This is a genomic window from Ramlibacter sp. GS1-15 (assembly GCF_057785015.1).
In genome coordinates this window covers 1-112428 of record NZ_JBYNTU010000002.1, presented here as the reverse complement: position 1 = coordinate 112428, position 112428 = coordinate 1, and the positions used below count along the sequence as shown (strand labels likewise).

102 protein-coding genes and 2 pseudogenes (1 of these 104 only partly in view) are annotated in these 112428 nt (G+C 68.2%); 67 read left to right on the top strand and 37 right to left on the bottom strand.

Annotated elements, in window-relative coordinates; all coding sequences use genetic code 11:
- The 4 genes from AC3EF3_RS19525 to AC3EF3_RS19510 all read left to right on the top strand — a co-directional run.
- Window positions 1-1891, top strand: partial view of an LPS-assembly protein LptD gene (locus tag AC3EF3_RS19525; protein ID WP_488533927.1) — the 3' portion only. 482 nt of this gene lie to the left of the window's left edge; 1891 of the gene's 2373 nt are visible here — the last part of the coding sequence; its start codon lies beyond the left edge, outside the window; the stop codon is at window positions 1889-1891.
- A 5-nt stretch (window positions 1892-1896) separates the two neighbouring features.
- Complete coding sequence (locus AC3EF3_RS19520) at window positions 1897-3225, top strand: peptidylprolyl isomerase (RefSeq protein WP_488533926.1); 1329 nt, start codon at window positions 1897-1899, stop codon at window positions 3223-3225.
- Window positions 3226-3245: 20 nt separating this feature from the next.
- Window positions 3246-4004 (top strand): 16S rRNA (adenine(1518)-N(6)/adenine(1519)-N(6))-dimethyltransferase RsmA, encoded by a 759-nt coding sequence (gene rsmA / locus AC3EF3_RS19515; protein WP_488533925.1) that lies wholly within the window; start codon window positions 3246-3248, stop codon window positions 4002-4004.
- Between the two features lie 64 nt (window positions 4005-4068).
- Window positions 4069-5037, top strand: a complete 969-nt coding sequence (locus tag AC3EF3_RS19510) for a hypothetical protein (RefSeq protein ID WP_488533924.1) — start codon at window positions 4069-4071, stop codon at window positions 5035-5037.
- A gap of 239 nt (window positions 5038-5276) precedes the next feature.
- Here AC3EF3_RS19510 and AC3EF3_RS19505 read toward each other — a convergent pair.
- The 3 genes and pseudogenes from AC3EF3_RS19505 to AC3EF3_RS19495 all read right to left on the bottom strand — a co-directional run.
- Window positions 5277-5702 (bottom strand): annotated as a pseudogene (locus AC3EF3_RS19505) (barstar family protein); the annotation flags it as partial.
- Window positions 5703-5754: 52 nt separating this feature from the next.
- On the bottom strand, window positions 5755-6159 hold the full coding sequence (locus AC3EF3_RS19500; protein ID WP_488533923.1) for a guanyl-specific ribonuclease: 405 nt from the start codon (window positions 6157-6159) through the stop codon (window positions 5755-5757).
- Window positions 6160-6352: 193 nt separating this feature from the next.
- On the bottom strand, window positions 6353-8680 hold the full coding sequence (locus tag AC3EF3_RS19495; RefSeq protein ID WP_488533922.1) for an NADP-dependent malic enzyme: 2328 nt from the start codon (window positions 8678-8680) through the stop codon (window positions 6353-6355).
- A 172-nt stretch (window positions 8681-8852) separates the two neighbouring features.
- Between AC3EF3_RS19495 and AC3EF3_RS19490 the strand changes: the two genes are divergently transcribed.
- From AC3EF3_RS19490 to fabG, 18 genes are all read left to right on the top strand, one after another.
- Entirely contained in the window at window positions 8853-9890 is a 1038-nt protein-coding gene (locus AC3EF3_RS19490; RefSeq protein WP_488533921.1) for an SPFH domain-containing protein, read from the top strand.
- Between the two features lie 3 nt (window positions 9891-9893).
- The gene (locus tag AC3EF3_RS19485) at window positions 9894-11402 is read left to right on the top strand and encodes a DUF4178 domain-containing protein (RefSeq protein WP_488533920.1); all 1509 of its coding nucleotides are present in this window, start codon (window positions 9894-9896) and stop codon (window positions 11400-11402) included.
- Between the two features lie 24 nt (window positions 11403-11426).
- Window positions 11427-11648: a DUF350 domain-containing protein gene (locus AC3EF3_RS19480; protein ID WP_488533919.1), complete on the top strand. Its 222-nt coding sequence runs from the start codon at window positions 11427-11429 to the stop codon at window positions 11646-11648.
- 8 nt (window positions 11649-11656) lie between these two features.
- Window positions 11657-13198 (top strand): polyamine aminopropyltransferase, encoded by a 1542-nt coding sequence (locus AC3EF3_RS19475; RefSeq protein WP_488533918.1) that lies wholly within the window; start codon window positions 11657-11659, stop codon window positions 13196-13198.
- Window positions 13198-14784 (top strand): flavin monoamine oxidase family protein, encoded by a 1587-nt coding sequence (locus AC3EF3_RS19470; RefSeq protein WP_488534113.1) that lies wholly within the window; start codon window positions 13198-13200, stop codon window positions 14782-14784. The genes AC3EF3_RS19475 and AC3EF3_RS19470 overlap by 1 nt, the downstream gene beginning before the upstream one ends.
- A gap of 130 nt (window positions 14785-14914) precedes the next feature.
- Window positions 14915-15211, top strand: coding sequence for a phosphopantetheine-binding protein (locus AC3EF3_RS19465; RefSeq protein ID WP_488533917.1), 297 nt, complete (start codon window positions 14915-14917; stop codon window positions 15209-15211).
- 20 nt (window positions 15212-15231) lie between these two features.
- On the top strand, window positions 15232-15876 hold the full coding sequence (locus AC3EF3_RS19460) for a COG4648 family protein (protein ID WP_488533916.1): 645 nt from the start codon (window positions 15232-15234) through the stop codon (window positions 15874-15876).
- Window positions 15873-17246, top strand: coding sequence for an AMP-binding protein (locus tag AC3EF3_RS19455; RefSeq protein ID WP_488533915.1), 1374 nt, complete (start codon window positions 15873-15875; stop codon window positions 17244-17246). The genes AC3EF3_RS19460 and AC3EF3_RS19455 overlap by 4 nt, the downstream gene beginning before the upstream one ends.
- Window positions 17236-17553 carry a 3-hydroxyacyl-ACP dehydratase FabZ family protein gene (locus AC3EF3_RS19450; protein ID WP_488533914.1) on the top strand — a complete coding sequence of 106 codons (318 nt, stop codon included), beginning with the start codon at window positions 17236-17238 and terminating at the stop codon, window positions 17551-17553. Before AC3EF3_RS19455 ends, AC3EF3_RS19450 begins: the two co-directional genes overlap by 11 nt.
- Window positions 17554-17609: 56 nt before the next feature.
- Complete coding sequence (locus AC3EF3_RS19445; RefSeq protein ID WP_488534112.1) at window positions 17610-18461, top strand: lysophospholipid acyltransferase family protein; 852 nt, start codon at window positions 17610-17612, stop codon at window positions 18459-18461.
- Window positions 18458-19033, top strand: a complete 576-nt coding sequence (locus AC3EF3_RS19440) for a LolA-related protein (protein ID WP_488533913.1) — start codon at window positions 18458-18460, stop codon at window positions 19031-19033. The genes AC3EF3_RS19445 and AC3EF3_RS19440 overlap by 4 nt, the downstream gene beginning before the upstream one ends.
- Window positions 19033-21375, top strand: a complete 2343-nt coding sequence (locus AC3EF3_RS19435) for an MMPL family transporter (RefSeq protein ID WP_488534111.1) — start codon at window positions 19033-19035, stop codon at window positions 21373-21375. Before AC3EF3_RS19440 ends, AC3EF3_RS19435 begins: the two co-directional genes overlap by 1 nt.
- Entirely contained in the window at window positions 21368-22171 is an 804-nt protein-coding gene (locus AC3EF3_RS19430) for a polysaccharide deacetylase family protein (RefSeq protein ID WP_488533912.1), read from the top strand. Before AC3EF3_RS19435 ends, AC3EF3_RS19430 begins: the two co-directional genes overlap by 8 nt.
- Window positions 22168-22821 carry a phosphatase PAP2 family protein gene (locus tag AC3EF3_RS19425; protein ID WP_488533911.1) on the top strand — a complete coding sequence of 218 codons (654 nt, stop codon included), beginning with the start codon at window positions 22168-22170 and terminating at the stop codon, window positions 22819-22821. Before AC3EF3_RS19430 ends, AC3EF3_RS19425 begins: the two co-directional genes overlap by 4 nt.
- 33 nt (window positions 22822-22854) lie before the next feature.
- On the top strand, window positions 22855-24045 hold the full coding sequence (locus tag AC3EF3_RS19420; RefSeq protein ID WP_488534110.1) for a beta-ketoacyl-[acyl-carrier-protein] synthase family protein: 1191 nt from the start codon (window positions 22855-22857) through the stop codon (window positions 24043-24045).
- A gap of 10 nt (window positions 24046-24055) precedes the next feature.
- On the top strand, window positions 24056-24856 hold the full coding sequence (locus AC3EF3_RS19415) for a beta-ketoacyl synthase chain length factor (protein WP_488534109.1): 801 nt from the start codon (window positions 24056-24058) through the stop codon (window positions 24854-24856).
- Window positions 24850-25299 carry a hotdog family protein gene (locus AC3EF3_RS19410; RefSeq protein WP_488533910.1) on the top strand — a complete coding sequence of 150 codons (450 nt, stop codon included), beginning with the start codon at window positions 24850-24852 and terminating at the stop codon, window positions 25297-25299. The genes AC3EF3_RS19415 and AC3EF3_RS19410 overlap by 7 nt, the downstream gene beginning before the upstream one ends.
- Window positions 25286-26023: a 3-oxoacyl-ACP reductase FabG gene (gene fabG / locus AC3EF3_RS19405; protein WP_488533909.1), complete on the top strand. Its 738-nt coding sequence runs from the start codon at window positions 25286-25288 to the stop codon at window positions 26021-26023. The genes AC3EF3_RS19410 and fabG overlap by 14 nt, the downstream gene beginning before the upstream one ends.
- Here the strand turns inward: fabG and AC3EF3_RS19400 are convergent.
- The 6 genes from AC3EF3_RS19400 to speD form a co-directional block, all read right to left on the bottom strand.
- On the bottom strand, window positions 26004-26783 hold the full coding sequence (locus tag AC3EF3_RS19400) for a glycosyltransferase family 2 protein (RefSeq protein ID WP_488533908.1): 780 nt from the start codon (window positions 26781-26783) through the stop codon (window positions 26004-26006). The two genes, fabG and AC3EF3_RS19400, sit on opposite strands and share 20 nt — an antisense overlap.
- On the bottom strand, window positions 26780-27556 hold the full coding sequence (locus tag AC3EF3_RS19395; RefSeq protein ID WP_488533907.1) for a lysophospholipid acyltransferase family protein: 777 nt from the start codon (window positions 27554-27556) through the stop codon (window positions 26780-26782). The genes AC3EF3_RS19400 and AC3EF3_RS19395 overlap by 4 nt, the downstream gene beginning before the upstream one ends.
- A complete protein-coding gene (locus tag AC3EF3_RS19390; RefSeq protein ID WP_488533906.1) occupies window positions 27553-28854 on the bottom strand; it encodes an NAD(P)/FAD-dependent oxidoreductase in 1302 nt (433 codons plus the stop codon). Before AC3EF3_RS19390 ends, AC3EF3_RS19395 begins: the two co-directional genes overlap by 4 nt.
- A gap of 62 nt (window positions 28855-28916) precedes the next feature.
- Window positions 28917-30314: an aminopeptidase P N-terminal domain-containing protein gene (locus AC3EF3_RS19385; protein WP_488533905.1), complete on the bottom strand. Its 1398-nt coding sequence runs from the start codon at window positions 30312-30314 to the stop codon at window positions 28917-28919.
- Between the two features lie 35 nt (window positions 30315-30349).
- The gene (gene murU / locus AC3EF3_RS19380) at window positions 30350-31063 is read right to left on the bottom strand and encodes an N-acetylmuramate alpha-1-phosphate uridylyltransferase MurU (RefSeq protein ID WP_488533904.1); all 714 of its coding nucleotides are present in this window, start codon (window positions 31061-31063) and stop codon (window positions 30350-30352) included.
- Window positions 31064-31091: 28 nt separating this feature from the next.
- Window positions 31092-31472 (bottom strand): adenosylmethionine decarboxylase, encoded by a 381-nt coding sequence (gene speD, locus AC3EF3_RS19375; RefSeq protein WP_488533903.1) that lies wholly within the window; start codon window positions 31470-31472, stop codon window positions 31092-31094.
- 110 nt (window positions 31473-31582) lie between these two features.
- Between speD and tkt the strand changes: the two genes are divergently transcribed.
- Together tkt and gap are read left to right on the top strand one after the other, a co-directional pair.
- Window positions 31583-33613, top strand: a complete 2031-nt coding sequence (gene tkt / locus AC3EF3_RS19370; protein ID WP_488533902.1) for a transketolase — start codon at window positions 31583-31585, stop codon at window positions 33611-33613.
- Window positions 33614-33691: 78 nt separating this feature from the next.
- Window positions 33692-34693, top strand: coding sequence for a type I glyceraldehyde-3-phosphate dehydrogenase (gene gap, locus AC3EF3_RS19365; protein ID WP_488533901.1), 1002 nt, complete (start codon window positions 33692-33694; stop codon window positions 34691-34693).
- Between the two features lie 69 nt (window positions 34694-34762).
- On the opposite strand, the gene AC3EF3_RS19360 is transcribed toward gap, so the two are convergent.
- The 5 genes from AC3EF3_RS19360 to AC3EF3_RS19340 all read right to left on the bottom strand — a co-directional run bounded on the left by AC3EF3_RS19360 (window position 34763) and on the right by AC3EF3_RS19340 (window position 38392).
- Window positions 34763-35677, bottom strand: a complete 915-nt coding sequence (locus tag AC3EF3_RS19360) for a hypothetical protein (protein WP_488533900.1) — start codon at window positions 35675-35677, stop codon at window positions 34763-34765.
- Window positions 35678-35700: 23 nt separating this feature from the next.
- Complete coding sequence (locus tag AC3EF3_RS19355) at window positions 35701-36165, bottom strand: hypothetical protein (RefSeq protein ID WP_488533899.1); 465 nt, start codon at window positions 36163-36165, stop codon at window positions 35701-35703.
- Complete coding sequence (locus AC3EF3_RS19350) at window positions 36162-36758, bottom strand: RNA polymerase sigma factor (protein WP_488533898.1); 597 nt, start codon at window positions 36756-36758, stop codon at window positions 36162-36164. Before AC3EF3_RS19350 ends, AC3EF3_RS19355 begins: the two co-directional genes overlap by 4 nt.
- A gap of 67 nt (window positions 36759-36825) precedes the next feature.
- On the bottom strand, window positions 36826-37854 hold the full coding sequence (locus tag AC3EF3_RS19345; protein ID WP_488533897.1) for a pirin family protein: 1029 nt from the start codon (window positions 37852-37854) through the stop codon (window positions 36826-36828).
- 61 nt (window positions 37855-37915) lie between these two features.
- On the bottom strand, window positions 37916-38392 hold the full coding sequence (locus AC3EF3_RS19340) for an FKBP-type peptidyl-prolyl cis-trans isomerase (protein WP_488533896.1): 477 nt from the start codon (window positions 38390-38392) through the stop codon (window positions 37916-37918).
- Window positions 38393-38437: 45 nt separating this feature from the next.
- On the opposite strand from AC3EF3_RS19340, the gene AC3EF3_RS19335 reads away from it, so the two are divergent.
- Window positions 38438-39037 carry a ProQ/FinO family protein gene (locus AC3EF3_RS19335; RefSeq protein WP_488533895.1) on the top strand — a complete coding sequence of 200 codons (600 nt, stop codon included), beginning with the start codon at window positions 38438-38440 and terminating at the stop codon, window positions 39035-39037.
- 1 nt (window position 39038) lies between these two features.
- Here the strand turns inward: AC3EF3_RS19335 and AC3EF3_RS19330 are convergent, their stop codons facing one another.
- The 4 genes from AC3EF3_RS19330 to AC3EF3_RS19315 all read right to left on the bottom strand — a co-directional run bounded on the left by AC3EF3_RS19330 (window position 39039) and on the right by AC3EF3_RS19315 (window position 43733).
- Entirely contained in the window at window positions 39039-40274 is a 1236-nt protein-coding gene (locus tag AC3EF3_RS19330) for an NRAMP family divalent metal transporter (protein WP_488533894.1), read from the bottom strand.
- Window positions 40271-40696, bottom strand: a complete 426-nt coding sequence (locus tag AC3EF3_RS19325; RefSeq protein ID WP_488533893.1) for a hypothetical protein — start codon at window positions 40694-40696, stop codon at window positions 40271-40273. Before AC3EF3_RS19325 ends, AC3EF3_RS19330 begins: the two co-directional genes overlap by 4 nt.
- 51 nt (window positions 40697-40747) lie before the next feature.
- A complete protein-coding gene (fusA, locus tag AC3EF3_RS19320; RefSeq protein ID WP_488533892.1) occupies window positions 40748-42802 on the bottom strand; it encodes an elongation factor G in 2055 nt (684 codons plus the stop codon).
- Between the two features lie 73 nt (window positions 42803-42875).
- Window positions 42876-43733: an EamA family transporter gene (locus AC3EF3_RS19315; protein WP_488533891.1), complete on the bottom strand. Its 858-nt coding sequence runs from the start codon at window positions 43731-43733 to the stop codon at window positions 42876-42878.
- Window positions 43734-43830: 97 nt separating this feature from the next.
- Between AC3EF3_RS19315 and AC3EF3_RS19310 the strand changes: the two genes are divergently transcribed.
- From AC3EF3_RS19310 to AC3EF3_RS19285, 6 genes are all read left to right on the top strand, one after another.
- The gene (locus AC3EF3_RS19310) at window positions 43831-45204 is read left to right on the top strand and encodes a glutamine synthetase family protein (protein ID WP_488533890.1); all 1374 of its coding nucleotides are present in this window, start codon (window positions 43831-43833) and stop codon (window positions 45202-45204) included.
- Entirely contained in the window at window positions 45205-46500 is a 1296-nt protein-coding gene (locus AC3EF3_RS19305; protein WP_488533889.1) for a M20/M25/M40 family metallo-hydrolase, read from the top strand.
- Window positions 46501-46507: 7 nt separating this feature from the next.
- On the top strand, window positions 46508-47008 hold the full coding sequence (locus AC3EF3_RS19300; protein ID WP_488533888.1) for a GNAT family N-acetyltransferase: 501 nt from the start codon (window positions 46508-46510) through the stop codon (window positions 47006-47008).
- Window positions 47005-48138, top strand: coding sequence for an iron-containing alcohol dehydrogenase (locus tag AC3EF3_RS19295; RefSeq protein ID WP_488533887.1), 1134 nt, complete (start codon window positions 47005-47007; stop codon window positions 48136-48138). Before AC3EF3_RS19300 ends, AC3EF3_RS19295 begins: the two co-directional genes overlap by 4 nt.
- 89 nt (window positions 48139-48227) lie before the next feature.
- Window positions 48228-49028, top strand: a complete 801-nt coding sequence (locus AC3EF3_RS19290; RefSeq protein WP_488533886.1) for a gamma-glutamyl-gamma-aminobutyrate hydrolase family protein — start codon at window positions 48228-48230, stop codon at window positions 49026-49028.
- A complete protein-coding gene (locus tag AC3EF3_RS19285; RefSeq protein WP_488533885.1) occupies window positions 49025-50398 on the top strand; it encodes an aldehyde dehydrogenase family protein in 1374 nt (457 codons plus the stop codon). Before AC3EF3_RS19290 ends, AC3EF3_RS19285 begins: the two co-directional genes overlap by 4 nt.
- Window positions 50399-50405: 7 nt before the next feature.
- On the opposite strand, the gene AC3EF3_RS19280 is transcribed toward AC3EF3_RS19285, so the two are convergent.
- The 4 genes and pseudogenes from AC3EF3_RS19280 to AC3EF3_RS19265 form a co-directional block, all read right to left on the bottom strand.
- Window positions 50406-50909 carry a YbhB/YbcL family Raf kinase inhibitor-like protein gene (locus tag AC3EF3_RS19280; RefSeq protein ID WP_488533884.1) on the bottom strand — a complete coding sequence of 168 codons (504 nt, stop codon included), beginning with the start codon at window positions 50907-50909 and terminating at the stop codon, window positions 50406-50408.
- 10 nt (window positions 50910-50919) lie between these two features.
- Window positions 50920-51476: pseudogene (locus AC3EF3_RS19275) on the bottom strand (YbhB/YbcL family Raf kinase inhibitor-like protein).
- 65 nt (window positions 51477-51541) lie between these two features.
- On the bottom strand, window positions 51542-52369 hold the full coding sequence (locus tag AC3EF3_RS19270) for a GNAT family N-acetyltransferase (RefSeq protein ID WP_488533883.1): 828 nt from the start codon (window positions 52367-52369) through the stop codon (window positions 51542-51544).
- Window positions 52370-52373: 4 nt separating this feature from the next.
- Complete coding sequence (locus AC3EF3_RS19265; protein WP_488533882.1) at window positions 52374-55262, bottom strand: DNA topoisomerase III; 2889 nt, start codon at window positions 55260-55262, stop codon at window positions 52374-52376.
- Window positions 55263-55336: 74 nt separating this feature from the next.
- On the opposite strand from AC3EF3_RS19265, the gene AC3EF3_RS19260 reads away from it, so the two are divergent.
- From AC3EF3_RS19260 to AC3EF3_RS19245, 4 genes are read left to right on the top strand one after another with little or no spacing between them, the layout of a single operon-like run.
- Window positions 55337-55891 carry an SET domain-containing protein gene (locus AC3EF3_RS19260; RefSeq protein ID WP_488533881.1) on the top strand — a complete coding sequence of 185 codons (555 nt, stop codon included), beginning with the start codon at window positions 55337-55339 and terminating at the stop codon, window positions 55889-55891.
- Window positions 55888-56643, top strand: a complete 756-nt coding sequence (locus tag AC3EF3_RS19255) for a biotin--[acetyl-CoA-carboxylase] ligase (RefSeq protein WP_488533880.1) — start codon at window positions 55888-55890, stop codon at window positions 56641-56643. The genes AC3EF3_RS19260 and AC3EF3_RS19255 overlap by 4 nt, the downstream gene beginning before the upstream one ends.
- 15 nt (window positions 56644-56658) lie before the next feature.
- Window positions 56659-57306, top strand: coding sequence for an SPOR domain-containing protein (locus AC3EF3_RS19250; RefSeq protein WP_488533879.1), 648 nt, complete (start codon window positions 56659-56661; stop codon window positions 57304-57306).
- Between the two features lie 18 nt (window positions 57307-57324).
- Window positions 57325-57984, top strand: coding sequence for a glutathione S-transferase family protein (locus AC3EF3_RS19245; protein WP_488533878.1), 660 nt, complete (start codon window positions 57325-57327; stop codon window positions 57982-57984).
- Here AC3EF3_RS19245 and AC3EF3_RS19240 read toward each other — a convergent pair.
- Genes AC3EF3_RS19240 through AC3EF3_RS19230 form a run of 3 tightly spaced genes read right to left on the bottom strand, consistent with a single transcriptional unit; the run spans window position 57969 to window position 60686 of the window.
- Window positions 57969-59444, bottom strand: coding sequence for a sensor histidine kinase N-terminal domain-containing protein (locus tag AC3EF3_RS19240; RefSeq protein WP_488533877.1), 1476 nt, complete (start codon window positions 59442-59444; stop codon window positions 57969-57971). The two genes, AC3EF3_RS19245 and AC3EF3_RS19240, sit on opposite strands and share 16 nt — an antisense overlap.
- Before the next feature lie 21 nt (window positions 59445-59465).
- Complete coding sequence (locus tag AC3EF3_RS19235; protein WP_488533876.1) at window positions 59466-60137, bottom strand: response regulator transcription factor; 672 nt, start codon at window positions 60135-60137, stop codon at window positions 59466-59468.
- A 51-nt stretch (window positions 60138-60188) separates the two neighbouring features.
- Complete coding sequence (locus AC3EF3_RS19230) at window positions 60189-60686, bottom strand: MarR family winged helix-turn-helix transcriptional regulator (RefSeq protein ID WP_488533875.1); 498 nt, start codon at window positions 60684-60686, stop codon at window positions 60189-60191.
- A gap of 123 nt (window positions 60687-60809) precedes the next feature.
- Between AC3EF3_RS19230 and recA the strand changes: the two genes are divergently transcribed.
- Window positions 60810-61880, top strand: coding sequence for a recombinase RecA (gene recA, locus AC3EF3_RS19225; RefSeq protein ID WP_488533874.1), 1071 nt, complete (start codon window positions 60810-60812; stop codon window positions 61878-61880).
- Window positions 61880-62338 carry a recombination regulator RecX gene (gene recX, locus AC3EF3_RS19220; RefSeq protein WP_488533873.1) on the top strand — a complete coding sequence of 153 codons (459 nt, stop codon included), beginning with the start codon at window positions 61880-61882 and terminating at the stop codon, window positions 62336-62338. The genes recA and recX overlap by 1 nt, the downstream gene beginning before the upstream one ends.
- A gap of 46 nt (window positions 62339-62384) precedes the next feature.
- Here the strand turns inward: recX and argC are convergent, their stop codons facing one another.
- Window positions 62385-63305 (bottom strand): N-acetyl-gamma-glutamyl-phosphate reductase, encoded by a 921-nt coding sequence (gene argC / locus AC3EF3_RS19215; protein ID WP_488533872.1) that lies wholly within the window; start codon window positions 63303-63305, stop codon window positions 62385-62387.
- Here argC and sucC point away from each other — a divergent pair.
- The 12 genes from sucC to AC3EF3_RS19155 all read left to right on the top strand — a co-directional run bounded on the left by sucC (window position 63211) and on the right by AC3EF3_RS19155 (window position 80314).
- On the top strand, window positions 63211-64632 hold the full coding sequence (gene sucC, locus AC3EF3_RS19210; protein ID WP_488533871.1) for an ADP-forming succinate--CoA ligase subunit beta: 1422 nt from the start codon (window positions 63211-63213) through the stop codon (window positions 64630-64632). The genes argC and sucC overlap by 95 nt on opposite strands.
- 11 nt (window positions 64633-64643) lie before the next feature.
- Complete coding sequence (gene sucD / locus AC3EF3_RS19205) at window positions 64644-65537, top strand: succinate--CoA ligase subunit alpha (protein ID WP_488533870.1); 894 nt, start codon at window positions 64644-64646, stop codon at window positions 65535-65537.
- Between the two features lie 58 nt (window positions 65538-65595).
- Window positions 65596-66285, top strand: a complete 690-nt coding sequence (locus AC3EF3_RS19200) for a TerC family protein (protein WP_488533869.1) — start codon at window positions 65596-65598, stop codon at window positions 66283-66285.
- A gap of 234 nt (window positions 66286-66519) precedes the next feature.
- A complete protein-coding gene (locus AC3EF3_RS19195; protein WP_488533868.1) occupies window positions 66520-69123 on the top strand; it encodes a CHASE2 domain-containing serine/threonine-protein kinase in 2604 nt (867 codons plus the stop codon).
- A 10-nt stretch (window positions 69124-69133) separates the two neighbouring features.
- A complete protein-coding gene (locus AC3EF3_RS19190) occupies window positions 69134-69919 on the top strand; it encodes a Stp1/IreP family PP2C-type Ser/Thr phosphatase (RefSeq protein WP_488533867.1) in 786 nt (261 codons plus the stop codon).
- A 52-nt stretch (window positions 69920-69971) separates the two neighbouring features.
- A complete protein-coding gene (locus AC3EF3_RS19185) occupies window positions 69972-70658 on the top strand; it encodes an FHA domain-containing protein (protein WP_488533866.1) in 687 nt (228 codons plus the stop codon).
- Window positions 70659-70728: 70 nt separating this feature from the next.
- Window positions 70729-72978, top strand: a complete 2250-nt coding sequence (locus tag AC3EF3_RS19180) for a CHASE2 domain-containing protein (protein ID WP_488533865.1) — start codon at window positions 70729-70731, stop codon at window positions 72976-72978.
- Between the two features lie 9 nt (window positions 72979-72987).
- A complete protein-coding gene (locus tag AC3EF3_RS19175) occupies window positions 72988-73779 on the top strand; it encodes a 3',5'-cyclic-nucleotide phosphodiesterase (protein ID WP_488533864.1) in 792 nt (263 codons plus the stop codon).
- A 13-nt stretch (window positions 73780-73792) separates the two neighbouring features.
- Window positions 73793-76201 (top strand): GspE/PulE family protein, encoded by a 2409-nt coding sequence (locus tag AC3EF3_RS19170; RefSeq protein WP_488533863.1) that lies wholly within the window; start codon window positions 73793-73795, stop codon window positions 76199-76201.
- Window positions 76202-76367: 166 nt separating this feature from the next.
- Window positions 76368-76892: a pilin gene (locus AC3EF3_RS19165; protein ID WP_488533862.1), complete on the top strand. Its 525-nt coding sequence runs from the start codon at window positions 76368-76370 to the stop codon at window positions 76890-76892.
- Window positions 76893-76975: 83 nt separating this feature from the next.
- On the top strand, window positions 76976-78667 hold the full coding sequence (locus tag AC3EF3_RS19160) for a PglL family O-oligosaccharyltransferase (RefSeq protein ID WP_488533861.1): 1692 nt from the start codon (window positions 76976-76978) through the stop codon (window positions 78665-78667).
- Between the two features lie 69 nt (window positions 78668-78736).
- A complete protein-coding gene (locus AC3EF3_RS19155; RefSeq protein WP_488533860.1) occupies window positions 78737-80314 on the top strand; it encodes a PglL family O-oligosaccharyltransferase in 1578 nt (525 codons plus the stop codon).
- Here AC3EF3_RS19155 and moaC read toward each other — a convergent pair.
- Window positions 80304-80780: a cyclic pyranopterin monophosphate synthase MoaC gene (gene moaC / locus AC3EF3_RS19150; protein ID WP_488533859.1), complete on the bottom strand. Its 477-nt coding sequence runs from the start codon at window positions 80778-80780 to the stop codon at window positions 80304-80306. The two genes, AC3EF3_RS19155 and moaC, sit on opposite strands and share 11 nt — an antisense overlap.
- 63 nt (window positions 80781-80843) lie before the next feature.
- Between moaC and tfpZ the strand changes: the two genes are divergently transcribed.
- Window positions 80844-81602, top strand: a complete 759-nt coding sequence (tfpZ, locus tag AC3EF3_RS19145) for a TfpX/TfpZ family type IV pilin accessory protein (RefSeq protein WP_488533858.1) — start codon at window positions 80844-80846, stop codon at window positions 81600-81602.
- An 80-nt stretch (window positions 81603-81682) separates the two neighbouring features.
- On the top strand, window positions 81683-83089 hold the full coding sequence (locus AC3EF3_RS19140; RefSeq protein WP_488533857.1) for a M48 family metalloprotease: 1407 nt from the start codon (window positions 81683-81685) through the stop codon (window positions 83087-83089).
- On the opposite strand, the gene AC3EF3_RS19135 is transcribed toward AC3EF3_RS19140, so the two are convergent.
- From AC3EF3_RS19135 to AC3EF3_RS19125, 3 genes are all read right to left on the bottom strand, one after another.
- Window positions 83057-83410, bottom strand: coding sequence for a phage holin family protein (locus AC3EF3_RS19135; protein WP_488534108.1), 354 nt, complete (start codon window positions 83408-83410; stop codon window positions 83057-83059). The two genes, AC3EF3_RS19140 and AC3EF3_RS19135, sit on opposite strands and share 33 nt — an antisense overlap.
- Before the next feature lie 42 nt (window positions 83411-83452).
- The gene (locus AC3EF3_RS19130; RefSeq protein WP_488533856.1) at window positions 83453-83620 is read right to left on the bottom strand and encodes a hypothetical protein; all 168 of its coding nucleotides are present in this window, start codon (window positions 83618-83620) and stop codon (window positions 83453-83455) included.
- 219 nt (window positions 83621-83839) lie between these two features.
- Window positions 83840-84511, bottom strand: a complete 672-nt coding sequence (locus tag AC3EF3_RS19125) for a TerC family protein (protein WP_488533855.1) — start codon at window positions 84509-84511, stop codon at window positions 83840-83842.
- Between the two features lie 245 nt (window positions 84512-84756).
- Between AC3EF3_RS19125 and AC3EF3_RS19120 the strand changes: the two genes are divergently transcribed.
- Complete coding sequence (locus AC3EF3_RS19120) at window positions 84757-85182, top strand: DUF3717 domain-containing protein (RefSeq protein ID WP_488533854.1); 426 nt, start codon at window positions 84757-84759, stop codon at window positions 85180-85182.
- Window positions 85182-85484, top strand: coding sequence for a putative signal transducing protein (locus AC3EF3_RS19115; RefSeq protein ID WP_488533853.1), 303 nt, complete (start codon window positions 85182-85184; stop codon window positions 85482-85484). The genes AC3EF3_RS19120 and AC3EF3_RS19115 overlap by 1 nt, the downstream gene beginning before the upstream one ends.
- Window positions 85485-85491: 7 nt before the next feature.
- Here AC3EF3_RS19115 and AC3EF3_RS19110 read toward each other — a convergent pair whose 3' ends face one another.
- The 3 genes from AC3EF3_RS19110 to purB are packed head-to-tail and all read right to left on the bottom strand — an operon-like array spanning window position 85492 to window position 89142.
- Window positions 85492-86052: a YaeQ family protein gene (locus AC3EF3_RS19110; RefSeq protein ID WP_488533852.1), complete on the bottom strand. Its 561-nt coding sequence runs from the start codon at window positions 86050-86052 to the stop codon at window positions 85492-85494.
- 2 nt (window positions 86053-86054) lie between these two features.
- Window positions 86055-87752, bottom strand: coding sequence for a hypothetical protein (locus AC3EF3_RS19105; RefSeq protein ID WP_488533851.1), 1698 nt, complete (start codon window positions 87750-87752; stop codon window positions 86055-86057).
- Between the two features lie 10 nt (window positions 87753-87762).
- The gene (gene purB / locus AC3EF3_RS19100) at window positions 87763-89142 is read right to left on the bottom strand and encodes an adenylosuccinate lyase (RefSeq protein ID WP_488533850.1); all 1380 of its coding nucleotides are present in this window, start codon (window positions 89140-89142) and stop codon (window positions 87763-87765) included.
- Window positions 89143-89228: 86 nt separating this feature from the next.
- Here purB and AC3EF3_RS19095 point away from each other — a divergent pair, with 86 nt between their 5' ends.
- The gene (locus tag AC3EF3_RS19095; RefSeq protein WP_488533849.1) at window positions 89229-89843 is read left to right on the top strand and encodes a glutathione S-transferase N-terminal domain-containing protein; all 615 of its coding nucleotides are present in this window, start codon (window positions 89229-89231) and stop codon (window positions 89841-89843) included.
- A gap of 281 nt (window positions 89844-90124) precedes the next feature.
- Here the strand turns inward: AC3EF3_RS19095 and AC3EF3_RS19090 are convergent, their stop codons facing one another.
- On the bottom strand, window positions 90125-90700 hold the full coding sequence (locus AC3EF3_RS19090; protein ID WP_488533848.1) for a glutathione peroxidase: 576 nt from the start codon (window positions 90698-90700) through the stop codon (window positions 90125-90127).
- 77 nt (window positions 90701-90777) lie between these two features.
- On the opposite strand from AC3EF3_RS19090, the gene AC3EF3_RS19085 reads away from it, so the two are divergent.
- On the top strand, window positions 90778-91638 hold the full coding sequence (locus AC3EF3_RS19085; RefSeq protein WP_488533847.1) for a ferritin family protein: 861 nt from the start codon (window positions 90778-90780) through the stop codon (window positions 91636-91638).
- Complete coding sequence (gene rfaE2 / locus AC3EF3_RS19080) at window positions 91635-92111, top strand: D-glycero-beta-D-manno-heptose 1-phosphate adenylyltransferase (protein WP_488533846.1); 477 nt, start codon at window positions 91635-91637, stop codon at window positions 92109-92111. Before AC3EF3_RS19085 ends, rfaE2 begins: the two co-directional genes overlap by 4 nt.
- Window position 92112: 1 nt before the next feature.
- On the opposite strand, the gene glnE is transcribed toward rfaE2, so the two are convergent.
- Window positions 92113-94848, bottom strand: coding sequence for a bifunctional [glutamate--ammonia ligase]-adenylyl-L-tyrosine phosphorylase/[glutamate--ammonia-ligase] adenylyltransferase (gene glnE, locus AC3EF3_RS19075; protein WP_488533845.1), 2736 nt, complete (start codon window positions 94846-94848; stop codon window positions 92113-92115).
- A gap of 24 nt (window positions 94849-94872) precedes the next feature.
- Here glnE and AC3EF3_RS19070 point away from each other — a divergent pair, with 24 nt between their 5' ends.
- Genes AC3EF3_RS19070 through AC3EF3_RS19055 form a run of 4 tightly spaced genes read left to right on the top strand, consistent with a single transcriptional unit; the run spans window position 94873 to window position 102468 of the window.
- The gene (locus AC3EF3_RS19070; RefSeq protein ID WP_488533844.1) at window positions 94873-98961 is read left to right on the top strand and encodes a YhdP family protein; all 4089 of its coding nucleotides are present in this window, start codon (window positions 94873-94875) and stop codon (window positions 98959-98961) included.
- Window positions 98962-98970: 9 nt separating this feature from the next.
- Window positions 98971-99777 (top strand): carbon-nitrogen hydrolase family protein, encoded by an 807-nt coding sequence (locus AC3EF3_RS19065; protein WP_488533843.1) that lies wholly within the window; start codon window positions 98971-98973, stop codon window positions 99775-99777.
- 22 nt (window positions 99778-99799) lie between these two features.
- The gene (locus AC3EF3_RS19060) at window positions 99800-101830 is read left to right on the top strand and encodes an ATP-binding protein (protein WP_488533842.1); all 2031 of its coding nucleotides are present in this window, start codon (window positions 99800-99802) and stop codon (window positions 101828-101830) included.
- Between the two features lie 11 nt (window positions 101831-101841).
- A complete protein-coding gene (locus AC3EF3_RS19055) occupies window positions 101842-102468 on the top strand; it encodes a response regulator transcription factor (RefSeq protein ID WP_488533841.1) in 627 nt (208 codons plus the stop codon).
- Here the strand turns inward: AC3EF3_RS19055 and AC3EF3_RS19050 are convergent.
- Window positions 102465-102590, bottom strand: a complete 126-nt coding sequence (locus AC3EF3_RS19050) for a hypothetical protein (RefSeq protein ID WP_488533840.1) — start codon at window positions 102588-102590, stop codon at window positions 102465-102467. The genes AC3EF3_RS19055 and AC3EF3_RS19050 overlap by 4 nt on opposite strands.
- On the opposite strand from AC3EF3_RS19050, the gene mltA reads away from it, so the two are divergent.
- A complete protein-coding gene (gene mltA, locus AC3EF3_RS19045) occupies window positions 102538-103716 on the top strand; it encodes a murein transglycosylase A (RefSeq protein WP_488533839.1) in 1179 nt (392 codons plus the stop codon). The two genes, AC3EF3_RS19050 and mltA, sit on opposite strands and share 53 nt — an antisense overlap.
- A gap of 26 nt (window positions 103717-103742) precedes the next feature.
- The gene (locus AC3EF3_RS19040; protein WP_488533838.1) at window positions 103743-104135 is read left to right on the top strand and encodes a hypothetical protein; all 393 of its coding nucleotides are present in this window, start codon (window positions 103743-103745) and stop codon (window positions 104133-104135) included.
- A 21-nt stretch (window positions 104136-104156) separates the two neighbouring features.
- Here AC3EF3_RS19040 and AC3EF3_RS19035 read toward each other — a convergent pair whose 3' ends face one another.
- Window positions 104157-104648, bottom strand: coding sequence for an Lrp/AsnC family transcriptional regulator (locus AC3EF3_RS19035; RefSeq protein ID WP_488533837.1), 492 nt, complete (start codon window positions 104646-104648; stop codon window positions 104157-104159).
- Window positions 104649-104764: 116 nt separating this feature from the next.
- On the opposite strand from AC3EF3_RS19035, the gene AC3EF3_RS19030 reads away from it, so the two are divergent.
- From AC3EF3_RS19030 to AC3EF3_RS19010, 5 genes are all read left to right on the top strand, one after another.
- Window positions 104765-108322, top strand: a complete 3558-nt coding sequence (locus AC3EF3_RS19030; protein WP_488533836.1) for an indolepyruvate ferredoxin oxidoreductase family protein — start codon at window positions 104765-104767, stop codon at window positions 108320-108322.
- A gap of 135 nt (window positions 108323-108457) precedes the next feature.
- Complete coding sequence (yajC, locus tag AC3EF3_RS19025; protein ID WP_488533835.1) at window positions 108458-108778, top strand: preprotein translocase subunit YajC; 321 nt, start codon at window positions 108458-108460, stop codon at window positions 108776-108778.
- Window positions 108775-110658, top strand: coding sequence for a protein translocase subunit SecD (gene secD, locus AC3EF3_RS19020; RefSeq protein ID WP_488533834.1), 1884 nt, complete (start codon window positions 108775-108777; stop codon window positions 110656-110658). The genes yajC and secD overlap by 4 nt, the downstream gene beginning before the upstream one ends.
- Window positions 110659-110663: 5 nt before the next feature.
- Window positions 110664-111617 (top strand): protein translocase subunit SecF, encoded by a 954-nt coding sequence (secF, locus tag AC3EF3_RS19015; protein ID WP_488533833.1) that lies wholly within the window; start codon window positions 110664-110666, stop codon window positions 111615-111617.
- 14 nt (window positions 111618-111631) lie between these two features.
- Window positions 111632-112428: DUF1631 family protein (locus tag AC3EF3_RS19010; protein ID WP_488533832.1), on the top strand; the 797-nt coding region annotated here is incomplete at its 3' end.

Here is a 112428-nt window from a genome sequence, read left to right as displayed (position 1 = left end):
CAAGCGCAGCATCATCCGCAACGCGACCTACACCACCTGCCCGCGCCGTGGCGGGCCGGACTGGGTGCCCGACTGGATCCTGCGCGCGGCCAGCATCCGCATCGACGAGGAGGAGGAAGTCGGCCAGGCGCAGGGCGCGGCGCTGCGGTTCTTCGGCGTGCCGATCCTGCCGGTGCCCAACATCGATTTTCCGCTGACGGACAAGCGCAAATCGGGGCTGCTGCCGCCGACGATCGGCATCGACAGCGTGAGCGGCATCGAAGTCACGGTGCCCTACTACTGGAACATCGCGCCGAACCGCGACGCGACGATCTATCCCACGCTCATGAGCAAGCGCGGCGTCGACCTGGGCGGCGAGTTCCGCTACCTGGAGCCGAGCTACCAGGGACGCGTGCGCGCCGACTACCTGCCCGACGATCAGCTGCGCCACACCAATCGCTGGGCCTATGCGGTCAAGCACGACGGCCAGTTCGCGACGGCGCTCGGCGGCCTCGGGCTGCACATGGACCTCAATCGCGTCAGTGACGACAACTACTGGCGCGATTTCTCGCGCGGGACGACCTCGCTCACGCAGCGCCTGCTCGGCAACGACGCGTCGCTCAACTGGTCGCGCGGCGATGTCACGGTGACCGCGCGGGCCCTGAAGTGGCAAACGCTGCAGGACCCGACGGCGCCCATCGTGCCGCCTTACGACCGCTTGCCGCAGGTGGCGGCACGCTACGCGCACGATGCCTTCCCGGGAGGCTTCGATGCCTACGCCGAAGTCGACACCACGCGCTTCCGCTCGGACGAAGTGCTGAACAACCAGCCCAACGCCGTGCGCAGCTACGCGCTGGCTCGCATCAGCCGGCCCTGGCAGGCGCCGGGCTGGTTCGTGGTCCCGAAGCTGCAGCTGCACGCCACACGCTACCAGTTCGACGACCCGCTGGTCGCCACCGGCCTGTCCAGCGCCTCGCGCACCGTGCCCACCGCGAGCCTGGACGGCGGCCTGATCCTGGAGCGCGACGCGGCGTTCTTCGGCCGCAGTTTCCGCCAGACGCTGGAGCCGCGCGCGTTCTACACCTACACGCCGTTCCGCGACCAGAACTACCTGCCCAATTACGACTCGGCACGCAACGACTTCAATTTCGCGACGATCTACACCGAGAACGAATTCCAGGGCAACGACCGCATCGCCGACAACAACCTGCTCACCCTTGGCGTGAGCACGCGCCTGCTGGACGCGGACTCCGGCGCCCAGGCGGCGAGCTTCGGGGTCGCCCAGCGGATCCGCTTCAAGGACCAGCTCGTCACCTTGCCGGGGCAGGCGCCGGCCAGCGAGCGGCTGTCGGACATCCTGTTCGGCGCGTCGGTGAGCTGGGTGCCGAGGTGGTCGAGCGACGTCACGCTGCAGTACAACCCCAAGACCGGCCGGTCGGAGCGCACGACGATCGCGGGCCGCTACAGCCCGCGGCCGTATCACGTGATCAGCGCCGCCTACCGGCTGCAGCGCGTGCAGCCGGACCCGAGCGAGCAGGTGGATGTCGGCTGGCAATGGCCCATCAACGACCTGTGGGGTGATCGCGGCGTGGACCTCGGGCCGGGCCGCGGCGAGGGAGCGGGCCGGTGGTACAGTGTCGGGCGCCTGAATTACAGCCTGAAGGACCGGCGCGTGGTCGACATGATCGCGGGCTTCGAATACGACGCGGGCTGCTGGCTGGGGCGCATCGTGCTCGAGCGGCTGCAAAGCGGCACCAGCACCTCCAACACCCGCATCCTGTTCCAGCTCGAGTTCGTCGGCTTCACGCGCATCGGGTCGAGCGCGCTGCAGACGCTGCGGGACAATATCCCCCGCTACCAGTTCCTGCGCGAGCAGACCACGCAACCCAGCCGTTTTTCGAATTACGAGTGATCACCATGAGACAACGCGCCATCGCCCTCGCGCTGGCTTGCGCCGCGCAGGTTGCTGTTGCCCTGTCCTTGCCGGCGGCCGCGCAGACCGCGCCGCAGCCAGCGGACTACATCGTCGCAGTGGTCAATTCCGTGCCGATCACGAACAGCGAGGTGCGTGTGCGGATGCGCCGCTTCGCCCAGCAGCTGGCCGAGCAGGGGCAGACGGTGCCGCCACGCGCCGAGTTCGCCCGGCAGGTGCTCGAGCGGCTGATCAGCGAGAAGGCCCAGATCGAGATCGCGCGCGAGAACGGCGTGAAGGTCGAGGACGCGGTGGTGGACCGGGCCGAAGAGCAGATGGCGCGCAACAACCAGCTGCCGCTGGCCGAACTGCATCGCCGCATCGCGGCCGAGGGCACGTCGGTCAAGCAGTTCCGCGAAGACCTGCGCGACCAGCTGACCCTGCAGCGGCTGCGCGAGCGCGAATTCCAGTCCAAGGGCCGCGTCACCGAATTCGAGATCGACCAGTTCCTCGCCGAGCAGCAGGCGGCGGCCAAGGACCCGAACAAGGCCGAGCTCAACCTCGCCCACATCCTCATCGCGGTTCCTGAAGACGCCACCGACGCGCAGGTCGCGCAGCAGCAGGCGAAGGCGCAGCGCGCGCTCGAACGCGCCCGCGCGGGCGAGGATTTCGCCAAGCTCGGGCAGGAATACCGGGACGGCCGCGACATCGGCGCGACCGGCACGCCGGTCGGCCCGCGTCCGCTCGATCGCCTGCCCCCGCTGTTCGTGCAGGCCCTGCAGAACGTGCCAGAAGGCGGTGTGAGCAACCTGATTCGCTCGGCCGCGGGCTTTCACATCGTCAAGGTCTACGAGCGCCGCAGCGCCGGGCTGGCCGCGGCCGCGACGGTGACCCAAAGCCATGCGCGCCATATCCTGCTGCGGCCCGGGCCCAACCTGACGGAAACGCAGGCCCTGCAACGGCTGGCTGATCTCAAGCGGCGCATCGCGGCGGGGCAGGCCGATTTCGCCCAGCTGGCGCGCGAGTACTCGCAGGACTCCACCGCCAGCAATGGCGGCGATCTCGGCTGGAGCAGCCCCGGCCAGTTCGTGCCCGAATTCGAGGAGGCGCTCAACGCGCTGGCCCCCGGCCAGATCTCCGATCCCGTCATCTCGCGCTTCGGCGTCCACCTGGTGCAGCTGATCGAGCGGCGCCAGACCAAGCTGTCCGACCAGGAGCTGCGCGAGGTCGCGCGCAACATGCTGCGCGAGAAGAAGATGGACGAGGCCTACGAGTCCTGGGCCCAGGACATCCGCGGCCGCGCGTACGTGGAGTACCGCGAGCCGCCCCGCTGAGCGGATTTCCGGCGCGCGACGTGAAGCACATCCCGCGCAAGCGCTTCGGCCAGCATTTCCTGGCCGACCCGGCGGTGATCGATGCGATCGTGCGGGCGATCGCGCCCAAGCCGCGCGACGCCATGGTGGAGATCGGCCCGGGCCTTGCCGCATTGACGCAGCCGCTGGTCGAGCGGCTCGGGCGGCTGGCCGTGATCGAGCTCGATCGCCACCTCGCCGCGCGGCTGCGCACGCACCCGCAACTCAGCGTGACCGAAGCCGACGTGCTCACGGTCGATTTCCGTGCGCTCGCGCGCGAGCTGCAGGCGCCCAGGCTGCGGGTCGTGGGCAACCTGCCCTACAACATCTCCACGCCCATCCTCTTTCACCTGCTCGACCACGTCGATGTGGTGGCGGACCAGCATTTCATGCTGCAGAAGGAGGTGGTCGACCGGATGACGGCCGCGCCCGCCACCGCCGATTACGGGCGCTTGTCGGTCATGTTGCAGTGGCGCTACGAGATGGAGAACGTCCTGCACGTGCCGCCCGATGCCTTCGATCCGCCGCCCAAGGTGGACAGCGCGGTGGTGCGCATGGTGCCGCTCGTCCAGCCCGAAGCGGTCGATGCGAAGCTGCTGTCGGAGCTCGTGCAGGTCGCGTTCAGCCAGCGGCGCAAGCTCCTGCGCCACACGCTGGGGCGCTGGCTCGACCAGCGTCGTTTCGCCGGCGGCTTCGACCTGCAGCGCCGCGCCGAAGAGGTGCCGGTGGCCGAGTACCTCGCGCTCGCCCGGGACGTGTAACGCTCTCTTGTGTTCGGCCCGACTGATCCGTAAACTTCCGCGAAATAGTTCACGCCTGTAACCATTGAGTTCGCTCGAGCTTCCCGTTCTGAGGTTCGGACTGGCCGGCTTCTCGCCGGAGCAGGAGCGCGCGATCGAGGCCGCCGCGGCGGCGAGCCGCATCACCCACTGGACCAGCGGCGCGCTGGCCGGCGCGGACGCCTGGTTCCTCAACGGGCAACGCACGCAGCACCTGGGTGAGGGCCGCATCCGCGTCGCATCGCGCCAGGCCGGCGGCCGCTCGACCCAGCTGCAGCTGGTGGACGCGCGCCGGCCCATCGCGTTTGCCAAGCCGCTGCCTGTCGGCCTGCAGGGCGCGACGGCGTTCGACATCGCCGACCCGCACTCGATCCTGGAAACCATCGGCGTGTTCGAGTTCGTGCTGGCGGCCACCGCCGCGCAGTTCCTGCTCGCCGGCCAGATCGTCGACCACGAGGAAACGCTTGTCGCCGGGGTCGTCGAGTTGCGCGCCAAGGGGCAGCTGATCGCCGTCGTGGACATGCAGGGCGAGGCCTGCGTGCTGCCGAGCGCGCGGCCCGCCAATTTCGACGCCGGCGTGTGGACGCCCATCGGGCGCGATCGCATGCGCGTGCCGGCGAACTTCGCGCGTGTGAATCTCGGGCAGATGATGTGGCGCTACGCGTCGCGCAGCTCGCGCGACCTGCTGCCCGGGCGCTACCGCAAGGGGCGGATCTTCTTCCGGCGGCCGCCCCGCATCGACCCGGTGCTGGTCGACGAGGAGCACCTGCTGGTGATGCGCGAGGTGGCCTTCCGCCCCGGCACGTTCGAGGAACTCAAGGGCCGGCTGGGCATGGCGGACGACCTGCTGGCACGTGCGCTGGCGGCTCTGTATTACGTCGGCAGCATCACGACGAACCCGTCACGCGCAGGCGCGGCCTCGGCCGGCGAAGACAGCGGGGTGCGTCCGGGCATGCCGCTGGAGACCCAGGACCTGCACCAGCTGACGGCGCCCTCCCCGGTCGCGCTGCTCTGAAAGCAAAAGGGCTGCCCGAGGCAGCCCTTTCTTTCGCGCCAGGCGCGTGATGCAGCTCAGGCCGCGGCCAGCCAGTACCCCGCGTTGAACGGGCTGGACATGCGCAGCGCCAGCGGCGAGACGTCCACCAGCTTGTCCGTGGGCATCTTCTCGCCGCCGTTGTCGGCGGCCTGCGGGTGCTCGGGGCCGTGCGCCTCGGCCGTGCGCTCGCCCTGGGCCTGCGCCGAGCGGGCGACGGAGAACGAATAGAAGCAGCGGAACGGCACCTTGCGCTCGGCCCAGTAGTCGGCCGTGTCGCGGAAGATGTCCAGCAGCTGCTCGCGCGCTTCCTTGTCGAACTTGCCGTTCGCGGGGATCGACTCCAGCACCACGATGAAGCCGGGCTGCGGGCCCGATTTGTGCACCGGGTCCGTCATGCAGTCGTACAGCGCGTCGAAGTTCTTGCCGAAGTGCGCCGGCAGGATGAACTGCTGCGCGATCAGGTCCAGCACGTCCTGCTTGCTCTGGGCGGTGGCCAGGTTCGCGTACAGGAAGTGGTGGCCGAGTGCGCGGGCGGCATCCTGCAGGTCCTGCACGCGGAACGCGCGGATCGACTGCACGATGTTGGGCCGCACGCCCTTGAGCGTGGCCTCGGGGGTTTCACTGGCACGAAGTGGCGTATCCATCTCCGCTACTCTTTCCATAGTCACAAACATCTCGTCCCGCTTCATTGGGGCTTCACTCCACGATCATCCGAAAACTGGCGTAATGGTCAGCGGTGTAATAACACGCGCGTGGCGCCTTGATCGGGCCGCCACACACGATGCGCCGGGCTCCCCGGTCGCGCGATCCTGGCGTCGGCACCGTGTATTCGCGGTAGAAACCGCGCGTGGCTCGCGGAAGCACACGCTCCCGGTTGCCGAACACGACGCCATCCTTGCCGTAGGGGAACGGTCCGCCCTGACGGATCAGTTCATAAGTCGCCCGGCCCTGCGGCGGCAGCTCAGCAACATGGATGACGGCTGGTGGGCTGCCATCGACAGAGCGGTCCGGCTGCGACCTGGCTTGCGCCAGGGGGGCGGTGACCGCTGCTGCCAGGAGGACGCTAGTTAGCGCAAACTTGACGGCGGCGATGCGCGCCATGCACGGACCTTCTTCGGTGACCTTCGGGGGACGCCTTCCGGGCTTGGGAAGTTCAATGAACCTCGGGTTTACCCGGAAAAATTCAGCCGCTAGTGTGACCTATCCCACCCCAAAAGGCAAGCGGCTGCCCAATATTTGGGCAGCCGCCGAAGGTGCTTTCCAGCTCAACGCTTGACTTTTAAGTTAGCGCCAGCTACGCGGTGGTGGCTTGTCTTGCCGCGTTCGCGTCGGCGACCGTCAGGGCCGCCATGTTCACGATCCGCCGCACGGTGGTGCTGGCGGTGAGGATGTGGACCGGCTTGGCCGCCCCGAGCAGCACCGGGCCGATCGCGATGTTGCCGCCGGCTGCCGTCTTCAGCAGGTTGTAGGAGATGTTGGCCGCGTCGATGTTGGGCAGGACCAGCAGGTTGGCGTCGCCGGCCAGGCTGCTGTGGGGCATGATGAGGTTGCGGCCGTGCCCATCCAGCGCGACGTCGCCGTGCATTTCGCCGTCGACCTCCAGCCAGGGCGCCTGCTCGCGCAGCAGGGCCAGCGTCTCGCGCATCTTCACCGCGCTCGGCTGGTTGCTCGAGCCGAAGTTGGAATGCGACAGCAGCGCCGCCTTCGGCTTGATCCCGAAACGCATCATCTCCTCGGCCGCCATCACGGTGATCTCCGCCAGCTGCGCGGCACTCGGGTCGTAGTTCACGTGCGTGTCGACCAGGAACACCTGCCGGCCGGGCAGCACCAGCCCGTTCATGCAGGCGTAGGTGTTGCAGCCGGCGCGCCGCCCGATCACCTGGTCGATGTAGTGCAGGTGCATGGACGTCGTGCCCCAGGTGCCGCAGATCATGCCGTCGACCTGGTCCTTGTAGAGCAGCATCGAGCCGATCAGCGTCAGGCGCCGGCGCATCTCGATCTTGGCCATCTGGGCCGTCACGCCCTTGCGCTCGGTCATGCGGTGGTAGGTCTGCCAGAAGTCGCGGTAGCGCTCGTCCCACTCGGTGTTGACGATGTCGTAGTCGAGCTCTTCCTTGAGGCGCAGGCCGAACTTCTCGATGCGCTGCGCGATGACCGCGGGACGGCCGATCAAGGTGGGCCGCCCGATCTCCTCGTCCACCACCACCTGGGCGGCGCGCAGCACGCGTTCCTCCTCGCCCTCGCAGAACGCGACGCGCTTCTTCTTCGCGACCTTCGCCGCCGTGAAGATCGGTTTCATCGTCGTGCCCGACGCGTAGACGAAGCTTTGCAGCTTGTCGCGGTAGGCGTCCCAGTCCTTGATCGGGCGCAGGGCGACGCCGCTGTCGGCGGCGGCCTTGGCCACGGCCGGCGCGATCTTGATCATCAGGCGCGGATCGAAGGGCTTGGGGATCAGGTAGTTGGGGCCGAAGGACAGTTTCTCGCCCGCGTACGCTGCCGCCACCACTTCGCTCTGCTCGGCCTGCGCGAGGTCGGCGATCGCGTGCACGGCGGCGATTTCCATCTCGTCGGTGATCGTCGTCGCGCCGGAGTCGAGCGCGCCGCGGAAGATGTACGGGAAGCACAGGACGTTGTTGACCTGGTTCGGGTAATCCGTGCGGCCGGTGGCCATCACCGCGTCGCCGCGCACGGCCTGGACTTCCTCGGGCGTGATCTCCGGGTTCGGGTTGGCCAGTGCCAGGATCAGCGGCTTGGCCGCCATCTTCTTGACCATCTCGGGCTTGAGCACGCCCGCGGCCGACAGGCCCAGGAAGATGTCGGCGCCCTCGACCACTTCCGACAGCGTGCGCGCGGACGTCTTCTGCGCGAACTGCGCCTTGTCCTCGTCCATCAGCTCCTTGCGGCCTTCGTAGACGACACCGGCGAGGTCGGTGGCGAAGATGTTCTGCTTGGGCAGGCCGAGCTTGATCAGCAGGTTCAGGCACGCCAGCGCCGCGGCGCCCGCGCCGGAGGTCACCAGCTTGACGTCCTTGATGTCCTTGCCCACGACCTTCAGGCCGCTGATGATGGCGGCGCCCACGACGATCGCGGTGCCGTGCTGGTCGTCGTGGAAGACCGGGATCTTCATGCGCTCGCGCAGCTTGCGCTCGACGTAGAAGCAGTCCGGCGCCTTGATGTCCTCGAGGTTGATGCCGCCGAAGGTCGGCTCGAGCGCCGCGATCACGTCCACCAGGCGGTCGAGGTCCTGCTTCTCGTTGATCTCGATGTCGAAGACGTCGATGCCGGCGAACTTCTTGAACAGCACGCCCTTGCCTTCCATCACCGGCTTGGCGGCCAGCGGGCCGATGTCGCCCAGGCCGAGCACGGCGGTGCCGTTGGTGATCACGGCCACCAGGTTGCCGCGGCTGGTGTACCGGAACGCGTTGTTGGGGTCCTTGACGATCTCCTCGCAGGGCGCGGCGACGCCGGGCGAGTAGGCAAGCGCGAGATCGTGCTGGTTGAGCAGCTGCTTGGTCGCGGCGATGGCGACCTTGCCGGGCGTCGGGGTCTCGTGGTATTCGAGGGCGGCGCGCCGCAGTTCCTGGCGCTTGTCGTCGGCGGCGTTCACCGATTCAGTGGTCATGGGGCCTTGTCTCCTGGCGCGCCGCTTTTCGATGGCGCAGCTTCGTGGGGGATGGGATTGTAGTCCTCGGGTGGGTAAACCCTAGTACGCGCTTACGCGTACGGCCGGGTCGGGTCGCGGAACGCGTGCCAGGGGCCCACGGGTATCATGGCTCTCGCAAGGAGCGGACGCCATGGGCCTGATGGATTTCATCAAGAAACAGTTCATCGACATCCTCCAGTGGACGGAGCCGGACGACGGCATCCTCGCCTGGCGCTTCCCCATGCAGGACATGGAGATCCAGTACGGCGCGTCGCTGACCGTACGCGATTCGCAGATGGCCGTGTTCGTGAACGAAGGCAAGGTGGCCGACGCCTTCGGGCCGGGCATGTACAAGCTCACGACGCAGACGATCCCCGTCCTCACCTACCTGAAGAACTGGGACAAGCTGTTCGAGTCGCCCTTCAAGAGCGACGTCTACTTCTTCTCCACGCGCCTGCAGACCGACCAGCGCTGGGGCACCCCGCAGCCGATCACGATCCGCGACAAGGACTTCGGCGCCGTGCGGCTGCGCGCCTTCGGCAACTACGCCTACTCGGTGGCCGACCCGAAGACCTTCTACCAGCGCGTCTCGGGCACGCGCGACCTCTACCGCGTCGAGGAGCTCGAGCCGCAATTGCGCGGCCTGTTCCTGCAGAACATCTCGGACGCGATCGCCAACAGCGGCGTCGCCTTCCTGGACCTGGCCGCCAACCAGAACGCGTTCGCGGCCGCGCTGAAGGCGCAGCTCGCCCCGGCGTTCGAGGCACTGGGCCTGAAGCTGGACATCGTCACCGTGCAGAACCTGTCGCTGCCCGAGGAGCTGCAGAAGATCCTCGACCAGAGGATCGGCATGGGCATGGTCGGCAGCGACATGGGCAAGTTCATGCAATACCAGACCGGCCAGGCCATTCCCGAGATGGCCAAGGGCGCGGCGCAAGGCGGGGGCGGCATCGCGGGCGACGCGATGGGGCTCGGTGCCGGTGTCGCGCTCGGCCAGGTGCTCGCGCAGAACCTGCAGAAGGGCCTGCAGGCGCCGCCGGCCGAGCCGGGGCCCGCCGCGGCCGCGGCCATCAAGCCCGAGGACGTGATGGCGACGCTCGAGAAACTCGGCGACCTCAAGGCCAAGGGCGTCCTGACGCAGGAAGAGTTCGACGCGAAGAAGACCGAACTCCTGAAGAAGCTCGTCTAAGCCTTGGGCGAGACGAGCCCGCAGCGCGCGTACCGGGCCGCGTGCCCCGGCTGCGGCGCGCCCGTCGAATTCCGCAGCGCCCAGTCGGCCTATGCGGTCTGCAGCTATTGCCGCAGCACCATCGTGCGCGACGGCGCGACGCTTTCGCGCATCGGCAAGATGGCCGAGGTCTTCGAGGACTACAGCCCGCTGCAGATCGGCGCGTCGGGGCGTTGGCTGGGCAACAAGGCCTTCACGCTGGTCGGCCGGCTGCAGTACAAGGGCGAAACCGGCACCTGGACGGAATGGCACGCGGTCTTCGACGACGGCGCATGGGCCGTGCTGGCCGAGGACAACGGCTCCTACGTGTTCGCGCTGCCGACGGAACTGGGGCGCGAGGCCCCGCCGGCGCAGAGCCTGCGGGTCGGGGCGACCACCTCGGTCGCGGGCCGGCCGTTCGCCGTTGCGTCCAACGTGCAAGTGGCCCTGATCTCGGCGCAGGGCGAGTTGCCGAAACTGCCGCCGCTGGGCACTCCATTCGCGATGGTCGAACTGCGCAGCAGCGAGGGCGAGGTGGTCAGCATCGATTACGGCTCGCAGCCGCCGGTGCTCACGCGCGGGCAGGCGGTGCAGCTCGGGGGCCTGCAGATGACGGGCCTGCGCGAGGAGGCGGCCAAGCAGGAGGCCGGCCGCCAGTTCGCGTGCCCGCACTGCGGCGCGCCGGTGGAGGTGATGCTCGCGTCCAGCAAGTCGATCACCTGCCGCTCGTGCCACAGCATCATCGACCTCACGCGCGGCATCGGCGGAGAACTCGCGCACGCGACGCAGGACGAGCCCGTGCAGCCGCTCATCGCGCTCGGCACGACGGGGCAGCTGCAAGGCGTGCAGTGGCAGGTGGTGGGCTACCAGCACCGGATGGGCCACGAGCCCGGCGACGAGGACGAATCCTTCGGCTGGGACGAATACCTGCTGTACAACGCGAAGCGCGGGTTCAGCTTCCTGGTCGACAGCGAGGACGGCTGGAGCCTCGTCAAGCCGACCACCGGCGCGCCTTCGCTCGCGCCCAACAGACAGAGCGCGGTCTACCTGAACGAGGGCTACAGGCTGCTCTACAGCTACGAGGCCGAAACCAGTTACGTCGCCGGCGAGTTCTACTGGCCGGTCGAGCGCGGCCAGAAGACCTTCAATCGCGACTTCGCCAAGGGCGGCAACTTGCTGTCGATGGAGGAGACGCCGCGCGAAGTGACCTGGTCGAGCGGCTCGAAGATCTCCAGCGACACGGTCGCCGCGGCCTTCAACCTGCAGGACAAGCGCGAGATGAGCAGGCGCGGCGACGCCGGCCCGGTCACGCCCGGCCAGGGCTGCGCCGGCGTAGGCTGCGGCACCATCGTGCTGTTCCTCACCGTCATCCTCGTGATCCTGCTGGTGGTCAAGGCCTGCAGCGAGGACGACGCCGCGCGTTCGGGCTACTACGGCGGGCGCACCAGCGGCGGCTCTTACGGCGGCTATTCCGGTGGCGGCGGCCACAAATGATTCTTCAATGAAGGAGAGAGCGACATGAACGTGCAATGGCTCAATGCGGCGGCTATCCTCGGATCGGTCCTCTATGCGCTGATCGGCGTCATCGTGTTCTGGCTGAGCTTCATCGTGATCGACAAGATGACGCCCTACCACCTGTGGAACGAGATCGTCGAGAAACACAACGTCGCGCTGGGCATCGTGGTCGGCGCGATGTCGCTGGGGATCTCGATCATCGTCGCCGCCGCGATCCACGGCTAGGGACCGCCATGGCCGAAGCCGCAGGCGTGCGCGCGCCGGCGCCGCGCCCCGTCGAGGTGGCGCTGCTCGCGTCGGTGTTCGTCGTGGCGGCCTGCGGGCTGGTGTACGAACTCGCGGCCGGGGCGCTCGCGTCCTACGTGCTGGGCGATTCGGTGCTGCAGTTCTCCACCGTGATCGGCAGCTACCTGTTCGCGATGGGCGTGGGCTCCTGGCTGTCGCGCTTCTTCGAGCGCCAGCTGCCCGCGCATTTCCTGCGGATCGAACTGCTCGTCGCCTTGGCCGGCGGCTTCATGCCGGCGCTGCTGTTCGTCGCCAACGCATTCCTGGCCCACGGCTTTCGCGCGCTGCTGTACGCGCTGGTGTTCGCCATCGGCGTGCTGGTCGGCATCGAGATCCCGCTGGTGATGCGCATCCTCAAGCGCAACGTCGCCTTGCGCGACCTCGTGTCGCAGGTGCTGACGTTCGACTACCTCGGTGCGCTCGCGGTCTCGATCGCCTTCCCGCTGGTGCTGGTGCCGCAACTCGGGCTGGCGCGCACGGGGCTGCTGTTCGGGCTGATGAACGCGGCCGTGGCGCTGTGGACACTGGTCGTGTTTCGCCACGAGATGCGGCGCCTGCCGGCCCACGCGGCCGCCTGCGGCGCGACCATCGCCGCGCTCGCCGCCGGCCTGGTGGTCGCCAACGGCATCACGACGGTCGCCGAGGACCATTTCTACCAGGAGGCGGTCGTCTTCGCGGCCACTTCTCCCTACCAGCGCATCGTCGTCACGCATGGCCGCGCGGGGTACCGCCTGTTCCTGAACGGCAACCTGCAGTTCGCCGAGCGCGACGAGTACCGCTACCACGAGGCGCTGGTGCATCCGGCGATGGCGGCGCACGGCGCGCCGCGCAAGGTGGCGATCTTCGGCGGCGGCGACGGCATGGCCGCGCGCGAGGTGCTGCGCTATCCCGGCGTCGAGAGCATCACGCTGGTCGAGCTCGACGCCAACATGACGCGCCTGTTCTCCACGCACGAGGCGCTGGCGCGCCTCAATGGCGGCTCGCTCACCTCGCCCAAGCTGAAGGTCGTCAACGCCGATGCCTTCCAGTGGCTGCAGGACACGAGCGAGGTGTTCGACGTCATCATCGTGGACTTCCCGGACCCGACGAATTTCTCGCTCGGCAAGCTCTACACGACCTCGTTCTACGCCTTGATGGACCAGCACCTGGCCGCGAGCGGCTACGCCGTGATCCAGACCACCTCGCCGCTGGTGGCGCGCGAGAGCTTCTGGACGGTGGTGGCCACGCTCGAAGCCGTGGGCCTCGCCACTGCGCCTTATCACGCGAACGTGCCGAGCTTCGGCGAGTGGGGTTACGTGATCGCCGGCCGCCGGCCCTATCGCCAGCCGCGGGCGCTGCCACCGGGTCTCAGGTTCCTCACGCGCGAGAGCCTGCCGCTCGCCTTCGACTTTCCGCGCGACATGGCGCGCGTGCCCGCGCAGCCGAACCGCCTCTCGAACCAGCTGCTCGTCACGACCTACGAGCGCGAATGGGGCAAGGTGCAGCCATGATGCGCCGGCGCGTGTTGCTGGCCGGGGCCGGCGGGATCGCGCTGGCGGGCTGCGGCAACGAGCGCGTCATCACCGGCGGCTTCAATGGCGCGAGCGTCGAGCGCGCCCACCTGCTGCGCGGCAAGCTGCCCAACGCGGCGCCCGCCTTCACCCGCAAGGTCGATGTGCTGATTGCCGGCGGCGGCATCGCGGGCCTGTCCGCCGCCCGTGCGCTGCGCCTGGCCGGCATCGAGAACCACGTCGTGCTCGACCTGGAGGACCAGATGGGCGGCAACAGCCGCGGCGGCAACGTCGGCGGCATCGCGTGCCCACTGGGCGCCCATTACCTGCCCGTACCCGGCGAGCACGCCGGCGAGGTGCGCGATTTCCTCGAGGAGATCGGGCTCGCGAAGCGCGTCGCCGGGCGCTGGCAGTACGACGAGCGCCACCTGTGCCACAGCCCGCAGGAGCGCCTGTTCTTCAATGGCCAGTGGCAGGAGGGGCTGCTGCCCGTGCAAGGTGTCGGGCCCGGCACGATCGCGCAGTACAAGCGCTTCGCGCAGCTGGTCGAGGATGCGGGGGAGCGCGCGCCGTTCCGCCTGCCGCTGCGCGGGCCGGTGCCGGCCAGCCACCGGGCGCTGGATCGCACCACCTTCGCCGACTGGCTGGATGCCGCCCGCCTGGACGACGCGCACCTGCGCTGGTACCTCGACTACTGCTGCCGCGACGACTATGGCGCGGGACTCGCGAGCGTGTCGGCCTGGGCCGGCCTGCACTATTTCGCGAGCCGCCACGGCTTCACGCCGCCCGGGGAGCAAGCCGAGCCCGAACAGCTCCTGACCTGGCCGGAAGGCAATGCCTGGCTGGTCAAGCGGCTGGCCGACCCGCTGGGCGATCGCCTGCAGCCGGCGCGGCTCGTGATGCGAGTCGGCGCGCTGCGCCATGGGGTCGAGGTGCTAGCCTTCAATTTCGTCACGCAGCAGGTCGAACGCTGGGAGGCCGCGCACTGCATCCTCGCGCTGCCGCTGTTCGTCGCGGCGCAGCTGCTCATCGCGCCGCCGCGTGCCCTGTCCGAAGCCGTGCAGCGCCTGCGCTACGCGCCCTGGGCCGTGGCCAACATCCACATCGAACAGCCCTTGCACGACCGCCCGGGCGCCGCGCCGGCCTGGGACAACGTCCTGTACGGCGCGCGCGGCCTGGGCTATGTCGATGCGGGCCACCAGAAGCTCGATCCGCTGCCCGACCCGACGGTGCTGACCTGGTACCGCGCCCTGGGCGACGTGCCGGGCGGACGCGCGCAGCTGCTGTCGCGCCCTTGGGCGTCATGGCGCGACGAGGTGCTCGACGAGCTCTCGGACGCGCATCCCGACCTGCGCGTCAAGGCGCTGCGCATCGAGGTGGCGCGCTGGGGCCACGCGATGTCCATCCCGGTGCCGGGCATCCGCACCAGCGCCGCGCTGGCGGCGCTGCAACGTCCCCAATCGGGCATGTGGCGCCGCGTGCACTTCGCGCACAGCGACCTCTCGGGCTATTCCGTGTTCGAGGAAGCGTTCACGCAGGGCTGGCGCGCGGGACAGGCCGTACGCGCCGCCTCGGGGAAACCCTAGCGGCCTGTGACGCATTGCAGGCTTCCCGCACAAATTCGGACTCCGGTGCCATCAACGGGGCACGGTTCGCAGGTCGAGCTTCTCCGGTCAGCTAGACTCGCACCCGCTGTACCGTACCTCCGTTCTGTGTATGTCCGAATCCACTGCGTCCGCCTCCCCGCCGCTCGCCGATGCAACCCTCCTGCTTGAAATCGCGCAGCTGGTCGTGCAGGCACTGAACCTGGAAGTCGCCGCGGCCGAGATCGTTCCGGACGAGCCTCTGTACGGCGACGGCTTGGGCCTGGATTCGATCGACATCCTCGAAATTGCCCTCGTGGTGTCCAAGCACTACGGCCTGCAGCTGCAGGCCGGCAATGAAGAGAACCACGCGATCTTCCGGTCGCTGCGCAGCCTCGGCGACCATATCGCCGCCCATCGGACGAAGTGACGTCCGGACACGGGGCGCGAGTGAGCCAGGCTTTCCGCTGGGGAGCGCTCGCCGTGGCGGGCATTGCCTATTCCGTGCTGGAGTACCGTGCGGCCGTCTCTGAAACGCGTGACCTGTTCGGCGCTGCCGTGGCGATGCTTCCGCTCGCCGCGTTCGCGCTCGTCATGGCCTGGCGGTCGGCGCATCGCCTATCATTCGTCGGGTCCTGGCTCGCGGGCTGCGCCTTGCTTCTTGTCGCGAGCGAATGGCTGGTCGCGCACTACCACTGGGTGTTCCTGATCCAGCACGCGGGGATCTACACCTTGCTCTGCGCCACCTTCGGCAAATCGCTGCAGGCGGGCCGCACCCCCCTGGTCACGGGCTTCGCCCGGCTCGTGCACCGCACCATGACGCCGGCACTCGAGGCGTATACGCGGGCCGTCACCTGGGCCTGGACCCTCTATTTCGGCGGCGTGGCGCTGATGTCGCTGCTCCTGTTCTGGCTGGCCCCGATCACGGCCTGGTCCATGTTCGCGATCGTGCTCGGGATCCCCCTGCTCGCGCTCATGTTCATCGGCGAATATGCGGTGCGCTGCATCGTGTTGCCGCCCGCGGACCGCGCCGGCCCGCTCGAGGCGATCCGTGCGTACCGCCAGTCGTCGGGCGGCTCGGCGCGCCAGCCATGAGCACCTACCCGCTCCTCACCCACGACGGGGCCGACCAGGTCGTCGCCTGGAGAGGTGGCGAACCCATTCGCGCGGCCCGCTTCCTGGCGGATGCGCGGCGGCTTGCTGCAGCCTTCCCCGAGGGCGAGCACGTCCTCAACGCATGCGCCGATCGCTACCGGTTCGCCGTCGGCCTGGCGGCGGCGTTGATCGCCGAACGGATCAGCCTGCTGCCGCCTGCCCTCACACCGGAAATGGTTCGCCAGGTCCGGACCTTCGCGCCCGACCTGTTCTGCCTCACGGACCAGCCGCAGCCGCTGGATTTGCCGCAGCTCGTCTGGGACGAGGCCGTCGCTCGAGAGGCCGGCACCGATCCGCTTGGCGCCGATACCTTTCAGGTCCCGCAGATCGACGCGTCCCGCGCGGCAGCGGTTGTGTTCACCTCCGGATCGACCGGCGTCCCCGTCGCCCATCGCAAGACCTGGGGTGGCCTGGTGCAGAGCGTGCGCGCCGAAGCGCAACGGCTCGGCTTGCAGGGCGGTGCCCGCCACACCATCGTGGCCACGGTCGCGCCGCAGCACATGTACGGGTTCGAATCCACGGTGCTGGTCGCATTGCAAAGCGGGGCGGCGCTGACGGCGTCGCATCCTTTCTACCCGGCCGACATCTGTGCCGAGCTCGCACGCGCATCCCGCCCGTCCTTGCTGGTCACCACGCCCATCCACCTCAAGGCGCTGCTGGCCTCCGGGCTGGACGTGCCCGCGCTCGACCTCGTCCTGTCGGCAACCGCACCGATGCCGCCGCAATTGGCCGCTGCGGTCGAAGCGCGCCTCGAGGTGCCGCTGCTCGAAATCTACGGATCGACGGAGACGGGGCAGATCGCGTCGCGCCGTACCACCGAGAGTCCCGAGTGGCGGCTCTTTCCCGGCGTGTCGCTGACCCTGCGCGACGGCGGCACCTGGGCCTCGGGCGGACATGTCTCGCCCGCCATCGCGCTGGCCGATGAAATCGAGCTGCTCGACGCGAACCGATTCCTGTTGCACGGGCGCACCGCGGACCTCGTCAACATCGCCGGCAAGCGCAGCTCGCTCGGCTACCTGAATCACCAGCTCAATGCCGTTCCCGGCGTGATCGACGGCGCATTCTTCATGCCCGACGACGAGGCAGGGAACGACGCCGTGGCCCGGCTGGTCGCCTTCGTCGTGGCACCAGGCCTCGAGCGCGGGCAACTGCTGTCCGCACTGCGCGAGCGGATCGACTCGATCTTCCTGCCGCGGCCGATCGTCATGCTCGACTCGCTGCCTCGCAACAGCAACGGCAAGCTGCCGCGCGAGGCCCTGCAGGCGCTGGCTCGCCGACTCCTGCGTCAAGGCGGCACGAATGCACAGTGAGACGATACTGCGCATCGATCCGGACCATCCGGCGTTCGCCGGTCATTTCCCGGGCACTCCCATCGTTCCCGGCGTGTGGCTGCTCGACGCCGTCATTCACGCATGGCAGCAACTGCAGGATTCGGGCGACGCCGCGCATGCGCCGCTCGTGCGGGTCGACGCGGCCAAGTTCCTGAGCCCGGTCGGCCCCGGTGAAGTCCTCACCATCTCGCTGGACACCACCGCGGACGGGCGCGCGCGCTTCGAGATTTCGGGCAAGGGCCGCAAAGTGGCCAGCGGCAGCCTGGCCCCCGGGAGCGCCTCTTGAACGGCGCCGACTGGAAAAGCCGCCCGGAACGCAGCAACCTCTTCGCGCTGCGTCTCATGACGTGGATTTCCCTCACGATGGGCCGCCGGCTCGCGCGGGTCGTCCTTTACGCGATCGCCGCCTATTTCCTCGCCTTCGCGCCCACCGCGCGCCGCGCCTCGCGCGTGTATTTCCAGCGCCTGCGGAACTTGCGCACGCCCGGAGATGCCGGGTGGCGGGACCTCTTCCGGCACTTCCTGTGGTTCGCCTCGGTGATCCACGACCGCATCTACCTCATCAACGACAGGCACGAGCTCTTCGACGTCCGCGTCCACAACCGCGAACTGGTCGACAACCTGGTGGCGCAGGGGCGGGGCGCATTCCTCATCGGGGCCCACCTGGGCAGCTTCGAAGTGCTGCGGGCGGTGGGGCGCGACCGCGCGGGCCTGAAGATCGCGATGGCGATGTACGAAGGGAACGCGCAGAAGATCGCCGCCACGCTCGCTGCGATCAACCCGAATGCGAGGCAAGGCGTCGTCGCGCTCGGGCAGGTCGGCTCCATGATCCAGGTGCACGAACTGCTGCAACAGGGAACGGTCGTCGGCATGTTGGGCGATCGCTCGCTGGGCAACGACGAAACGCGCACCGTGGAGTTCCTGGGCGCGCCGGCCGAATTGCCCCTGGGCCCGTTCAGGATGGCGGCGATCATGAAATGCCCGGTGCTGTTCATGACAGGCCTGTACTGCGGCGCGAACCGCTACGAGATCCACTTCGAAGCGCTCGCCGATTTTTCCGACGTGCGGCCACGCGAACGGGCTGCGGCCGTGGAGGCGGCGGTGACGCGATATGCTGCATTGCTGGAGCGGCATTGCCGCGCGGAGCCTTGCAACTGGTTCAACTTCTTCGACTTCTGGGCCGCTCGGCCATGACCACACGGGCCGTGATCGCTGCGGGCCTGGCGCTGGCTTTGTCCAGCGCGCTCGCTGCCGACTGGGACGTGCAGCAACTGATGGATTCGCTCGCCCGGCACAAGTCGGGGCGCGCGACCTTCGTGGAAACGCGGCGACTGGCGGTCCTCAGCAAACCGATCGAGTCGTCCGGTGAACTGGTTTATGTCGCGCCCGACAAGCTCGAGAAGCGCACGCTCAAGCCCCGGCCCGAATCGATGACCGTCGATGGCGACGCCCTGACGGTGGAGCGCGGAAACCGCAAATACCAGGTGCAGCTGCAGGCCTATCCCGAGCTGGCCGCCTTCATCGACAGCATTCGCGGCACCCTGGCCGGCGACCGCAAGGCGCTGGAGCGCAGCTACCGGCTGTCGATGAGCGGCACCGCGGAAAGCTGGGTGCTGCAGCTCACGCCGCTGGACGAACGGATGAACGCCGTCGTGCAGCGCATCCGGATCGCCGGCGTGCGCGACCAGGTGAACAGCGTTGAAATCCTGCAGGCCGATGGCGACAGCTCGCTGATGGTCATCGAGCCGGCGACGGCAACGCGATGATGCGCATCGGCCGCCCCGGTGCCATGGCCATCGGCCTGTGGGCGGCGTTCCTCGTGGTGTGCCTGGTCCTGGTCGGACGCACGCAGTTCACGACGGACCTCTCGGCCTTCCTGCCGCGCAGCCCGACGCCCGAGCAGCAACTGCTCATGGACCAGTTGAGGGAAGGCCTGGCGTCCCGGCTCATCCTCGTCGGGATCGAGGGCGCCGATGCCGCCACGCGCGCCCGGCTTTCCAAAGAGACGGCGCGGCGCCTGCGCCAGGACCCGGCCTTCGTCAGCGTGAACAACGGCGAGGCCGTGAACACCGAGCGCGACCGGGAATTCCTCTTCAGCCATCGCTACCTGTTGAGCCCGGCGGTCACCCCGGCGCATTTCGAGACGCCCGGCCTGCGCGCCGCGCTGCAGGACAGCGTCGACCTCCTGGCCTCCTCGGCGGGTCCGGTGGCCAAGGGATTGCTGCCGCGCGATCCGACCGGGGAAATGCTGCAGTTGCTGGACCGGCTCGGCGCGGGGCGCACGCCGAAGCTGGCGGACGGCGCCTGGTCCTCGAGCGACGGTGCACGGGCCTTGATGCTGGTGCAGACGCGAGCCGCGGGTTCCGACACCGACGGACAGGAAAGCGCGATGCACGCGATCCGGCAGGCGTTCGAGGCGGCGGCGGCGGGCACCGCATCGCCCGTCCGGCTCGTGATGACCGGACCGGGTGTCTTCTCGGTCACGTCACGCGAAACGATCAAGTCCCAGGTCACGACCTTGTCGATCATCGGCACGGCCCTCATCGCCACCATGCTGCTGTTGGTCTACCGCTCGGTGTCCGCGCTCGTGCTCGGCCTGCTTCCGGTGGCGAGCGGCGCACTGGCCGGTGTCGCCGCGGTGAGCCTCGGCTTCGGCACCGTGCACGGCATCACGCTGGGCTTCGGCACGGCGCTGATCGGCGAAGCCGTCGATTACTCGATCTACCTGTTCGTGCAGTCGGAACAGCAAGGCGGCGACTCGCAAGCCTGGGTGCGGCGCTTCTGGCCCACCGTCCGCCTCGGCGTGTTGACTTCCATCTGCGGATTCGCGTCGCTGCTGCTGTCCGGTTTCCCGGGCCTGGCCCAGCTGGGGCTGTATGCCATCGCCGGGCTCGTCGCGGCCGCGGCCGTGACCCGCTTCGTGCTGCCGCACCTGTTGCCCCGCGGCTTTCGCATTCACGATGTCACGGCCATCGGGGCCGTGCTCGCACGCTGGGTCGAACGCGCCCGGATCCTGCGCTGGCCGGCGATGGTGCTCCTCGTCGCGGCATGCGTGGTGCTCGTGCTGCACCGCTCCGAGCTGTGGAGCCGCAACATCTCGTCGCTCAGCCCCGTCTCGCAGGCGGAGGTCGCGCTCGATACGCGCTTGCGCGCGGACACCGGCGCACCGGACGCGCGCTACCTGGTCGTGGTTTCCGGCGCCAGTCGCGAAATGGTGTTGCAGTCGTCGGAGCGCGTGGGCGCCGTGCTGCAAGAGCTGGTCGATCGCGGCGACCTGGCAGGCTTCGACAGCCCCAGTCACTATCTGCCCAGCATGGCGACCCAGCAAGCGCGGCAAGCCAGCCTGCCTCCGCCCGAAGTGCTCCGGGCCCGTCTCGCGCAGGCCGTGCAGGGGCTGCCCGTGAAGGCCGACACATTCGCGCCGTTCGTTGCCGCCGTCGCCGCCGCGCGCACACAAGCGTTGATCCAGCCCCGCGACCTCGAGAACACGTCGATGATGATGGCCGTGCAGGGACTTCTCATCGAGCACGACGGCGGCTGGAGCGCGCTGCTGCCGTTGCGCTCTGCGCCGGGGCGCGACATCGAAGGCCCGCGCGTGCGCACCGCGCTCGAGACGGCCGGCGCCGCCCGTGCCCTGTTCGTCGACCTGAAGACGGAATCGGACCGCCTGTATTCGGGATACCTGCAGGAGGCGAGACTGCTTTCGCTCGGCGGACTCGCGGCGATCATCGCCCTGCTGCTCGCCGCCACCCGGTCGCCCACGCGTGTGATGCGCATCGTCGCCCCGCTGGCGGCCGCCGTCCTCATCGTGACCGCGGCGCTGATCGCCTCGGGCCAGCAACTGATCCTCCTTCACCTGGTCGGCCTCCTGCTCGTGGTGGCGGTCGGCTCGAATTACGCGCTCTTCTTCGATCGCGCCGAATCCGATGGCGCGATCTCTGCGCGCACCCTCGCTTCCATGGCCTTCGCCAACGCGACCACCGTCGCGGGCTTCGGCGTGCTCGCTTTCTCCAAGGTCTCGCTGCTGCAGGCCCTGGGCATCACGGTGGCGCCGGGCGTGGTCCTCGCGCTGCTGCTTTCCGCGATCCTGGCGAGGCCGCATGACTGAGCCGCGCTGGCACTCACCCCTCCTGGTGCGCGTGTCGATCGCGCTGCACGTGCTCGCTGCGCTGGGGGTGATCGCGGCCCCGCGCTACTGGCCCTGGGTGCTGGCAGCCGTGATCCTTGACCACGGGGTGATCGTCGCCGTCGGCCTGTGGCCGCGCAGCCAGTGGCTCGGTACGAACTGGACCCAGTTGCCCGCCGCCGCCAGGGCCCGCAACGAAATCGCGTTGACCATCGACGACGGGCCGGATCCCGCCGTCACGCCGCAGGTGCTGGACATCCTGGAGCGGCACGGCGCGCGCGCCACCTTCTTTTGCATCGGCTCGCGGGCGGCGCGCCACGCCGACCTCTGCCGCGAAATCGTGCAGCGGGGCCACTGCGTCGAGAACCACAGCGAGCGCCATTCGCACGACTTCTCGTTGCTCGGTCCTTCGCGCGTGCTGGCGGAATTGCGGGCGTCGCAGGCAACGCTCGCGGCCATCACGGGCGAACATCCGCGGTTCTTCCGCGCGCCGGCCGGTTTGCGCAACCTGTTCCTCCATCCGGCGCTGGGCCGGCTGGGACTGACGCTGGCGAGTTGGTCCGTGCGCGGCTTCGACACGCGCGTCAAGGACCCCGCGCGCGTGACAAGCGCGCTGCTCGGCGGCTTACGACCCGGCGCGATCCTGCTGCTTCACGATGGAAACGCTGCGCGCACCGACCGCGGCATTCCCGTGGTGCTCGATGTCCTGCCTGCCTTGCTCGAGTCGGCGGCGGCCCGCGGCTTGCGCCCGGTCACGCTCCGGCAAGCGGCCGAATGAACCCGCGCGGCGCGGCCCCCTGGTACCGGCAGGCCGCCGCGGCGGTCGCGTCCCACGTGGCCCTGAAGGCCATCGGCACCACCGTCTTCGTAAGCCTCTTTTTCGTTGCGTATTTTTACGTCCTCAGGCGCCCCGCATCCCCGCCCACCATCCTGCCGGTCACGGCATTGGACCGGTGGATCGGTTTCCAGCCGCTGGCGTTGCCGATCTACCTGTCCCTGTGGGCGTATGTGTGCGTGATGCCGGCCTTCTTTTCCACCCGGGCCGCGCTGTGCCGGTATGCGCTGGCGATGGCCCTGATGTGTGGGGTGGGCTTGTCGATCTTCTATCTGTGGCCCACCGCCATCCCGGCGACGGACATCGACTGGCACCGCTATCCGGAATTCGCATTCCTGAAGAACATCGATGCGACCGGCAACGCCTGCCCGTCGTTACATGTCGCGACGGCCTTGCTGTCGGCCGCGTGGTTCGATCGCGTGTTCCGCGGTTTCGGCGCTCCGCGATGGCTGGTCGCAGGCACCTGGGCCTGGTGTGCGGCGATCGTGTATTCGACGATTGCAGTCAGGCAGCACGTGGCGCTGGACGCTGTGGCCGGCCTGGTGCTGGGCGGCCTGGCCGCCTGCTTATCGCTGCGGGGTGGAAGCCGCTAACATCGACGCATCTTCAGCCAGGTAGTTCTTCCCCTGACTCCGCTCTGGATTTCCCATTACACCGCGACGAGTGCGATCGGCCGCGGCCGTGCGCCAACGCTGGCCGCATTGCGCGAGCGGCGCGGCGGACTGGTGCCGTGCGCTTTCGACACGGTCGACCTGCCGACCTTCATCGGCGAAGTCCCGGGCGTCGATGACGTTCATTTGCCCCGCGAGCTGGGCGCCTTCGACTGCCGCAACAACCGGCTCGCGTACCTCGGGCTGATGCAGGACGGCTTTGCGGAGGCCGCTGCGGCCGCCGCGCGCCGGCACGGCCCGCGGCGCATCGGCGTGTTCCTCGGAACGAGCACTTCCGGCATCCTCGAGACCGAACTGGCCTATCGTCGGCGCGATCCGGCCACGGGCGCGCTGCCCGAGAATTTTCGGTACGACACGACGCACAACACCTTCTCGCTCGCCGACTTCACGCGCCATTGCCTGGGCCTCGCAGGCCCGGCAGTCGTCGTCTCTTCCGCGTGCTCGTCGAGCGCCAAGGTGTTCGCATCGGCGCGCCGCATGATGGCCGCGGGGCTGATCGACGCGGCCGTGGTCGGCGGCGTGGATTCGCTGTGCCTCACCACCTTGTACGGTTTCAATTCCCTCGGCCTGGTGTCGCGCCAGGCGTGCCGCCCGTTCGATGCGGCACGCGACGGAATCTCGGTCGGCGAGGCGGCCGCGTTCGCCCTGCTCGAGCGCGTGCCCGGCAGCCTCGACGCGGATGCCGTACTGCTGCTGGGCGTGGGCGAATCCAGCGACGCGCACCACATGTCGTCGCCGCATCCCGACGGCCTGGGCGCGCGGCTGGCGATGGAAGGGGCGCTTCAAGCGGCCGGCCTCGACGCTGGCGAGATCGACTACATCAACCTGCACGGCACCGCCACGCCGGGCAACGATGCTGCCGAAACTCGCGCGGTCGCCGCGATCTTCGACGGCACGCCGTGCAGTTCGACCAAGGGTGCGACCGGGCACACCTTGGGCGCCGCCGGAGGACTGGAGGGCGTCATCTGCGCCCTCGCCCTGCAATCGCAGTTCATGCCGGGCGGATGCAACACACGGCAGGTGGACCCGGCGCTGCCCCTGAACTACCTGCTCGAAAACCGCGAGCAGAAGATCGGGCGCGTGCTGTCCAACTCGTTCGGCTTCGGCGGCACGAATTGCAGCCTGGTCTTCGGCCTCGCGGGGTGAACCAGCGATGATGCAAGTGTTCGTCGAAGGCATCGGCTTGCTGGGCCCCGGATTGTCCGGCTGGGCGCAAGGCCGCCGGTGCCTCGACGCAAGCGCGCCTCACGTGCCGGCGCGCTGCGTGCTGCCGGCCCCGACGGCGCTGCCTTCCACCGAGCGGCGTCGTGCCGGCGCGGTCGTGAAGGTATCGCTGGGCGTGGCGCAGGAAGCGGTGGAGGCCTCCGGCCGGGCCGCGAAGGACCTGCCTTCGGTGTTCTCGTCCTCCAGCGGCGACCCCGTCAATTGCCACGAGATCTGCAGCGCACTGGCCTCCAGCGACCGGCTGATCTCGCCCACCCGTTTCCACAACTCCGTGCACAACGCATCGTCGGGGTACTGGAGCATTTCGAGCGGGTCCATGGCGAGTTCCTCGGTGCTCTGCGCACGCGACGGCGGGTTCTCCGCGGGCCTGCTCGAAGCCGTGACGCAGTGCACGGTCGACCAGACGGCCTTGCTGCTGGTCGTCTACGACACGGAATACCCCGAGCCCCTGTTCAGCAAGCGCCGCATTCCCGATTCGATGGGCGTGGCATTGGTGCTCAGCCCGCAGCGCAGCGATCGCAGCCAGGCCCGCATCGGCATCGACCCGCGCGAATACCTCACGCGCCGGGCCGCCGACGCGATGCCCGACGAGCAGCTCGAACACTTGCGCCGCACGATTCCTGCCGCCAGCGGGTTGCCGCTGCTGCGGGCGATCGCCAGGAAAGAAGCGCGCTCGTTGGCACTCGACTACCTGGAGCCCCTGTGCCTGGCCGTGGAGGTCGCACCTTGCTGACGCATGAGGCGATCGCGCAGCGCATCCCCCACCACGGCACCATGTGCCTGCTCGATCGCGTGCTCGAGTGGGACGAGGAACACATCCGGTGCGAAGCGACGAGCCATGCGCGCCCCGACCATCCGCTGCGGGCGCATGGCCGGCTCGGCGCAGCCTGTGGCGTGGAGTACGCGGCGCAGGCCATGGCCGTGCATGGCGCGCTCGTCGCGGAGAGCAGCGCCCGCACGAGCGGCGCATCCGTGCCGCGTGCGGGTTACCTCGCCGGCGTGCGCGGCGTCACGCTGCACGTGGAGAGGCTCGACACGATTGTCGGTCCCCTGTCGGTCGAAGCGCAGCGCGTGACGGGCGACGACAACACGGTGCTTTACAGTTTCACCGTGACGGCCGGCATCCAACCCTTGCTCAGCGGACGCGCGATGGTCGTGCTCGATGCTTCACGCTGAACACCCCAGGCGCGCACTCGTCACGGGTGGCAGCGGGGCCATCGGCGCGGCGATCTGCCGGCGCCTCGCCGCGGACGGTTTGGAAGTCATCGTCCATGCCAACCGGAATCTCGCCGCCGCGCAAGCCTTGGTCGGAACGATGATGGCCGAAGGCGCGCGCGCACGGGCGGTGGCGTTCGACATCACCGACACAGCCGCCACCGCCACCGCCCTGGAAGCCCTGCTCGACGATGGCGCCATCCAGGTGCTGGTCAACAACGCGGGGGTCCACGACGACGCCGTGTTCCCCGGGATGCAACTCGCGCAGTGGCAGCGGGTGCTCGACGTCTCCCTCAATGGCTTCTTCAACGTCACGCAGCCGCTCACCTTGCCGATGATTCGCACCCGCTGGGGCCGCATCATCAACATCACCTCGGTCGCCGGTGTCATGGGCAACCGCGGCCAGGTGAACTATTCGGCGGCCAAGGGCGCCCTCCATGCCGCCACGAAATCGCTGGCGCTCGAACTGGCGAGCCGCGGCATCACCGTGAACTCGGTCGCCCCCGGCATCATCTCGTCGGGCATGGCCGGGTCCACCTTCAGCGCGGAAGACATCGCCCGCATGGTGCCGATGAAACGCGCGGGCAAGGCGGAGGAGGTGGCCGACCTCGTGGCCTTCCTCGCGTCGGACCGGGCCGGCTACATCAGCGGCCAGGTCATTTCCATCAACGGGGCGATGGCCTGAGCCGGCGCGCCAGCAGCAGCGGCAGGCGCAACAGGAACCCGAAGAACAGGCGTGTGTGCATCCAGGTGAGGAGGACGTTGTCGCGCAGGTAGTTGAAGTGCGACACGCCGCCTTCTTCCGGACGGAAGTACCTGACCGTCGCCGGCAGGTTGACCGGCCGCACGCCGCGCCAGCACATGCGCACCACGGCTTCCGGATCGAAGTCGAAGCGGCGCATCCAGCGCTGGCCCCGCATCACCTCCCGCAGCGGCTGGATGGGGTACACGCGAAAGCCGAACAGCGAATCGCCGATGCCCATCCACAGGGTTTCGAGATCGGCCCAGCCGTTGGAAATCTTGCGCCCGTTCACGCGCAGCCGCGGCGCATCGGCTGCGAAAACCGGCATACCGAGGATCATGGCGTCCGGTTGCGCAGCCGACGCATCCATGAACGAGGGAATGAGGTGCGCGGGATGCTGGCCGTCCGAGTCCATCGTGAGCGCGTGGGTGAAGCCCTGCGCCGCCGCGAGATCCAGCCCGTGCAGCACCGCCGCGCCTTTGCCCACGTTTTGCGGCAGCACCTCGACGCGCAGGCCGGGATCGGCGGCCGCCATGGAGCGCAGCGTCTCGACGCTGCCGTCGGTGCTGCCGTCCACGATCACCCACACGGGCGTCCACTGCTCGCGCGCGGCGGCCACGGTTTCCCGCACCTTCGGCCCAGGGTTGTAGCTGGGAATCAGGACCAGGTGCGTGGTGGAGGGATGAGGCGCTCGGCTGCTCATTGCGCCAGTTCGGATTGAAAGTACGTTTCGAGTTCGTGGACGAAGCGCGCGGGATCTTGCGGCGATTCGAATCGTCGGCCGAGGCGGACGCGGTACGAGACGGGCAGGCGTGGTGTCCATGACCAGGACCACCCCTTGCCGAGAAAGCCGGAATCGGTTTCGATGAACACGGTCTGCACCGGCACGCCCGCGTGCTTGGCGACGATGCCCGTCGTGCCTTGCAAGCGGCCGATCGGGCGCTGCGTGGTGCGCGTGCCTTCGGGGAACAGCAGGACATGGCTGCCCTGCTGCAGGTTGGCGATCGCTTCGTGCACCATCCCGCGCAGCGGGGCATTGCGCACATAGCCCGCGAGCCGCGCCGCGCCACCGAATATAGGGCTGTCCACGAGGCCCGCCTTCATGACGCAGGTGGCATCCGGAAGGGCCGAGAGCACCAGCAGTGCGTCCAGCAGCGATGGGTGGTTCGGAGCGATCACCATCGCACCCGCGTCGCGCAAGGCGTCAAGTTCGGCCAGGTCAAAACGGCACGCGCCCATCTTCGCCAGGAGCTTCAGGTAGGTTCGCGTGAAAGCGGCAATGAGCCGGCGCCCGAGCCGCATGCTGCGTTCGCGGGAGAGCGCCAGGCGCAGGGGCAGGGCCAGCAAGGTAATGGCGAGGCAGAACAGGCCGAGCAGCAGGAAGCCCAGGTGCATCCGGACCGTCTCATGGAGTCGCGCGCCCGTTGCGGACGGGCCCTCGGCTTCCTCGAAGCTCATGGACCTGCGCTTGGTCACGGCGAGGCTTCGACTTGGCGAATGTTCTGCTTGCGCATCCGCATCGCGTGCAACGACCGCGGCAGGTTCAGCGCGCACCCGATATAGAAGATCGCTTTCAGCACCAGCAGCGATGCCCAGATCGGCGTCTTTCCGTAGATGTCGCCGGCCAGCATCGAGAGCAGCGCCTCCCTGACGCGCAGGATGTTCCGGGGTCCCATGATCAGGTCGCGCATCGTCGGATTGGTGACGCGGTAGATGAACCAGGAGAATTCCTTCGGCCCGCGCCGCACTTCCCGGTCGAAGCGTGCCAGCGCCGCGGGCGCGCGCTGGGGCTCGCGCAGGCAGGTGTCGACGGTTTCCGCCGCGAAGAAGCCGCCTTGCATCGCCAGCATCACCCCGGACGAGAACACCGGGTCGATGAAGGCAAAGGCGTCGCCGACCAACAGGTAGCCGGGGCCGTGCGTTCGGTCGCACGAATAGGAAAAATTGCCGGTGGCCTCGACCTCCGACACCAGCGATGCGTTCGCCAGGCGCGCCGCCAGGGCCGGGCACATCGCAATCGTGTCCAGAAAGAAGTTCTTCAGCGGCCTGTCGCGGCTCTTGAGGTAGTGCGGCCACACGACGGCGCCCACGCTCGTCGCCCCATCGGCCAGCGGGATGAACCAGAACCAGCCGTGGTCGAACCAGAAGATCGTGATGTTGCCTTCGTCGCGTCCCGGATGGCGCGTTGCGCCCTTGAAATGCGCATACAAGGCGGAGCTGTTGTGTTTGGGATTGCGGCGCTTGAAATCGAATTTGCGGCCCAACAAGGTGTCGCGCCCCGACGCATCGACGACGAAACGCGTGCGGAAATGTTCCGAGCGCCCATCCTCGTGCTGCGCACGCACCGTGGCGCCCGTGTGGTCGGCATCGAAAGCCACGTCCTGGACCCGGCAGCCTTCGATCACCTGGGCGCCCGCCCTGCCGGCGTTGCGGATCAGGATTTCGTCGAACTCGGAACGGCGCACCTGGTACGACAGCGGCATCGACTTGTCCCAGGCCTGCGCGAACAGGAAGGTCTGGCTCTTGTTGTCGTGCCACGGCGAGACGAATTCGGCGCCCCATTTTTCCATGCCGATGGCCCTGATTTCATCGGCGACGCCCAGCTTCTCGAACAGGGCCAGGTTGGCGGGCAACAAGGATTCGCCGATATGAAAGCGGGGATGGCGCTCCTTCTCGAGGAGCGTCACCTTGTAGCCACGGCGCGCCAGGAGCGCGCTGACGGTGGAACCCGCCGGGCCGCCGCCGATCACCAGCACGTCGCGCTGCTCGGTCATGGTCGGACATCGGTCGGCAACTGCACGCCGGCGATTCTATGTTGCGCGCGCGGCGGAAAACCTCAATCGCGCATCAGCGCCTCGATCTCGTCGGGCTTGACCGGCACGCCGCGCGAGATCAGCTCGCAGCCGTCCTTCGTCACCACCGCGTCGTCCTCGATGCGGATCCCGATGTGGTGGAACTTCTCCGGCACGCCTTCGCCCGGGCGCACGTAGAGGCCCGGCTCGATCGTGAGCACATTGCCGGGCTGCAACAGGCGCGCGGGGCGGTTCTGGATGATCTCGCCCGACAGCGGGTCCTTGCGCTCGTCGACCTTGCCGACTTCCGACGGCTCGACGTAGCTGCCGCAATCGTGCACATCCAGCCCCAGCCAGTGGCCGGTTCGGTGCATGTAGAACTGGAAATACGCGCGCTTCTCGATGACGTCGGAAAGCAGGCCGACCTTGTTGCCGTCCAGCAGGCCCACATCGAGCATGCCTTGCGCGAGCACCCTCACCGTCGCCTCGTGCGGGTCGGTGAAACGCGCGCCCGGCCTGGTCGCGTCGATGGCCGCCTGCTGCGAGGCGAGCACCAGCTCGTACAGCTGGCGTTGCGGGCCGGTGAACTTGCCGCTGGCGGGGAAGGTGCGCGTGATGTCGCTGGCGTAGCCGTCGAGCTCGCAGCCCGCGTCGATCAGCACCAGCTCGCCGGCCTTCACCGGGGCCGCATCGGCGTGGTAGTGCAGCACGCAGGCGTTCGGTCCGGCGGCGACGATCGAGCTGTACGCCGGGTGCTGCGAACCGCCCAGGCGGAACTCGTGCAGCAGTTCGGCATCGAGGTGGTACTCGCGCAGCTCGCGCCCCTCGCGCAGCCAGCGCGCCGACATCTTCATCGCCCGCACGTGGCCGCGGGCGCTGATCTGCGCGGCGCGGCGCATCACGTCCAGCTCGTGCGCGTCCTTGACCAGGCGCATCTCGTCGAGGACCACGCACAGGTCACGCTGCTCCTCGGGGCACAGGGCGCCGTAGCGCACCCGCGCGCGCACCTGCTGCAGCCACGTGGCCACGCGTGCCTCGAGCCCCGCGTGGATGCCGAAGGGGTACCACACGGCGCCCTTGTTCTCCAGCAGCTTGGGCAGCTGCGCATCGAGCTCGTCGATCGACGCCGCCGAATCGACACCCAGCACCGCCGGCGCCGCCTCGGGCCCCAGGCGGAAGCCGTCCCAGATTTCGCGTTCGAGGTCCTTGGGCGCGCAGAACAGCAGCGATCGGCCGTCGCCCGTGATCACGAGGCAGGCATTCGGCTCGGTGAAGCCGGTGAGATAGTAGAAGTAGCTGTCGAACCGGAACAGGAAGTCGCTGTCGCGATTGCGCGGGCGCTCCGGCGCCGTCGGGATGATGGCGATGTCGCCCTTGCCGAGCCGCTTGGCGACGCGGGCGCGGCGATCCGCGTAGAGGGTGTAGGGAACGTCGGTCTTCATGGTGTCCTTCGTGGTGCGATGGAGCCTCGGGCGCTTCATGCCGCCGGTGCGGCGGCGTTCAGCGCTTCGACCTGTTGGGGCGTGCCGAGGTTGTGCCATTCTGCCGCATACGGCTCGACGGTGATGCGGCGCTGCCGCATGCCGTCATACAGCAGCGGCCCCAGCGCCGCGTGCTGGCCGGGCGCGATGTGCGCGCACAGCTCCCGCCGCACCAGCGCGATGTTGGCGTAGGTCCAGCGCCGGCCGTCGGGCCCGGTGCCTTCCGCGAGGCCCACGCCGTCGGCGCCGATGCCGAAATCGCCCTTGGCGTGGAACGCCGGATTCGGCACCAGCCACAGGTGCGCCAGCATGCCGGAAGCCTCGAAGCGCCGCAGCGCTTCCTCGGTGAAAACAAAACGCGGCACGTGGATGTCGGCGGAGAGCACCCAGAAGCAGTCAGCCAGCAAGGGCAGCGCCTTCGCGATGCCGCCCGCCGTCTCGAGCGCGCCGCCATGGTCGCGGCCCTCGAGCGAGTAATGAAGCTTCACGCCCCAGCGCGCGCCGTCGCCGACGCGTTCGACGATCTGCTCCTCGAGCCACGCCGTGTTGATCACGATGTCCTCGATGCCGGCGCGGGCCAGCGCCTCGATATGCCATTCGATCAGCGGCTTGCCGCGCACCTGCAGCAGCGGCTTGGGGGTGCGGTCCGTCAGCGGCCGCATGCGCTCGCCGCGCCCGGCGGCCAGGATCATCGCTTGCGCGAGTGCCATCGTGTCGATTCTTCCTCGTCTCTTGCTATCACGCCTCGTCGCTGCCGCGATCGAGCGATCGCTGCTCGGTCCATTCGGGCGCGAAGCGCTGGATCAGTGCGTCCATCAAGCCGCGCGCCTTGGCGGAGTGGTCGGCGCCGAAGTTGCAGACATAGACATCCACGGTCACGGCGCGCTGCTCCGGCCAGGTGTGCAGGCACACGTGCGATTCGGCCAGCAGCACGGTGGCCGTCACGCCGCCCGGCCCCTGGTCGGTCCCGGGAAAGGTGTGGAACAGGTGGTTGACCCCCTCCAGGCCCACGGCCTTCACGGCCTGCAGGCACCAGTCGCCCAGCTGCTGCGCGTCGGTGAGCCACGCGGCGTCGCAGCGGCACTGGTACAGATCGGCGGTGAGGTGCAGCCCCTGCATGGCCCTGACTTTAGACCATGCGGCACGCCTGACCCCGGCGGAAAGTGCTCATCAGCGCGGCAAGTAAAATCTGGGGTTTCCCCCGATACACCCTCCCCGGAAGCCGAACGATGGCGAATGAAACACTGATGGCGAACGCGATCCGCGCGCTCGCCATGGATGCCGTGCAACAAGCGAATTCCGGCCATCCGGGCGCCCCCATGGGCATGGCGGACATCGCCGTCGCGCTGTGGGGCCGTCACCTGAAGCACAACCCGGCGAACCCGCACTGGGCCGACCGCGACCGTTTCGTGCTCTCGAACGGCCACGGCTCGATGCTGGTCTACGCCCTGCTGCATCTCACCGGCTACGACCTGCCGCTGGAGGAACTCAGGAACTTCCGCCAGTTGCACAGCAAGACGCCGGGCCACCCCGAGGTCGGCATCACGCCCGGCGTCGAGACCACCACCGGCCCGCTCGGCCAGGGCATCACCAACGCGGTCGGCATGGCGCTCGCCGAGAAGCTGCTGGCCAGCGAGTTCAACCGCGACGGGCATGCGGTCGTCGACCACCACACCTATGTGTTCCTGGGCGACGGCTGCCTGATGGAAGGCATCAGCCACGAGGCCTGCGCCCTGGCCGCGGCGTGGAAGTTGAACAAGCTGGTCGCGATCTACGACGACAACGGCATCTCGATCGACGGCCAGGTCACGCCTTGGTTCGTCGACGACACCCCCGCGCGCTTCCGCGCCTACGGCTGGAACGTGATCGGCCCGATCGATGGCCACGACGTCGCCGCCGTCGACCGCGCGATCGCCGATGCGAAGCGCAGCGCCACCAAGCCGACGCTGATCGTGTGCAAGACCCAGATCGGCAAGGGCAGCCCGAACCGCGTCAACACCGCCAAGGCGCACGGCGAGGCGCTGGGCCTGGAGGAGGTGAAGCTGACGCGCGAGGCGATCGGCTGGCCGCACGAGCCCTTCGTGGTGCCGGGCGAGGTCTACACGCATTGGGACGCGAAGGCCAAGGGCAAGCAGGTCGAGGCCGAGTGGAACGGGCGCTTCGCCGCGTATGCGAAGGCGTACCCGGAGCTCGCGGCCGAATTCACGCGCCGCATGAAGGGCGAGCTGCCCGCGAACTTCGCGCAGGTCGCCAACGACAGCGCCGTGGCCGCGCACGCCAAGGCCGAGACGGTCGCCTCGCGCAAGGCCTCGCAACTCGCGCTGGAAGCGTTCACCGCCGCGTTGCCCGAGATGCTGGGCGGCTCGGCCGACCTCACCGGCTCGAACCTCACCAACACCAAGAGCACGGCGCCGCTGCGCTTCGACCTCGCCGGCGAGGTAAAGAAAACGGACGACGGCAAGATCGGCCGCCACATCAATTACGGCGTGCGCGAGTTCGGCATGGCCGCGGTGATGAACGGCATCGCGCTGCACGGCGGCTACATCCCGTACGGCGGCACCTTCCTGACCTTCAGCGACTACAGCCGCAACGCGATCCGCATGGCGGCGCTGATGAAGCGGCGCGTGATCCATGTCTTCACGCACGATTCGATCGGCCTGGGCGAGGACGGCCCGACGCACCAGTCGATCGAGCATGCCGCCAGCCTGCGCCTGATCCCTAACCTCGACGTCTGGCGGCCGTGCGACACCGCCGAGACGGCCGTGGCCTGGAGCGTCGCGCTGCGCAATACCGACAAGCCGACGGCGCTGCTGCTGTCGCGCCAGAACCTGCCGTACGCGCCCAAGGCCAATCTCGACGGCATCGCCAAAGGTGGCTACGTGCTGGCCGAGCCGGGCGAAGTCGGCGTGAGCGGCAAGCCGCAGGCGGTGATCATCGCGACCGGCTCGGAAGTGCAGCACGCGCTGAAGGCGCAGGAACAGCTGGGCGCGCAAGGCATCGCGGTGCGCGTGGTCTCGATGCCCAGCACCACCACCTTCGACCGCCAGCCGCGGGCATACAAGGAATCGGTGCTGCCCGCCGGCATCCCGCGCGTCGCCGTGGAGATGGGCGCGACGGACGGCTGGTGGAAATACGGCTGCGCCGCGGTCGTCGGCATCGACACCTACGGCGAGTCGGCGCCCGCCAACGTGCTGTTCAAGCACTTCGGGTTCACGCCGGAGAACGTTGCGGAAACCGTGCGCGCAGTGCTGTCTCGTTGACGTGGATCGACCTGCTGAGCAGCGCGATACGGCAAGATCGGAACTAGCGGAATTCGTCTTTCAACTCTGGAGCCACCCATGACCCTCAAGATCGGCATCAACGGATTCGGGCGCATCGGCCGCAACGTGCTGCGCGCCGCCGTGCAGAGCTTCCCGGACATCGAGATCGTCGGCATCAACGACCTGCTCGAGCCGAATTACCTCGCCTACATGCTGCAGTACGACAGCGTGCACGGCCGCTTCAAGGGCGAGATCGCGGTGGACAACAACACGCTCATCGTCAACGGCAAGCGCGTGCGGCTGACGCAGGAGCGCGATCCGGCCAACCTCAAGTGGGGCGACGTCGGCGCCGACGTGGTGATCGAGTCCACCGGCCTCTTCCTCGACAAGGCCTCGGCCGAGAAGCACCTGGCGGCCGGTGCGAAGAAGGTCATCATCTCGGCCCCGTCGAAGGACGACACGCCGATGTTCGTGTTCGGCGTCAACGACAAGACCTACAAGGGCCAGGCGATCATCTCCAACGCCTCGTGCACGACCAACTGCCTGGCGCCGCTGGCCAAGGTGATGAACGACAAGTGGGGCATCAAGCGCGGCCTGATGACCACCGTGCACGCCGCCACCGCGACGCAGAAGACCGTGGACGGCCCGTCGAACAAGGACTGGCGCGGCGGCCGCGGCATCCTCGAGAACATCATTCCCTCCTCCACCGGCGCGGCCAAGGCGGTGGGCGTGGTGATCCCCGAGCTGAACAAGAAGCTCACCGGCATGAGCTTCCGCGTGCCGACCTCCGACGTGTCGGTGGTCGACCTGACCTGTGAGCTCGAGAAGTCCGCGACCTATGCCGAGATCTGCGCCGAGATGAAGGCGCAGTCGCAGGGCGCGCTCAAGGGCATCCTGGGCTACACCGAGGACAAGGTCGTCGCGACCGATTTCCGCGGCGACGCGCGCACCTCGATCTTCGACGCCGACGCCGGCATCGCGCTCGATGCCACTTTCGTCAAGCTGGTCGCCTGGTACGACAACGAGTGGGGCTACTCCAACAAGTGCCTGGAGATGGCCCGCGTCGTCGCCGCGAAGTAAATGAAAAAAGCCCCGCGCCTGGCGGCGCGGGGCGGAAAGACCCCCTCGGCAGGGAGTCTGGAGATCCGGTCAGGGCCGGCTTCGCATCATCACCGCCGGTGATGAAACTTTCGCGAATTCGGCCGGCACCCTGAACAGGTCCGCTGGCGGTTCCCCCCGTGCAACGTTCTGCACGTGGAAGCTCGCTTCGCCCACCACGGGGTCCACATCGCGCGTCCTGAGCGTGATGCCGAGTTCGGGCGAACTCCATACCTCATTGACGATCGTGATCGGCTTTTCGTTCCCGATCTTGCCGGCCTCGATGGTCCACACGGTGCGCTTGCCGTCCGCGCGCAGGCCGTCGATGGTCTCGCCCGGCAGCAGCGTGGTCGTCCCGGGTCCGCGCGGGCCCAGCAGGCGCGCGTGCAGCGCGATCGGCGGGGGGCCCATATGGCTGTGCTCGGGCCCGCCGTCGGCGCCAGGCGGCGCAGGAGGCGGAAGCGGGTCGCTGCTGCGGAAGGTCTGGAAGAACTTGTCGCGCACGCCGTGGGTCCAGCCGACCAGGCGGTCCCACGCATGCGGCTCGCCGCCCGAGCCCATCGCCAGACGCGGCGCATCCAGGCGCACTGCCAGCTTGCGGTCGGCGTCCAGCATCCAGGCCTCGTGCGCGACCGGGTCGCGCAGGTAGACGTTGACGCGGCCCCCGGGCGTGGTGATCTCCTGGCGCGTGCGGCCCTGCCCGTCGCGGCACTGGCGCGAGGCCTGGCGCTGCACGATGCGGTTGCCATCCGCCAGCACCTGCACGGTCTCGTGCACGGCATCCGCGCAGTAGGGCGCGCCTTGGACGATGCGCTCCTGGTCGAGTTGCGCGCCGGCCATGAACAGGATGTCGTGCCGCATCGGCCCGCCCACCCATTGCACGTCGGACGCGGGCTGCGCCCGCGCCACGCCGCTCGCGGCGCACAGCGCGGCAGCCGCGAAGCCTGCTGCAAATCGGTTGTTCATCGTGGTTCCTCCGGCTTTCGATTTCATCGGTTCAGGCGCACGGCGAGCACTTCGCCCGAGCTGTGCATCAGCAGTTGCGCGGGCACGCGCTCGCCGGCGCGGGCGGGGTCGTAGGGCAGGCCGAGCGCGGCCAGGCGCGAATGCGGCAGCTCGGTCGTGACCAGCCAGGTGCGCCCGGTGTCGGTGCGGGCGCGCTGCCAGACGTCGTTGTTCACCAGCGTGACGAAGCCGTCCTCGGCGGCGGCCGACGGCTGCACGTCCTCGCCCAGCATCGAGTTCAGGACGAGCGCCGCCGCCAGGGCGACGCAGGCCGTGCTCAGGCCGGCCCAGCCGAACCACGACAGCCAGCGTGGGCCGCCCGTGCGCGGATTCCAGCGGCCACGATCCAGGCCGCGATGGATGGCCGGCAGCAGCGTGGCCGGCGGCAGTTGTGCGCGCAATTCGTGCGAGGCGAGCGCGAGGCGCCGGGCGAGGTCGTTGTCTTTCATGTCGGCAAGGCGTGCGGTGCGGGGGCGAGCATGTCGGCGAGGCGTTTGCGCGCGCGGTGCAATCGCGTGCGCAGGGTGTTGATGTCGACGCCGGCGATCCGCGCGGCCTCGGTGTAAGTGCGTTCCTGGATGTCGACCAGCACCAGCGCCTCGCGAAAGACCCAGGGCAGGCGCGCGATCGCATGCCACAGCGCCTGGGTGTCCTGCGAGCGCGCGAGGTCGGCCTCGGGCGACGGGATGTGCGGCGTGCCGTGCAGGGCGCCTTCGTCCTCGTCCGGCGCGTCGTCGGCGATCGTCCTGATGCCGGACGATTCGCGCCAGCGGGCGAGCAGCTTGTAGCGCACGATGCCGCACAGGTAGGCGCGCAGCGGCCCCTGATGGCGGTCATAGCCTTGCGGCTTTTCCGCCAGGTGCACGAAGGCGTCCTGCACGGCATCGGCGGCCCAGGCGGCGTTGCCCGACACGGCCAGGGCGAAACGATAGACCTCGCCCGCCTCGGCCCGGTAGATCAGGTCGAGGGCCTGGCGGTCGCCGGCGGCGAGCCGCCCCATGAGGTCGGTTTCTTCGGTGTGTCGCCGCTGGGGCCAGCGCATCAGGTCAGGTTCTTGTTCGGCTTCCTGACTCTATTGCGCTGAGGTATCGGAAAAGTTTCCGGAACTTCTAAGGCGTTTCGACGCGCCCGTCCGGGTACTTCGCAAAGCGCTTGGGCTCGCCCCCATGCACCGGGGCCATGTCGGGCCAGTGCCAGCCGCCGAATTGCGTGCGGCGGTAGTCCTGCATGGCCTGCATGATCTCGGCCTGCGTGTTCATCACGAACGGGCCGTACTGCGCCACCGGTTCGGCGATCGGGCGGCCCTGCAGGAGCAGGAACTCCGCGACGGCATCCCCCGCCACCAGTTCGATCGCGGTGCCGGCACGCACTTCGATTGCCGCCGGCGCCGTGACCTGCTCGCCACCGACACGCGCGCCGCTGCCTTTGAAAAAATACAGCGTGCGGCGCGTGTCCTCGCCGCGAGCCGCCGGCAGCGTCCAGGTTGCCCCGGGCTCCATCCGGATCGTCCAGATCGCGACATCCGAGTCCTCGCGTGCGGCCCAGGACTCGGGCGGCGGCGCGAGCGGATCGGCCGCGCCTTCGAGCGCACCGGCGACCACCGCGACCACGGTCGCGCGCCCGGCGGCGTCCTTGGCCACCAGCTTGGGCACCTGCTGCGACCAGAACATCGTGAAGTGCGGCTTCACCATCTTCGACTTCGCCGGCAGGTTCAGCCAGATCTGGAACAGCTCGGCCGGGTTGGCCTCGTCCTCCTTCAGCAGCGGGAACATCTCAGAGTGCACGATGCCCTCACCGGCCGTGACCCATTGGACATCGCCCTCGCCGAAGCGCGCCGTCGCGCCGAGCGAATCGGCGTGGTCGATCAGGCCCTTGCGAACGATGGTCACGGTCTCGAAGCCGCGGTGCGGGTGCGCGGGAAAGCCCGGCACCGTGTCGCCGTGGTACATGCTCCAGCCGTCCTTGCGGCTGAAGTCCGAGCCGATCTGCCGGCCGTCGAGCGCGACCTTGGGGCCGAACTCGCCGTTGCCTTGCGGGTAGGCGTCCTCGTGGTACGCGCAGAACAGGAACGGGTCGACCGTAGCCCAGGGAAAGCCGAGCGGCTGGATGTTCAGGACGGGTGAGGTGGGGTTCATCATCGCTCCCATGTGAGGGTGTTCCCGCCGGCGATAAGGCCTGTTCCCGGAACGGTGCGTTGCGTCAGTGGTGATGGCCGCCGGCGCCGTGCACGTGGCGGTGCTCGATCTCCTCGGCCGTGGCGCGTCGCACGTCCACGACCTTGAGCTGGAAGCGCAGGTCCTTGCCGGCCAGCGGATGGTTGCCGTCCAGCAATACCTGGTCGCCCTTGATCTTCATGACATGGAACACGTGCGGCTGGCCGCTGTCGGTGACGCCCTCCAGCTGCCCGCCGACCTTCACCCCGGGCGGGAAGTCCTTCTTGCTGATGGTGCGCTTGAGCGACTCGTCACGCACGCCGAACGCGTCTTCGGGCTTGAGCTGCAGCGAGACTTCGGCGCCCGGCTCCCTGCCTTCGAGGGCCTGCTCGATCTTCGGCAGCGTGTTGTCGTAGCCGCCGTGCAGGTAGACCAGGGGCTCGCGGCTTTCCTCGATGAGCTTGCCGTTCGCTTCCGCGACCTTGTAGCGCAGGCTGACGACGGTGTCCTTTTCGATTTTCATGCGGCCATTCTGCCCGAGGACGTCCGCTACAGTTGAGGGCTGCCTATGACCGAAGACAAGAAGACCCCGCGCCCGTTCATCGATGCGCGACCCGTGCTGGACAAGCTCGCGCACTTCCATCCGCAACTGTTCGGCGCGCGTTTCCTGCCGCTCAAGCTCGGCATCTTCCATGACCTGCTGGCCGCGCATCCGGAGGCGTTCACGAAGGAGGAGCTGAAAGCCGCGCTGGGCGTGCACGCGCGCTCGACCCGCTACCTCGAAGCCGTGGCTTCGGGTGCGAAGCGGCACGACGTCGACGGGCAGCCGGTCGAAGACGTCGCGCCCGAGCATGTGCACCACGCGATCATGGAAGTGTTCCGCCGGCGCCAGCTGCGCTCGAAGGAAAACCTGCGGCCCTGGCTGGTCGAGCGGCTGGTGCGCGCGGTCGAGGCCTCGGGCCTGTCGCGCGACGCGTACCTGGAACGCGTGGCGGCCAAGGACGACGAGGCGCTCGCGCTGCTCGATGAAGCCTTTGCCGAAATCGCCGCCCGGACCGCGAAACGCGAAGCCGTGCGCCGCGCGTACGAAGCCAGCGGCAAGAGCGTCGAGGAGTTCGCCGAGATGTACGGCATGCAGGTGGCCGAGGTCCGCGCAGCGATCGCCTAGCCTAGCCCTTGCCCATGTCGGTGACGACCATCAGCGGGATCGCCGCGACGGCCGCCACGGTGATCAGCCCGAGGTAGATCCAGCCCAGCACGCGCACGATGGGCGAATTGACGTGCTCGCCCATCGCCTCGCGGTCGTCGGCCAGGCGCAGCACCGGGTAGTACGTGAACGGCAGCACGACCACGGCGAAGATCACCGAGTATTCGACGATGTCGACCGGGTTCGCGCCCGACAGCGAGACCAGCAGGCCGATCGCCACGGCGCCCATCCAGCAGGCGGTGAAGAGCGGCACCTCGCCGGGCTTCAGGCGCTTGCCCCATTTGAAATCGAAGAATTGCGCGACGTTGTAGGCGGCCGCGAGCGCCGTTTCCACCGCTGCACCGCCGACCGCGAAGAAGATCCCCGCCAGGGCGAACCAGAAGCCGGCGATCCCCAGCGGGATGGCTGCGCCCAGCACGGTGGAACTCAGTCGCTGCGGCACGACGTCGTGCGGCAGGTACAGCGTCGCGCCGACGGAGATCAGCGCGAACACCAGCATGCCGCCGAGCAGGAAGCCCACGCCCGAGGTGATCTTGTTGATCGTGAGGTCCTTGGGGGTCCAGTCGTCTTCGATCCCGCCGGACGAATAGAAGTAGATCTCGTAGGGCATCAGGATCGAGCTGAACAGGCCGACCGCGTAGTAGGCGTACATGGCCCAGCCCGGCATGCCGGGCTCGGGCGCATGCGGCCACAGGCCATGCAGTCCCGCCGACCAGTCCGGCTGCAGCTTCCAGGCGGCCACGGCGAACACCAGCAGCAACAGCCCGAGCAGGCCATAGAAGCGTTCGATCCACTTGAACTTCAGCACGTAGGTGGACACGAGCAGGAACATCGCGGCGGCCAGCAGCATCAGCCGCAGGTTCACGGGAAACAGGATCTGCAGGATGACGGCGAGCCCGCCGATCTCGGCCGCGCAGGTGAGTACGTTGACGAAGTTCGACGCGACGAGCACGGCCAGACCGAGCGCGAATCCGTAGCGGTCGCGCACGATGTTGAAGGTGGGTTCCTTCAGCACCGCGGCCATGCGTCCCGACATTTCGCCGAACAGGATGATGCCGATCGTGCCGAGCACCACGACCCACAGCAGCAGGTAGCCGAAGTGCGCGCCCGCGCCGATCGCGAACACCAGCTCGCCGATGTCGACGAAGCCGCCCAGCGACGTCATCACGCCGAGGAACAGCTCGAGCAGCTGGCTCACGATTCGCGTCCCAGGGGCCGCGCCTGCTCGGCCAGGGCGCGGAACTCGCGCTGCAAGGCCTCCAGTTCGGCGACGTCGCCCGAAGCGGGCGCGATGCGCTGCACCTGCGCCTGCAGGCGCGCGTCCAATTGCGACAAGGTGTCGTGGCGGGACCGCAGCGCGGGCGGGACCGGTCTTGCCAGGTCGCCCGCGACCTTCACCGCATCCTGTCCCAGGGCCTGCTGGTGCACCCACGCCATCGGCGAGGTGATGTGGCGCTCGCGCAGCTGCTGCGCCAGCCATTCGGCCTCACCGGCGAGGCTGGTGACCTGCTGCGCCGCCACCGAGAGTTCGTGCGCGTCCAGGCCGGCCGTCGGCGACTCGCACGCGACCAGTGCAAGCGCGGAGCCGGCGGCGAAGAAGAGACGGACGAGGGGCCTCATGCTCAGCCGGTTGTAGCCCGGCCGCCGGGTGCCCCCTGTAGGCCGAAGCCGTCAGCCCTCGTCGCGGATCTTGTATTGCGAGGCGAGCTGGTGCTGCACGTTCGGCGGCACCGGCTCGTAATGGCTGAACTCCACCGTGTAGCCGCCCTGGCCGCCGGTGAGCGAGTTCAGGCGCGACTGGTAGCTCGCCAGTTCCGACAGCGGCGCCTGCGCGATCACCGTCAGCGCGCCGGCGGACGCCGACTGGGTGCCACTGACCTGGCCGCGGCGCGACGCGAGATCACCGGTGATGTCGCCCATGTACTGCTCGGGCGCGGAGATCTCCACGTTGACGATCGGCTCCAGCACGCAGGGGCGCGCCGCCTGAACGGCGGCCTGCAGCGCCTTCTTTCCCGCGGTGACGAACGCGATCTCCTTGCTGTCCACCGTGTGGTGCTTGCCGTCGTACACGACCACCTTGAGGTCCACCACCGGGTAGCCGGCGATGACGCCCTCTTCCATCGCGAGCCGCACGCCTTTCTCCACGGCAGGCATGAAGTTGCTCGGGATCGCGCCGCCCTTCACCTCGTCGACGAACTGGAAGCCGCTGCCGCGCGGCAGGGGCTCGATGCGCAGGAACACCTCGCCGAACTGGCCGGCGCCGCCGGTCTGCTTCTTGTGGCGGTGATGGCCTTCGGCCGGCGCGGTGACGGTCTCGCGGTACGCGATCTTGGGCGGTCGCGTCGCCACCTCGCACTTGTAGACCTCGGTCAGCCGGTCCAGCAGCGAACGCAATTGCAGTTCGCCCAGGCCGTAGACCACGGTCTCGTTGGTCTGGGCGACGTGCTGCAGCTTCAGGCACGGATCCTCGCTCACCACCTTCTGCAGGATGTCGTGCAGGCGCTGCTCGTCGCCGCGCTTCTTCGGCTCGATCGCCAGACCATGCACCGGCACGGGGAAATTCAGCGGCTGCAGGTGGATATGCTCGTCCTCGGTGGCGTCGTGCAGCACGGCGTCGAAGTGCAGCTCCTCCACTTTCGCGATCGCGCAGATGTCGCCCGGCACCGCGCGCTGGATCTCGGTGTAATCCTTTCCCTGGAGCGTGAACAGGTGCCCGACCTTGAACGGGCGGCGCGCATCGCCCACGTAGAGCTGGCTGTCCTTGGTGATCGTGCCCTGGTGCACGCGGATCACGCCCATCTTGCCGACGTAGGGGTCCTGCGTGATCTTGAAGACATGCGCGAGCACGTGCTTGGCCGGATCGACTTCCGGCGTGAGCGGCTTCGCGCCGGGCCCCTCGCCATTGAGGAAATGCGGCGGGTTGCTTTCAGTCGGGTCGGGCAGCAGCCTGGCGACGATGTCGAGCAGCTCCGGGACGCCGGCGCCGGTGCGCGCGGAGACGAAGCAGATCGGGATCAGGTGCCCTTCGCGCAGCGCCTGTTCGAGCGGCTGGTGCAGCTCCGAGGGGTCGACGTCGCCGTCGTTGAGGTAGCGTTCGACGAATCCGGAATCGACTTCGACGATCTGCTCGACGATGGCGCTGTGCGCCTTGGCGACCGAGGAGAAATCGGTGGCCTCGCTGTTGCCGCCCCGGTCCCAGAAACAGTCGAGCACCCGCAGGCCGTTAGCCGCGGGCAGGTTGACCGGCAGGCATTCCTTGCCGAACGCCTCCTGGATCTGCGCCACGACGGCCTGCAGGTTCACGCCCTGCGCATCGATCTTGTTGACGACGATGATGCGGTCGCGCTCGCGCTCGGCCGCCCAGTCCATCATCCGCACGGCCATCGGCTCCACGCCCGTGGACGCATTGATGACCACCGCCGCCGTCTCCACCGCTTCCAGCGCGGGCAGCGACTGCCCGAGGAAATCGGGCGCACCGGGCGTGTCGATGACGTGAACGGTGACGTCGCCGCGCTTGAGGTGAACCACGGATGAGTTGAGCGAGCGCTGCGCCTTCTTCTCCAGCGGATCGAAGTCGCTCACCGTGCTGCCGCGTTCGACGCTGCCGGGCGCGCCGATCACGCCCGCCTTCCACAGCAAGGCTTCCACGAGGGTCGTCTTGCCCGACGTTGCCGGTCCGACCAGCGCGAGGGTCCGCAGCGCGGCAATCTCCGAAGCAATGGGCATCACGACCTCCTGGGAGTGGGCTGCCATGTTAAGCCCGGGAAAGCGCGGCGGGGAAGCCCGGGTTGCCCCGCTCCTAGCCCAACCGCAAGGCCATGACACCCGCGACGATGGCCGCCGTCCCTGCGGCGCGGTGCCAGGTGAACGCTTCCCTGAGCAGCCACGTCCCCAGGATCGCCGCGAACAGCACCGACGTTTCGCGCAGGGCCGCGACGGTGGCGACGGGCGCCTGCGTCATGGCCCACAGCGCGATGCCGTACGAGGCGAGCGACGCCGCCGCACCGGCCGCCGCCACTGGCCAGCGCCGGCGGACATAGGGCCAGACTTGCGCGCGGCCGCGGCGCGTGGTCACGGCGATCGCGAAGGGCCAGCCGTTCAAGACGAACAGCAACAGCACGTACTGCAGCGGGGCGCCGCTGCGCCGGATGCCCAGCGCATCGACCACCGTGTACAGCGCGATCACCACCGCGTTCGCGAGCGCGAAACCGACCGCGCGGCGCGACGCCGTCGCGCGCCCGACGAGGCCGAGCGCCAGCACGCCGCCGCTGATGCCCAGCACGCCCGCCCATGCGAGCGGCGAGGGGTGCTCGCCCACGGTCGCGGCGGCGGACAGCGCGACCAGCAGCGGCGCCGTGCCGCGCATCAGCGGATAAGTCAGGCCCAGCTCACCGTGCTGGTAGGCGTTCGTCAGCGTCGCGTAGTAGGCGATGTGGACCACCACCGACGCGGCGATGAACGGCCACGATGCCGGCGCCGGCAGGCCGACCGCGAACAGGAAGGGCAACGCCAGCGCGGCGCCGACCATGCGCATGACGGCCGTATCGAGCTGCTTGTCCTCGCTGGATTTGACCAGCGCGTTCCAGCTCGCGTGCAGCAGTGCGCCGAACAGCACGGCGCCGGCCACGGGCCAGGTGAGTGTCAGGGGAGCGGTCATCTTCCCGGCCAAATGTAGTGCACGCGCGCCCTTCCCACGAACCCGTCGTTTTCGCGTAGGCTGTCGGCGCAGCATGCGAGAAAGGACCGACTGTCCCATGGCCACTGCCAAGGTTCATCCCGCCCTCGCCGCGATCCGCAAGAGCGGCGCGAGCAAGGTGAAGGTTGCCGCGAGCGACATCGACGGCGTGCTGCGCGGCAAGTACCTGCACAGGGACAAGTTCGAGGGCGCCGCCGACCCGGGGCCGGGCGGCGGCTTCGGCTTCTGCGACGTGGTGTTCGGCTGGGACGTGGGCGATGTCACTTACGACAACGCCCGGGTCACGGGCTGGCAGCACGGTTTCCCGGACGCGCTCGCGCGGCTGGACCTCGATACGCACCGCCGGGTGCCCTGGGACGACAACGTCGACTTCTTCCTCGGCGAATTCGTCAACGCCGACGGCAGCCCCTACCCGATCTGCCCGCGCCAGACCCTGAAGCGCGTGCTGGCGCGCGCGGAGAAGGCCGGCTTTCGCGTGATGACGGGCGTCGAGTACGAGTGGTTCAACTTCCGCGAGACGCCGCAGAGCTGGGCGGCGAAGAAGGGCGTCGGGCCCGAGACGATCACGCCCGGCATGTTCGGGTATTCGCTGCTGCGCGCCAACGCCCATCGTGAGTTCTTCAACGCGCTGATGGACGAGATGCTGGCCTTCGGCGTGCCGATCGAGGGCCTGCACACCGAGACCGGCCCGGGCGTGTACGAGGCGGCGATCGCCTTCAGCGAGGCGCTGCAGCAGGCCGACCGCGCGATCCTGTTCAAGACCGGCGCCAAGGAGATCGGCGCGCGCTTCGGCATCATGCCCAGCTTCATGGCCAAGTGGAGCCCGCTGTACCCGGGGTGCAGCGGCCACATCCACCAGTCGCTGTCGGACGGCAGGACCAACCGGTTCTACGACGCGAAATCGCCGCGCGGAATGAGCAAGCTGTTCGAGAGCTACCTCGCCGGCCAGGTGCAGTGCCTGATGGAATTCGCGCCGATGTTCTGGCCCACGATCAACAGCTACAAGCGCCTGGTCGACGGCTTCTGGGCACCCGTGAAGCCCACCTGGGGCATGGACAACCGCACCGCGAGTTTCCGCGTGATCGCCGGCTCGCCGAAGTCCACCCGGCTGGAAACGCGCTGCCCCGGCGCCGACATCAACCCCTACCTCGCCATGGCGGCGGTGGTGGCCGCGGGCATCTACGGCGTGGAGAAGGGATTGAAGCTGACGGCGCCGCCGATCACCGGGACGAACGAGGGCGCGGAGAATATCCCCCGCGCGCCGCGCACGCTGATCGAGACGACGCGCATCTTCAGCCAATCGGCCATCGCCCGCGACTTCCTCGGCGACACTTTCGTCGAGCATTTCGCGGCGACACGCGAATGGGAATGGCGCCAGTGGCTCGACGGCGTGACGGACTGGGAATTGAAACGGTATTTCGAAATCATCTGAATGAAGAAACTCTGGATCCTGGCCGCGTCGGCGGCTTTCGTCGCGAACGCCTTCGCGCAGCTCACCGATACCGAACAGCGCATCGTGGCGGCCGTCAAGCAGCGCTCGCCGGCGGCCCTCGAGCTGCTGGAGAAATCGGTGCGCATCAACAGCGGCACCTTGAATCCCGAAGGCGTGCGTGCGGTCGGCGAGATCTACCGGGCGGAGCTGGAGCAGCTGGGCTTCAAGACCCGCTGGATCGACATGCCGCCGGCGATGAAGCGGGCGGGCCACCTCGTCGCGACGCGCGAAGGAACGCAAGGCAAGCGCCTGTTGCTGCTCGGGCACCTCGACACCGTCTTCGAAAAGGGCAGCAGCGTGCCGCTGTGGGCGCGCCGCGGTGACCGCGTGCGCGGCCAGGGCGTGAGCGACATGAAGGGCGGCGACGTGATCATGATCGAGGCGCTGCGCGCGCTGCAGGCCGCGGGTGCGCTCGACAACACGCGCGTCGAGATCATGTTCACCGGCGACGAGGAGCGCGCCGGCCGGCCGCTTGAAACGGCGCGGGCCGACATGGTCGCGATGGGCAAGCGTGCCGATTACGCCCTGTCGTTCGAAGGCAGCGTACGCCACGACGGCACCGACAGCGCGAGCATCGCGCGCCGCTCGTCCGGCGGCTGGCAGTTGCACGTCAAGGGCAAGCCCGGCCATTCCGCAGGCGTGTTCTCGCCGGGGTCCGGCTACGGCGCGGTGTACGAGGCGGCGCGTATCCTCAACGCCTTCCGCGAGCAGGTGATCGAGCCGAGCCTCACCTTCAACCCGGGGCTGGCCTTCGGCGGCACCAACATCGCGTACGCCGACGACACCGCGACCGCCACCGCCTTCGGCAAGTCCAACGTGATCGCGCGCGACGCTGAGGTGCTGGGCGACTTGCGCTACCTCTCGCCCGAGCAGGGCGAACGCGCGCGCCAGAAGATGCGCGAGATCGTGACGAAGAACAACCTGCCCGGCACGTCGGCGGCGATCAGTTTCACCGAGAGCTACCCGCCGATGCCGCCGACCGAGGCCGGCCGCAAGCTGGTCGAGCTGTATTCGAAGGCGAGCCAGGACGCGGGCTTCGGCCGCATCGATACGCTCGACCCGTCGCTGCGCGGGGCGGGCGACGTGCAGTTCGTCGCGCCGTACACGACCGGCATCGACGGCCTGGGCGCAGCCGGCAGCGGTGCGCACACGGACGACGAGGACCTGGAGATCGCGTCGATCGAGCGCGGCGCGATCCGCGCGGCCCTGCTGATCTACCGGCTCACCCGGCCCTGAGGCGGCGATGGAGATCCGCCGGCTGACCCTCGACGACGCGGCCGCGTACCGTACGCTGCGGTTGCGCTCGTTTCGCGAGCACCCGGAAGCCTTCACGACCAGCTACGAAGAACTCGAGGCGCAGCCGCTGGCCGACACCGAACGGCGCATGGCCGCGGCGAACATGAAGTTCTGGGGTGCCTTCGAGCAAGGGCGCCTCGTCGGCTACGTCGGCCTGGACCGCGAGACGCGCACGAAGTGCCGCCACAAGGCCACGTTGATCGGCATGTACGTCGCGCCCGAAGCCGCCGGCCAGGGCATCGGGCACCGGCTGGTCGAAGCCCTGCTGGCGCAGGCGCGTGCCGACGGGCTCGAGCTGATTGTGCTCACCGTTACCGAGGGCAATGCGAAGGCAGCCACACTGTACGAGCGTTGCGGCTTCCGCTCCTTCGGCGTCGAGCCGTGCGCCATCAAGGTGGACGGCCGCGCTTTCGGCAAGAACCACATGTACCTGCTGCTGACATCATGAGCGTCACCGGTTTTTCCTTTCCCACGGCGATCCGCTTCGGCGCCGGCGCGCGCAAAGAGGTCGCGGCGCACCTGCAGTCGCACGGCGTGACGCGGCCCTTGATCGTCACCGACAAGGCGCTGGCCGCCCTGCCCGTGCTCGCCGAGTTCCAATCCCATCTCACGGGCCTGGAGGTCGCGGTCTACGGCGGCGTGTTCGGCAACCCGACGGCCCGCCAGGTGATGGCCGGCGCGCAGGCGTACCGGCAGCATCGGGCCGACGCGGTGATCGGCTTCGGCGGTGGCGCGGCGCTCGACGTCGCCAAGGTCGTCGGGCTCGCCGCCACGCACGAGGGCGACATCCTCGAGTACGCGTGGGACCACCCGCAGGTGCGCGCGATCGACAAGCCGCTGCCGTACTTCGTCGCGCTGCCGACGACGGCCGGCACCGGCTCCGAGGTCGGCCGGTCCTCGGTGATCAGCGAGGACGACACGCACCTGAAGCGGATCATCTTCTCTCCGAAGCTCCTCGCGCGACGGGTGTTCGCCGATCCGGAGCTCACGCTGGCGCTGCCTGCGCACGTGACGGCCGCGACCGGCATGGACGCGCTCACGCACAACATCGAGAGCTACCTGTCGCCGGCCTACCACCCGCTGTGCGACGGCATCGCCCTGGAGGGCACGCGCATCGCCGCACGCTCGCTGGAGAAAGCCGTGCGCGAGCCGGCCAACCTCGGCGTGCGCAGCGACATGATGATGGCCTCGATGATGGGCGCTATCGCCTTCCAGAAGGACCTCGGCGCCGTGCACTCCTGCGCGCATGCGCTGGGCGCCGTGTGCGACCTGCACCATGGCCTGGCGAACGCGTTGATGATCGACACGGTACTCGAGTGGAACCGCGACGCCGTACCGGAGAAATTCGAGGAGCTCGCGCATGTCTGCCGCGTCGAAGGCGGCGGCGCGCAGTTCGTGCCGTGGTTGCGGGCACTGAAGGCGCGCATCGGCATCACGGGCGGCCTCGCGCAACACGGCGTCCAGCGCGACCAGCTGCCGCGGCTGGTCGAGATTGCCGTGGCCGACATCTGCCACCAGACCAACCCGCGCCCGGTTGCCGCCGCCGATTTCCGAAAGCTGTTCGAAGCCGCGATGTAGAAAATGAGCCCCCACGCTCCCGCACTTCGTGTCGTCCGCTGCCCCCCGAGGGGGCTGTCAGCGCCCTTCGGGCGGCCGGGCAGGCGCTGATGGACTCCAGCGACCGCCTGAAAATCGGCATCTCCGCCTGCTTCATGCATGCGGACCCGAACCGGCAGCTGTTCACCGGCAAGACCTTGCAGTACGTCGAGCAGTCGATCGCGCACTGGGCCATGTCCACCGGCGCGATGGCCGTGATGATCCCGAGCCCCACGGGCGCGACCCAGCGCGGCGACGTCACGCTCGACCATTACGCGCAGTGGCTCGATGGCCTGGTGCTGCACGGCGGCGCCGACGTGTCGCCGCTGTCGTACGGCGAGGAACCGCTCGATCCGAAATGGGCGGGCGACCGGATCCGGGATGAGTACGAGATGGACCTCGTCGCCGCTTTCGAACGCGCCGGCAAGCCGGTTTTCGGCGTGTGCCGCGGCCTGCAACTGCTCAACGTCGCTTGCGGCGGCACCTTGTACCAGGACATCGCCACGCAACTGCCGCATGCGATCGCGCACCGCGATGCCAAGGTGTACGACAACAACTTCCATGCGGTCGAGGTCGAAGCCGGCACGCGGCTCGCGCAGCTCTACCCGCAAGGGCGGCGCTTCAAGGTGAACAGCATCCATCACCAGGCCATCAAGGCCCTCGCGCCCGGCTTCGCCGTCGAGGCCAGGAGCAGCGAGGACGGCATCATCGAGGCGATCCGCCGCGCCGATGCGGCCAGGCCCTACATGGCCGCGGTGCAATGGCACCCCGAGTTCCACCAGCCGGGCAGCGACACCATCGACGATGCCGCGCTGCTCGAGGACTTCCTCGCTGCCGCGCAGGCCGCACGCCGTCAACGGGATTGGCCATGACCCCGCTCGCCATCCTCAACCCCGCCACCGGCGAGAAGATCGCCGACGTGCTGGCCGACGACACGGCGGCGGTCGCGCGCAAGGCGCAGCAGGCCCGCGCGGCGCAGCCCGCCTGGGCCCGTGTCCCGCTGGCCGAGCGCAAGGCTTGCATCGAAGCTTTTCGCGCGGGCATCGTCCGCGACCTGCCGCAACTGGCCGAGGTGATGACGCGCGAGACCGGCAAGCCGATCCGCATGTCGCGCAACGAGCTGAACGGCCTGCTCGGTCGGATCGACTTCTTCCTCGGCATGGTCGACGCGGTGATCGCGCCCGAGACCGTATACGACGAGAACGGGATGATGGAGCGCATCGAGCATGCGCCGCTCGGCGTGGTCGCCAACATCTCGGCCTGGAACTACCCGTGGTTCGTCGGCTGCAACGTGATCGTGCCGGCGCTGCTCACGGGCAACGCGGTGCTGTACAAGCCTTCGGAGTACGCCACGCTCACCGGCCTGGAGATCGGCCGGCTGTTGCACGAGGCGGGTGTGCCGCAGGAGGTCTTCGTGCCCGTGGTCGGGGCGGGCACGACCGGCGCGGCGCTGCTCGGGCAGGACATCGACGGCCTGTTCTTCACCGGCTCCCACGCCACCGGCGTGCGCATCGCGCAGACCGTCGGCTCGCGGTTCATCAAGCTGCAGCTGGAGCTCGGGGGCAAGGACCCGAGCTATGTCTGCGACGACGTCGACGCGAAGGTGGCGGCCGGGTCGCTGGCCGACGGCGCGATGTACAACACCGGCCAGAGCTGCTGCTCGGTGGAGCGCATCTACGTGCACGAGAAGGTGCACGACGCCTTCGTCGCGCATTTCGTCGAGACCGTGAAAGGATACAAGGTCGGCGACCCGATGCACGAGGACACGTACATCGGCGCGATCACGCGCGCACCGCAGCTCGACGTGCTGGATGCGCAGGTCGCGGATGCCAAGGCCAAGGGCGCGCGATTGCTCACCGGCGGCTATCGCCTGGGCGGGCGCGGCCAATGGTACGCGCCGACGGTGTTCGCGCAGGTCGATCACCGGATGGAACTGATGCGCGAGGAGAGCTTCGGCCCGATCATCGGCATCCAGAAGGTCGCGAGCGACGACGAGGCGGTGCAGCTGATGAACGACACGCGCTATGGCCTCACGGCCGGCGTGTACACGGCGGACCGGCAGCGCGCCGAACGCATCCTCGCGCAGGTCCACGCGGGGAGCCTGTACTGGAACTGCTGCGACCGCGTGAGCCCGCGCCTGCCATGGAGCGGCTACGGCGATTCAGGCGTGGGCCTCACGCTCTCGACCTATGGCATCCAGACCTTCACGCGCCCGCGCGCCTGGCACCTGAAGCGGCCGTAAGCGCTGGCTACTTCGCCTTCGCCCGCCCGTACTTGCCCGTGAAGCTCGCCTTCCCGAGGCTGTTCGCGTTCACCATGAAGCCCGCGACGGCCGCGGTCGCGTCGTCGGGAATGTCCAGGCGCTCCACGCCCAGCGCGTGCACGGTGAAGACGTAGCGGTGCGGCGGGTCGCCCTCGGGCGGGCACGGGCCGCCGAAGCCGTGGATGCCGTAGTCGATGCGCACGTGCCTGGCGCCCTTCGGCAGGTTCGCGCCGCCGATGGCGCCCGCATTCGCGGCCAGCTCCGTCACATTGCCCGGAATGTTGACCACGAACCAGTGCCAGAAGCCCGAGCCCGTGGGCGCATCGGGGTCGTACAGCGTCACGGCGAAACTCTTGGTGCCGGCCGGCGCGCCGCTCCACTTCAGCGCCGGCGACTTGTTCTCGCCGCTGCAGCCGAAGCCGTCGAATTCGAACTTGCGGTCTATCGTCGAATCGGCCGCGATGTCGGGACTCGTCAAGGTGAAGGCCATGGGAAGGCTCCTATTTCTTCGCGGCGGGCCGGCCGTACTTGGCGGTGAAGCTCGCCTGCGCGATCTTGTTGGCGTTCGTCATGAACCCGGCGACGGCGGCGGTGGCGTCCGGCGGCAGGTCGAGCTTGTCGACTTTCAGCGCGTAGACGGTGAACACGTAGCGGTGCGGCTTGTCGCCTTGCGGCGGGCAGGGGCCGCCCCAGGCCGCGACACCGTAGTCGATGCGGTTCATCGCCGCGCCTTGGGCAGGTTCGCGCCGCCCTGCGCGCCGGCATCGGCGGGCAGCTCCGTCACGTTCGCGGGGATGTTGTAGACGAACCAGTGCCAGAAGCCCGAACCGGTGGGCGCGTCGGGGTCGTACACGGTGACGACGAAGCTCCTGGTGTCCTTGGGCGCGCCGCTCCATTTCAGCGCCGGCGACTTGTTCTCGCCATTGCAGCCAAACACGTTGGCCTCGAACTTCTTGGCTATCGTCGAATTCGGCTTGATGTCGGGACTGGTCAGCGTGAAGCCGGCAGCGTGCGCATTGAACGCCGCGGCCGCAGCCAGCAGCAGGACGGTTCGCATGTCGTTCTCCTTGTGTGCGGAGTGCGATGATGCGACCGCCGCCGCGCCGGGGTCAAGCCGGCTGCTCAGCCGAGCGGCTTGCGCAGGAACAGGCGCGGGAAGCCGTCGACCACCCGCCGGTCGTACTGCACGTAGCCGAGGTGCTCGTAGATCGCGCGGTTCTCCACCATCTTCTCGTGGGTCGCCAGGAAGATCGAGTCGTAGCCAAGCCGCCGGGCTTCGGCTTCCGCAAACGCCAGCAGCAGGGCGCCGACTTTCTGTCCCTTGATGGCGGGCAGCACCGACACGTTGTCGACATAGAAGCCCTCGGCCAGGCGCTTGAGCACGATGGCCCCGATCACCTTGCCGCCTTGCGTCGCGACGTGCACGTCCCAGTCCCGGATGACCTCGGTGTAGTCCTCGGTCATGGGAAACGGCTGGCGGCCGATGCGCTCGATGTAGTGCAGGTAGGCCGCGCAGACGCAGGCGGCGACGGCCGCGGCGTCGGCCCCCGTCGCGCGGCGCACTTCGACACCGGCCGCGGGCGGGCGCGGCGCGAACTGTTTCGGGTCGTAGAAGAACTGCTCTTGCGCAATCCGCTCGCCCTGCCAGCGCTGGTAGGCGAGCTCCTCGATGCGGCCGCTCGAACCGTCCTTGAACCGGAACTCGAAGATCCAGCGGATCACCACGCGGTCGCCGTCGACGAACACCGGCCGCACGCATTCGGATCGAACCGACGCCGCCCGTTCCATCACTTTCGCCTCATGCGTCATCAGCACGTCGCGCCCGGTGCGCGGCGCTTCGAAGTTCTCGCGCATCGAGGCGTCCTCCGCGTAGAAGTCGCGGATCGCTTCGACGTGCGCGTTCGATTCGACGCGGGCGATGAAAGCTTCGAGCGTGGCGGCGGAAGGCATGGTGTCAACTGAGGTGGTTGCTCAGGACCTTCGCGATCTCGAACATGGTCACCTGGTCCTTGCCGAACACAGGCTTGAGCTTCGCGTCGGCATTGATCGAGCGCTTGTCCTTCGCGTCCTGCAGCTTGTTCGCCTTGATGTAGTCCCAGAGCTTCTTGGTGGCTTCGGTGCGCGCCACCGGCTCGTTGCCGATCACGGCGGCGAGCTCCGCGCTGGGCTTCAGGCCCGCAGCGGTCTTGCGCGGCGCCTTGGCCGCCGCCTTTTTATTCGCGGGCGCCGCTTTCTTCGCGGCCGGCGCGGCCTTCTTCGCCACGAACTTGGCGGCCGTCTTCCTCGGCGGGAATTTCGATTCGCGCGGCTCGAACTCGAAATTCACCTTGCCCGCCTCCTTGTCCCACGCGAGGAAAGCCTTGAACGCGCGGCGCGTGCGCATCGAGACGAACTTGTCGAGCAGGTCGGTCTTGCCGGTGGCCAGCAGCTTGGCCATCTGCTCGCGCGCCACCGGCTGCGACAGGATGATCTTGCCGCTGCGGAAATCGCACGACGGCGTGGCCTGCTGCGGCGTCGGCACCGAGCGCTCGCAGACGTAGTTGCTACCCCATTCGAACACGCGCGCGCCGCATTTCGGGCAGGCCCCGAGCGGCTCCTGGCCCGAGAAGTCGATCACCTCGCCGGTCTGGGCCGGGTCCTCCTCGTTGCCGAAGTCGAACTCGAGCTTCCAGTTCTTCTCGTCCTCGTCGAACTTCAGCACGAGTTCGGCGGTGAACGGCCAGCCCGCCTTGGAGCGGAAGCCTTCGAGCGGGCCGATGCGCTTGTCCTGCAGGAATTTCTCGACCTCGGCCAGTTCGAACGCGCGGCCCGCCGGGATCTTGGTGAACGAGAAGCCGCAGGGCGCCGCCTTCGGCTTGCCGATGCAGCTGTAGCGGCGGTAGTTCTCCTGCACCACGCCGCCGCAATTGGGGCAAGGCGTGTGCACCGTCGCGTAGTCGCCCGGCACCGTGTCGCGGTCGTACGTCTTCGCCTTCTGGACGATGTGCTTCGTCATCTCGGCGATCTCGCGCATGAACTCGTCGCGCGACAGCTTGCCGTGCTCCATCTGCGCCAGCTTGTATTCCCAGTCGCCGGTGAGCTCGGGCTTCGAGAGCTCCTCCACGCCCAGGCCGCGCAGCAGGGTCATCAGCTGGAACGCCTTGGCGGTGGGGATCAGCTCGCGCCCGTCGCGCAGCATGTACTTCTCGTTGATCAGGCCTTCGATGATCGCGGCGCGCGTGGCCGGCGTGCCGAGCCCCTTCTCGTGCATCGCCTCGCGCAGTTCGTCGTCCTCGATCATCTTGCCCGCGCCTTCCATGGCGGACAGCAAGGTCGCTTCGCTGTAGCGCGCCGGGGGCCGGGTCTTCAGGCCCTTGGCATCGGCGTGTTCGGTGCGCGGCATCTCGCCGGGCTTCACCGGCACGAGCATCTTGCTCTCCTCGGCCGGCGTGTCGGCGCTCTCGGCTTCCTTGCCCCAGATCGCGAGCCAGCCCGGCTTGACCAGCACCTTGCCGTCGGTGCGGAAGTTGTGGCCGACCACCTGCGAGATGCGGGTCGTGACGAGGTACTCGGCGCTCGGGAAGAACACCGACAGGAAGCGGCGCACGACCAGGTCGTAGAGACGCTGCTCCGCGTCCGACAGGCCGTGGGGCGCCTCCAGCGTCGGGATGATCGCGAAGTGGTCCGACACCTTGGCGTTGTCGAAGATGCGCTTGCTCGGCTTGACGTAGTTGTCGTCCAGCGCCTGCCTGGCATACGGCGCGAGGTGCTTCATCCCGCTTTGGGCCAGCATGCCCATCGTGTTCTTCACGACCGGCAGGTAGTCCTCGGGCAGGTGGCGCGAGTCGGTCCGCGGATAGGTCAGCGCCTTGTGCCGCTCGTACAGGGACTGCGCCAGCGCCAGCGTCGTCTTGGCCGAGAAGCCGAAGCGGCCGTTGGCCTCGCGCTGCAGCGAGGTGAGGTCGAACAGGCCCGGCGAGGCCTGCGTGGTCGGCTTCGATTCCTCGGTGACGGTCGCCGGCTTGCCGCGCACCGCGGCGGCGATCTCGTGCGCCTCCTTCTCGGTCCACAGGCGGTCGGCGCGCTGCTCGGCATCGTCCGGGTTCTTCTTCCACTTGGGGTCGAACCATTTGCCGCTGTACTCGCCCGCTTCGGCGAGGAAGGCGGCGTGCACTTCCCAGTAGTCGCGGCTGACGAACTTGCGGATCTGCTCCTCGCGCTCGACCACCACGGCCAGCGTCGGGGTTTGCACCCGGCCCACCGTGGTCAGGAAGAAGCCGCCGTCGCGCGAATTGAAGGCGGTCATCGCGCGCGTGCCGTTGATGCCGACCAGCCAGTCGGCCTCGGAGCGCGAGCGCGCCGCGTCCGCCAGTCCCGCCATCTGCTTGTCGCTGCGCAACTGCTCGAATCCGTCGCGGATCGCCTGCGGCGTCATCGACTGCAGCCACAGGCGCCGCACGGGCTTGCCCAGCGGTTTGCCGCCGCCGGCGAATTGCTGGATCAGCCGGAAGATGAGCTCGCCTTCGCGGCCCGCGTCGCAGGCGTTGATCAGCTCGGCGACGTCCTTGCGCTTGGCCAGCTTGACCACGGCGTTCAGGCGCGACTTGGTCTTGTCGACGGGCTTGAGGTCGAAGAATGGCGGGATCACGGGCAAATGGGCGAAGCTCCACTTGCCGCGCTTGACGTCGAACTGCTCAGGCGCCTGGATCTCGACCAGGTGGCCCACCGCACTGGTGACGACGTATTTCTCGCTCTCGAAATACTCGTCGTGCTTGTCGAATTTCCCGGCCACGGGCGTGAGCGCCCGGACGATGTCCTGCGCCACGGATGGCTTCTCGGCGATGATCAATGTCTTCTGGCTCATACAATCCCGGTTCCTCACGCGCGTGCACGCGCACGCGCGCACGTACACAATCAAATTAACAGAAGTTCTTGGCGATGGCAGAAAAGGCAGTCGACCGCGGGGCCCAGGCGCTCGCACAGGAGTCCCCGGCGAAGCAATCCTCGGGGCGGCGCATCCAGGTGCGGCGCTCCGGCGTGCACGGCAAGGGCGTGTTCGCGCTGCAGGACATCCCCGAGGGCGAAACCATCATCGAATACGTGGGCGAGATCATCAGTTGGAAGGAAGCCGACCGCCGGCACCCGACCAACCCGGATGACCCCAACCACACGTTCTACTTCAGCATCGCCGACGGCAAGAAGGTGATCGACGCGGCCGTGGGCGGCAATGCCGCGCGCTGGATCAACCATTCCTGCAAGCCGAACTGCGAGGCCGACGAGGACGACGACACGCATCGCGTCTTCATCAAGGCGTTGCGCAACATCAAGGCCGGCGAGGAACTGAACTACGACTACGGCCTGATCATCGACGAGCCCTACACGAAGAAGCTCAAGGCCGAGTACCGCTGCCTGTGCGGCGCGAAGAAGTGCCGCGGGACCATGCTGGCGCCCAAGGACGACGGCGGCAAGAAGAAAAAGAAGAAGAAAAAGTGAACTGGGCGGGTGAGGCGATCTGGAAGGCGGTGGCGCCGCTGTTGCCCGGCTTCACAGTCGAAGTCCTTCCCGAGATCGATTCGACCAACACCGAGCTGATGCGCCGCGCGCGCGCCGGCCGCCTCGAGCCGGTGCTGCTGGTGGCCGAACGGCAGGTGCAGGGGCGCGGGCGCCTGGGGCGCGGCTGGACCAGCGCGGCGGGCGATTCGCTCACGTTCTCGCTGGGCCTGCCGCTCGCGCCGGCCGATTGGGCCGGGTTGTCGCTGGCCGTCGGCGTGACGATCGCCGAGTCGCTGCATCCGCGCATCCGGCTCAAATGGCCGAATGACCTGTGGGTGGACGACCGCAAGCTCGCGGGGATCCTGATCGAGACGGCGAGTGCCGGCGCCATTTCGGCTCCGCGCTATGCCGTGATCGGCGTGGGCATCAACGTGAAGGCGCCGCGCCTCGAGGGTCTGTCCACCGCGCCGGCCTGCATCGACGAATTGCTGTCCGGGCTCGATGCGCCCGCCGTGCTCGCGCGCATCGCGCAGCCGCTGGTCGAAGCGGTACTGGCCTTCCAGACCTTCGGCTTCGCGCCCTTCCAGGCCCGCTTCGATGCGCGTGACACACTGCGGGATCGCGCCGTACGGCTGTCGGACGGCACCGAGGGTACGGCGCACGGCACGACGGAGACGGGCGGGCTGCTGGTGCATACTGCGGCCGGCATGAAGACGGTGACCAGCGCCGAAGTGAGCGTGCGGCCCGTCTAGCCCGTTCTGTTTTCCATGCTGCGCCTGCTCGTGCTCCTGCTGCTGCTCGCCAACGCGGGCTATTTCGCGTGGTCGCAGGGGCTGCTCGCGCCCGTCGGCTTCGCGCCGGTGCAGCAGTCGGAGCCGCAGCGCGTCGTGCAGCAGATCAAGCCGGAAGCCGTGCGCATCCTGCCCGGCGACGAAGCCCGGCGCCTCGAGGTGGCCCAGGTGCGGCCGACCGAATGCCTGCAGGCGGGTCTGTTCACCGATGCCGAGGCGGCCACGCTGCGGCAATCGCTCGAAGCCTGGCCGAGCGGCAGCTGGACACTCGAGCCGGCGATCGAGCCGGCCCGCTGGATCGTCTACATGGGCAAGTACACCGACGCGGGCGCACTCGACAAGAAGAGGTCCGAGCTGCGCGCGCTCAACGTGTCGTTCGAGCCGCTCGCCAATCCGGCGCTCGAGCCGGGCCTGTCGCTCGGCGGCTATCCGACCGAAGCGGCCGCCCGGCAGCAGCTGCAAGCCCTGGCGCAGAAGGGCGTGCACACCGCGAAAGTCGTGCAGGAGCGAGCGGCCGCGAGCGGGCACTCGTTGAGGCTCGCCGCCGTCGACGACGCGCTGCGTGCCCGCCTGGACGACCTCAAACCCGTATTGGACGGCAAGGCGCTCAAGCCCTGTCGCTGACCCCCTCGAGGAGAAAAGATGTCTCTGAAGCTGTATTACGCCCCCGGGGCCTGCTCGTTCGTCCCACACACCCTGATCGAAACGGCCGGCGTTCCGTACGAGCCGATGCTGGTCAAACTGCACCGCCAGGAGAACCTCGGCCCCGAGTTCCGCGCGATCAACCCGCGCGGCCAGGTGCCGGTGCTGGTGGCCGACGGCGTGGTGATCACGCAGATTCTCGCCATCGTGACCTGGCTGGATGCCCGGTTTCCCGAGTGCGAATTCCTGCCCCGCGAGCCGCTCGCCCGCGCGCGCGTGCTGGAGACCCTCGCGTGGATGAACAACACCGTGCACCCGACTTTCACGCATGTGTTCATGCCGCAGAAGTTCACCGACGACCCCACCGCCCAGGCGGCGGTGAAGCAGCACAACGCGCAGCTCTATGCGGGTCTGCTCGGCGAGATCGAGGCGATGGCCCAGAAGATGAAGTCCGAGGGCCGCGCCTTCCTCGGCGGCGCGAAGTTCGGCCCGCTCGACGCGTATTCGCTCACCCTGTTGCGCTGGGGCGGCTTTGCCGGGATCGACCCGACGACGTTCACGACGCTGTGGGCGCACGTGCAGAAGATCGCCGCCTTGCCGCCGGTCGCCCGCGCGATCGAGCGCGAGCGGCTGCAGCTCAATCTCTACAAGGCTTCCTGAGCCTGCAGGGGCACGGGCGCGCGCCGCTCGCGCATGAGGAAGCGCACCGTCACGCGCGTGCCCGGCGGACTGTGGCCCGGGCGCGCGTCTTCCAGCGTGACTTCGGCGTTGTGCTGCCGCGCGATCTCGCGCACGATGGGCAGTCCCAGCCCCGAGCCATCGACGTTGGTGCCGAGCGCGCGATAGAAGGGCTGGAACACGAGCTCGCGCTCGGCTTCCGGGATGCCGGGACCGGAGTCCTCCACCTGCAGCACGAGGGCGTGGCTGAAGGGGTCGGCCAGCACCCGCGCGGTGATCACGCCCGGACTGTCCGCGCTCGAGGGCGTGTAGTTGATCGCGTTGTCCAGCAGGTTGCGCACCAGCTCTTTCAACAGCGTCGGGTTGCCTTCGAGCTGCACTTCCAGCGCGCCCGGGGCCGGGCCGTCGTAGCCGAGGTCGATGCGCCGGTCCATCGTGCGCGGGACCGAGTCCTTCACAGCCTCGGTCACGATCCTGGCGAGATCGCACGGCTGCAGCGCGATCGCCTGGCCGCTCGCCTCGGCGCGCGCCAGCGCGAGCAGCTGGTTCACGGTGTGCGTGGCGCGCATGCTGGAGCGCCCGATCTGCTTCAGTGACTGCTTGAGCTCCTCCGCATTGAAGGCTTCGCGCTGCGCCAGGTCGGCCTGCATGCGCAGGCCCGCCAGCGGCGTCTTCAGCTGGTGGGCGGCGTCGGCGAGGAAGCGTTTCTGCGTCGCGATCGAATCCTTCAGCCGCGTGAGCAGGTCGTTCACCGACTGCACCAGCGGCGCGACCTCCAGCGGAACGGCCTTGTCGTCCAGCGGCGAGAGGTCGTCGGGCTTGCGCGCGCGGATGCGCTCTTCCAGCTGCGACAGCGGCTTGATGCCACGTACCAGCGCGAGCCACACCAGCAGCACCGCGAGCGGCAGGATCACGAACTGCGGCAGCATCACGCCCTTGATGATCTCGGTGGCCAGCACGGAGCGCTTCTCGCGCGTCTCGGCCACCTGCACCAGGCAGGGCTGCGAATTGGGCAGGTCCAGCTTCACCCAGGTGTAGGCCACCCGCACGTCCTGATTGCGGATCTCGTCGTTGCGCAGGCGCACTTCGCCAACGGCCGGCGTCTCGTCTTCGGGTGGATGCGGGAACTCGCGCTCGCCCGACAGGAACTCGCCCTTCGGCCCCAGCACCTGGTAGTAGACGAGATCGGCGTCGTCGGCGCGCAGCAGCTCGCGTGCAGGCTGCGGCAGGTTGAAGGCGGCGTGCTGGTTCTGCACGGTGACCTGCTGCGCGAGCGTCTGCACGTCGTATTCGAGCGCGCGATCGAACGGCTTGCCGGCGATGCTCTGCGCGACCAGCCAGGTGAGCGCGAGGCTCACCGGCCACAGCAGCAGCAGCGGCGTGAGCATCCAGTCCAGGATCTCCCCGAACAGCGAGCGTTGCTCGCGCTGGAACAGCTTCATGCGCGCTCCCTGCGCATCACCTCAGGGGATCTTCTCGAGGCAGTAGCCGAGGCCGCGCACGGTGGCGATGCGGATCGGCCCCTTCTCGATCTTCTTGCGCAGGCGGTGGATGTAGACCTCGATGGCGTTGTTGCTCACCTCTTCGCCCCACTCGCACAGGCGCTCCACCAACTGGTCCTTGCTCACCAGCCGGCCGGCGCGCTGCAGCAGCACCTCCAGCAGGCCCAGCTCGCGCGCCGAGAGCTCGACCATCTTGCCGTCGATGGTCGCCACGCGGCCGGCCTGGTCGTACACCAGCGGGCCGTGCTTGATCGTGCTGGTGGTGCCGCCCATGCCGCGGCGCGTCAGTGCCCGCACCCGCGCCTCCAGTTCCTGCAGGGAGAAGGGCTTGGCCATGTAGTCGTCGGCGCCGTAGTCCAGGCCCTTGACCCGCTCCTCGACGCCGTCGGCGGCGGTGAGGATCAGCACCGGCATGTTGGAGCCGCGGCCGCGCAGTTTCTTGAGGACGTCGAGGCCGTGCATCTTGGGCAGGCCCAGGTCGAGGATGAGGAGGTCGAACTCGTTGTTGGCCATCAGGGCCGCATCGGCTTCGTTGCCGCTGGACACGTGGTCCACTGCGGCGCCCGATGCGCGCAGGGACCGCAGCAGGCCGTCGGCGAGCACCTGGTCGTCTTCCGCTATCAGGATGCGCATCGTTGTCTCCTCGGCTTCTCGATTCATTGTAGGCGTCGCTTTGCGACCCGTTCAGCGTTTCGGTGCGCGTGCCGGCGTCGCGCCCCACGCACCCGCATAGGCCTCGAGCCCCAGCTGGACGACAGTGGCGACCTCGTCGCCCACCTCCTGGCGGAATTCGGCTTCGGCCTGCGCGACCGCCTGCCGGAAGGCCTGCAGCCAGGCGAGCCCCGTCGGCGTGAAGCGCACGATGCGCCCGCGGGCGTCGCGCGGGTCCGGCTCGCGCCGCACCAGGTCCCAGGCTTCGCACTGGTCCACCAGGTCGCCCATCGCCTGCTTGGTCATGCCGGCCTGCTGCGCGAGGTCCGTCAGGCGCGAGCCTTCCAAGGCGACGTGCCGCGTGATGTGCACGTGCGCCGCCGTGACCTGCCCGCGTGAGGCGAGGTTGGACAGGGCCAGCGGCACTTCGACGTCGTGCGCCATGAGCTCGAGGACGCGCTGGTCGAAGCGGCGCGCTGCATGGCCGAGCAGCCGGCCGAGATGGGTGAGGCGCCAGGCGTCATCGCTCATCGCCAGATCGTAAGGCAAACTGACCAAAAATCATGTTTACTTCCAGCGACTCCGGCCGTTAGAGTGCTGGTCAGGCATCCAGCCTGTCGAAAAACCCAATACCCAACCTTCCGGAGGAACGACATGGACGCACAAGTCAAAGGCACCCGCATCGCCGCGGCGGACAGCGAAAAGGCCAAGGCGCTGCAGGCGGCGCTGGCGCAGATCGAGAAGCAGTTCGGCAAGGGCACGATCATGCGCCTGGGCGAGGGCGAGAAGATCGAGGACATCCAGGTCGTCTCCACCGGCTCGCTCGGCCTGGACATCGCGCTGGGCGTCGGCGGCCTGCCGCGCGGGCGCGTGGTCGAGATCTACGGCCCGGAATCGTCCGGCAAGACCACGCTCACGCTGCAGGTCATCGCCGAGATGCAGCGCACCGGCGGCACCTGCGCCTTCGTCGATGCCGAGCACGCGCTGGACGTGCAGTACGCGCAGAAGCTCGGCGTGAACCTGCCCGACCTGCTGATCTCGCAGCCCGACACCGGCGAGCAGGCGCTCGAGATCGTCGATTCGCTGGTGCGCTCCGGCGCCGTGGACCTGATCGTGATCGACTCGGTCGCGGCGCTGGTGCCCAAGGCCGAGATCGAGGGCGAGATGGGCGATTCGCTGCCCGGCCTGCAGGCGCGCCTGATGAGCCAGGCGCTGCGCAAGCTCACGGCGACCATCAAGAAGACCAACTGCATGGTCATCTTCATCAACCAGATCCGCATGAAGATCGGCGTGATGTTCGGCTCGCCCGAGACCACCACCGGCGGCAACGCGCTGAAGTTCTACGCCTCGGTGCGCCTGGACATCCGCCGCACCGGCACGATCAAGAAGGGCGAGGAAGCGATCGGCAACGAGACCAAGGTCAAGGTCGTGAAGAACAAGGTCTCGCCCCCGTTCAAGACGGCGGAGTTCGACATCCTGTTCGGCGAAGGCATCTCGCGCGAGGGCGAGATCATCGACATGGGCGTGAACGCGCGCATCCTCGACAAGTCCGGCGCCTGGTACGCCTACAACGGCGAGAAGATCGGCCAGGGCCGCGACAACGCGCGCGAGTTCCTGCGCGAGAACCCGGAGCTCGCGCGCGAGATCGAGAACAAGATCCGCCAGTCGCTCGACATCGCGCTGCTGCCCGCCGGCGAAGGCGACGAGGAAGCCGAAGAAGAGTGATGCAGCGCGGCGCACCGCCCCTGTCCCTGAAAGGCCGGGCGTTGCGGCTGCTGTCCCAACGCGAGCATTCGCGTGTGGAACTCGAACGCAAGCTCGCGAGACACGCGCAAGACCCGGGCGAGATCACGCGCGCACTCGACGACCTCGAGGCGCGCGGCTTCATCGACCCGCAGCGCGTCGCCGACTCGGTCGTGCACCGGCGCGCGGTGAAGCTCGGGGCCTTGCGCATCCGGCAGGAACTGCAGGCGAAGGGGCTCGACGCGGAACTGGTGAGCGCCGCAGTTGCCGGCCTGCGCGCCACCGAGTTCGAGCGCGCGCGCGAGGTGTGGCGCAGGAAGTTCGGTGCGCCGCCGTCCGATGCCGGCGAGCGCGCGAAACAGGCCCGGTTCCTGGCCGCGCGGGGGTTCGGTGGCGAAGTGATCCGGCGGGTGCTGGCCGGCGACGCTGAGCCACAATGACCCGGCGCCTTGTCCGCCTTGGGACGGGCTCGGCCCGGCTGTGGGCTTACAGCCCCAGCATCAGCTTGAGGTTCTGCACCGCCGCGCCGCTGGCGCCCTTGCCGAGGTTGTCCAGCCGCGCGACGAGCACGGCCTGGCGGGTCTCCTCGTTGCCGTAGACGCGCAGTTCCATCTGGTTGGTGTCGTTCAGCGCCGTCGCCTCGATGCGGCCGCCTTCGGTCGGCAGCTCGACCCGGATCCATTCGCTGCCTTCGTAGTGCACTGCGAGCGCGTCGTGCAGGTCCACGAAATTCGGCTTGCGCGGCAGGTCGTCCAGGAACAGCGGCACCTCCACCAACATGCCTTGCCGGAAGTTGCCCACCGAGGGGATGAAGATCGGACGGCGCGTGAGGCCCGTGTACTTCACGATCTCCGGCAGGTGCTTGTGCTTGAGCGCCAGGCCATAGACCTCGAAGGGGCCCGATTCGCGCTTCTCGAAAGCCTCGATCATCGAGCGGCCACCGCCGGTGTAGCCGCTGGTGGCGGGGATCACGAGCGGGAAGTCCCTGGGAATCAGGCCGGCGTCGACCAGCGGGCGGATCAGGGCGATCGCGCCGGTCGAATAGCAGCCCGGGTTGCTGACTCGCTTGGCCCTGGCAATCGCTTCCCGCTGCCCGGGCGCGAGTTCCGGAAAGCCGAACACCCAGGCGTCGTGCACCCGGTGCGCCGTCGAGGCGTCGATCACGCGTGGGGCGCGGCCGTGCTCGTTTTCGATGGCGGCGATCATGGCCGCCGACTCGCGCGCCGCGTCGTCATGCAGGCACAGGATGACCAGGTCCACGCCGGCCATCAGCTCGCGCTTGGCGGCCGGGTCCTTGCGTCGCTCGGGCGCGATGCTCACCAGCTCGATCGCCGGCATCTTCTCCAGCCGCTCGCGGATCTGCAGGCCGGTGGTGCCGGCTTCGCCATCGATGAACACCTTGGCCATCGCTCTCGTCCTGTGGGAATTGCTTATGGAACGCCCAACCAAATGCAATGGGTTGGTGCATTGCACCATGATACAGTTCCGGACTGTTTTCCGCAGGCGGGGCGTCAGGAGCCGCACGACCCGCCGCCGGGCACACCCCTCCCAGTTCCTCGAGAGACATTCCATGAAGATTCACGAGTACCAAGGCAAGGAAATCTTGCGTCAGTTCGGCGTGCCCGTGCCGCGCGGCATCCCCGCATTCACGGCGCAGGAGGCGGTGGAAGCCGCGCAGAAGCTCGGCGGCCCGGTCTGGGTCGTCAAGGCCCAGATCCATGCCGGCGGCCGCGGCAAGGGCGGCGGCGTCAAGGTCGCCAAGAGCGTCGATGCGGTCAAGGACCTGGCCGGCAACATGCTCGGCATGCAGCTCAAGACGCACCAGACCGGCCCCGAAGGCCAGAAGGTGCGGCGCCTGTACATCGAGGACGGCGCGGACATCCAGAAGGAATACTACGTGTCGGTCGTGACGGACCGTGCGTCGCAGAAGGTGGCGTTCATCGCCTCGAGCGAAGGCGGCATGGACATCGAGGAAGTCGCCCACTCGCATCCCGAAAAGATCAAGAAGGTGTTCGTCGACCCGCTCACCGGGCTGACGGACGCGCAGGCCAAGGAGATCGCCGACGGCATCGGCATCCCGGCCAGCTCGACGGCCCAGGCCGCCGACGTGTTCAAGAAGCTGTACCGCTGCTACATGGAGACCGATGCGTCGCTGGTCGAGATCAATCCGCTCAACCGGGACAGCAAGGGCAACATCATGGCGCTCGACGCGAAGTTCAACTTCGACTCCAACGCCCTGTTCCGCCATCCCGAGATCGTCGCGCTGCGCGACCTCGACGAGGAGGACCCGGCCGAGATCGAAGCCAGCAAGTTCGACCTCGCCTACATCTCGCTGGACGGCAACATCGGCTGCCTGGTGAACGGTGCCGGCCTGGCGATGGCCACCATGGACACCATCAAGCTGTTCGGCGCCGAGCCGGCCAACTTCCTCGACGTCGGCGGCGGCGCCACGCCCGAGAAGGTGACCGAGGCGTTCAAGATCATGCTGAAGAACCCGAAGGTCAAGGCGATCCTCGTGAACATCTTCGGCGGCATCATGAAGTGCGACACCATCGCCACCGGCATCATCACCGCCTGCAAGGCGGTGAACCTTTCCGTGCCGCTGGTCGTGCGCATGAAAGGGACCAACGAGGAACTGGGCAAGAAGATGCTGGCCGAATCGGGCCTGCCCATCATCAGCGCGGACACGATGGCGGAAGCCGCGCAAAAAGTCGTCGCCGCAGTGAAGGCCTGAGGAAGCAGAACATGTCGATCTACATCAACAAGGACACGCGTGTCATCACGCAGGGCATCACGGGCAAGACCGGCCAGTTCCACACCGAGATGTGCCAGAAGTACGCCAACGGCAAGGCCTGTTTCGTCGCCGGCGTGAACCCGAAGAAGGCGGGCGAAAAGATCTTCGACATCCCGATCTTCGCCAGCGTCAAGGATGCCAAGAAGGACACCGGAGCGACGGTCTCCGTGATCTACGTGCCGCCGGCCGGTGCCGCCGACGCCATCTGGGAAGCCGTCGAAGCGGACCTGGACCTGGTCATCTGCATCACCGAAGGCATCCCGGTCAAGGACATGCTGGTCGTGCGCAACAAGATGAAGGCCAAGGAGGCTGCGGGCGGCAAGAAGACGCTGCTGCTCGGCCCCAACTGCCCGGGCCTCATCACGCCCGACGAGATCAAGATCGGCATCATGCCCGGCCACATCCACAAGAAGGGCCGCGTGGGCGTCGTCTCGCGCTCCGGCACGCTGACCTATGAAGCCGTGGCGCAGCTCACCGAGCTGGGCATCGGCCAGTCCAGCGCCGTCGGCATCGGCGGCGACCCGATCAACGGCCTGAAGCACATCGACGTGATGAAGGCGTTCAACGACGACCCGGACACCGACGCCGTGATCATGATCGGCGAGATCGGCGGCCCGGACGAGGCGGACGCCGCGCGCTGGTGCAAGGCCAACATGAAGAAGCCGATCGTCGGCTTCATCGCCGGCGTCACGGCGCCTCCCGGCAAGCGCATGGGCCACGCCGGCGCGCTGATCTCCGGCGGCGCCGACACGGCCGACGCCAAGCTCGCCATCATGGAAGAGTGCGGCTTCACGGTGACGCGCAACCCGTCCGAGATGGGCCGCCTGCTGAAGTCCCTGCTCTAAAAGCTTTAAGCACAAGCACGCACGGCGCCCCGCCGTGCCGCCGGTACACTGCCGCCGCATGGAAGCATTGCAGACGGCGGATTTCTGGATCGGGTTGGTGAAGATCGTCTGGATCAACATCATCCTGTCCGGCGACAACGCCGTGGTGATCGCGCTGGCGGCGCGTACCCTGCCCCATCACCAGCAGAAGCAGGCCGTCCTGTGGGGTTCCGGCGCGGCCGTCGTGATGCGCGTGGCGCTCACGGTCGTCGCGGCCAAGCTGCTCGCCCTGCCCTACCTGCAGATCATCGGCGGCCTGCTGCTGCTGTGGATCGGCGTGCAGCTGCTGTCCGAAGAGGACGAGGACGAGAACGAAAGCCCGTCGCAGGCCAACGCCAGCATGATGGCCGCGATCCGCACGATCCTGGTCGCCGACCTGGTAATGAGCCTGGACAACGTGATCGCAGTGGCGGCGGCCGCGGGTGGCAGCCTCATGCTGCTGATCCTCGGGCTGGCGATCAGCATCCCGCTCGTCATCTTCGGTGCCACGCTGATGGTCAAGCTGATGGAGCGTTTTCCGATCATCGTCGTGGCGGGCGCCGGCCTGATCGGCTGGGTGGCGGGCGAGACGATCTCGAGCGATGCGATCCTTGCATCCACGGTGTCGGGGAACCGCTGGCTGCACTACGCGGCTGCCGCCGCCGGCGCGGTGCTGGTGATCGCGCTGGGCAAGTTGATGCAGGCCCGCGCCCGCGCGCAAGCAGCCTGAATCCGGCCCGGGCCGGGGCGCGATCCGGAAATGCGCAGATTGCAACAAAACGTTTGTCCATCGTGACAAAGTCCCTTGTCCGGCTCTGGCACGTCTGTTAACGTCCACCGGCCTGCTGCCGCGCTGACGGCGTCGGGCCGGTGCGGCGTCGCCGCGTGGATCGTGGTCAGGACGGGGGCGGCTGTGGGCAAATCTTCATCAAAGCGTGGCCGGTTCTGGCGCGCCGACTGGTTCGTGGGCGCCGTCCTGGTCCTCGCCGTCTTCCTGCTGTGGAAGGCAACGGACGTCTTCGAATCCATCGAGCGCCGCTTCTACGATCTGGCGAGCGTGCAAAGCTCGCGCCGGCCCGCCGACCGCATCGCGGTCATCGCGATCGACGACCAGAGCATCGCCAACATCGGCCGCTGGCCCTGGCCGCGCGACGTGCATGCCGAGCTGATCGACAAGCTCGCCGCGGCGAAGGCCAAGACCATCGCCTACGACGTCTTCTTCACCGAGCCGCAGACCGATCGCGGGCTGGTTTTCATCCGCAAGATCAAGGAAGCGCTCGGCCCCAGTGCCGACGCGGTCCAGAACGAGGCGCTCGCCAAGCTCATGTCGGACGCCGAAGCGACCCTGGACACCGACGGCAAGCTCGCGGCCAGCATGGCCAGGGCCGGCAACGTGATTGTCCCTTCGGTGTTCGTGCTGGGCGAGCCGCTCGGCAAACCGGACAAGGAGCTGCCTGCGGCCGTCGCGAAGAACACGGTGGAAGAAAAGGACGGCTATTCACTCCCAGCCTTGCGCGGCCAGTATCCGATCGATCCGGTCGCGAACGCCGCCGCCGGCATCGGCCACCTGAACCAGACCAACGACGCCGACGGGGCGGTGCGTGCGGATCCGCTGCTGGTGAACTACTACGGGCGGGCCATCCTCTCGATGGCGCTGATCACCGCGGCCAAGAGCCTCAACCTCGGGTCCGCCGACATCGCGATTCGCCCGGGCGAGGGCGTGACCGTGGGCAAGCTGAAGATCCGCACGGACGATGCCGCGCGCATCCTGCCCCAGTTCTACCGCGCGCGCGACGGCAAGCCGGCGTTTGCCGTGGATTCGTTCTATGACGTGCTGACCGGCAAGATCCCGGCCACCAAGTACGCGGACAAGATCGTGCTGATCGGCCCCACGGCGCAAGGCGTGGGCACCACCTTCCCGGTGCCCGGGTACCCCGCGCTCAGCCCCGCGGAGATGATGGCGCACGTCACCTCCAGCATCCTCAACGAGCACTTCATCGTCGAGCCGGGCTGGGGGGGATGGGCGTCGTTCGCGGCTTTCCTCGTGATCGCTGCGTACATCATCGCGGTCCTGCCACGACTCTCGGCCGGCTTCGGTGCCGGAACCACCGCGGGCTTGCTGCTGCTCCTGGTCGGCCTGGAGTACTTCCTGCTGGCCGGGTCGGCGACCTGGCTGCGGCTCGCGATGCCCGCCACGCTGCTGGTCATCGGCCACCTCGCGCTCACCACCAAGCGCTTCCTCGTCACCGAAGCCGGCAAGCTCAAGTCGGACGAGGAATCGGCCGAGACGAACCGCATGATGGGCCTGGCGCTGCAGGGCCAGGGCCAGCTCGACATGGCGTTCGACCGGTTCAGCCGCGTGCCCATGAGCGATCCGCTCATGGACAACCTTTACAACCTGGCGCTCGATTTCGAGCGCAAGCGGCAGTTCAACAAGGCGCAGGCCGTGTACGAGCACATGGCGCGGTACAACAAGGACTACAAGGACCTGCAGTCCAAGCTCAATCGCGCGAAGAACCTGTCCGAAACGGTGATCCTGGGCGGCGGCGGCTCGCACCCCGGCGGCACCATGCTGCTGGATGGCGGCGCGGTGGAAAAGCCCATGCTGGGCCGCTACCAGGTCGAAAAGGAGCTGGGCAAGGGCGCCATGGGCGTGGTGTACCTGGGCAAGGACCCGAAGATCGGCCGGGTGGTGGCGATCAAGACGATGGCGCTGTCGCAGGAGTTCGAGGGCGACGAACTGAACGACGCGCGCGAGCGCTTCTTCCGCGAGGCCGAGACGGCCGGGCGCCTGCAGCACCAGAACATCGTCACCATCTTCGATGCCGGCGAGGAGCACGACCTCGCGTACATCGCGATGGAGTTCCTCAAGGGCCGCGACCTGGTCGACCACTGCAAGGACGGCCAGCTGCTGCCGGTGCCCAAGGTGGTTTCCATCGTCGCACGCGTGGCCGAGGCGCTGGCCTATGCGCACCGGGCCAACGTCGTGCACCGCGACATCAAGCCGGCCAACATCATGTACGAGCTGGAGAGCGACACCGTGAAGGTGACGGACTTCGGCATCGCGCGCATCACCGACTCGAGCAAGACCAAGACAGGCCTCGTGCTGGGCACGCCCAGCTTCATGTCGCCCGAGCAGATCGCGGGCAAGAAGGTGGACGGGCGATCGGATCTGTACTCGCTCGGCGTCATGCTGTTCCAGATGCTCACGGGCGTGCTGCCGTTCCGCGGCGACTCGATGGCGGAGCTGATGTACAAGATCGCCAACGAGGAGGCGCCCGACATCCGCGTCATCCGCCCCGAGATTTCCGAGCGGCTGGCCAGCGTGGTGGCCCTGGCCCTCGCGAAAAGGCCGGAGTTGCGCTACCAGGACGGTGACCGGTTCGCGGCCGACCTCCGTTCGGTGCTGGCGGTGATGCCCGGGGCCGACACCGCCCGGTCGCCCGCCTACGAGAAGACCGTCGTCGGCGCGCCGCCCGGCTATGATCCGCCGGCTGCGGCGCGACCCACTTTCGAAAAGACCGCCGTGTACACCAAGCCCGAGGGCGACGATGGGCCAGGCGCTTGATCCGGCAACCATGAATTACGAGTTCAGCATCCGCACCGACCCGGGACTGGCCCGCGAGAACAACGAGGATTCCCTCGCCGTCGACGAGGAGGCGCGCCTGGCGGTCCTGGCCGACGGCATGGGGGGCTACAACGCCGGCGAGATCGCCAGCGGCATGGCCACCACCTTCATCAAGTCGGAGCTGGGGCGCTGGCTCTCGCAGGCCGGGCGCAGCGCGAACACGCGCGAAGTCCGCCGGGCCATGGAGATCTGCGTCGACAACGCGAACCGTTCGATCTTCAACGCCGCCAATTCCAACCCGCAGTACAGCGGCATGGGAACGACCCTGGTGCTCGGGGTCTTCGGCGATGGCCGGCTCACGCTCGGCCACATCGGCGACTCGCGCTGCTACCGCCTGCGCAGCACGGAGTTCGCGCAGATCACCAAGGACCATTCGCTGCTGCAGGAACAGATCGATGCCGGACTGATCACGCCGGAGCAGGCCGCGACCTCCACCAACAAGAACCTCGTGACCCGGGCGCTGGGCGTGGAGGACGCGGTGTTGCTGGAAGTCAACGAACACAGGGTCGAGCCGGGCGATATCTACCTGATGTGCTCCGACGGGCTGTCGGACATGGTGGATGATGAGGGGATCGCGAAGATCCTCCTCCAGGAGGTCCCCTTGGAGCAGAAGGTCGCGGAGCTGGTGGATGCGGCCAACGCCAACGGGGGCCGGGACAACATCTCGGTGCTGCTGGCCCAGGCGAGCGAGGGGTCGAAAAAAAAGGGCTTGCTCTCCCGACTGCTGGGAAAATAGCCTTTGGTATTAGTTTGCCGATAATGACGAGTATGACGAACAGGAGTGGGCCATGCCGAAGATGATTGTTTCGATCGACGGTGTTGTCATCAAGGAAGTGCAGCTGACCAAGGACCGGACCACGCTGGGACGACGGCCCTACAACGACATCGTCATCGATAACCTCGCCGTCAGTGGCGAGCACGCGGTGTTGCAGATGAACGGCAACGAGGTCTACCTCGAGGACCTGAACAGCACCAACGGCACCTACATCAACGGCAAGGCCGTCAAGAAGCAGCTGCTGCAGAACAACGACACCGTCGAGATCGGCAAGTACAAGATCAAGTACATCAACGAGGTCGCCGGGCCGACGTTCGAAAAGACGATGATCCTCAAGCCGGGGACGGTGCTGCCCCCCGTGCAGGCGCCGGCGGCCGCAGCTGGCCAGGCGGCGCCGGCGGCCAACGGCGCCGCGACGCAGGCGGGGGATCTCGGCCACATCAACGCCAGCATCAAGGTGCTGTCGGGCGCGGCGGCCGGCCGCCAGGTTCCGCTGGTGAAGGTGGTCACCACGATCGGCAAGCCGGGCGTGGCGGTGGCGGCCATCACGAAGCGGCCGCACGGATTCGTCGTCGCGCATGTCGAGGGCGGCAACAAGCCGACGCTCAATGGCGCGGCCATCGGCGCCGAGCCGGTGACGCTGAAGAACGGCGACCTGCTGGAGCTGGCCGGCACGCAGATGCAATTCGTGCAGGCCTGAGCCGCACGGCAAGAGCGACAGCGCGGCGCGCCAGAACGCCGCCTCGAGGAGAAGAGGGGTTCGGGGCCGCATGGGCTTGCTCTCGAAACACTGGTCCCGCATCGCGGTGACCCTCATACCGCTGGTCTTCGCCCTGCTGCACGCAACGGGCGTGCTCGACATCGGCGTGCTCCAGCGCCTGGACGACATCATCTACGACGCCCGCTTGCGCGCGACCATGCCGCGCACCCTGGACGACCGGATCGTCATCGTCGACATCGACGAGAAGAGCCTGTCGGAGATCGGCCACTGGCCATGGGGCCGCAACAAGGTCGCGCAACTGGTGGACGAACTGTTCGACCGGCAGAAGGTCGCGATCGTCGGGTTCGACGTTTTCTTCACCGAAGCGGACGAGAGCTCCGGCCTGTCGCGGCTCAAGCAGCTCGCCCGCGGCGAGTTCAAGGACTCGCCGGGCTTCGCGGCGCGACTGGACCAGATGCAGCCGGCCCTCGACTACGACGCGCTCTTCGCGAAATCGCTGACCCGCCGTCCGGTCGTATTGGGCTTCTACCTGACGGGCGCGGAACAGGCCAAGGGCGTGCTGCCGGCGCCGGTGATGCGCCGGGAAGACCTCAAGGGCCGGCCCATCAAGTTCCTGCATTTCAAGGGCTACGGCTCCAACATCGAGCAGCTGGCCCAGGCCGCGCCCATGGCCGGCAACACCAATCCGGTGGTGGACAGCGACGGGGTGCTGCGCTCGATCCCGCTGGTGGGCGAATACAAGGGCGAGTACTACGAGGCGTTGTCGCTCGCGATGTACCGCCTGCTCATCGGCCTGCCGAGCGTCGCGCCGGGGTTCGTGCAGGACACGAAGTTCTTCAGCTCCAGGGGCTACGACTCGCTCGAGAGCATCCAGCTGCACAAAGGCAATGGCTACTTCTCGATCCCCGTCGACAACCGGGTGAGCAGTCTCATTCCCTACCGCGGCCCGGGTGGCGTGAACGGCGGCAGCTTCCGCTATGTCTCGGCCGCCGACGTCCTCGCGAAGCGCCTGAAGGACGGCGAGCTCAAGGACAAGATCATCCTCGTGGGCACGACGGCCCAGGGCCTGCTCGATCTGCGCGTGACGCCGGTGGGCGAGACCTATCCGGGGGTGGAGGCGCATGCCAACGTGATCTCGGGATTGCTGGACGGCAAGATTTTCTATCGGCCCGACTACGCGATGGGCTACGACGTGTTCATCCTGCTGCTGGCCGGACTGACGCTGGCCGTCGGCCTGCCGCTGTTGTCGGCCACCCGCGCGGTGCTCCTGAGCGTCGGCGTGATCGCCATCGTCTTCGGCCTGAACGTCTATTTCTATTCGGCGGCGGGGCTGGTGCTGCCGCTGGCGGCGGCGCTGGTCATGTGCATCACGGCCTTCGCATTGAACATGTCGTACGGCTACTTCGTCGAGAGCCGCAGCAAGCGCGAGCTGGCCAACCTGTTCGGCACCTACGTGCCGCCCGAGCTGGTCGACGAGATGGTCAAGGACCCCGAGGCCTACTCGATGAAGGCCGCGAACAAGGAACTGACGGTGATGTTCTGCGACATGCGGGGCTTCACTCAGATGTCCGAGAAGATGGAGCCGACGCAGCTGCAGGAGCTGCTCAATGGCGTCTTCGACAGGCTGACCGACATCATCAGCCGCAACCGCGGCACCATCGACAAGTACATGGGCGACTGCGTGATGGCTTTCTGGGGCGCGCCGGTCGACCTGCCGAACCACGCTCATCTCGCCGTGAAGGCGGCGATGGAGATGGCCCATGCCGTTCGCAAGGTCAACGAGGAGCACCGCGCCAGGGGCATCCCCGAGATCGGCATCGGCATCGGCGTGAACACCGGCACGATGTGCGTCGGCGACATGGGATCGAACAACCGCCGCGCCTACACGGTGATCGGCGACGCGGTGAACCTCGGCTCGCGCCTGGAAGGCCTGTCCAAGGTGTATGGCGTGGACATGGTGGTGAGCGAAACAACCCGCAAGCTCGCGCCGGAATTCGCCTGGCAGGAGCTGGACCGGGTGCGCGTCAAGGGCAAGGAGCAGGCGGTGGCGATCTTCCGGCCGCTGGCGCCGGCCGACCGCATCGAGAAAGCCCACCAGGACGAACTCAAGGCCTGGGCGGCGTTCCTCAAGGCCTACCGCGCCCAGGACTGGGATCAGTGCGACGTGCTGATGCTCAATCTGCAGCGGATGATCGGTAAAAAATACCTTTACGAATTGTATTCAGAGCGTGTAGCCTCGATGAGGCTGCTGCCCTTCGACCCGGCGTGGGACGGCGCGACCAACTTCGATACTAAATAGGGAACAGGGATGAAGGTACGGGTCCTGGGCTGCTCCGGCGCAATCGCGAAGGATTGCCGGACCACGTCCTTCCTCATCGACGGCGACGTGCTGGTGGACTGCGGCACCGGCGTGGGCGACCTGACCCTGACCCAGATGAAGGGCATCGAGCACGTCCTGCTCACGCACTCGCACCTGGACCACATCGCGTCGCTGCCGCTGATGGTCGACGCGATCGCGTCGACGCTCACCCGGCCGGTGCGGGTGCATGCGCTGCCCGGCACGATCTCCGCGCTGAAGGCGCACGTCTTCAACAACGTGATCTGGCCGGACTTCAGCCGCATCCCCAGCCCCGAAAGACCTTTCATCAGCTTCGAAGAAATTCACGTGGGGCAGACGCTGCAGCTCGCCGGCAAGACGATCGAGGTGCTGCCGGCCGTGCACACGGTGCCGGCCGTCGGCTACGCCGTGACCTCGGGCAAGGGGTGCTGGGTGTTCACGGGCGACACCGAGCGCAACCCGGCGTTCTGGCGGCGCATCAACGAGATGAACATCGCCGCGCTGGTGATCGAGACGGCCTTCTCCAACCGCGAGAAGGACCTCGCCCGGCGGGCCCTGCACCTGGCGCCCAGCTCGCTCGCCGAAGAGCTCGACTGCATCGACAAGGACAAGCGCTTCCCGATCTACATCACGCACACCAAGCCGGCCGAGACCGACATGATCATGTCGGAGATCCAGAAGTTCGACCAGACGCAGCCGTTCGGCCCGAACGTGGCCCACGACATCCGGTGGCTGCACGCCGGCCAGGAGTTCGATCTGTGAGCGGAGGTCCGAGATGAGCGCCGTGCTCAAGCCCAGGGAACACGATTCGCAGGCCTTCTACGACTCGCAGCAGCTGCCGCCCGACCAGCGCGGCGTGTCGTTCGAGGCGCTGTTCTTCCGCCAGTTGCAGCTGGTCACGACGAAGATCCACGAGACGGAGAACGTCGACCAGATCATGCTCGAGGCGAGCCAGGACATCTGCCGCCTGTTCAACGCCGACCGCCTGACGCTGTACGCGGTGAGCGAGGATCGCACGTCCATCGTCTCCAAGCTCAAGACCGGGCTGAACACGAGCAAGGACCTCAAGCTGCCGATCAGCCCGCAGAGCCTGGCGGGCTACGTGGCGTTCTCCAAGCAGATGATCAACATTGCCGACGTCTACGACGACGAGGCGCTGAAGAGGATCCATCCGAACCTCGCCTTCCTCAAGGAGGTCGACAAGCGTTCGGGCTACCGCACCAAGCAGATGATGGTGTTCCCGATCACGGACGGGGACCAGCTGTTCGGGGTGCTGCAGGTCATCAACAACAAGAGCGACCAGCCCTTCGGCGAACTGGAGCTGGAGGGCGCCGCGCAGCTATGCAAGACGCTCGCCACGGCGATCCGCCAGCGCATGCAGCGCGCGGAGGAAGGTCAGCGCCGGCGTGCGACCAAGTACGACGGCCTCGTGGCTGCGGGCGTGATCACGGCCGACGAACTGAAGCAGGCGATCCACAAGGCGCGCGAGGACGCATTGCAGGTCGAACACGTGCTGATGGCCGACTTCTCGATCCGGCCCGCACAGATCGGCCCGTCGCTCGCGAAGTACTTCGGTGTCCCCTACGAGCCCTTCAACTCGGGCCGTCTGCGCCTGGAGACGCTGCACGGCCCCCTCAAGCGCGACTTCATCACCGAGCAGGGCTGGATCCCGCTGGAGGAATCGCCCGAAGGGCTGGTGATCATGTGCACGGACCCGGAGGCGGTACGCGGCTCGCGCATCGTGCCGCAGGTGTTCCCGCGCCATTCGAAATTTTCCTATCGCGTCACGACGCAGACGGAATTCGAGGAGACGCTGGCGCAGCTCTGGGGCGCCGATCAGGGCGGCTCGGTCGAGGAGCTGCTGGCCGACATGTCGGCGCCGATGGACGACGAAGGCGGCGAGGAAGGCGATGTCGTCTCCGCCGCCGCCGACAACGAACTCGTCAAGTTCGTCAACAAGGTGATCATCGACGCCTACAACATGAAGGCATCGGACATCCACGTCGAACCGTTGCCGGGCAAGGCCAAGACCGGCATCCGCTTCCGCGTGGACGGCTCGCTGCAGCCGTACATCGAGGTCCCCGCGCATTTCCGCCAGGCGATGGTCACGCGCCTGAAGATCATGTGCGATCTGGACATCTCCGAGAAGCGCAAGCCGCAGGACGGCAAGATCAAGTTCAAGAAGTACGGACCGCTGGACATCGAGCTGCGCGTGGCGACCATTCCGTCGGCCGGCGGCGTCGAGGACGTGGTCATGCGTATCCTCGCGGCCGGCGAGCCGATCCCGCTGGAGAAGCTGGGTCTGACGCCGGTCAACAAGGAGCGCCTCGAGAAGACGGTGAGCAAGCCCTACGGCCTGTTCTACGTCTGCGGTCCCACCGGCTCGGGCAAGACGACCACGCTGCACTCGATCCTGAAGTTCCTCAACACGCCCGACACCAAGATCTGGACGGCGGAGGACCCGGTCGAAATCACGCAAAAGGGGCTGCGCCAAGTCCAGGTGAACAAGAAGGCGGGCATCGATTTCGCCCTCGTGATGCGCGCCTTCCTGCGCGCCGACCCCGACATCATCATGGTGGGCGAGTCGCGCGACAAGGAGACGGTGTCGATGGGCGTGGAGGCGTCGCTCACCGGTCACCTCGTTTTCTCGACGCTGCACACGAACTCGGCGCCCGAGTCGATCATCCGACTGCTGGACATGGGCATGGACCCGTTCAACTTCGCGGATGCGCTGCTCGGCATCCTCGCCCAGCGCCTGGCCAAGAAGCTGTGCGACTGCAAGGAGGCCTACGCCCCCGACCAGGAGGAGATCAAGACCTTCATCGCCGAATACGCGGAGGACCTGCGGCACACGCCCGCGTGGAAGGCCGATTACGCCGGCGAGGCGAAGAAGCTGTACGAGAGCTGGGTCAAGGCCTACGGCGAGAACGGGCGGCTGAAGTTCTACAAGCCGGTCGGCTGCGACAAGTGCAGCAAGAGCGGCTACAAGGGGCGCATCGGCCTGCATGAACTGCTGGTGGCCGACGATCCCGTCAAGAAGCTGGTGCAGGAGCGCGCTCGCGTCGCCGAGATCTTCGTGCAGGCCGTGGCGAGCGGCATGCGCACGCTGAAGATGGACGGCATGGAAAAGATCATGGCAGGCCTGACGGACCTGAAGCAGGTCAGGTCGGTGTGCATCAAGTGAGGAATAGCGTCGCTGACAAAAATGTCCAAGATACCCGCCCTTGCGAGCCCTTTTTGATAGTTTGTTGCGGTGCACACCTCCAAATACGCCGATTTTGTGAGGCTTGGCGCGTGGCACGCGACTTGCACATCCATGCCGCTTCTTCAACAACCTCTGGAGGACTCCAATGAAGCGTGCTCTGCAAAAGGGTTTTACCCTGATCGAACTGATGATCGTGGTCGCGATCATCGGCATTCTGGCCGCCGTGGCTCTGCCCGCCTATTCGGACTACACCGTCCGCGCCAAGGTGTCGGAGATCGTTCTGGCTGCGTCCCAGTGCCGCACCAGCGTCACCGAGACCGTGCAGTCGTCCTCTGCCAGCCTGCCTGCCGCTGACTTGTGGGGTTGCGAGTCGAATACCAACATCGCAGCCGGAACGGGATCCACCACGTCCAACGTGACCAAGTACGTGACCTCTGTCCACGTCAGCGATGCGGGCGTCATCCAGGTTACGTCGAGCTCCTCGGCGGATCTCGCCAACAAGGGTGCCGACGGTAAGATCGTTGAACTGGCCCCCTACGTGAACAACGGCGGCACCATCGCCCCGATGGCGACCACCGACGCCGGCAAGAACATCTACAAGTGGATCTGCGGCGGCGGCACCACCACCATGCCCACCAAGTACCTGCCCGGTTCCTGCCGCGGTCAGTAATGGCTTGCTAGCGCCAGCCTGAAGAGGTTGGTTCGAGCAGCAAGAGGTGCGAGAGATCGCACCTCTTTTATTTTGTTCGCAGCATGATGAAATCGGCCGACCTGAAAGACTGGCTTACGTTGTGGATGGGGCTTGTGCTGGGCATCGCCTACCTGCTGCCCAACCACTACTCGCCCTGGGTGGCCTTCTATCAGGAGTTCGCGGCGGCGCTGGCCTTCTTACCGGTTTGCCTCTGGGCGAGCGTTCGCGCCCGGCAGGTGCCGGCCACGTTCTGGGGCGGGCTGGCGCTCGCTGCGGTCCCGCTGGCGCAGCATGCTGCCGGAATGCTGTCGTTCGGGGCCGACGCGTACCTGGGTTTTCTCTATATGGCGGGTTTTGCCCTGTGCGCGCTCGCCGGGGCGCAGCTCGTGGCCGACCAGAAGCAGGGCGATCCTCTGACGGCGATGAAGCCTCTTTGCCTGGCTCTCCTTGTGGCAGGCCTGGTGTCCGTGGCCATGGCGACCCACCAGTGGCTCACGATGCAAAGACTGGCGGTGCTGGTAGTGGATATGCCCCCTTGGGGCCGGCCCTTTGCCAATCTGGCGCAGCCCAATCACCTGGCGACGCTGCTGCTGATGGGAATGGCATCGACGTTGCTGCTGTTTGAGTCGAAGGCGATCGGGCCGGTGACGGCCTGCGCCGCAGCCGCCATGCTGATCTCCGGTCTGGTCATGTCAGGCTCGCGGTCGGTCATGCTGGCCTTGATCTGGCTGGTTCCCCTGATCTGGTATTTCTCCCGGCGAATCGCCCTCAGAGCCCGCCCGCTTGCACTTGCGGCCTTCGCGGGCTCGTACATCGTTCTTTCATGGCTGTGGCCGGCCATCAACCGGCTACTACTCGTCAGCGCGGATGCAGGCTCCACGCTCGCGCGCGTCGGCAGCGGGGATGTCCGGATCGCCTATTGGCGCTCCATGCTCGAGGCCGCGGCGATGTCGCCCTGGCTGGGCTATGGCTGGAGCCAGAGCCTGCATGCGCAGATCGCAACGGCCCTTGACTTCCCGCCCCAGCATCTTGTCTTCGAGAGCGCGCACAACTTCATGCTGGACCTGGTGCTGTGGTGCGGCATACCGCTGGCTGCGACCTTCGGGGTGGCGTTGCTGCTCTGGGTGAGGCGGACGGCGGCCGCGGTGTCCAGCGGCACGGCCCTGGCGGCGCTTCTCATGGTGTTCGCCGTGCTCAGTCACAGCCTGGTGGAATACCCGCTGCAATTCGCGTACTTCCTCCTTCCCGTCGGATTCGTGATGGGTGGGTTGGACGCGCTCAGGCAACCGCATGCGTCGCTGGCCCCGCGCAAGTGGTTGCGCCCGCTCGTCGCGTTGCCGGCCGGTGCTGTGCTTGCCCTGATGGCGCTGGTGGCCACCGAGTATTTTTCTTTCGAGGAAGAATGGCGCCGTATTCAGTTTCGCGAGGCCCGCATCGGCGACTTGAGGCCGACTCCGGTGCCGAAGGCGCTGCTCCTGGATAATCTCGAGACGCAGGCATGGGCCGCCGCGCAATTGCCGAACAAGGAAATGCCGCCGCAGGACATCGCTCGCATCGATCGGGTCTGGCGGCGTTACGGCAATCCCTCCGCCATGTACAAGGAGGCAACGACGGAGCTGCTGCAGGGCCATGAAAGCCGGGCCGAGGCAATCGTCGAAACCTTGTGCCGGCTCCATTCCAAAAAGCGCTGCGAGCTTGCCCGTCAGGCGATGAACAGCCCGGATGACGGCGATGGTGCTGGTGCCGCGAAATGAATACGACATGCTTGTTCTGAAAGACCGCAGGAAGGAACTGCGCATGGATCTGCCGCTGGAATCTTTCTGATGCTGGCACGATCCGCGGGCATCATCCTTCTTCTTCCGTGGCTCTGGCCTTTCGCTTCGGGCCCTTCGACGTCCGTCATGCCTTGGCTGGTGGGCGCTGCCTGCACGGCGCTGCTCGCGCTCCTTGCCGGCGCGGGCATCAGCCGCACGATCTGCACGGTCGCCGCCATCGCCTTGCCACTCGCCGCCTCGCGTGCCGCATCGCCGCTGGAGCCCGCGGCCCTCATCGGCGGGCTACTGATGATCGCGCTGGCCGCCGGCATCAGCGCCTCACTGCTGCTGCGCGGCGATGTCGCCGCCGTCGCGCGTGCCTGGTGGCTCGCGGCCGTGGTCAGCACGGCCCTCGCGCTGCTGCAGTACTTCGGCGCCGCCGGGGCATTCAGCGCCTGGGTCAGCCCCACGGAAGCCGGCATCGCCTACGCCAACTTGCGCCAGCGCAACCAGTTCGCGTCCCTGACCGCGATCGGCCTCGCCGCGCTGCTGTGGGAAGCGCGGCGCGGCATGCGGCCGGCGTTCGTCCTGCCGCTGGCGGCGTGCCTGGGGCTGGGCAATGCCGCGTCGTTATCCCGCACGGGGCTGCTCGAGTTCATCGTGCTGGCCGCGCTGGCGTCGTCGTGGCCCGGGCGGTCACGGGGCCAGCTGCAGACCGTGTTTTGCGCGCTCGCGGCCTATGTCGCGGGCGTGCTGCTGCTGCCGGTGCTGCTGTCGGCGGCGACGGGCATTGCGGGCGAGAGCCTTTGGCATCGGCTTTCGCATCCTGATGCGTGCGCCGGTCGGGCCGTGCTGTGGTCCAACGTGCTGCACCTGATCGGCGAACGCCCGTTCTTCGGCTGGGGTTGGGGCGAGCTCGATTACGGCCACTACATGACGCTGTATCCCGGCGCCCGGTTCTGCGACATTCTCGACAACGCGCACGACCTGCCGCTGCACCTGGCCGTCGAATTCGGCCTTCCGGTAGCGGTCGTTGTTTTCGGGCTGGCGGCCTGGGCGGTGCTGCGCGCGCGGCCGTGGCGCGAGGCCGATTCGCACCGGCAACTCGCCTGGGCCGTGCTCGCCGTGATCGCGATCCACAGCATGCTCGAATACCCGCTCTGGTATGCCCCGTTCCAGATCGCATGCGGTCTCGCGATCGGACTGCTCTGGCCGGGCGACGTCGTGGGCGCTCGGCGCGCGGGCGCGCGCATGGTGGCGCCGATCATGCTGGCCGCCGCAGTCGCCTATGCCGCTTGGGACTACACGCGCATCAGCCAGATCTACCTGCCGAGCGAGGAGCGACTGGCCGCCTACCGCGACGATCCACTACCACGCATCCGGCAATCCTGGCTGTTTCGCGAGCAGGCGCGATTCGCGGAGCTCACGCTCACGCCGCTCACACGCGCCAATGCGCAGTGGACGTTCGACATGTCGCAGGAGATGCTCCATTACTCGCCGGAGCCGCGCGTGATCGAGAAGGTGATCGGAAGCGCGATCCTGCTCGGTCGGCAGGATGTGGCGCGCGCGCAGGTCGCGCGTTACCGGGCAGCATTCCCGAAGGAGCATGCACAGTGGCTGCGCGTGCAAACCGGCGTCAAGGATTGACGAAGCTGCCCGACTTTCCGCCGTGCTTCTCGCGCACGCGCACGTCCGTGATCGTCATGCCGCGGTCCACCGCCTTGCACATGTCGTAGATCGTCAGCAGCGCCACCTGCACGGCGGTGAGGGCTTCCATCTCGACGCCGGTGGGCCCGACCGTCTCCACGGTCGCCGTGCAGTCCACGCCCGATTGCCCACGATCGATCTCGAATTCCACCGCCACGCGCGTCAGCGCCAGCGGGTGGCACAGCGGGATCAGGTCGCTGGTCTTCTTTGCCGCCTGGATGCCGGCGATGCGCGCGACCCCCAGCACGTCGCCCTTCCTGGCTGTCCCGGACTCCACCAACGCCAGCGTCGCCGCCTGCATGAGAATGCGGCCGGAGGCCACCGCCACGCGGTGGGTCGCGGGCTTGCCGGCCACATCCACCATGTGGGCCTGGCCGTGGGTGTCGAAATGGGTGAGGGAACTCATGGGCTGGCAGCGGCTCGAACCGCGCGTTACGGGCGGTTCACTTTCATCATGCATCATACGGCCATGGTCATAGCCAAGGAACGTTTGCGGGCCAGTGGGGTCCATCTGGGCATCAGCCTGTGCATCGCGGCCGCGGCCGCCCTCCTCGTGTTCACCTTGTGGTATCCGTACCCGTACCGGCAGGTCTCCGGCGGGCGCGAGCTGTTCACGATCCTCGTGTCGGTCGACGTGGTGCTGGGCCCCTTGATCACGCTCACGATCTTCGACCGGCGCAAGCCCGTGCGGGAGCTCGTGATGGACCTGACGGTGGTGGCGCTGATCCAGCTGTCCGCATTGGCCTACGGCCTGTGGACGGTGGCCGTGGCCCGTCCCGTGCACCTGGTGTTCGAGTTCGACCGGCTGCGGGTCGTGCATGCGATCGAGGTTCCCGACCAGCTGCTCGCTTCGACGCCGCCCGGCATCGTCGCCGAGCCCTGGACCGGCCCCACGCTGCTGGCGGTGCGTCCGTTCCGCAATGCCAAGGAGTCGGCGGATGCCACGCTGGCAGCGCTCGGAGGCGCGCAGCTCAGCGAGCGGCCGGACCTCTGGCAATCCTATGCGGCGGCACGCGACCGGATAGTTGCTGCCGCACACCCGGTGGAATCGCTCAAGCGCAAGTATCCGGCCCAGGCGGCCCTCATCGACGCCGCCTTGCAGCGCTCCGGCCGCGACGCGGCGCATACGCTGTACCTGCCGATGGTGTCGCGCGCGTACGCCTGGACCGCCTTCCTCGATCCGCAGACGGCGGAGGTTGTCGGCTTCGTGCCGGTGGATTCGTTTTGAAGACCTGCACGCCTTTTTTCCTTCGTTGCCTCTGCCTGCTGCTCGCCGCCGGAATTGCCGGTGCGCCGGTGCGCGCGCAGATGCCTTCGCTGGGCGGCGGCGGCGACCTGAGCCTGGCGGCTGAACGCAAGATGGGCGAAGAGGTCGCGCGCGAGCTGTACCGCGACCCGGACTTCATCGAGGACCCCGTCCTCGACGAGTACATCCTGGGTATCTGGACGCGCCTGCGCGCGGCGGCGCGCGCGCGCGGCGACCTGGCCGACATCGACGACCGCTTCGCCTGGCAGGTGCTGCTCGGCAAGGACCGCACGATCAACGCGTTCGCGCTGCCGGGGGGCTGGATGGGCATGAACCTCGGCCTGATCAGCGCGACCACCAACGCGGACGAAGTCGCCGCGGTGCTGGGACACGAGCTCACGCACGTCACGCAGCGCCACATCTCGCGCATGATGTCGCAGCAAAGCCGCCAGCTGCCCTTGATGGTCGGCGCGATGATCCTGGGCGCCATCGCCGCCAGCAGGAACGCCGACGCGGCGAATGCGGCCGTGGTCGGCGGTCAGGCGCTGGCCATGCAGAACCAGCTGAATTTCACGCGCGACATGGAGCGCGAGGCGGACCGCATCGGCTTCGCCGTGGCCACGCAGGCCGGCTACAGCCCGCAGTCCTTCGCCACGATGTTCGAGAAGCTGCAGCATGCCTCGCGCCTGAACGACAACGGCGCTTATCCGTACCTGCGCACGCACCCGATGACGACCGAGCGCATCGCCGAAGTGCAGCAGCGCCTGCAGCTCGCACCGCCGGCGCCGCCGCGCCCGCCGGACCTGGTCCACCTGATGATGGCGGCCCGCGCGAAGGTGCTGTCGGAGCCGGGCGTGGACATGCTGCGCAGCTACGTCGCCGCGGACGCGGTCCGCCCGGACGGCAATGCCGCGCGCGAAATCAGCACGCTTTACGCGGCCGCGCTGGCCCAGATGAAGCTGCGCGACACGAAAGCGGCGCTCGCGATCGCGCAGCGGCTGCTGCCGCTGACCGCGGGCAATCCCGAGGCCGCGCGCCAGGCCAAGCTGCTGGCGGCGGAGATCGCGTTGCAGGCGGGTGACCCGAAGCCCGCCGAGGCGTTGGCCGACGCCCCGGGCCGCCCGGAGCTGGTGTTGTCCTCGCGGGCCCGCCTGGGCGACGGCCAGGCCGCCGCCGCCAGCGACAAGCTGCAGACCTGGGTCGCCCTGCACCCGAAGGATTCAGTCGTGTGGCAACTGCTCTCGCAGGCCTGGGCGGCGCAAGGGCAGACGCTGCGTTCGATCCGCGCCGATGCGGAGGCCCACGCCGCGCACCTGGACTGGCAGGCGGCGCTGGACCGCTTCCGGGCCGCGCAGGACTTCTCGCGTCGGCCCGAGGTCGCGCAGCGCGATCACATCGAGGCGTCGATCATCGACGCCCGCGCGCGGGAGATGACGTCACTTCTGCGAGAACAGGCGCTCGAGCGCTGACTCGATCAGGATTCCCAGCACCGAGTAGATCAGCGAGCCGATCAGCGCGGCGAGAAAACTGCGCACCTGAAAGCCTTCGAGCATCGACGCCGCCGCCGAGAACATCAGGGCGTTGATCACGAAGAGGAACAGGCCGACGGTGAGCAGCGTCACCGGCAGCGTCAGCACCACCAGGATCGGCCGCACGAAGGTGTTGAGCAGCCCGATCACCAGCGCGGCGAGCATCGCCGAGCCGAAGCTGCGCACCTCGACCCCGTCGTAGATGTAGGCGACGAAGAGCAGCGCCGACGCGAGCAGCAGCCACTTGGCAAGGACCTTCAGCATGGCGCGAGAGCATAGCACCGCGCGCCCTGCGGCCCGGCCTCATTCCGCGGCGAGCGCGAGCGCCGCGGCGAGACCGACCACCGCGGCGGGAAGCTGCCAGCGCGCATCGGCCTTCGTGCCGGTCTGCTCGGGCGTCAGCGGTGCCAGCGGCCCCCTTCGCGACGACCCGCCGCACCTGGTGGCCGCGCCGGCGCAAGGCCGGTTCAAGCCGCTTGAACACCTCGCCCGACCAGCGTTCGCGCCAGGCCTGGCGCGCCGCGTGGCTGGTCCACTTGCCGAGGTGCCGCGTCAGGCGCGGCGGGCACGCCACCAGCACCCAGCGCGCGGGCACGGCGCCTTCGCTGCACATCATGGGCGCGAGCTGCCGCAGCGCCCAGGGCGCGTCGTCCACATACACGATGATGCTTTCCATCGCACGCTCCTTCGTCAGGCACCGGCCGAACGCAGCTGCGCCGCGCGGCCCGCGGCGAGCACGCCGGTGATCGCGGCGACATAGGTGAGCCAGCGCAGCGCGGCTTCGTCGAAAACGTCGTCCAGCAGCGGCTCGTGCACGATCATCCGGGCCGCGGTGAAGGCGAGCACGGCGGCACCGGCCTGGATGATCAGCGGGAAGCGCTGCACCAGCCGCAGCACGACCGAGCTGCCGAACACCACGATGGGCACGCTCACCAGCAGGCCCACGACGACCAGCAGGAAGTCGCCGTGCGCCGCGCCCGCCACGCCGAGGACGTTGTCGATGCCCATCAGCGCATCGGCCACGACGATCGTGCGCATCGCGCCCCAGAAGGTGGCGGCCATCGGGCCACGCGCTTCGTGGTCGTCGGGGCTGGCAATCAACTTGTAGGCGATCCACACCAGCCCGAGGCCGCCCAGCAGCATGAGGCCGGGGATGCGCAGCAGCCACACCACGCCAACCGTCATGGCCGCACGCACGACGATCGCGCCGACGGTGCCCCACACGACGGCCTTCTTCTGCAAATGTCGGGGCAGGTTGCGGGCGGCCAGCGCGATCACGATCGCGTTGTCGCCCGCCAGCACCAGGTCGATGAGGATGATGGCGGCCAGCGCGGACCACCAGGTCGTCGAGAGAATTTCCATGCGAACGCTCCTTTGGGCTGTGGAGCGGATTCGTTCGCGCGCATGCCGCACTTCGACCGAACCCGATCCGGGTTGCGAGTCGAAGGTCTTGCTCGGCAGTAAAAGCGGTTTGCCCGGCGCGCCGGGAACCGTTGCGGGTTCCGTATTGACGGCGACGCCGAATGGGAGCTACTCCCCTTCGTGCGTCAATTAGAGCACAAGGACGCGCGCCCTGCGCACCGCCGCGCTACCATGAGCGCAGCAGTATGGCCGCCATCCACATCACCGACATCGAAGCCGCGATCAACCATTGGCGCGAGCGCAAACCTTCGCCCGACGGCATCACACTCGCGCCGGAGCTGCGCGCGCTGGCCGAGGTGTACGCGCTGATGGTGTTCCAGCGCGCAGACGAGGCGGATGAGCGGGGCTTTCCGCCTGCGGCGTACGTGGCGTGGAAGGCCTGGTACGACACGACGCCAGATACGCCGTGCATCGCCATCTGCTCGACCAGCCAGGGCGACGAGCGATGCAAGGGATGCGGTCGCACCTTCGAGGAAGTGCAGCGCTGGCCCGAGATGAGCCCGGCCGACAAACGCCGCACCTGGCGCCGCATCACGCTGCAGGCCGACGCGTGGCGCTTCAACCGCTACGCCGAGCGGGCCGCGCGAACGGCGGAACGCGCGGAGTCCTGATGCGCCGGCTCACGCAGGCACCCAACATCGCGATCGCCGCGCTCTGGGTGGACGCGTTGCGCCACGCCGGGATCGAAGCCAGCGTGCAGCGCTATTACCTCGGCGCGGTGGCCGGCGAGATCCCGCCGGACCAGTGCCTGCCGGAAATCTGGCTGATGCACGAGGAGCAGGAGGGCGCGGCGCGCGCGCTGCTGCGCGACCTGGCGCGCGTGCCGCAGCGGCGCTGGCATTGCAGCTGCGGCGAGCTGGTCGAAGGCGGCTTCGAGCAGTGCTGGAACTGCGGCGCGTGGATGCCGCGCTAGCGCGAGATCACTTCCAGCGCCGCGGCTCGAGATCGACCGTTCGTGCGCCGTCGCCGATCATCAGCACGCCTTCCTGGATGGTGGCCTGCAACTGCATCGTGCGCTGTGCCAGTTGCGCCAGCGCCTGCGACGACTCCGCCGGGATGCGCCACACGGCGAGGTTCGCCAGGCGCGCGAGCTTGCCTTCGATGCCGCGCCACCAGACCTCGGCCGCGGACGAGAACGCATAGACCTCCACCTCGTCGGCCTGGCTGCAGGCCTTCGCCACCGGCTTGTCTTCCGGCTGGCCCACCTCGATCCAGACCCGCGCGCGCCCGGTGTAGTCGCGCACGATCACGTCGGGCTCGTCCGGCGACGACAGCCCCGCGCCGAAGCCGAGCGTCGCGTCGCCTTCGCACACCGTCTGCAGCTTGTGCGCGTTGAGGGCCAGCGCCGCGAGCCGGATCATCATGCGCTCGTCGGTCTCGCTCGGATGGCGCGCCAGCGTGAGCGCGTGGTCGGCGTAGTAGCCGTGGTCGATGTCGGCCACGGCCAGCTGCGCCTTGAAGATGGTGGACTTGAGGGCCATTGTCAGGAGGGCGGACCCAACAGGACCTCGACGTCCATGCGTCCGGCCTTGCGTCGGGCCAGTTCGAGTTTGGCTGCGAAATGTCCGCTCCTGGCTGCACGCGCAAGCGCATCGTCGGCGGCTCGGACGTCGCCGAGCACGCGTAGCACATGCGACTTCACGAACCAGAGCTGCGGGTCCTCGGGTCTGCGTTTCTCAGCCTCTGCCAGGTCTGCCAGCGCCGCTTCGGTTTGGTTGAAGCGCAAGAACGTTTGCGCCCGGGCGATGCGGAAACTGGCATTGGTGGGGGCCAGCGTGATGGCCTCATTGATGTCCGACATGGCTCCATCCAGATTTCCCTGGCGGTACCTCTCGTTGCCACGGTTGAACAGAATCCGGCTGGCACCCGCCACGTGATGCGAAGCAAGCTTGGCTGCGGCATCTTCCCAGAGCGCCGCGCGGGAACTGAAGCTCTCCAGCCGATCGCGTGCCTGCACCGCGAGCAGCGCCAGCGTCAGGCCGCCGGCGGCGAGCAGCGCGCGCCTGGGTGCGAGGGCAAGCAAACTGGCCGCCACTGCGGCGTAGCCAATGGCCCACGTATAGCTGCGGTACAGCACATAGGGCTCCTGCAGGCGCACCGTCCCGACTTCGACCACGTACAGGCCGGCCACAAAGAAAAGGCCGAATGCCGCTGGCCGCGCCCTGGGCCACCGCCACGCGGCCCAGGCTGCGAGCCCCAGGAGGCCTCCGATCAGCAGGAAGGCGAGCCACGCCCACGGACTCCCGTACAGCTGAAGAAAATCGATGCGCAGGTCCACCGACATCTTCGCGGTGTCCGGCCACCACCACTGAAATGCGTAGCTGAAAAACAGCTGGGCCTGGTTGACCGCCGACAACAGCCAGCGCTCCCGACCACTGGCAAAGGGGGGCAGGCTGTGGACCTCGGCCTCCAGTTCGGCCAGTCCCGGTTCGTAGGCGTGCCCGATCGCATGGCCGCCGTATCGCAATGCGTAAAGGATGGCCGGCACGCACAACAGGAGATACATGCCGGCGAGACGTGCATGAACCTTCGTAGGCCGCCCGAACATGGCCAGGAGAGACAGCGACGCGAAGGGGACCACCACGGCGTGCTCTTTGCAAAGAATCGCCAGGGTCGCGAACAAGGCGGCCTGCGCCGTCGCGGTGGCCGAGCCTTCGCGCAGGCCCGCATGGAGATTTCGAAGCCCCATCAAGGTGAACAGCGTCGCCATGACGGTGGTTCGCTGGACCAGATAGCCGGCCGCGTATACCGCCACGGGATGCAGCAGGAAAGCGAACGCAACCCAGGCAGCGATCCAGCGGGCTGGCGCGGGGCTCCACCCGGCCCTGGGCAGGCGCGGCATCACATCTTCACCGAGCAGCGATTCCAAGAACCGATAGAGCTGCCAGGACACGGCGACATGCAAAGCCAGGCCGACCAGGCGGTGTGCCGCCATGGCGCCGATCTGGGTCTGTACCCAACCCAGTGTGAAGTAGGGCAAGCCACGCGGGCCGATTTGCCAAGGCTCGATGGCGGCCTGGGTCAGAAGCTCGGAGAAGAAAATGTTGCCATCGTCAAAGACGAAGGGGCTGTTGATATAGGGCCCGTAAAGGGCGAGACCGGCCAAGCCCATGACCGCCAGCAGCAGGAGGCGCCACCGCCAGCCGGATGCGTCGCTGTCGCGCCCCACCTGCGCGCTCACGATGAGTGGGTCATGCCCGCCGGGCAAGTTCCGCCGCCTTGCCCACATAGCTGGCCGGTGTCATGGCCAGCAGGCGGTCTTTCTCGGCCTGGGGAATGTCCAGCGAGCGGACCAGCGCATGCAGGTCTTCGGCCCGCACGCTCTTGCCGCGCGTGACCTCCTTCAGTTTCTCGTACGCCCCTTCGAGGTGGAAGCGCCGCATCACGGTCTGGATCGGCTCGGCCAGCACTTCCCACGCGTTGGCGAGGTCTTCGGCGATCGCTTCGCGATTCAGCTCCAGCTTGGCCAGCCCGATGCCCATCGAGTGATACGCCAGCACCGCATAGCCGATCGCCACGCCCATGTTGCGCAGCACGGTGGAATCGGTGAGGTCGCGCTGCCAGCGCGAGACGGGCAGCTTCTCCGACAGGTGCTTGAGCAGCGCGTTGGCCAGGCCGAGGTTGCCCTCGGCGTTCTCGAAATCGATCGGGTTGACCTTGTGCGGCATGGTCGACGAGCCGATCTCGCCTTCGCGCAGCTTCTGCTTGAAATAACCCAGGCTGACGTAGCCCCAGACGTCGCGCGCCCAGTCGATGAGGATCGTGTCCGCACGCGCCAGCGCATCGAAGAACTCCGCCATGTAGTCGTGCGGCTCGATCTGGATGCTGTAGGGCTGGAAGGTGAGCCCCAAACCCAGCGGCTCGGGCGTCTCCACCACCTTGCGCGCGAAGGCTTCCCAGTCGAAATCCGGCCAGGCCGCCACGTGCGCGTTGTAGTTGCCGACGGCACCGTTCATCTTGCCGAGCAGCCGGACCTGGGCGATCTTGTCGCGGGCCGCCGCCAGCCGCACCACGACGTTGGCGACCTCCTTGCCGACCGTGGTCGGGCTCGCCGTCTGGCCGTGCGTGCGCGACAGCATCGCCACGTCGGCATACGTGTGCGCCATCTGGCGCAGCTTGTCGATGAGGGCGTCCAGCGCCGGCAGGATCACGTGGTCGCGCGCGGCCTTCAGCTGCAGCGCGTGGCTGGTGTTGTTGATGTCCTCGCTGGTGCAGGCGAAGTGCACGAACTCGCTGGCGGCCTTGAGCTCCGGGCGCGCCTCGAACTTCGACTTGATCCAGTACTCCACGGCCTTGACGTCGTGGTTGGTGGTCTTCTCGATCTCCTTGATGGCGCGCGCGTCGGCTTCGGAGAAGTTCTTGGCCAGGCCGAGCAGGTAGGTGCGCGCGCCGGGGGTGAGCGGCTTGAACTCGGCGAAGCCGGCGTCCGAGAGCGCGATGAACCAGCAGATTTCGACCTGCACGCGCTTGTGCATGTAACCCTGCTCGCTCATCAGCGGCCGCAGCGGCGCGAGCCGCCCCGCGTAGCGCCCGTCCAGCGGCGAGAGCGCGGAGATCGTGGAAAGTGTCATCCCCCGATTTTAGGAGCCCGGGCCGAGCGCCCGTCGCTAAAATCGGCTGACCCAGAACTCGAACACGTCCGCGAAAGAATTTCCCCATGAAATTGATCGGAGCCATATCCAGCCCCTACGTGCGCAAGGTGCGCATCGTGATGGCGGAAAAGAAGCTGGATTACGACTTCGTGCTCGAGGATGTGTGGGCGGCCGAGACCGCGATCGCCCAGTCCAACCCGCTGGGCAAGGTGCCCTGCCTCGTGATGGAAGGCGGCGAGGCCCTGTTCGATTCGCGCGTGATCGTCGAGTACCTGGACACGCTCTCGCCGGTGGGCAAGCTGATTCCGGCCATGGGCCGCGAGCGCGCCGAGGTGAAGACGTGGGAAGCGCTCGCCGACGGCGTGCTGGATGCGGCCGTGCTCGCGCGACTCGAAGCCCATTGGGCGGGGCGCAAGAAGGGCGAACGCAGCCAGGCCTGGATCGAGCGGCAGCTGGGCAAGGTGAACGGGAGCCTCAAGGCCATGAGCCAGGGCCTGGGCGACAAGCCGTTCTGCGCCGGCATCTACCTGAGCCTGGCCGACATCGCGGTGGGCTGCGCCCTGGGCTACCTGGTGTTCCGCTTTCCCGAGATGGACTGGCGCGGCAGCTACCCCAACCTGGGCAAGCTGTACGACAAGCTCATGGCGCGACCGAGCTTCGCGGAAACGAAGCCCGCCTGAGTTGCCTTTGCCCAAATACAAAAGCCGCCCACGGGCGGCTTTTGTATTGCAAGAAAAATCGCTGCGAAGCGCCCCGGACGAAAGAGGGAGGGAGGGAGGAGGAGAAGAGTCGCCTCGGGATTGCATCCGGTCTGGCCGGAAGTCTTCGCAGCAGAAAACGGTTCGTGGAGTGTCCCCCTGCCCCTGTGCCGATAGAGTAGGGGCGAAAGCCGAGGGTTCCAGATCCGCGCGCAACGATCAGGTAAATTTTTGTGTCGGCGCGCGCGCGAACCCGACCTGCGTCACTTCGCCAGCTGCCGTTCGATGTCCGCCAGCAGCTTCGGATCCTCGGGCGTGACCTGGCTCGGATAGGCCGCCAGCACCGCGCCGTCGCGCGCGATCAGGTACTTGTAGAAATTCCATTCGGGGGCCTGGCCCGTGGCCCGCGCGAGCTGCCGGAACAAGGGGTTGGCCCGCGCGCCCTTCACGTGCGAGGCCGCGAACATCGGGAACTTCACACCATACGTGTTCTCGCAGAACTCCGCGATCTCCTTGTCGCTGCCCTTTTCCTGCTCGAAATCGTTGGAGGGGAAGCCGAGCACCACCAGCCCGCGGCCACGGTACTTGTCGTACAGCGCCTCCAGGCCCTTGTACTGCGGCGTGTAGCCGCAGTAGCTGGCCGTGTTCACCACCAGCAGCAAGCGGCCGGCGTACTGGCACAGCGACTGGGGCTTCTCGTCCTGCAGGCGCGGGAACTCGTGGTGGATGGCCGCGGGGCAGGCGTCGCCCGGGCCTGCCGCGGGTGGTGCGGCCCGTAGTGGACCAATCGCCAGGAGCAGGGCCCCGAGGGTCAAGGCGGATCTGGAAGTGCTCAGCATGGCGTCTCCGCGGGCGGGTTTGTCAAGGGATTTTCACTCTGGCGACTAAAATGCGGGTGGCGCCTTCCCCAATACCCATGCTCTACCCCGAATTGTTCAAGCAGCTCGAGTCCGTCCGTTGGGACATGGACAAGGACATTCCCTGGGCTCGCTTCGAAGCCGACAAGCTCTCGGACGAGCAGGCCCAGACCATCAAGATGAACGCCATCACGGAATGGGCGGCGCTTCCGGCCACCGAGATGTTCCTGCGCGACAACCGCGGGGACAGCGACTTTTCCGCGTTCATGTCGATCTGGTTCTTCGAGGAGCAGAAGCACTCGCTCGTGCTGATGGAATACCTGCGGCGCTTCCGGCCCGACCTGGTGCCCACAGAGAAGGAGCTGCACGAGGTCCGCTTCGAGTTCGAGCCCGCGCCCGCGCTCGAGACGCTGATGCTGCATTTCTGCGGCGAGATCCGCCTGAACCACTGGTACCGCCGGGCCGCCGAATGGCATAGCGAGCCGGTGATCCGCCACATCTACACGACGCTGTCGCAGGACGAGGCGCGCCACGGCGGCGCCTACCTGCGTTACATGAAGCGCGCCATCAACAACTTCGGCGACCAGGCCAAGGCGGCGTTCGCCAAGGTCGGCGTGCTGATGGCCAGTGCGCGCCGCACGGCGCAGGCGCTGCACCCGACCAACCTGCACGTGAACAGGCAGCTGTTCCCGCGCGACACCATCCAGTCGCGCCTGCCCAACCCCGAATGGCTGGAGCACTGGCTGGACAAGCAGATCGACTTCGACGGCGTGTGGGAAACCAAGGTGGTCGAGCGCATCCTGCACAACCTGTCGCTGCTGATGGACCGCAGCTTCAAGAGCGTTCAGGAGCTCAATCGCTTCCGCAAGGAAATCACCGCCAGCCTGGGCCCGGGCGAGCCGCTGCCCAGCGCGGCGTGACGGCCTTCCTCGCCAAGATAGTCCCGCGCCAGGAGGCGGTGGCGCGCGTCGCGCAACTGCCGCGGCCGGTCGTCTTCACGAACGGCGTTTTCGACGTCCTGCACCGCGGCCACGCCACCTACCTCGCGCAGGCGCGCGAGCTCGGCGCGAGCCTGGTGGTCGCGATCAACACCGATGCTTCGGCGAGGCGCCTGGGCAAGGGGCCCGAACGCCCGTTGAACAACGAGAATGACCGCGCCGCGATGCTCGCCGCGCTGGAATCGGTCTCGCTCGTCACCTGCTTCGATGAGGACACGCCGCTCGAACTGGTCCGCGAGCTCAAGCCCGCCGTGCTGGTCAAGGGCGGCGACTACGACATGGACAAGCTCGCCGAGGCGCAGTTCGTGCGCAGCTACGGCGGCCGGGCGCTGGCGATCCCCTTCGTCGCGGGTTATTCGACCACGAACCTGGTCAACCGCATCCGCGCCGGCTGAATCAGCCGAACACCGCGCGCCACAGTGCCAGCACCGCCTCGCGCTCGCGCTCGAGCGCATCGGCCGCCAGCTGCGTCGGCTCCTCGTTCAGGCGGGCCTTGTGCTGCACGCGCCGCAGCTCGCGGTATGCCGCCGCCGCGCCTTCGCCCACGCCGCGCGGCAGCAGGCCGGCGGCTTCGGCGCGCTGCAGCAACGCGATGTTGCCCACGTTCGGGATCAGCTCGCGACGCAGCGCGGACTGCGACAGCACCAGGTACTGCACGGCGAATTCCGCATCGACCATGCCGCCCGGGCTGTGCTTCACGTCGAAGCGGCCCGCGCGCACCGGGCGCGCCGCGCGCACCTTCTCGCGCATCGCGACGATCTCGCGCTTCAAGGCTTGCGCATCGCGCGGTGCGGTGATCACGGCCTCGCGCACGGCGTCGAAGCGCGGCGCGAGTTCGCGCATGCCGCAGACGAAGCGCGCGCGCGTCATCGCCTGGTGTTCCCAGGTCCATGCCGTGTTGCTGCCGCGTTGCTGCTGGTAGTTGGCGTACGCCTCGAAGCTGGTGATCAGCAGGCCCGAGTTGCCGTTGGGGCGCAGCGCGGTGTCGATCTCGAACAGGTCGCCTTCGCCCGTCTTGGTGGAGAGCCAGTTGATCAACTTGCGCACGAAGGCGCCATAGGTTTCCGGCGCACGCTCGTCGCTGTCCTCGAAGACGAACACGATGTCCAGGTCGCTGCCGTAGCCGAGCTCCTTGCCGCCCAATTTGCCGTAACCGATGATGCCGAACTGCGGCTCCTCGCGATGGCGCGATTTCAGGCGCTGCCAGCACCAGCGCGCCGTCACCCGCAGCACCGCATCGGCCAGCGCCGAGAGGTCATCGGCCACCTGCTCCACGGTGAGCTGGCCCTCGAGGTCGCGCGCGAGGGTGCGGAACACCTCCGCGTGGTGCGCGCGGCGCAACAGGTTCAACAGCTGCTCGTCGTCGTCCTCGCCCGTGATCTGCAGCGCGCGCCGCCGGTCCTCGAGGTCGGCTTCGAAGTCCGACGCGTTGAAGCGCTCCGAGAACAGCTGCTCGCTCGCCAGTTCGTCGATCACGCCGGGGTGCTGCAGGATATAGCGGGCCGGCCAGCGTGCGGCGCCCAGCAGCCGCAACAGGCGCTCGTGCACGCCGGGACGCTCCCACAGCAGCGCGAGGTAGCTCTCGCGGCGCAGCAGCGGCTCGATCCAGTCGGCCATGCGCAACGCCGCTTCCTCGGTGACACGCCCTTGCTCCAGCCACTGGCCCGTGCGCGCGACCAGGCGCGCGAGGCGCGTGCGCGCGTCCTCGCGCAGCGCCTGCACGCGGGGGTGTTTGCTCCAGGCGGCGACACGCTCGCCCAGTTGCGGCGGCAGTTGCTCCAGCAGCGTGTCCAGGTCCGGTGCCGGCGCGTTGCCGCCCCTGGGACCGTTGCAGCCCCTGCATTCACGCGTGCCGCCCAGGAGCTTGTCGAATTCCTGGGCGACCGTTTCGCGATGGCCGTCCAGTTCGTGCAGGAAGGGGCAGCAGCTGGCGAAGCCCATGGTCCTGGCCAGCCACACCAGGTCGCTGTCATCCTCGCAGCCCATGGGCAGCACGTGCGTCTGCTGGTCGTCCAGGTACTGGATGCGGTGCTCGACCCGGCGCAGGAACTCGTAGGCGCGCGCCAGCGCATCGGCGGTCGCCTGCGGCATCAGGCCGGCGGTCGCGACGCGCTGCAGCGCGGCCAGCGTGGGCCGGGTGCGCAGTTCGGGAAACTGGCCGCCGCGCACGACCTGCAGCAATTGCACGATGAACTCGATCTCGCGGATGCCGCCGCGCGACAGCTTCACGTCGTTGGCGCGCTCGGGCCGGCCGGCGCTGCGCTTGGCCGCGTGCTCGCGGATCTGCCGGTGCAGCACGCGCAGCGAATCGAAGACGCTGTAGTCGAGGTAGCGCCGGAACACGAAAGGCAGCACCGCGCCGCGCAACTGCTGCGCGCTGCCGTCCGCGACGCAGGCGCGCGGCGCGACCACCCGGCTCTTGAGCCAGGCGAAGCGCTCCCACTCGCGTCCCTGCACCTGGAAGTAGTCCTCCAGCGCGCCGAGCGACACCACCGGCGGGCCCGAGTTGCCGTTCGGGCGCAGCGCGGTGTCGACGCGGAAGACGAAGCCATGCTCGGTCGGCTCGCCGATCAGGCCGAAGATCGTGCGCGCCGCCTTGGCGAAATACTCGTGGTTGCTGATGCGCCCGCGGCCCGCGGCGCCTGCCGTCTCGCCGTCCTGGTCGTAGACGTAGATCAGGTCGATGTCGCTCGACACGTTGAGCTCGCGCGCGCCGAACTTGCCCATGCCGACGACCCACAACTGGGCGCGCGCGCCTTCGGGCGTGAGGGGCGCGCCGTGTTCCGCGTCCAGGGTTTTCGCGGCTTCGGCGCACGCGATGTCGAGCGCGAATTCGGCCAGCTCGGTCACGGCGCGCGTCACGGTCGCGAGGGGCGCCTGCTCGTCACAATCGAGCACCGCCAGCCGCTCCATCACGAGCTGGCGCAGGATGCGCAGCGCCGCGCCCGTGGCGTGGCCCTCGTCCAGCAGCCTCCGGTAGGCGACCGCGAGGGTCGGATGCGTGGGCGCGCCGGCCGGCAGCAGCGCGAGTTCGTGCTCGTAACGGCGGCGCAGGCGCTGCACGAAGCGGGAATGGGCCGACAGCGGCGCGTCATCCACGCCCACTGAACCCCCGCGATGGCCGGGGGTCATAATTCCTGACACACCGAAGTTCTCATGACCGACTGCCCGCCGTCACCGTCACGCCGCCTGAGGGCGTACGCAGCCGTCGCGAAAGGCGCCCTGTGGCTGCTCCTGGCCGCCTGGCTCGTGCTGGCGCTGGCATGGGGAGCGCTTCATGCATTCATTGTGCCGCGAATCGGCGAGCTGCGCCCCGAGCTGGAAATGCGGGCTTCCCGCGCGCTCGGGATTCCCGTGCGCATCGGCCGCATCGAAGTCCTGAGCGAGGGTTTCGCGCCGCTGTTCCAGCTGAGCGACGTGATGCTGCTCGATGGGTCGGGCCGCGCCGCACTCACCTTGCCGCGCGTGCTGGCCGCCGTGTCGCCGCGCTCGCTGCTCGCCCTGGGCTTCGAGCAGGTCTACATCGACCGGCCGGAACTCGACGTCCGGCGCGACAAATCCGGGCGCCTGCTCGTGGCGGGGCTGGATGTCTCGCGCGGCGCGGGCGGCGATTCGGGCGCAGCCGACTGGTTCTTCTCGCAGCCCGAATTCGTGATCCGCGGCGGCACGCTGCGCTGGACCGACGACCTGCGCGGCGCACCGCCGCTGGCGCTGGAGCAAGTCGATTTCGTCGTGCGCAATGGCCATCGCCGCCACGCACTGCGGCTGGATGCGACGCCGCCGAAGGAATGGGGCGACCGCTTCAATGTGCAAGGCATTTTCCGCGAGCCGCTGCTGTCGCATGGCGAGGCGCACTGGCAGGACTGGGACGGCCAGCTGCACGGCGATTTCGCGCGGGTGGACGTTTCCCAGCTGCGCAAGTATTCGAGCTTCGGCGTGGAAATCGCGGCCGGCCACGGCGCCGTCCGCGCCTGGGCCGACATCGCGCGTGGCCAGGTCGCAGGCGGGGCGGCCGATGTGGTGCTGGCGGATGTGCGCACCCGCCTGGCGGCAAGGCTGGCGCCGCTGGAACTCACGCAGCTGTCCGGCCGCATCGCGGGCCAGCGGCTTGCGGGCGGCTTCGAGTTCCAGACCGAGCGCCTGCAATTCCAGACGGCCGACGGCGTGCGCTGGCCCGGCGGCAACGTGTTCGTGCACTGGACCGATGCGGCGGGCTCGCAGCCCGCGCGCGGCGAGGTGCGGGCCGACCGCCTCGACCTGTACGCCCTGGGCCAGGTGACGAGCCGCATCCCGCTCGGCCCGGCCACGCACCAGGCGCTCACGGAGTTCGCGCCCAAGGGCCTGGTCGAGACGCTGCAGGCGAAATGGCAGGGCCCGGTCGATGCGCTGCAGTCGTACGAATCGCGCGGGCGCATCGTGGACCTGGAGATCGCGGCGCGGCCTGCGCTCGCGGCCAGCGGCTCGCACGCCGCGCGGGCGGCCACGCCGGGCATTCGCGGCGCGACCATCGATTTCGACCTCACGCAGGCCGGTGGTAAAGGCAAGCTGGACATCCGGCACGGCGCCGCGGACCTGCCCGGCGTGTTCGAGGATCCGGTGGTGCCGATCGAGCATCTGGCGGCCGACGTGCAATGGAAGCTCGACGGCCAGGACATCTCCGCTGCCGTGAGCAACCTGAAGTTCGCCAACGCCGACGCGCAGGGCGAGGGCCAGGTGCGCTGGCACACCGCGAGCGGGCCCCGGCGCTTTCCCGGCGTGCTGGATCTGCAGGCGAGCGTGAGCCGCGCCGACGGCGCGCGCGTGTGGCGCTACCTGCCGCTGGGCGTTCCCAAGTCGGCGCGCGACTACGTGCGTGACGCCGTGGTCGCCGGCACGGCCACGGGCGCGAAGTTCCGCGTCAAGGGAGACCTGCGCGATTTTCCGTTCAACGACCCGAAGCGCGGCGACTTCCGCATCAGCGCCGACGTGCACGACGTCACTTTCGCGTTCGTGCCGCGCACGCTCACGGGCAGCGGCACGGCCTGGCCTGCGCTGACCCAGCTCGCGGGCGAACTCGTCTTCGAGCGCAACGGCATGCAGGTGCGTCACGCGCAGGGCCTGCTGGCCGGCGCGCCCAGGTTGCAGGTCAAGGCCGATGCCCAGATCCCGGAGCTCAGTCACACGGTGGTGCAGGTCAGCTCGCAGTTCCAGGGTCCCCTGGCCGAAGCGCTGGCGATCGTGAACACTTCGCCGGTGGGCGCGCTGATCAACAACGCCCTGGCCAAGGCGAGCGGCAACGGCAGCACCGACGTCAAGCTGAAGCTCGAGCTGCCGGTCGCGGCGATGGACAAGTCCAAGGTGCAGGGCAGCGTCGGGCTGCCGGGCAACGACATCCAGATCACGCCGGACACGCCCTTCCTCGCCAGGACCCGCGGCACGGTCACCTTCAGCGAGCGCGGCTTCGCGATCCCCGTTGCGCAGGCGCGCGCCCTCGGCGGCGACGTGAAGATCGAGGGTGGCACGCGCCCGGCGCCCGCGCGTCCGGCGGACTCCATCGTCGCGATCCGCGCGCAAGGCACGGCCACCGCGGAAGGCCTGCGACAGGCCAAGGAGCTCGGCTTCGTTACGCGCCTGGCCAAGGACGCCAGCGGCAGCACGGGCTACAGCGTGAACGTGATGTTCCGGCGCGGCCAGCCCGAGGTGACGGTGACCAGCAATCTGCAGGGCCTGGCTCTGAACCTGCCGGCCCCCATGGCCAAGACCGCCGAGGTCGCCCTGCCGCTGCGGTACGAGAACGTGCTGACACGAGAAACACTGGCGCAGCCGCGCGACGCCCCTGGCCGCCCGCTGCAGGACCAGCTCACGTTCGAGCTGGGCCGGGTGATGTCGGTCGTGTTCCTGCGCGACGTCTCCGGCGCCGAGGCGCGCGTGCTGCGTGGCGCGATCGCGGTCGGCCTGGCGCCCGGGGAGGGCGCGACCTTGCCCGAGCAGGGAGTCGCCGCCAACGTGAACCTCGCCAGCGTCAATCTCGACTCGTGGCAGGAGCTGCTCGGGTCTTCGGGGGCGGCGGGCGCACGCGGCGGCAGCGCCGGTGCCGCCGCCACGAGTTACCTGCCGACGGTCGCGGCCGTGCGCGCGAAGGAACTCACCGTGCAGGGCCGGACCTTGCACAACGTGGTGGTCGGCGTGTCGCGCGACGGCGGCACCTGGCGCGGCAACGTCGATGCCAGCGAGTTGAACGGTTATGCCGAGTACCGCCAGCCCGGCGGCGCGAACGCGGGCGGCCGCCTGTACGCGCGGCTCGCGCGCATGTCGCTGGGCGCCGCCGCGACCCAGGAGGTGGAATCGCTGCTCGACGAGCAGCCCGGCACGCTGCCGGCGCTGGACATCGTCGTCGACGACTTCGAGCTGCGCGGCAAGAAACTCGGCAAGCTCGAGATCGATGCCGTCAACCGCGCGGCCGGCGTGCGCGAATGGCGCCTGAACAAGCTCAACCTCACGGTGCCGGAGGCGACCTTCTCGGCCAGCGGCAACTGGGCCGCCCTCAGTGCGCAGGGCCCGCCGAAGCCCGGCACCGCGCGGACGCCGGAGCGCATGCGCACGGCCATGAGGTTCCGCCTCGATATCGCGGATTCGGGACAGCTGCTGTCGCGCTTCGGCATGAAGGACGTCGTGCGGCGCGGCAAGGGCAAGCTCGAAGGCCAGGTGGCGTGGCTCGGCTCGCCGCTGGGCTTCAACTACGCCAGCCTGGACGGGGCCTTCAACGTCAACATGGAATCGGGGCAGTTCCTCAAGGCCGAACCGGGGGTGGCCCGCCTGCTCGGCGTCGTGAGCCTGCAGTCCCTGCCGCGCCGGCTCGCGCTCGACTTCCGCGATATCTTCAGCGAGGGCTTTGCCTTCGACTTCATCCGGGGCGACGTCACCATCCAGGAGGGCATCGCGGCAACCAACAACCTGCAGATGAAGGGCGTCAATGCCGCTGTCCTGATGGAAGGCAAGGCCGACATCGCGCACGAGACGCAGGACCTGCGGGTGGTCGTGGTGCCCGAGATCAACGCCGGCACGGCGTCGCTCGTGGCCGCGGCGATCAATCCGGCGATCGGGCTGGGCTCCTTCCTCGCCCAGCTGGTGCTGCGCCAGCCGCTCATCCGTGCGGCGACGCAGGAGTTCCACGTCGACGGCACCTGGGCCGACCCGCGCGTCACCCGCGTGGGCAAGAAGGTCGAGGCGCAGGCCGAAACCTCGCGCACAGGCAACACGAACTAGAGTAACGCCATGAAGGTCGCTGCCATCCAGATGGTGTCCGGCGTGTCGGTCGAGGGCAACCTGCAGGCAGCGCGCGCGCTGCTGCGGGAGGCCGCGGCCGCCGGCGCGGAACTCGCGGTGCTGCCCGAATACTTCTGCGTGATGGGCCACCAGGACAGCGACAAGCTGGCCGTGCGCGAGCGCTTCGGCGACGGGCCGATCCAGTCCTTCCTGCGCGAGAGTGCGCGCGAGCTCGGCATCGCGATCGTCGCCGGCACGTTGCCGCTCGACGCCGGTGACGATGCGCGCGTGCGCAACACCAGCCTCGCGTTCTCGCCGCAAGGCGAGCTGCTGGCGCGCTACGACAAGATTCATTTGTTCCGCTTCGACAACGGCCGCGAGCGTTATGACGAGGCGCGGGTGATCGAGGCGGGCGGCGAGCCCGTCGCTTTCGAACTGCCGGCGCGCGATGGCCATCGCTGGCGCATCGGCATGTCGGTCTGCTACGACCTGCGCTTTCCCGAGCTGTACCGGTCCTTGCGGGCCGACCTCCTGCTCGTGCCGAGCGCCTTCACCTACGTGACCGGCCAGGCGCACTGGGAGACGCTGTTGCGCGCGCGCGCCATCGAGAACCTGGCTTACGTCGCGGCGCCGGCGCAAGGGGGCACGCACGAGAACGGCCGGCGCACCTGGGGCCACAGCCTGGTGGTCGATCCCTGGGGCGTCGTGCTGGCGCAGCGCGAGACCGGGGCGGGGCTGGTGCTGGCCGACCTCGACGCGCAGCGGCTCGAGCAGGTGCGCCGCCAGCTGCCCGCCCTCGAGCACCGGGTGCTATGAGCCGCAGGGCGGAGGTTTTCCCATGACGGAGATCGCCCCGGCGGCGACGGCCGCCTTCGCGCGCTGGCGTTCGGCGCACACGCGCTGGTCGCTGTGGGTGCTGCTCATCGTGCTGGTCGCCGGCATGCTGGCCACGCTGGTGTGGCTCGCCGGCCGCTACGAAACGAGCCAGGTGCAAAGCCGCCTCGAGCGCGACACGGCCGACGCGGTGAACGACATGCGCGCGCGATTGACGCACAACGTGCAGAGCCTGCAGGCGCTGCACTCGGGCAGCCCGACGCCGGGCGCGTGGACGCAGGGCGCGCAGGTGCTGCTGCGCGAGCACCGCGAGTTCATGCGGATCGAATGGCGCGACGCGAACCTGAATGTCGTTGCCGCCGCCGACACACCCTACCACGCGCCGGTGTTCGCGCGGCTGGGGCGCGGGGCATCCCAGTCGGACGTGGCGCTCGCCTGCGCGGCGGCGCGGCGCCTGTCGGGCCCGGCGTACGCGACCAGTTATTTCGTCCCGCAGATGGACGGACTGGGGATCGAGGTGATGGAGCTGTGCCTGCCGCAGGCCACGGCCGGACAGCTCACCGCCTACGTGGTGGCGAGCTATTCGCTACCGGAGATCCTCGATGCCCTGGTGGAGCCGCAGCTGCTGCACAGCCACGACGTCTCGTTCACCGAAGCGGACGGCACGCGCCTGGCCCTGCGCGGCTCGGCCCGGCGCGGCAGCCGCGTCTTCACCGCGCAGCAGCTGATCGACCTGCCGGGCAACACGCTGGTGCTGCGCATGGACAGCTGGCGGGGCGCGCCGCAGCTGTTCCCCAATTTCCTCACGGCGCTGGTCACGGCGATGTCGATGGCCTTGCTCGCGGTGCTGTGGCTGCTGGGCAAGGATACGCGCCGGCGCCTGCGCGCCGAGCAGGACTTGGCCGATGCGCTCGCCTTCCGCAAGGCGATGGAGGATTCGCTGGTCACCGGCCTGCGTGCGCGCGACCTGCAGGGCCGCACGACCTACGTGAACCCGGCGTTCTGTGCGATGGTGGGCTTTTCGCCCGAGGAGCTGCTCGGTCGGGGCACGCCCGCGCCCTACTGGCCCCCCGAGTTCGCCGGTGACTACGCCAAGCGCCAGGAGGTGCGCCTGTCGGGCCTGCACCGGCCGCCGCGCGAAGGCTTCGAGTCGGTCTTCATGCGCAAGAACGGCACGCGCTTCCCGGTGTTGGTGATCGAGGCGCCGCTGATCAACCACCTGGGCGTGCAGACCGGCTGGATGAGCGCGTTCCTCGACATCTCCGAGCAGCGGCGCGTGGAGGAACTCTCGCGCGCCAGCCAGGAGCGGCTGCAGGCGACGGCGCGCCTGGCAACGGTCGGCGAGATGGCGTCGCTGCTGTCGCACGAGTTGAACCAGCCGCTCGCCGCGATCTCGAGTTACGCGACGGGTTCGCTCAACGTGCTCAAATCGCAGGTGACGGCGGGCGCCGAGCCCGAGCCGCTGGGCGACATCGAGGTGGCCATGCGCCGCATCGCCGAACAGGCCGAACGCGCCGGCCGCGTCATCAAGAGCGTGCACGATTTCGTGCGCCGCCGCGACAAGGCGCGCGAGCCGGTCACGCCGCAGGTGCTGGTCGACGCGGTGATGCCGCTCGTCACGCTGCAGGCGCGCAAGCTGGGGGTGCGCGTCGACACGGTGATCGACCGGGCCCTGCCGCCGCTGCTGGTCGACCGCACGATGGTCGAGCAGGTGGTGCTCAATCTCGCGCGCAATGCGATGCAGGCGATGGACGAGGCGAAGGTGGCCGAACCCTCGCTGGTGATCGAGGTGCGCCGCGCGCAGGGCCGGGGCTGGCTCGAGTTCCTGGTGACCGATGTCGGGCCGGGCATCCCGCCCGACGTCCAGCAGCAGCTGTTCACGCCCTTCTTCACCACCAAGAGCGAGGGCATGGGCCTGGGCCTGTCGCTGTGCCGCACGGTCGTCGAACAGCATGGGGGATTCCTCGCTTTCGAGGCCAACCGCCCGCAAGGTACGATTTTCCGGTTCACCCTGCCCGTCGCTTCGTCGGCCTGACGCCCGTCCCCATGCAACCCACCCAGAACGCCATCGTGTACATCGTCGACGACGATGCGAGCGTGCGCGAGGCGCTCGCCTGGCTGCTTCGTTCGCGCCACCTGTTGTCGGAATCCTTCCCCGGCGCGGAGCCCTTCCACGCGATGATCGCGGGCGACTGGTGGCCCGTGCAGCCGTCCTGCCTGCTGCTGGACGTGCGCATGCCGGGCATGAGCGGGCTGGCGCTGTTCGACAGGATTTCGCACAGGGGCCTGGCGGACGCCTTGCCGGTGATCTTCCTGACGGGCCACGCCGACGTGCCGACCGCCGTCGACATGGTCAAGCGCGGCGCCTTCGATTTTTGCGAGAAGCCCTTCTCCGACAACGCGCTGGTGGACCGGATCGAGCAGGCCTTGAAGCGATCGGGCGAGGTGCTGGCTGCCCGGCGCGAGAAGCGCGAGGTGCAGGCGCGACTGGCGGAACTCACGGACCGCGAGCGCGACGTCATGAAGCTCGTGGTCGAGGGCCTGCCGAACAAGCTGATCGCGGATCAGCTCGACATCAGCGTGCGCACGGTGGAAGTCCATCGTGCGCGCGTGTTCGACAAGATGGACGTGAAGTCCGCGGTCGAACTGGCGAACCTGCTGCGCAGTCTCTAGTCCTGGCCGGCGTCGTCTTCGCGCGGGGGCTCGCCCTTCTTGCGGCCGGAGAACATGGTCCACCACACGATGAACAGCAGCGCCGCCAGCGCGAGCAGGGCTTCGAGCAAAATCAGCAGCATGATCCGTTCCGTTGCATGGGCGCTGATTGTAGGAACGCTGGCCGGCTGCGCGTGGGCCCCATTGCCGCCGGCGGACGAAGCACCGAATGTCACCGCGCCCGCCGCACCCGGGGAACCCGCGGCGCAGGGGCCCGCCATCGTGCAGGGCAAGAGCCGCTGGGTGCCGGTCGCCTGGTCCGAGCTGCCGGGCTTCGCCGAGGACAACCTCTACGAAGCCTGGAACGCGTGGATCAAGAGCTGCGAGCGCCCGCCCGCCAACTTCGCGCGCCTGTGCACCGAAGTGCGGCAGCTCTCGATTGCCGCGCCGCAGGAGCAGCGCGCCTGGCTCGCGCAGAAGCTGCAGCCGTACCGCATCGAGCCGCTGCAGGGCGCGGCTGAAGGATTGCTCACGGGCTACTACGAACCGATGCTGGAGGCCACGCGCCAGCCGACGGCACGCAACGTGGTGCCGCTGTACCGGCCGCCGGCCGGGCTGGCGACCCGCAAGCCCTGGTACACGCGGCAGGAGATCGACACCGTCCCCGACGTGCGCTCGCTGCTGCGCGGGCGCGAGATCGCCTACATCGCTGACCCGCTCGACGCGCTGATGATCCAGATCCAGGGCTCGGCGCGCCTGCGCATCACCGAAACCGACGGCACGCAGCGCATCGTGCGGCTCGCGTTCGCCGGCACCAACGAGCAGCCCTATCGCAGTGTCGGCAGCTGGCTGCTGCAGCAGGGCGCCCTCCGCGACGCCTCGTGGCCGGGCATCAAGGGCTGGGTCGCGCAGAACCCGCAGCGGCTGAACGAAATGCTGTGGAGCAACCCGCGCTACGTCTTCTTCCGCGAGGAGCCCTTGTCGGAACTGGATGCCGCTTTCGGCCCCCGCGGTGCGCAAGGCGTGCCGCTCACGCAGGGCCGCTCGATCGCCGTCGACAAGGACGCGCTGCCCTACGGCACGCCGGTATGGCTGGCCTCGAGCGGGCCGGCGGCGAACCTGCAGCGCCTCGTCTTCGCGCAGGACACCGGCAGCGCGATCGTCGGTGCCCTGCGCGCCGACTATTTCACCGGCTGGGGGCCGGAGGCGGGCGAGCTGGCCGCGCGCCTGAAGCAGCCGCTGCGCCTGTGGGTGCTGTGGCCCCGCTGAGCTTCGCGTCTGGCCACAATGCGCGCATGGAGCGCCTCAAGCTGATCCTTGCCGCCGCGTCACTGGCGTTCGTCGCGTCGTGTGCGACGCGGCAGCCCGGTCCGCCGCCGGCGCCGGAACCGGCGCCTGCCACCGCTTCTTCGCAGCCCGTTGCGGCCCCATCGCCGTCGCACTTGCCCCGCTACCGCTGCGACCACGAGATCGAATTCACCGTGCGCTTCGATGACGGCACCGCGCAGGTCGATGCCGGGGTGCATGGCAGCGAGACCCTGTTGCGCGATGCCGGCGGCACGACGCCGCAGCAGACGGTCTACAGCAGCACCAACATGAAAGCTGAATTCGGGCTGGGCGCGGATGGCCGCGAGGCCACGCTGAACATCGCGGTGCCGCCGCTCGAAGTGCACTGCGTGCGCGAATAGCTGCCAGGCCGGCCGTGCATCTCAGGCCGCGCCGCGCTTCGCGCCCAGGTGCGACAGCGGCAGGTGGCTGCTCGCCTTGACCTCCCCCAGCGAGAAGCTGGTGTGGAGGTCTTTCACGTTGGGCAGGTTGATCAGCACCTTGCGCGCGAACTGCGAGAAGCTGTCGAGGTCCTTCGACACGACCTGCAGCTCGAAGGTGCCGGCGCCGCTGATGTAGTGGCACGAGACGATCTCGGGGATCTTGCGGATCGCCTCTTCCATCTCGCGCGTGCGCTCGCCCGTGTTCTGCTGCGCATCGAGCCGCACGAAGGCCAGCACCCCCAGGCCGATCTTGTGGCGGTCGATCTCGGCGTGGTAGCCCTTGATGTAGCCGGCCTGCTCCAGCGCCCGCACGCGCCGCCAACAGGGTGCCGCCGACAGGCCCACGCGTTGCGCGAGTTCGGCGTTGGTCAGGCGCGCGTCGGCCTGCAGCTCGTTAAGGATTTGGATGTCATATTTGTCGAGCGTTTCCATTCGGGCCTGATTCGGGAAAGATCCTTTCTCATGCTAGCCCATTCGCGGCATCAAACGCAAAGACATATCCGAGGCCGCGGCATACACTGTGCAGCTCACAAGGAGACCTCCCGCGCATGAACGCCCCGCTGCCCGAACCTATCCGCAAGGCCCTCGAGACGGTCAGGCTGGAGGACAAGTACGCGCTGGACTACGGCCGCGCCTTCATGAGCGGCGTGCAGGCGCTGGTGAAGCTGCCGATGCTGCAGCGCCAGCGCGATGCGCTGCAAGGCAAGAACACCGCGGGCTTCATCAGCGGCTACCGCGGCTCGCCGCTGGGCACCTACGACCAGGCGCTGTGGGGCGCGAAGAAGTACCTCGCGGGCAACAACGTCGTGTTCCAGCCGGGCGTGAATGAGGAGCTCGCGGCGACGGCGATCTGGGGCACGCAGCAGCTGGGCTTCACCGACCCGGCCACGCACAAGTTCGACGGCGTGTTCGGCATCTGGTACGGCAAGGGGCCGGGCGTGGACCGCTGCTCCGACGTCTTCAAGCACGCCAACATGGCCGGCACCACGCCCTGGGGCGGCGTGATCGCGGTGGCCGGCGACGATCACGTCGCCAAGAGCTCCACCGCCGCGCACCAGTCCGACCACATCTTCAAGGCCTGCGGCCTGCCGGTGTTCTTCCCGGCCAACGTGCAGGAGATCCTGGACCTCGGCCTGCACGCGTTCGCCATGAGCCGCTACGCCGGCGTGTGGTCCGGCATGAAGACGATCCAGGAGATCGTCGAATCGAGCAGCACGGCGGTGATCGATCCACAGCGTGTGCAGATCCACATTCCCACCGATTTCGAGATGCCGCCGGGCGGCCTGCACATCCGCTGGCCCGACCACGCGCTCGACCAGGAAGCGCGCCTGTTCGACTACAAGTGGTACGCGGCGCTGGCGTACATCCGTGCCAACCGCCTGAACTACAACGTCATCGCCGGGCCGCATGACCGCTTCGGCATCATCGCCAGCGGCAAGGCCTACAACGACACCCGCCAGGCCCTGCTCGACCTCGGCCTCGACGACGACACCTGCCGGCGCCTGGGCATCCGCGTGCACAAGGTCGGCGTCGTGTGGCCGCTGGAAGCGCAGATCACGCGCGAGTTCGCGCAAGGCCTGCGCGAGATCCTGGTCGTCGAGGAAAAGCGCCAGGTGATCGAGTACCAGCTGAAAGAGGAGCTGTACAACTGGCGGCCCGACGTGCGGCCCAACGTGGTCGGCAAGTTCAACGAGGTCGAGGGCGACGCCTCCGGCGGCGAATGGTCGCAGGCCAGCCCGAGCGCCAACAAGCTGCTGCGCGCCAATGCGGACCTGTCGCCGGCGCTGATCGCGCGCGCGATCGCGCTGCGGCTGAAGAAGCTCGGTGTGGACGCCGACACGGCCGCACGAATGGACGCGCAGCTGGCGATCCTCGAAGCCAAGGAGCGCGCGATGGCCGCGCTCGAGGTGAAGGCCGATCGCGTGCCGTGGTTCTGCTCGGGCTGTCCGCACAACACCTCCACCGTCGTGCCGGAAGGCTCCCGCGCGATGGCCGGCATCGGCTGCCATTTCATGGCGACCTGGATGGATCGCGCCACCATCGGTTTCACGCAGATGGGCGGCGAAGGCGTGCCGTGGGTCGGCCAGCAGCCGTTCTCGACCGAGAAGCACGTGTTCGCCAACCTCGGCGACGGCACCTACTTCCACAGCGGCCTGCTGGCGATCCGCCAGGCGATCGCCGCCGGCGTGAACATCACCTACAAGCTGCTGTACAACGACGCGGTCGCGATGACCGGCGGCCAGCAGGTCGGCGAGCGGCCCGAAGGCCATTCGGTGATCCAGATCGCGCACAGCGTCGTGGCCGAAGGCGCGACGAAGGTCGTAGTGGTGACGGACGAGCCCGAGAAGTACATGGTTGCGAAACTGCCGCCGGGTGTCGACGTGCACCACCGGGACGAGCTCGACGCCATCCAGCGCGAATTCCGCGAAATCCCGGGCACCACGATCATCATCTACGACCAGACCTGCGCGACCGAGAAGCGCCGGCGGCGCAAGCGCGGCAAGATGGTCGACCCGGCCGTGCGTGTCGTGATCAACGACCTGGTGTGCGAAGGCTGCGGCGATTGCGGCGTGAAGAGCAACTGCCTGTCGGTCGAGCCGCTCGAGACCGAATTCGGCCGCAAGCGGACCATCAACCAGAGCAGCTGCAACAAGGACACGAGCTGCCTGAAGGGCTTCTGCCCGAGCTTCGTCACCGTCGAGGGCGGCCAGCTCAAGTCGAAGCCGAAGGCGCAGGCGGCATCGCTCGAGGGCCTGCCGGGCCTGCCCGAGCCCACCTTGCCGCAGGTGCACGGGGCCTACGGCATCATCGTCGCGGGCGTCGGCGGCACGGGCGTGATCACGATCGGCCAGCTGCTCGGCATGGCCGCGCACATCGAGGGCAAGGGCATCGTCACGCAGGACGCCGCCGGCCTGGCGCAAAAGGGCGGGGCCACCTGGAGCCACGTGATCATCGGCGAGTCGCAGGAGGCGATCCGCACCACGCGCGTCAACATGGCCGGTGCCGACGTCGTGATCGGCTGCGACCCGATCGTCACGGCCGGCAAGGAAACGGTGCTGCGCATGCGTCCCGGCCGCACGCATGTGGCGCTGAACGGCCACAGCGCGCCGACCGCGGCCTTCGTGAAGAACGCCAACTGGGCCAACCCGGCCGACGCCTGCGCGAGCGAGATCGCCAAGGCCGTGGGCGATGAAGGCGTGGCCGCATTCAACGCCGATCTCGCCTCGACCAGGCTGCTGGGCGATTCCATCTACACCAACCCGATGATGCTCGGCTTCGCGTGGCAGAAGGGCTGGATCCCGCTCGCGCACGAGTCGCTGATGCGGGCCATCGAGCTCAATGGTGTCACCGTGGAGAAGAACAAGGCCGCCTTCGAATGGGGCCGCCGCGCCGCGCACGACTGGGCCTCGGTCGAAAGGCTGCTCGCGCCGGCCCAGGTGATCGAGCTGAAGAAGCGCGAGACGCTCGAGAGCATCGTGGCGCGCCGCGTCGAGTTCCTCACGCAGTACCAGAACGCTGCGTACGCGAAGCAATACAGCGATTTCGTCGAGCAGGTGCGCGCCGCCGAGGCGCCGCTGGGCAAGACGCAGCTGGCGGAAAGCGTCGCGCGCTACCTGTTCAAGCTCATGGCGTACAAGGACGAGTACGAAGTCGCCCGCCTCTACACGCAGACCGGCTTCGAAGAGAAGATCGGCGCGATGTTCGAAGGTGATTACAAGATCAACTTCCACCTGGCGCCGCCCGCGATGGCCAGGCGCAACGAGAAGGGCGAACTGGTCAAGCGCAAGTTCGGGCCGGCCACCCTGGCCTTGTTCAAGCTGCTGGCGCATCTCAAGGGGCTGCGCGGCACCCCCCTGGACATCTTCGGCCGCACCGAGGAGCGCCGCACCGAGCGCGCCCTGGTCGGGGAATATCGCGATGCGATCCAGCAGGTGCTGGCTGCGCTGTCTTCCCGCAACCATGCGCTGGCGGTCGAGATCGCGCGCATCCCGGAGCAGATCAAGGGCTTCGGACATGTGAAAGAACGTAACCTCGCCGCCGCACGCACGCGCTGGCAGGCGCTGACGGCCGAATGGAGCGGCGCACCCGGCCAGCGCGCCGCCTGAGTCGGCCCGAGGGCTAACGCGAACTTCCGTCCTCGGGGACGGGACATACAATCGAAGGCTTTCCGCTCGAGCGCGCCCTTCGCAGGCGCGCTCGCTGTGTCACGCTTGAAAATCTTCTTACACGCCGGAGCTCCCGTGTTCATCTCTTCCGCTTACGCCCAGACCGCCGCCGGCGGCGACATGTCCTCCACGCTGACGGGCATGCTGCCGCTGGTGCTGATGTTCGTCGTGCTCTATTTCGTGATGATCCGCCCGCAGATGAAGCGGCAGAAGGAGCACCGGGCCATGATCGAGGCGCTCGCCAAGGGCGACGAGGTCGCCACGTCCGGCGGCCTGATCGGCAAGGTCACGAAGCTGCAGGAGTCCTACCTGAACCTGGAGATCGCGAACGGCGTCGAAGTGCAGGTGCAGCGCAGCGCCGTCGTGCAGGTCCTGCCCAAGGGCACCCTCAAGTGAATCGTTACCCCGTCTGGAAGTACGCGATCATCGTCATCGCGTTGATCATCGGGGCCCTCTACACGGTCCCCAATTTCTTCGGCGAATCGCCGGCGGTGCAGGTCTCGTCGGGCAAGGCGACCGTGAAGGTCGATGCCGCGACGCAGGCCCGGGTGCAGGACGCGCTGGCCAAGGCCGGCGTGCAGCCGGATGCGATCACGCTGGACGCGAACTCCGTCAAGGCCCGCTTCACCACCACCGACGCGCAGCTCAAGGCCAAGGACGTCCTGCAGAAGGCGCTGAACCCGGACCCCTCGGATCCGACCTATGTCGTGGCGCTGAACCTGCTGTCCAGCGTGCCGAAGTGGCTGTCGGCGCTGCATGCTGCGCCGATGTACCTGGGCCTGGACCTGCGCGGTGGCGTGCACTTCATGCTCCAGGTCGACATGCAGGCCGCGCTGTCCAAGAAGGCCGAGTCGCTGGCCGGAGACCTGCGCAGCGTGCTGCGCGAGAAGAACGTGCGCCATGGCGGCATCAACCGCAATGGCCAGGCGATCGAGGTGCGCTTTCGCGACCAGGAGACGCTGAACGCCGCGAAGGCCGTGCTCGCCGACCAGTTCACCGACCTGCAGGAAACCGACGGCCCGGACGGCACCGACTACAGGATGGTCGCGACCATCAAGCCCGAGGCCGCGCGCCGCATCCAGGACCAGGCGCTCAAGCAGAACATGGTCACCCTGCACAACCGGATCAACGAACTCGGCGTGGCCGAGCCGGTGATCCAGCAGCAGGGGCTCGATCGTATCGTCGTGCAGTTGCCCGGCGTGCAGGACACGGCCAAGGCCAAGGACATCCTGGGCCGCACGGCGACGCTCGAGGTGCGCATGGTCGACGAGAGCGCCGAGGCATCGTCCGCCGCGCTGGGCGCCGGCCCGGTGCCGTTCGGCGACGAGAAGTACCTCGAGCGCGGCGGCCAGGCGGTGGTGGTGCGCAAGCAGGTGATCCTCACCGGCGACAACCTCACCGACGCGCAACCCGGCTTCGACCAGCAGACGCAGGAGCCGGCGGTGCACCTCACGCTCGACGCGAAGGGCGCGCGCATCTTCAAGGACGTGACGCGCGAGAACGTCGGCAAGCGCATGGCCATCCTGCTGTTCGAGAAGGGCAAGGGCGAAGTCGTCACCGCGCCCGTGATCCGCGGCGAGATCGGCGGCGGACGGGTGCAGATTTCCGGCCGCATGACCACCGTCGAGGCCAACGACACGGCGCTGCTGCTGCGCGCCGGCTCGCTGGCCGCGCCCATGGAGATCATCGAGGAATACACCATCGGCCCGACGCTCGGCGCCGAGAACATCGCCAAGGGTTTCCACAGCGTGGCCTGGGGCTTCGTCGCCATCTGCGCGTTCATGACGCTGTACTACATGCTGTTCGGCGTGTTCTCGGCGCTGGCGCTGGCGGTGAACCTGCTGCTGCTGGTGGCCGTACTGTCGATGCTGCAGGCGACGCTCACGCTGCCCGGCATGGCCGCCATGGCGCTCGCACTGGGTATGGCGATCGATTCGAACGTGCTGATCAACGAACGCGTGCGCGAGGAGCTGCGCAACGGCTCGTCGCCGCAGGCCGCGATCAACGCGGGTTACGAACGGGCCTGGGGCACGATCTTCGACTCGAACATCACGACGCTGATCGCGGGCCTGGCGCTGCTCGCCTTCGGCTCGGGCCCGGTGCGCGGCTTCGCCGTCGTGCACTGCATCGGCATCCTCACGTCCATGTTCTCGGCGGTGTTCTTCTCGCGCGGCCTCGTCAATCTTTGGTACGGGCGGAAGAAGAAACTCAAGGCAGTATCGATCGGCACGGTCTGGCGGCCGGCCGGCGATGCGGTTATAACGAAGGCGGAGTAAGGGACATGGAATTCTTTCGGATCCGCCGGGACATCCCGTTCATGGAAAACGCGTTGATCTTCAACGTGGTCTCGTTCCTTACCTTTGCCGCCGCGGTGTTCTTCCTCGTGACCAAGGGCCTGCACCTGTCGGTGGAGTTCACCGGCGGCACGGTGATGGAAGTCGCCTACTCGCAGCCCGCCGACGTCGAGAAGGTGCGCCGGACCGTGGCCGGCCTCGGCTTCGAGGACGTGCAGGTGCAGAACTTCGGGACGGCGCGCGACGTCCTGATCCGCCTGCCGGCGCAGAAAAATGTGAGCTCGGCGCAACAGAGTGAAAAAGTGCTAGCGACGCTGCGCGCCGAGGATCCCAACGTGCAACTGCGGCGCACCGAGTTCGTGGGCCCGCAGGTCGGCGACGAGCTCGTCACCAACGGCCTGTACGCGCTCGCCGCCGTGGCGGGCGGCATCATGCTGTACCTCGCCTTCCGCTTCGAGTGGAAGTTCGCGCTGGCGGCGATCATCGCCAACCTGCACGACGTGGTGATCATCCTGGGCTTCTTCGCGTTCTTCCAGTGGGAGTTCTCGCTGGCGGTGCTGGCCGCGGTGCTGGCGGTGCTGGGCTACTCGGTGAACGAATCGGTGGTGATCTTCGACCGCGTGCGCGAGAACTTCCGCCGCTACCGCAAGATGAACACCATCCAGATCATCGACAACGCGATCACGTCGACGATCAGCCGCACGATCATCACGCACGGCTGCACGCAGGCGATGGTGCTGTCGATGCTGCTGTTCGGCGGCCCCACCCTGTTCTACTTTGCCCTGGCCCTGACCATCGGCATCCTGTTCGGCATATATTCCTCCGTCTTCGTGGCCGCCGCCATCGCGATGTGGCTCGGCGTCAAACGCGAGGATCTCGTGCAGTCTTCCGCCCGGCGCGAGGGCGACCCGAACGACCCGAACGCGGGCGCGACGGTGTAGGAAGGCCGCCCGCCGTGAGCGCCCTGCAACGACCCCCCGCGAACGGCGCGCTCGTCGCGCGCAAGGCGCGGGAGAGCTTCGTCGCGCAGCTGCAGGCCTGCCTCGCACCGATGGGGCAGGCCATCCGCAACCACCTGATGGAGCTCGCCCAGGCGGCGGCAAGCGCCCGGGACATGCAGGAGCGGCGCGACGCGCTGGTTGACTTCGACAAGAAAGGCGCCGCCTTCCTGCAGGGCACCACGCGCGCGTGGCAGAAGGCGATCGACCCGCCGACGGCGACCCGGCAGATGCGGCTGGAGGCCCTGAGCCTGTCGCTCGTGGGCGAGGACGTGGTCGAGGACAAGATCATGGCGTCGCGCCTGGCCTTGGCGATCGGCGACAAGGCCGTGTGGGACCTCAACGACCTCAAGGTGCGCATGCAGCACCTCGAAGGCGACGAGCAGGCCTCCACCGACATCCTGCGGCCCGAGGCGCTGTGCCAGCTGCTGGTGGAGCAATGGGGCGCGGCGGGCATCTCGCGCGAAAGCTGGAAGCTCGTGCAGGACGTCGTCCAGCGGGTGCTACTCGAGCACGTGCCGAAGGCGTACACGCAGGTCAACGAGCTGCTCGTGGCCAACGACGTGCTGCGCGACATCGACTTCAGTGCCCGGGTGCGGCGCGGCGCAGCTGCCCCGGCGCGGCCGGGCGCGGCCGGCGCCGCTGAAGCAGCGGCTCCGGTGTCCCGGCCGGGCGAGCTGGGCGGCGGTGGGCCCGGCGGCGGCCAGGGCGGAGACGGAGGCGGCATGGGCGGCGGCACCGGCTGGGCCGGCGC

Coding starts and splice junctions, on each gene's coding strand:
- AC3EF3_RS19180 (WP_488533865.1), top strand. CDS start 70,729: ATGGGCTTGCTCTCGAAACACTGGTCCCGCATCGCGGTGACCCTCATA.
- speD (WP_488533903.1), bottom strand. CDS start 31,472: ATGCAGGGGCTGCACCTCACCGCCGATCTGTACCAGTGCCGCTGCGAC.
- AC3EF3_RS19055 (WP_488533841.1), top strand. CDS start 101,842: ATGCAACCCACCCAGAACGCCATCGTGTACATCGTCGACGACGATGCG.
- AC3EF3_RS19200 (WP_488533869.1), top strand. CDS start 65,596: ATGGAAGCATTGCAGACGGCGGATTTCTGGATCGGGTTGGTGAAGATC.
- AC3EF3_RS19250 (WP_488533879.1), top strand. CDS start 56,659: ATGCTGCGCCTGCTCGTGCTCCTGCTGCTGCTCGCCAACGCGGGCTAT.
- AC3EF3_RS19270 (WP_488533883.1), bottom strand. CDS start 52,369: ATGCCTTCCGCCGCCACGCTCGAAGCTTTCATCGCCCGCGTCGAATCG.
- AC3EF3_RS19035 (WP_488533837.1), bottom strand. CDS start 104,648: ATGGAAACGCTCGACAAATATGACATCCAAATCCTTAACGAGCTGCAG.
- AC3EF3_RS19355 (WP_488533899.1), bottom strand. CDS start 36,165: ATGAAAGACAACGACCTCGCCCGGCGCCTCGCGCTCGCCTCGCACGAA.
- AC3EF3_RS19155 (WP_488533860.1), top strand. CDS start 78,737: ATGCTGGCACGATCCGCGGGCATCATCCTTCTTCTTCCGTGGCTCTGG.
- AC3EF3_RS19185 (WP_488533866.1), top strand. CDS start 69,972: ATGCCGAAGATGATTGTTTCGATCGACGGTGTTGTCATCAAGGAAGTG.
- AC3EF3_RS19260 (WP_488533881.1), top strand. CDS start 55,337: ATGGCAGAAAAGGCAGTCGACCGCGGGGCCCAGGCGCTCGCACAGGAG.
- AC3EF3_RS19350 (WP_488533898.1), bottom strand. CDS start 36,758: ATGCGCTGGCCCCAGCGGCGACACACCGAAGAAACCGACCTCATGGGG.
- sucC (WP_488533871.1), top strand. CDS start 63,211: ATGCTCACCAGCTCGATCGCCGGCATCTTCTCCAGCCGCTCGCGGATC.
- tfpZ (WP_488533858.1), top strand. CDS start 80,844: ATGGTCATAGCCAAGGAACGTTTGCGGGCCAGTGGGGTCCATCTGGGC.
- AC3EF3_RS19040 (WP_488533838.1), top strand. CDS start 103,743: ATGGAGCGCCTCAAGCTGATCCTTGCCGCCGCGTCACTGGCGTTCGTC.
- AC3EF3_RS19110 (WP_488533852.1), bottom strand. CDS start 86,052: ATGGCCCTCAAGTCCACCATCTTCAAGGCGCAGCTGGCCGTGGCCGAC.
- AC3EF3_RS19165 (WP_488533862.1), top strand. CDS start 76,368: ATGAAGCGTGCTCTGCAAAAGGGTTTTACCCTGATCGAACTGATGATC.
- AC3EF3_RS19495 (WP_488533922.1), bottom strand. CDS start 8,680: ATGACCACTGAATCGGTGAACGCCGCCGACGACAAGCGCCAGGAACTG.
- AC3EF3_RS19070 (WP_488533844.1), top strand. CDS start 94,873: ATGACCGACTGCCCGCCGTCACCGTCACGCCGCCTGAGGGCGTACGCA.
- purB (WP_488533850.1), bottom strand. CDS start 89,142: ATGACACTTTCCACGATCTCCGCGCTCTCGCCGCTGGACGGGCGCTAC.
- AC3EF3_RS19190 (WP_488533867.1), top strand. CDS start 69,134: ATGAATTACGAGTTCAGCATCCGCACCGACCCGGGACTGGCCCGCGAG.
- AC3EF3_RS19310 (WP_488533890.1), top strand. CDS start 43,831: ATGGCCACTGCCAAGGTTCATCCCGCCCTCGCCGCGATCCGCAAGAGC.
- AC3EF3_RS19475 (WP_488533918.1), top strand. CDS start 11,657: ATGGCCGAAGCCGCAGGCGTGCGCGCGCCGGCGCCGCGCCCCGTCGAG.
- secF (WP_488533833.1), top strand. CDS start 110,664: ATGGAATTCTTTCGGATCCGCCGGGACATCCCGTTCATGGAAAACGCG.
- AC3EF3_RS19030 (WP_488533836.1), top strand. CDS start 104,765: ATGAACGCCCCGCTGCCCGAACCTATCCGCAAGGCCCTCGAGACGGTC.
- AC3EF3_RS19235 (WP_488533876.1), bottom strand. CDS start 60,137: ATGCGCATCCTGATAGCGGAAGACGACCAGGTGCTCGCCGACGGCCTG.
- AC3EF3_RS19450 (WP_488533914.1), top strand. CDS start 17,236: ATGCACAGTGAGACGATACTGCGCATCGATCCGGACCATCCGGCGTTC.
- AC3EF3_RS19345 (WP_488533897.1), bottom strand. CDS start 37,854: ATGATGAACCCCACCTCACCCGTCCTGAACATCCAGCCGCTCGGCTTT.
- fusA (WP_488533892.1), bottom strand. CDS start 42,802: ATGCCCATTGCTTCGGAGATTGCCGCGCTGCGGACCCTCGCGCTGGTC.
- AC3EF3_RS19050 (WP_488533840.1), bottom strand. CDS start 102,590: ATGCTGCTGATTTTGCTCGAAGCCCTGCTCGCGCTGGCGGCGCTGCTG.
- recA (WP_488533874.1), top strand. CDS start 60,810: ATGGACGCACAAGTCAAAGGCACCCGCATCGCCGCGGCGGACAGCGAA.
- murU (WP_488533904.1), bottom strand. CDS start 31,063: ATGGCACTCGCGCAAGCGATGATCCTGGCCGCCGGGCGCGGCGAGCGC.
- AC3EF3_RS19170 (WP_488533863.1), top strand. CDS start 73,793: ATGAGCGCCGTGCTCAAGCCCAGGGAACACGATTCGCAGGCCTTCTAC.
- AC3EF3_RS19465 (WP_488533917.1), top strand. CDS start 14,915: ATGTCCGAATCCACTGCGTCCGCCTCCCCGCCGCTCGCCGATGCAACC.
- AC3EF3_RS19435 (WP_488534111.1), top strand. CDS start 19,033: ATGCGCATCGGCCGCCCCGGTGCCATGGCCATCGGCCTGTGGGCGGCG.
- tkt (WP_488533902.1), top strand. CDS start 31,583: ATGGCGAATGAAACACTGATGGCGAACGCGATCCGCGCGCTCGCCATG.
- AC3EF3_RS19265 (WP_488533882.1), bottom strand. CDS start 55,262: ATGAGCCAGAAGACATTGATCATCGCCGAGAAGCCATCCGTGGCGCAG.
- AC3EF3_RS19400 (WP_488533908.1), bottom strand. CDS start 26,783: ATGAGCAGCCGAGCGCCTCATCCCTCCACCACGCACCTGGTCCTGATT.
- AC3EF3_RS19325 (WP_488533893.1), bottom strand. CDS start 40,696: ATGAGGCCCCTCGTCCGTCTCTTCTTCGCCGCCGGCTCCGCGCTTGCA.
- recX (WP_488533873.1), top strand. CDS start 61,880: ATGCAGCGCGGCGCACCGCCCCTGTCCCTGAAAGGCCGGGCGTTGCGG.
- AC3EF3_RS19315 (WP_488533891.1), bottom strand. CDS start 43,733: ATGACCGCTCCCCTGACACTCACCTGGCCCGTGGCCGGCGCCGTGCTG.
- AC3EF3_RS19340 (WP_488533896.1), bottom strand. CDS start 38,392: ATGAAAATCGAAAAGGACACCGTCGTCAGCCTGCGCTACAAGGTCGCG.
- AC3EF3_RS19445 (WP_488534112.1), top strand. CDS start 17,610: ATGACGTGGATTTCCCTCACGATGGGCCGCCGGCTCGCGCGGGTCGTC.
- AC3EF3_RS19290 (WP_488533886.1), top strand. CDS start 48,228: ATGGACTCCAGCGACCGCCTGAAAATCGGCATCTCCGCCTGCTTCATG.
- argC (WP_488533872.1), bottom strand. CDS start 63,305: ATGGCCAAGGTGTTCATCGATGGCGAAGCCGGCACCACCGGCCTGCAG.
- mltA (WP_488533839.1), top strand. CDS start 102,538: ATGAACAGCAGCGCCGCCAGCGCGAGCAGGGCTTCGAGCAAAATCAGC.
- AC3EF3_RS19295 (WP_488533887.1), top strand. CDS start 47,005: ATGAGCGTCACCGGTTTTTCCTTTCCCACGGCGATCCGCTTCGGCGCC.
- AC3EF3_RS19120 (WP_488533854.1), top strand. CDS start 84,757: ATGGCCGCCATCCACATCACCGACATCGAAGCCGCGATCAACCATTGG.
- AC3EF3_RS19440 (WP_488533913.1), top strand. CDS start 18,458: ATGACCACACGGGCCGTGATCGCTGCGGGCCTGGCGCTGGCTTTGTCC.
- AC3EF3_RS19160 (WP_488533861.1), top strand. CDS start 76,976: ATGATGAAATCGGCCGACCTGAAAGACTGGCTTACGTTGTGGATGGGG.
- AC3EF3_RS19175 (WP_488533864.1), top strand. CDS start 72,988: ATGAAGGTACGGGTCCTGGGCTGCTCCGGCGCAATCGCGAAGGATTGC.
- AC3EF3_RS19415 (WP_488534109.1), top strand. CDS start 24,056: ATGCAAGTGTTCGTCGAAGGCATCGGCTTGCTGGGCCCCGGATTGTCC.
- sucD (WP_488533870.1), top strand. CDS start 64,644: ATGTCGATCTACATCAACAAGGACACGCGTGTCATCACGCAGGGCATC.
- fabG (WP_488533909.1), top strand. CDS start 25,286: ATGCTTCACGCTGAACACCCCAGGCGCGCACTCGTCACGGGTGGCAGC.
- AC3EF3_RS19090 (WP_488533848.1), bottom strand. CDS start 90,700: ATGCTGAGCACTTCCAGATCCGCCTTGACCCTCGGGGCCCTGCTCCTG.
- AC3EF3_RS19140 (WP_488533857.1), top strand. CDS start 81,683: ATGCCTTCGCTGGGCGGCGGCGGCGACCTGAGCCTGGCGGCTGAACGC.
- AC3EF3_RS19300 (WP_488533888.1), top strand. CDS start 46,508: ATGGAGATCCGCCGGCTGACCCTCGACGACGCGGCCGCGTACCGTACG.
- AC3EF3_RS19060 (WP_488533842.1), top strand. CDS start 99,800: ATGACGGAGATCGCCCCGGCGGCGACGGCCGCCTTCGCGCGCTGGCGT.
- AC3EF3_RS19240 (WP_488533877.1), bottom strand. CDS start 59,444: ATGAAGCTGTTCCAGCGCGAGCAACGCTCGCTGTTCGGGGAGATCCTG.
- AC3EF3_RS19500 (WP_488533923.1), bottom strand. CDS start 6,159: ATGGCGCGCATCGCCGCCGTCAAGTTTGCGCTAACTAGCGTCCTCCTG.
- glnE (WP_488533845.1), bottom strand. CDS start 94,848: ATGACCCCCGGCCATCGCGGGGGTTCAGTGGGCGTGGATGACGCGCCG.
- AC3EF3_RS19425 (WP_488533911.1), top strand. CDS start 22,168: ATGAACCCGCGCGGCGCGGCCCCCTGGTACCGGCAGGCCGCCGCGGCG.
- AC3EF3_RS19285 (WP_488533885.1), top strand. CDS start 49,025: ATGACCCCGCTCGCCATCCTCAACCCCGCCACCGGCGAGAAGATCGCC.
- AC3EF3_RS19115 (WP_488533853.1), top strand. CDS start 85,182: ATGCGCCGGCTCACGCAGGCACCCAACATCGCGATCGCCGCGCTCTGG.
- AC3EF3_RS19280 (WP_488533884.1), bottom strand. CDS start 50,909: ATGGCCTTCACCTTGACGAGTCCCGACATCGCGGCCGATTCGACGATA.
- AC3EF3_RS19125 (WP_488533855.1), bottom strand. CDS start 84,511: ATGGAAATTCTCTCGACGACCTGGTGGTCCGCGCTGGCCGCCATCATC.
- AC3EF3_RS19335 (WP_488533895.1), top strand. CDS start 38,438: ATGACCGAAGACAAGAAGACCCCGCGCCCGTTCATCGATGCGCGACCC.
- AC3EF3_RS19305 (WP_488533889.1), top strand. CDS start 45,205: ATGAAGAAACTCTGGATCCTGGCCGCGTCGGCGGCTTTCGTCGCGAAC.
- AC3EF3_RS19245 (WP_488533878.1), top strand. CDS start 57,325: ATGTCTCTGAAGCTGTATTACGCCCCCGGGGCCTGCTCGTTCGTCCCA.
- AC3EF3_RS19065 (WP_488533843.1), top strand. CDS start 98,971: ATGAAGGTCGCTGCCATCCAGATGGTGTCCGGCGTGTCGGTCGAGGGC.
- AC3EF3_RS19480 (WP_488533919.1), top strand. CDS start 11,427: ATGAACGTGCAATGGCTCAATGCGGCGGCTATCCTCGGATCGGTCCTC.
- AC3EF3_RS19390 (WP_488533906.1), bottom strand. CDS start 28,854: ATGACCGAGCAGCGCGACGTGCTGGTGATCGGCGGCGGCCCGGCGGGT.
- AC3EF3_RS19430 (WP_488533912.1), top strand. CDS start 21,368: ATGACTGAGCCGCGCTGGCACTCACCCCTCCTGGTGCGCGTGTCGATC.
- AC3EF3_RS19385 (WP_488533905.1), bottom strand. CDS start 30,314: ATGAAGACCGACGTTCCCTACACCCTCTACGCGGATCGCCGCGCCCGC.
- AC3EF3_RS19520 (WP_488533926.1), top strand. CDS start 1,897: ATGAGACAACGCGCCATCGCCCTCGCGCTGGCTTGCGCCGCGCAGGTT.
- AC3EF3_RS19230 (WP_488533875.1), bottom strand. CDS start 60,686: ATGAGCGATGACGCCTGGCGCCTCACCCATCTCGGCCGGCTGCTCGGC.
- gap (WP_488533901.1), top strand. CDS start 33,692: ATGACCCTCAAGATCGGCATCAACGGATTCGGGCGCATCGGCCGCAAC.
- AC3EF3_RS19085 (WP_488533847.1), top strand. CDS start 90,778: ATGCTCTACCCCGAATTGTTCAAGCAGCTCGAGTCCGTCCGTTGGGAC.
- AC3EF3_RS19470 (WP_488534113.1), top strand. CDS start 13,198: ATGCGCCGGCGCGTGTTGCTGGCCGGGGCCGGCGGGATCGCGCTGGCG.
- AC3EF3_RS19360 (WP_488533900.1), bottom strand. CDS start 35,677: ATGAACAACCGATTTGCAGCAGGCTTCGCGGCTGCCGCGCTGTGCGCC.
- AC3EF3_RS19095 (WP_488533849.1), top strand. CDS start 89,229: ATGAAATTGATCGGAGCCATATCCAGCCCCTACGTGCGCAAGGTGCGC.
- moaC (WP_488533859.1), bottom strand. CDS start 80,780: ATGAGTTCCCTCACCCATTTCGACACCCACGGCCAGGCCCACATGGTG.
- AC3EF3_RS19490 (WP_488533921.1), top strand. CDS start 8,853: ATGGGCCTGATGGATTTCATCAAGAAACAGTTCATCGACATCCTCCAG.
- AC3EF3_RS19455 (WP_488533915.1), top strand. CDS start 15,873: ATGAGCACCTACCCGCTCCTCACCCACGACGGGGCCGACCAGGTCGTC.